This is a genomic window from Mesorhizobium sp. Root554, from assembly GCF_001427025.1.
Classification (GTDB): Bacteria; Pseudomonadota; Alphaproteobacteria; order Rhizobiales; family Rhizobiaceae; genus Mesorhizobium.
The window spans coordinates 220,589-335,030 of record NZ_LMGA01000001.1; the positions used below are offsets into that span (position 1 = coordinate 220,589).

The following is a 114,442-nucleotide window of genomic DNA, read 5'->3' on the forward strand; positions in this document are numbered from 1 at the left end:
CTCGTCAACACGCCGACCAACGACATGGGGCCGGACGAGTTGGAAAAAGCGGTGCGGGCGCTGGCGAAGACGCACAAGGCCAGCGTTTCCGTCATCAAGGGCGACGCGCTTCTGGCCAGGAATTTCCCGATGATCCATGCGGTCGGCCGCGCCTCGCCGCAGGCGCCGCGTCTCATCGATCTCACCTGGGGGGCGAAGAATGCGCCGAAGGTGACGCTGGTCGGCAAGGGTGTGTGCTTCGACACCGGCGGCCTCGACATCAAGCCGGCGAGCGGCATGCTTTTGATGAAGAAGGACATGGGCGGCGCCGCCAACGTTCTGGGGCTGGCCTCGATGATCATGGCGGCCAAGCTGAAGGTCCGGCTGCGGGTGCTGATCCCGGCGGTCGAGAACGCCATCGCCGGCGACGCCTTCCGCCCCGGCGATGTGCTGCCGAGCCGCAAGGGCATCACCGTCGAGATCGGCAACACCGATGCCGAGGGGCGGCTGGTGCTGGCCGACGCGCTGGCGTTGGCCGACGAGGACGAGCCGCAACTGCTGATCGACATGGCGACGCTGACAGGCGCGGCGCGGGTCGCGCTGGGACCAGACGTCCCGCCATTCTACACGGGCGACGACGCGCTGGCGGCCGAGCTCGCAGCCGCGGCGACCGCGGCCGAGGACCCGATGTGGCGCATGCCGCTGTGGGACGCCTATGATGCGAAGCTGTCGTCCCGGATCGCCGACATCAACAACGTCACCTCGGACGGCCACGCCGGCTCGATCGTCGCCGCGCTGTTCCTGCGCCGCTTCGTGGAGAAGACATCCGCCTGGGCGCATTTCGACATCTTCGCCTGGAATCCATCCGAGCGACCGCATTGCCCGGTCGGGGGCGAGGCGCAGTGCATCCGTGCGCTGGAGCGCGTTATCGCGGCACGGTTCGGCTGACCAGACTGAAACGGAACCGAAACGTTTCCCTGCCATGATGGCGCATGGCTATTTTGTTGCGCCCGAGTCAGGCCTTGCGACTGTGGCAGCAGGTGATGCTGTCGGAGGTGCGCGACGACGCGCCCGACCTCACCATGCGCCAGATGGCCATTCTTCTGACCATCTATCTCGACCCGCCGCCGCATACCATCAGGGGACTGGCGACGCGGCTCAACGTCACCAAGCCGGTCATCACCCGGGCGCTGGACACGATGGGCGCATTGAAGCTGGTGTCGCGCCATCGCGACGAGCTTGACAAGCGCAACGTGCTCGTCAAGCGCACGGTTGCCGGCGCGCTCTATGTCGAGCGTTTCGGCGATGCTATCATCGCCAAGGCGCTCGAACTGCCGATCTGACCCCACCGCCCGGATGCTGCCTGTGACCCTGCGTGACGCCCGCCTTCATGCCTTTCGCGCCGACCTCGCCGATGCCCGCCTGCAGGGCGAGGTGACAGCCGAGCGTTTCGTCGCCGGCCGCCCGGCCCGCATCGGCGTTTCGGTCGTTGACGTGCGCAAGGCGCCGCGGCCCGACGCCGGCGTCAACACGCAATTCCTTTATGGCGAAGAGGTGCGTGTTTTCGAGGAGGCCGATGGCTGGGCCTGGGTGCAGGGCGAGCAGGACGGCTATGTCGGCTACGTGCCGGACACCAGCATCGCAGGGCTTGAACCCGCGGCGACGCATGTCGTTTCGGTGGCACGGACCTTCGTTTATCCCGGTGCCGACCTGCGCTTCCCGCGCAGCGGCGAACTCTCCATGGGATCGGCGGTGACGATAGCCGGAAGCGCCGAGACGCGCGGCACGCACTATGCGCTGCTGCCGTCCGGCGAAGCGGTGATCGCCCGCCATGTCCGGCCCATTGCCGAGCTGTCGCAGGATTATGTGACGGTCGCCGAGATGTTCCTCGGCACGCCCTATCTGTGGGGCGGGTCGTCCGGTTTCGGTATCGACTGCTCGGCGCTGGTCCAGCTCGCCATGCGCATGACCGGGCGCGGCGTGCTGCGCGATTCCGACATGCAGGAGAAGAGCATCGGCGAACTGCTCGACCCCGGCGCCGACCTTGCAGGCCTGCGTCGCGGCGACCTGGTGTTCTGGAAAGGCCATGTCGCGATCATGCTGGATGCGACGCGCATCATCCACGCCAGCGGCCACACCATGATGGTGAGCGTCGAGGAACTGAAGCCGGCCATCACCCGCATCGGCTATCTCTACGGGCCGCCGACGGCGTACCGCAGGCCCTGAGCGAACCTAGCTCTTGCCACGCCGCAGGTGCTCGTCCAGCCGGGGCATGATCTCCACGAAATTGCACGGCATGTGCCGGTAGTCGAGCTGCGCTTTGAGGATGCCGTCCCAGGCGTCCTTGCAGGCGCCGGGCGAACCCGGCAGCACGAACACGAAGGTCGCGTTGACGACGCCGCCGGTGGCGCGGCTCTGGATCGTCGCCGTGCCGATCTTGTCGTAGGAGATGCGGTGGAAGACTTCCGAGAAGCCGTCCATGCGCTTTTCGAAGATCGGCTCCAGCGCCTCCGGCGTCACGTCGCGGCCGGTGAAGCCGGTGCCGCCGGTGGTGATGACGACGTCGATGCCATCGTCTTTCGACCAGCCGAGCACCTTGTCGCGGATCTTGTCCTTGTCGTCCGTCACGATGTCGCGCGCCGCCAGCACATGTCCGGCTTCCACGATACGGTCTGCCAGCACCTGCCCGGATTTGTCATCGGCCAGGCCGCGTGTGTCCGAAACGGTCAGCACAGCGATGCCAACCGGTATGAAAGCGCGCGTCTCGTCAGTCCTGGCCATGATCCTGATCTTCCGATGCGATGCTGCGGGTGGCGGCGACGAACCAGTCCGGCTGCCGGCTGCGGATTTCGGCGGCGGCGCGCTTGGCCATATTGTTGGTTTCGAAGAGGCCGAAGCAGGTCGCGCCCGAGCCGGACATGCGGGAAAAGGCCGATCCTGCCTTGTCCAGGGTCTTCAGCACCTTGCCGATTCCGGGTTCGAGCTCGCGCGCCGGTGTTTCCAGGTCGTTGCGCGTGGTGTCCAGCCAATTCCGCAGCGAATGGAAATCGAATTGCTTCGGCAGCGGCGGCAGGCCCGGGTTTTCGCGCTGCTTCAGCGCCGCGAACACATCGGGTGTCGAGACCGCGACGCCCGGATTGACCAGCACAAGGGCCAACTGCGGAAAGCCTTGCACCGAGGCTGTATCCTGCCCGATGCCGCGGGCAACCAGCGGTCGAGCTTCCATGCACATCGGCACGTCGGCGCCGAGCGAGCGGGCGACCTCGCCCAGGAGGCCAGACTCGATGCCCCAGCCTTGCCCCAGCATTCGCAATACCGCCGCCGCGTCGCTGGAGCCGCCTCCGATCCCGGATGCGATGGGCAGGTTCTTTTCCAGGGTGATATGCACGGGCGGCGCCTTGTCGGAGCCGGCTTGGCGGCGCAACGCATCGCGCGCCTTCACAATCAGGTTGTTCTCGTCATCGGCGAGTTGCGGGCCGTAGCGTCCGGATATCCCGACCTTGTCCTCTTCGGAAGACGATGCGCCAAGACGGTCGCCGAAACGCGTAAACACCACCAGGCTTTCGAGCGAATGATAGCCGTCGGCGAGCCTGCCGGTGACATGAAGAGCGAGATTGATCTTGGCCGGCGCGAGGCCCGTCAGAGGCGAAACGGCGCTGTCCACCGGAAAGGATCAGTCCTTGGCGAGGCGGTATTCGCCTGTCTTCGGGTCCTTGACCAGCGTTCCGTTCGCCCCGGTTGCGTTCTGCTTCTCGGCGCGGCGCACCTTGGCGGTCACGCGCTCGGCTTCGCGGATGAACGAGCGGTAGCCCACATAAGCGGCGATGCCGACGGCGGCGAAGAAAATGAGCTGCATGTCAAAACTCCTCCCTCAGGGCATCCTTGGGTGGCCGGTCGGGGGTGGCCGATCAGGTCGGTAGGCGATCATGGTAGACGCTTCGTGCGACTTTTCAAAGGCCGTATCGTCCCCACAGGGCGCGTTCTTCCGCCACATCGGCCAAGCCGCCCGCCGCCGCTGCCGCGATATCTGCCGCGGGACCTCCCGTATTCGATCCGAACAGGCCGAAGCGGCCAAGGAAGCCGCGCGGCGCGGCAACGAGTTTGAGCTGGGTCTTGGCCCCATACCGGCTCTTGATCACGCCGCGCATGTCGCCGAGCGCATCGACGAGGCCGAGTTCCAGACCCTTCTTGCCGGTCCAGAACAGGCCGGTGAACAGGTCCGGATCGTCCTTGAGCCTGGCGCCGCGCCTTTCCTTGACCAGATCGATGAACGTCTCGTGCACCTCGAGCTGCAGCGCTTTCAGCCGCTCGATGTCTTCCTTCTTTTCCGGCTTGAACGGGTCGAGCACGGACTTGTTGTTGCCGGCGGTATGGACGCGCCGCTCGACGCCAATCTTCTTCATCAGTTCCGGAAAACCGAACGAGGCCGATACCACGCCGATCGAGCCGACGATGGAGGACGGGTCGGCGATGATCTCGTCGCCGGCCACCGCGATCATGTAGCCGCCGGACGCGGCGACGTCCTCGACGAACACAAGCACGCGCTTGTTCTTCTCGACCGCCAGGTCGCGGATGCGCTTGTAGATCAGCCGCGACTGCACTGGCGAGCCGCCCGGCGAATTGATCGAGATGGCGACGGCGGGTGCCTCGAAGGCGAAGGCCTTTTCGATCAGGCCGGCGGTGCTGGCCAGCGAAAGGGCGGGCCGCAACTGGCTGCCGCCGCTCATGATGGCGCCTTGCAGCCGGATGACGGGAATGGTGATGACGCTGGAACGCCAGGATTTCGGGAGCAGGCGATTGAGGAAGCGGCGCAAGCGGTTTTTTCCTGTGAGGTGAAATTGCATGTAGGAATTCGCAGCGGAACGGCAATGCCGCGCCGACGTCAATCGCCGAAAAGCGTTGCAAAGCCGTTGTTGATGGCGTCGGCATCGGCGCGGAACCGGTCGCTGCCGTTCTCATGAAGCACCAGCGGCGGCCGCAGCGAAAGCTTTCCCCGCGCGCCGCGCACGGCGCGGACCACGATGCGGATCGCCGCCGCGTCGGCCCTCGGGTGGACGGCGAGCAATTCCGCATTGCCGAAACGGCCGTCGATGGCGTCGAGAATGGCGCGCAGCGATTCCGGACGGGCGATGACCGCCAACCCGCCGCGCGGCCGCACCACGGCGGCGGCGCTGCGGATCCAGGCTTCGAACAACCCGATTTCCATCACATGCGCCTGCCGCTTCAAGTCGTCGGGCGTAGCCCTGTCTTCGCTGGCGTTGAAGGGCGGGTTCATGATGGCGAAATCGACGGAATTGTCGCGCAGCCCCGACGCTTCGCGCGCCCGCCCGGCAAGCGTCACGTCGGCCTCCAGGATCGAAGCCCTGTCCGCCAGATGCTGGTTGGCGGGGTGCGCCAGTGTCGCCTCGCAGAAGGCCTTCATCTCGGGCGCGCGCTCGACCAGAATGGCCGTCGAATTCTTGCAGCGCGACAGTACCGCAAGGCCGGCCGCTCCGGCGCCGGCGCCGAAATCGGCCAGAGTTCCGGTGAAAGAGGCCGGCACCGAAGCCGCCAGCATCATGGCGTCCATGCCGGCGCGGTGGCCGGATTTCTGCGGCTGCACCAGCCAGAAGCGGCCGCGATGGAAGGCATCGACCGTATGGGCCGGCGTATCCGGCAGGGATTGCGCGCCGACGCTCATGTCTTGCGCAGCTCGTGGGCGATGCCGGCATCGCTGACGATGCGGCGCGCCTCGTCGGCGCGGTCGGATTCCACCAGGATGCGCCGCGGCAGGATGCCGATCGACCCGTCCAGCACGCTCATGTTCTGGTCAGCGGTGAGGAAGCCGATGCCGGCGTCCCGCATCAGCGATTCCACGAATGAAATGATGACGGCGTCATTGGTGTGAATGAGTTCGATCATCGTGGCGGAACTTCCTGTGTCCGGGACATGTAGACGCTTGCGGGCACGCCCGCCAGTACCCGGGCAGGCGTGCCGCGCCAATTCGCCTCTTGCCGCCCAAAGTCCCCTTGCCTAGAGTCTAGGACGGGCAGGGTGCCGTCACGCATCAGGACGGGAGTAATTTTGTGGGTGTGGTTCTCAATATCGAAGGCGGAAAACGCGACGCCGCGACCATAAAGGCGCTGGTCGATCTGACCGCGCAGGACATGGCGCGCGTCAACGAGCTGATCCTGTCGAAGGCGGGCTCCGACGTGGAGATGATCCCGGAGATCGCCAACCATCTGATATCTTCGGGCGGCAAGCGCCTGCGTCCTATGGTGACGCTGGCGGCGGCGCAGATGTTCGGCTACGCGGGCGAGAGCCACGTCAAGCTCGCCACCAGCGTCGAGTTCATGCACACCGCCACCCTGCTGCACGACGATGTCGTCGATGAAAGCGGGATGCGGCGGGGCAAGAAAACGGCCCGCATGATCTGGGGCAACCAGGCCAGCGTGCTGGTCGGCGATTTCCTGCTCGGCCAGGCCTTCCGCATGATGGTCGATGTCGGCTCGCTCGACGCGCTGGACATTCTCTCCACCGCCGCGTCCATCATCGCCGAGGGCGAGGTGATGCAGCTCGCCGCCGCCAAGAACCTCGAAACCACCGAGGACGAGCATTTCGCCGTCATCAAGGCGAAGACAGCGGCGCTGTTTTCGGCCGCCGCCGAGGTTGGCCCGGTGATCGCCGGCGCCTCGCGTACCGACCGCGCCGCGCTGCGCTCCTACGGCATGAACCTCGGTCTCGCCTTCCAGCTCATCGACGATGCGCTCGATTATGGCGGCTCGAGCTCGGACCTCGGCAAGAATGTCGGCGACGATTTCCGCGAGGGCAAGGTGACGCTGCCGGTCATCCTGGCTTACCGGCGCGGCACGCCGGCCGAGCGCGGTTTCTGGAAGAAGGCGATCGAGGAAAACGCCGCCGACGATGCCGGCCTGGAAAAGGCCATCGGCCTGATGACGCGGCACGGCGCCATCGCCGACACGATCGGCCGCGCCCGGCATTTCGGCGAGATCGCCCGTGACGCGCTGGCGCCGCTGGAAAGCACGCCGCAGAAGGCGGCGCTGATCGACGTGATCGACTTCTGCATCAGCCGCGTTTCCTGACCCGGAGCGATCCTGCCTCGCCGCCTGACCTGCCTCGGCGGCGGGATGCCCGGATTGTGAACCGGGCCGCGGTTGAAGCGCGACCCCAAAAAGGCCATGCTTCGGCCCGATAAAGGATTCGAAGGCGGGTCCGGCCCACGGGGCCTCGCCGGGCAGAAAGGGATACGATGCGGCTAACACGCGCTCGCTGGCTTTCGGGGCTGGCTCTGGTGACGGGTATTGCGATTTCCAGTCAGCCCGTTCTGGCGAAGCAAGGCGAAGCACCTATCGAGATCACCTCGTTTTCCGGCGCCTACCTGGCGGCGCGCACGGCTGAGCGAGACAATGACCTCGACAACGCCATCGTCTACTACAAGCAGGCGCTTGCCTTCGCGCCCGAGGATGTCAGCCTGCAGCAGAGCCTGATGCTGACGCTCGTCGCACAGGGTCGCTTCGAGGAATCGCTTGCCTATGCCGACAAGCTGAAGGAAGTGCCGGATGTGGAGCGCTTCTCCCGTCTGGCTCTCGCCGTCGATGCGGTGAAGAAGAAGGACTATCCCAAGGCCGAATACTGGCTGAAGTTCTCGCTTGAATCCGATCTCGACAAGCTGATCTCCGGCGTCATGACCGGCTGGGCGCGTCAGGGAGCCGGGCAGGGCGCCGACGCGATGGCCTTCGTCGACAAGCTGCAGGGGCCGGACTGGTTCGAACTGTTCAAGAACTACCATCGCGCCCTGATCGCCGACGCCTCCGGCCTTTCGGACAAGGCGGACAAGATTTATTCCGAAACCCTCGCCAACACCACGCTGGGCGGCGCGGCGCCTGAAACCTGGGTTCGGAACGCAGAGGCCTATGCCAGTTTCCTTGCCCGCAAGGGCGAGAAGGACAAGGCGCTGGCCGTCATCAGCCAGGCCGAGAATTTCGTCACCGGCAAGCCGGAGATCATCGCCCTGCGCGAAAAGATCACCAAGGGCGAGACGGTCGAGCCGCTGGTTTCGACGCCGGCGCAGGGCTCTTCGGAAATTCTGCTCGACCTTGCCACGGCGCTCAATCGCGGCGGCGGCGAGCCGTTCGTGCGGCTCTATCTCGAATATGCGCTGGCGCTGCGGCCGGATAGCGACGCGGCCTTGGTGCAGCTTGCCGGCGTAGCCGAGGAGATGAAGGATGGCGACAAGGCCATCTCGCTCTACCGCCGCATTCCGGATTCCTCGCCGCTGAAGGCCGTGTCCGACCTCCAGCTCGGCTTGAATCTTGCCGATCTCGACCGCAAGGACGAGGCGATCAGCCATCTGAAGGCGCTGGTCGATGCGCATCCCGATGACATGCGCGGCTATCTGGCGCTTGGCGGCGTCTATTCCACCAAGGAGGATTATCGCGCCGCCGCCGATCTCTACGACAAGGCCGCCTCATACCTGAAGACGCCCGACAAGGCCGACTGGAACATCTTCTACCAGCGCGGCATCGCCTATGAACGGCTGAAGGAATGGCCAAAGGCCGAGCCGAATTTCCGCAAGGCGCTGGAGCTCTATCCCGATCAGCCGCAGGTGCTGAACTATCTGGGCTATTCCTGGGTGGACATGAACAGCAACCTCAAGGAAGCGCTGGCGATGATCCAGAAGGCGGTCGATCTCCGCCCGAGCGACGGCTACATCGTCGATTCGCTGGGTTGGGCCTATTACCGCCTCGGCCGCTTCGAGGATTCGGTGCGTGAGTTGGAGCGCGCCGTGTCGCTGAAGCCGGAGGATCCGGTGCTGAACGATCACCTCGGCGACGCTTACTGGCGCGTCGGCCGCAAGCTGGAAGCCACCTTCCAGTGGAGCCATGCGCGCGACCTCAAGCCGGACCCGACGGTGCTCGCCTCCGTGCAGCAGAAGCTGCTCAAGGGCCTGTCGCCGATCGAAGCCAATACCGCGCAGGAAACACCAAAGACCAAGCCCGGGCCGACACCCACGCCGAAAGGCTGAGGACGGCCCGAAACCGAAGCGCGTGGGCGACTGCATCGGGAGGCCGGTTCTGGCGCGGCCTGACTTTGGCCGGGCGAGCCGGCTCCGGTGACAGCTTTGTTTCGGACCTTTGTCGCGGTCTCGAAACAGCCACGCGTAGGCCGCAAAGCGAACCCAATCTTCGCGGAAGGGTAGGGGGTAAATTATCTGCCCCAAACCTTCCAGAAGGATTGATTAGATGTTTTCTGCAAATCGCATGGCCGCTTCCGCGTTGATGGTGGGCCTTGGAGTTCTGGCGTCGCCAGTGTTTGCTGCAACGGTCATAAACGTCGTCGAGGACGGCGAAGGCGGAGGCGCGATGAGCCTCAAGCTCGACCAGCAGACAGTTGCCGCCGGCCCGGCCGTGTTCAAGGTCAAGAACGACGCGGCGACCGAGGAACATGAGATGATCCTCGTCCGGTTGACCAATGCCGACGAGGCGATACCGCTCAACAAAGCCAGGCACAGGGTTGACGAAAAAAAGCTCAGGAGCCTCGGAGAGGTTTCCGACCTGAAACCGGGTGCAAGCGGCGAAATGAAAGCCACGCTCAAGGCGGGCAACTATCTGGTGTTTTGCAATATCAAAGGTCATTATGAGGCCGGCATGCAGGCCCAACTCAAGGTACAGTAGGCTTTTTGCCGCGCATCCGGGGATGCTATGCGGCCGCCCAAGCTTGACGTGAAAAAATGCCGCCTCTACGAGGGGCGGCATTTTCATTTGCACCGAGACCGCCCGTGAACCCCACCCAGCCCGACCCCATGGACCCCAAGCGCTCGTTCCAGGGCCTGATCCTGACGCTGCACAATTACTGGGCGGCCTATGGTTGCGTCATTCTCCAGCCCTATGACATGGAAGTCGGCGCCGGCACCTTCCATCCCGCCACGACGCTGCGGGCGCTGGGACCGCGGCCGTGGAACGCCGCCTATGTGCAGCCTTCGCGCCGCCCCAAGGACGGGCGCTACGGCGAGAACCCGAACCGGCTGCAGCACTATTACCAGTACCAGGTGATCCTGAAGCCCAACCCGCCGAACCTGCAGGAGCTTTATCTCGGCTCGCTCGAGGCGATCGGCATCGATCCGCTGCTGCATGACATCCGCTTCGTCGAGGACGACTGGGAAAGCCCGACGCTCGGCGCCTGGGGACTGGGCTGGGAATGCTGGTGCGATGGCATGGAAGTCTCGCAGTTCACCTATTTCCAGCAGGTCTGCGGCATTGAATGCGCGCCGGTGGCGGGCGAGTTGACCTACGGGCTGGAGCGTCTGGCCATGTATGTGCAGGGCGTCGACAACGTCTATGATTTGAATTTCAACGGTCGCGACGGCGATGACAGGGTCAGCTATGGCGAGGTCTTCCTGCAGGCCGAGCAGGAATATTCGCGGCACAATTTCGAACACGCCAACACGGCCATGCTATTGCGCCATTTCGAGGACGCGGAAGCCGAGTGCAAGGCGCTGCTGGATGCCGGCGCACCGCCTTCCACCGCCAACAGCCCGATGCACCGCATGGTGTTTCCCGCCTACGACCAGTGCATCAAGGCCAGCCACGTCTTCAACCTCCTGGACGCGCGCGGCGTCATCTCGGTGACCGAACGCCAGAGCTACATCCTGCGCGTGCGCAATCTTGCAAAGGCCTGCGGCGAAGCGTTTCTGCTGACCCAGGCGGGCGGCCTGGCGGCCTGACCATGCCCGCGCCAACCGACGATGGCGAGCGCCAATTCCTCGACATCATCGAGCGGCATGGCTGGCATGTGATGTTTGTCCTCGGAAACGATGAAGGTCCGGGCTTCGCCTATTCAAGCGGCATCTACAAATTGACCGGCAAGCCGGAAGTGATCGTCTTCAGCTTGCCCCGGCAAGTCGCGCATTTCGTCATCAACGATTATGCGGAGCGGGCCAAGGCTGGCCAAACACTGGAAGCCGGCGGGTTTTACGATGAATTCCTCGAAGGACATCCGGTGACATTCGTCGCCGCCGATGCGCCGGATCGCGACCGCGAATACACGACATGGGCCAGCTGGTTCTACGACCGCCAATCGTTCCCCGTGCTGCAGATGGTCTATCCCGATACCAGATCAGGCGCGTTTCCGTGGCAGCCGGGATATCGTGAGGAATGGCGCGAGCTTCAGCCGTTGCTGGGAAATCCGGTCATCCTGAACTGAGATCAAGCCTCCATGCGGTCCGCCATGGTGGCCACCGTCACCGAAACGGTCGTGCCGCCCATGGTCTGCAGCGCGCGGCGTACGCCCGGCATCGAGAACGCGCCATGCGCCTGGGCCGCGAAGCACGCGGTCAGCGCGAGGATTTGAAGAAGTGTCGATGCCGTTTTCATTGCCGTTCAGCCAATAGCTCTCTGCCTGAGCGTTGGTCGCTTCAGCGCAGCGTTCGGTTCATTGGAAACTGTGCCCCTAGGACGCGCGGCGCGGCGCGGCCCCGACAAACGGCGTGAAATTTCTTCTCTTCAAACCACGACGCGGCTCGTCCGGCCCGGCAAAAGGGTGACAGCGGCGAGCCGAGTTGCTATGCCGCGCCCGTAACGACCGCGCGAGCCCCCATGCCAGACCTGCTTCTAGAACTTCGATCCGAGGAAATTCCGGCGCGCATGCAGCGCAAGGCCGCCGGCGACCTGAAGAAGCTCGTCACCGACGGTCTGGTCGAGGCCGGGCTGACCTACGAGGCGGCGCGCGAATACTGGACGCCTCGCCGGCTGACGCTCGACATTCGCGGCGTCACCGCCCGCTCCAGCGACGTGCGCGAGGAGATCAAGGGGCCATCGACGAAAGCGCCGGAACAAGCGGTCCAGGGCTTCCTGCGCAAGGCGGGCCTCGCTTCCGTGGCCGAGGCGCATGTCCATTCCGATCCGAAGAAGGGCGATTTCTACGTCGCCCATATCTCGAAGCCGGGCAGGGCGGCGGAAGAGGTCATCGCCGAATTGATGCCGGCGGTTATCCGCAGCTTCCCGTGGCCGAAATCGATGCGCTGGGGCAAGGCTTCGGCAAGGCCCGGCGCGCTGCGCTGGGTGCGTCCGCTGCAATCCATCGTCTGCACCTTCGGCCCGGAGACGGAGGAGCCAGTGGTGGTCGATTTCGAAATCGACGGCATCCGCGCCGGCAACGTCACCTACGGTCATCGTTTCCATGCGCCCGGCCCGATCACTGTGCGCCGCTTCGATGACTATGACGCCAAATTGCAGGCGGCCAAGGTCGTGCTCGACGCCGACCGCCGCAAGGAGATCATCCTCGCCGACGCCCGCAACATCGCCTTCGCCAATGGGCTCGATCTTGTCGAGGATGACGCGCTGCTGGAGGAGGTCTCGGGGCTGGTCGAATGGCCGGTGGTGCTGATGGGCGAGTTCGAAAAGGATTTTCTCGAAATCCCCGCCGAGGTCATTCGTCTGACGATCCGTGCGAACCAGAAGTGTTTTGTCTGCGCCGACCCTTCAATCCCCCCCTTGTGGGAAGGTCGCGCCGAAGGCGCGGGTGGGGATGAGGAAGCGCCGAGCACCCCCACCCCGACGCTGCGCGTCGACCCTCCCCACAGGGGGGAGGGTGAACGGCGTCTCTCCAACCGCTTCCTCCTCACGGCCAACATCGAGGCGAACGATGGCGGCGTCGAAATCGCCCACGGCAACGGCAAGGTGGTGCGCGCACGGCTTTCCGATGCGCTCTATTTCTGGAAGACCGACCAGTCGGACTTGCCGGACCTCGACGGGTTGAAGGACTCGGCGGCGAAGTTCGATCTGGACCTGAAGAAACCGCTCGACCAGCGCATGGCGCGGCTCGATCATCTGGGCGTCACCTTTCATGCCAAGCTCGGCACGCAGGGCGAGCGGGTCGATCGCATCCGCCGGCTGGCGCGCGAACTGGCGCCCGTCGTCGGCGCCGATCCCGATCTGGCCGACCGTGCCGCGGTGCTGGCCAAGGCCGATCTGCAGACCGAAGTGGTCGGCGAGTTTCCCGAATTGCAGGGCGCGATGGGCCGCAAATATGCTGCTCTCCAGGGCGAGCAGCCCTCCGTCGCCGCCGCGCTCGAGGAGCATTACAAGCCGCAGGGTCCGTCCGACCGCGTGCCGACCGATCCGGTTTCGGTGGCCGTGGCGCTCGCCGACAAGCTCGATACGCTGGTGGGTTTCTGGGCCATCGACGAGAAGCCGACGGGCAGCAAGGACCCCTATGCGCTGCGAAGAGCGGCGCTTGGGGTGGTAAGGATTTTGGTCGAGAACGGGGTGAAGTTATCGGTGTCTCCGGCAATCCATTCTGCCATGCTTCCAATGGCCGTTTTTCTTCTCAACCGTTTTGCAGACGAGCAAGCAATCCAGCGGTTTACTGAGGACATGCTCTTCGAAAAAGAAACGCGAGATCTCACTACAACTCAAAAAATTGCTTATCTGCTAGTACGTGAACGCACCTCAAAATCCATCCCCTACGATTTTGTCGCTGCGGCGACTGATCTCCTCTCCTTCTTCCACGACCGCCTGAAAGTCTACCTGCGCGACCAGGGTGCGCGGCACGATCTAATCGACGCGGTGCTGGCCAGTGGCAGCGTCCCTACCTCCCCCTTGTGGGGAGGTCGCGCCATAGGCGCGGGTGGGGGTGAATCAACGGAGACGTCCGGCACCCCCCCCCCCCCNCTCGCCATCGTCCGCCGCGTTACCGCGCTGGGCTCATTCCTCGACACCGAGGACGGCAGGAACCTGCTCGCCGGAACCAAGCGCGCCGCCAACATCCTCGCCGCCGAGGAGAAGAAAGGTACGGCGGTCGCCGCTGCCGTCGATCCGTCGTTGTTCCGCGACAATGCCGAGAAAGTCCTGCTCGCCGCGGTGAATCAGGCCGAGAGCGAAGCCGCGCAAGCGATTCGGAATGAAGACTTTTCCGCCGCCATGCTTGCCCTTAGCGCATTGCGTGAACCGGTTGATTCATTCTTTGAAGGCGTGCTCGTAAACGACGAGGATGCGGCGGTGCGGGCCAACCGGCTGGCGCTGCTTTCGCGCATCCGCGCCGTCACCGGTCAGGTCGCCGACTTCTCCAGGATCGCCGGCTGAGACATCAGCGCGTGGCCTCCACGGCTTCGCGCAGGTTCTTGGGCCCCTGCTCGCCATTCGGAGGCAGCGGCGTCTTGTCCTCTTGAGGCGCGGTGGCCGGCGCCGAAGCCGAAGACATTGCCGCAGCCGGGTTCGACGACGATGCGCCGCCGACGATACCGGCGCGGATCACAAGCGGTCCGGCTCCCGGCGGTCCGCCGCGTTTGTCCGGAATGGCCGCCACCTTCTCGTCGGTCACCTCCGGCGCGCCCATCACGACAACGGACCGGGTCTGGATATCGGGCGCGGTCGCGGCGCGCGCTGGCGCGACCGAAATATCGGGTGCCGGTGCGGCTGGCGTTTGCCGGCCGGCCGGGGAGGGTGGCGGGCCTCCGATCGCGACAATCGACGGCGTCGCCTCGGCCCCCGGCCCCGGCGTCACGAATGAAGAAGCCTGCGCGCCAAAAATCGTTGGCGCGATCGTCGCGGCGAACGACAGCAGGACCGTTCCTGTCCGGCGCATGAGGCTGGCTCCCTTGTTGTCTTCCCACCATAGGCCGCATGGATTGATGCCGGCTTGCGGCAAAGCATAGGCTTTTAGTGATTGATAATTTGCCACCGCGCCCTTGCCGCCGGGCCGTGGCCGTTATAGCCACCCGGCTGAAAGGACCAGACGATGGCCGAGATCATTTCCGCTACGAGCGGGCGGGCGCTGCAACAGGCGGCGGCGTTGCTCGCGGCCGGCGAGGTCGTGGCGATCCCGACCGAGACGGTTTACGGGCTGGCCGGCGATGCCACCAATGGCGAGGCCGTGGCGCGCATCTTCGAGGCCAAGGGCCGTCCGCGCTTCAATCCGCTGATCGCCCATGTCGCGGACATGGAGATGGCGCACCGCATCGGCGTCTTCGATCCCCTCTCGGAACGGCTGGCGGAAAAATTCTGGCCGGGACCGCTGACATTGGTTGTGCCGCTGCGGGCAGGCTCCGGCATTCATCCGCTGACCACCGCCGGTCTCGACACCATCGCGCTGCGGATGCCGAAGGGTTTTGGCGGCGAATTGATAGCGCACCTTGGCCGGCCGCTCGCCGCGCCGAGCGCCAATTCGTCCGGCAGGATCAGCGCCACGACCGCCGCGGCGGTCGCCGCCGATCTCGGGGCGAGAATCCCGCTTGTGGTCGATGGTGGCCAGACGCCGGTCGGTCTGGAATCCACCATCGTCAAGGTCGAGGACGGGCGCCTGCGCCTGCTGCGGCCGGGCGGCATATCGGCTGAAGAACTGGAAGACGCCGCTGGGACAGAACTCGTGCGCGGCGCGCACGGCATCGAGGCGCCGGGCATGATGGCGTCGCACTATGCGCCGGGCGCAGCCGTCCGGCTGAACGTCGACGACGTGCATCCCGGCGAGGCGCTGCTCGCTTTCGGCCCCAGCCGCGCGGCGGGCTGGCAGAACGCTGTCGCGGTGAAAAACCTGTCCGAACAGGCCGATCTGCGCGAAGCCGCCACCAATCTCTTCGCCTTCCTGCAGGAACTGGACCGCAGCGGCGCGGCCACCATTGCCGTCGAACCGATCCCTCTCCAGGGCCTTGGCGAGGCGATCAACGACCGGCTGGCGCGGGCGGCGGCCCCGCGTGACAACACGGTCAAGGAGGCCTAGTTTTTCGTCATGGATGAAATGACCTCACCGCTGTCACCCGAGTTGGCCCGGCGGTTCGCCGCCATCGTCGGCGACAAATACGCGCTTCACGACCAGGGCGACATCGAGCCCTACATCACCGAGCGGCGCGGCCTCTGGCACGGCCGGACCTCGCTGGTGCTGCGTCCCGGCAGCGTCGAGGAAGTGAGCCGCATCATGCGGCTGGCGACGGAAACCGGCACGCCCGTCGTGCCGCAGAGCGGCAATACCGGCCTTGTCGGCGGCCAGACGCCGGACGCTTCCGGCCGCGAGATCGTGCTGTCGCTGTCGCGGCTGAACCGCATCCGCGAAATCGACGTGCTGTCGAACACCGTCACGGCGGAAGCTGGCGTGATCCTGCAATCGCTGCACGACGCCGTCGATGCTGTCGACCGGCTTTTCCCGCTGTCGCTGGCCTCGCAGGGCTCGTGCCAGATCGGGGGCAATCTGTCGTCCAATGCCGGCGGCACCGCCGTGTTGTCTTACGGCAATGCGCGCGAACTCTGCCTCGGCGTCGAGGTCGTGCTGCCGACCGGCGAGGTGTTCGACGACCTGCGCAAGCTGAAGAAGGACAATACCGGCTACGATTTGAAGAACCTGTTCGTCGGCGCGGAAGGCACGCTCGGCGTCATCACCGCCGCCGTGCTGAAGCTTTTCCCCAAGCCGAAGGGCCATGAAGTGGCCTTTGTCGGGCTGGAATCGCCGGAGGCCGCGCTCGCCCTGTTCGGTCTCGCGACCGACCGCGCCGGCGCGGCGCTGACCGCTTTCGAGCTGATCGGCAAGCGGCCCTACGATTTCACCATGGCGCACGGCAAGGGCATCGCGCGGCCCCTGTCGGGCGATTGGCCCTGGTATGCGCTGGTGCAGATTTCCTCCGGCCGCTCGGCCGAGGATGCGCGTGCTTTGATCGAGGACATCCTGTCCGCCGGCCTGGAAGCCGGGCATGTGGGGGATGCCGTGATCGCTGCCAGCCTGGCGCAGGCAGCGGCGTTCTGGAACTTTCGCGAAATGCTGTCGGATTCGCAGAAGCCGGAGGGCGCGTCCATCAAGCACGACATCTCGCTGCCGGTCGCTTCCATTCCCGCCTTCATCGCGGAAGCGGAAAAGGCGGTTCAGTCGGTCAGCAAGGGCGCGCGCGTCGTCTGCTTCGGTCATATGGGCGACGGCAATCTCCACTATAACGTCTCGCGCCCGGCGGACGGCGACGACGCGGCTTTCCTCGATCTCTACCGACCGATGAACAAGGCCGTGCATGACGTGGTGCGGGCGATGAACGGCTCGATCTCGGCCGAGCACGGCATCGGCCAGTTGAAGCGTGACGAACTGCTGGCCACCGCGCCGCCGGTCGGCCTCGATCTGATGCGCCGCGTCAAGGCGGCGTTCGACCCCGCCGGCATCATGAATCCGGGTAAGGTTATCTGAACCTTCACCGGTGGGATTCCGATAACCATCTGCCGGAATCAGCAAAATTTAACTGACTTTCTTAAGCGCGGCGGTAAGGAGCCGGCGCTACCTTCCTGTTCAAGAGGCCGGGAAAACCGGTCCGGAGAGACCGGAACACCGGCTCTCAGGAGAAACAGGAAGGCAATTTATGAGCACCGGACTGAAGCCAGTCTGGGCGGGACGCAACATGCGCCTCGACCCATTCCGCCTGCCGCAAGTAGTAAGCTATGCGACCCGCGACGACTTCGGCGATGTGACTTTCACCATCGACCATCGCGGCGCGACGGTTAAGCGCCTGCTGGAGATGAGCGGCTTGCCGGCGGTGATCGCCTTGCCGGCCTGCGCCTTCCGCGGCGTGGCGGCCCGGGCGATGGAAGATCCGTATGGCAGTGTCACGGTGACGCTGGAGCTTCTCCACAACGATCCCATGCTTTCGGTGCCGCTGCTGGTGGCCGACGATCTCAACGACGTCGCCGCCGACTGGCGCGCCTGGGCCGATGCCTATCGCCTGCCCATGTTGCTGATCGAGGCCGACGGCGTCGCCCGCACACTGGAAGAGTCGCTGGGCGCGGCGATCAAGGCGCTGCCGCCGCAGGAGCGCCGCAAGGGCCGCATCTCGACCACGCGCCGCCCGCGCTTTCTTGCCCGCCGCCGCACCGGCGACCTCGGACTGCGCCTCGTCGTCGACGGCGAGGAGATCATCTCGCGCGAAGTGGAATAACCTGCACCCTCCCCCTTGTGGGGAGGGTCGCGGAGAAAGCCGGGCTTGCGAGGTTTTTGACGCGGGGTGGGGGTGATCCGACGGCACTCTGTTGAGCACCCCTACCCCGTCTCTCAATCTTCGCTTTGCTTCGATTGCTCGCCGACCCTCCCCACAGGGGGAGGGTAAAAGGGTGCCGCTCACAACAGTGGCTTCACCGCGACCCATACCGCGCCGCCGATCAATCCGGCAAAGATCAGCCAGCCGACCTGATTGTTCGACTTGAACAGCCTCAGGCACTGGTCCGGATCGTCGATATCGAGCATCATGATCTGCCGCGCCATATGCGCGCCGGCCGCGATCAGGCCGGCCAGCGCCACGACCGGGACCTGCGCGGCGGCGAAGGCGACCGCGAAGCACATCAGCGCACCCGCATAAAGCCCCGCCAGCCAAGGCCTGGTATTTTCGCCGAAAAGCCGCGCCGTCGAGCGGACGCCGACGATGGCGTCGTCTTCCTTGTCCTGATGGGCATAGATCGTGTCGTAGCCGATCACCCACAGGATCGAGCCAATATAGAGCAGCGTTGCCGGGCCATCGAGGTCGGCGAACTCGCCCGCCCATCCCATCAGCGCGCCCCAGGAAAACGCAAACCCCAGAACGAGTTGCGGCCAGTTGGTGATTCGCTTCATGAATGGATAGATGGCGACCACCCCGAGCGAGCAGATACCGAGGCCGATGGCGAAGCTGTTGAACTGCAGCAGGACCGCAAGCCCGATAAATGCCTGGATCAGCAGAAACACCCAGGCCTGCCGCCGGCTGACCTGCCCGGAAGGCAGGGGACGCGAACGGGTGCGCTCGACCTTGGCGTCGATCTCCTCGTCGACCAGGTCGTTATAGGTGCAGCCGGCGCCCCGCATGGCGACCGCGCCGAGCAGGAAAAGCACCAGCGTCGATAGCTGCGGCAGCAGCGAAAGCAGCGGATCGTCCGGGCGGGCATAGGCGCTGGCGGCCATCGCCGCCGACCACCAGCAGGGCCACAGAAGAAGCTGCCAGCCGATCGGTCGGTCCCAGCGGGCGAGCTGCGCATAGGGCCACAGCCAGCGCGGCAGCACCCGGTAGACCCAATGTCCGCTGGGCGCATCCGACACCCGGCCCTGCGAAGCCTTCGACTGGATTGTTTCCATGGAACGGAAGTGGCAGGCGCTCCGCGTGGCGTCAAGCCGACACGTTGGCGCGGCGACCAGCCGGGCCGATGTGGGCTGCCGTACGTCATCCTGCCTTGACCTCCCGTCCCATCGCCAATAGCGGAGAGGCCGCGAGACACGGATTGGTGAGGATTCGCAAATGAAGGTTCTTCTGCTCGGTTCCGGCGGCCGCGAACACGCTTTGGCCTGGAAGCTGTCGGCCTCGCCGATGCTGACGACGCTATATGCCGCGCCTGGCAATCCCGGCATCGCCAAATGCGCCCATCTGGTCCCGCTCAATATCGACGACCACGAAGCGGTGATGGCTTTCTGCACGGAACGGAAGATCGATCTGGTCGTCGTCGGCCCCGAGGGTCCGCTGGTCGCCGGCCTTGCCGATGCGCTGCGCGCCGCCGGCATCCGCGTTTTCGGGCCGTCGAAAGCCGCCGCCCAGCTTGAAGGGTCCAAGGGTTTCACCAAGGATTTCTGCGCGCAATACGGCATACCGACCGGAGCCTATGGACGCTTCGGCAATCTGGAGGAGGCCAGGGCCTATCTGGCCAGGACAGGCGCGCCAATCGTCGTCAAGGCGGACGGTCTCGCCGCCGGCAAGGGCGTCACCGTGGCGATGACGGTGGCCGAGGCGACCAAAGCGCTCGAGGCCTGCTTCGACGGCTCGTTCGGCGCGGCCGGCGCCGAGGTGGTGATCGAGGAGTTCCTGACCGGCGAGGAGGCCAGCTTCTTCTGCCTGTGCGACGGCGTTACCGCGCTGCCTTTCGGCACCGCCCAGGACCACAAGCGCGTCGGCGATGGCGACACTGGGCCTAACACCGGCGGCATGGGCGCCTATTCTCCGGCCCCGGTGATGACGCCGGAGATGATCGACCGCACCATGCGCGAGATCGTCGAGCCGACCATGCGTGGCATGGCGGAGCGGGGTATGCCCTTTTCCGGCGTGTTGTTCGTCGGGCTGATGATCGGCGATGCCGGCACCAAACTTATCGAATACAATGTCCGCTTCGGGGATCCCGAGTGCCAGGTGCTGATGATGCGGCTGAAGGACGATCTGCTTGTGCTGCTCAACGCGGCTGCCGACGGCCAGCTTGCGCATGTCTCCACCCGCTGGTCTGACGAGGCGGCGCTGACGGTGGTGATGGCCGCGCGCGGCTATCCGGGCACGCCGGAAAAAGGCTCCGTCATCCGTGGTCTGGACGAAGCCGCCGCCGACGGAGCGCAAATCTTCCAGGCCGGCACCGCCGTCAATGGTGGTGCGCTCGTTGCCAATGGCGGAAGGGTGCTGAATGTGACGGCGACCGGCGTCACGGTCAGGGAGGCGCAGGCGAAAGCCTATGCCGCCGTCGACCGCATCGTCTGGCCGGACGGATTCTGCCGCCGCGATATCGGCTGGCGGGCGGTGGAACGGGAAGCCGGCACAGCGAAGAGCGGTTGAGCGCGTCGCGTCTCGCTGGATTCATTGTACCATCTGTACCCCCACCCAATTGAGTGAGGGCAATCATGAAATTCAACGAGTGTGCGTCGAGTTTTGCAAATGGGCGGCCAGTTGCTGCTCATGCGGCTCGGTGCCGCCGCGCAATCCGCAAAAGGCACGATCTCGCAAAATCCGCGTGACAAGCTTTGACGTTTACGTAAAAAGAAGACGCAGTAGATTGCAAGTGACGTAGCCGGTGCGCCCTGCATGGTGTCGCGACGGCCATCCGGGGAGGACAACGGCATGTATCGGGCACCTGTCGGCGAAATCGCGTTTACGCTCAAGCATGTTGCCGGGCTGAAGCCGGCGCTCGACAAAGGCGCTTTCGGCGAACTCGGCGAGGATGTCGTCGATGCCGTGCTGGAGGAGGCCGGACGCTTCGCCACCGACGAGATCGCGCCTCTGTACAAGGTTGGCGATGAGATCGGCGCGCAGCTCAAGGATGGCGCGGTGACCACGCCGCCGGGCTGGAAGGCGCTTTACCGGCGCTGGATGGACGGCGGCTGGAATTCGCTTTCCGCGCAGGAAGAGCATGGCGGCCAGGCGCTGCCCACCATGGTCGCGGTTTCCGTGCTGGAAATGTGGAACTCGGCGGCGATGGCGTTCGGCATCGGCCCGACGCTGACCATGGGCGCGGTCGAGGCGCTGGACAAGCATGCGTCGGATGCGCTCAAGGAAAAATACCTGGGCAAACTCGTCTCCGGCGAATGGATGGGGACGATGAACCTGACCGAGCCGCAGGCGGGCTCCGATCTGGCTGCCCTGCGCACCCGCGCCGAACCGGCGGGCGACGGCACCTACCGCATCTTCGGCCAGAAGATCTTCATCACCTATGGCGAGCACGATTTCACCGACAACATCGTCCATCTGGTGCTGGCGCGCCTGCCCGATGCGCCGGCCGGCACGCGCGGCATCTCGCTGTTCCTGGTGCCGAAATTCCTCGTCGGCGACGATGGCAGCCTCGGAGAACGCAACGACGTGTTCTGTTCCGGGCTGGAGCACAAGCTGGGCATCCACGGTTCGCCCACCTGCACCATGATCTACGGCGACGGCTTTCAGGGCCAGACGCCGGGCGCCATCGGCTGGCTGATCGGCGAGGAGAACAAGGGCCTGGCCTGCATGTTCACCATGATGAACAATGCCCGGCTGGCCGTCGGCATCCAGGGCGTCGCCATCGCCGAGACCGCCTACCAGAAGGCGCTGGCCTATGCGAACGAGCGCCGCCAGGGCAAGAACGCCGGCTATTCCGGCCAAGGCATGGCGCCCATCGTCCATCACCCGGATGTGCAGCGCAATCTCCTGACCATGAAGACGCTGACGCAGGCGGCCCGCGCCATCGCCTATTCCTGCGCCCATGCGATGGACATGGCGCGGACCCGCAAGGGCGACGAAGCGCGGCACTGGCAGGAGCGCGCCAATCTGCTGACGCCGCTGGCCAAGGCTTTTCCCACCGATGTCGGCGTCGAGGTCTCGTCGCTCGGCGTGCAGATCCATGGCGGCATGGGGTTCATCGAGGAGACGGGAGCGGCGGCGCTCTACCGCGATGCGCGCATCGCGCCGATTTATGAAGGCACCAACGGCATCCAGGCCATCGACCTCGTCACCCGCAAGCTTTCGCTCGCCGGCGGCGAGCATGTTCACGCCTATATCGATGAGTTGCTGGAGATTGTTGCCGGCGTGCGGGAATCAAATCTTGCCGGCTTTGGCGCGACCGCCGACCGCCTCGACCGCGCTCTCGCCGATCTCACCGAAGCCACCCATGTTTTGCAGGCCATGCTGGTGGATGGCCGTGTCGAGGAAGCGCTGGCCGGCGCGACGCCTTATCTGCGGCTTTTCTCGCTGGCGGCGGGCGGCGCGTATCTGGCGCGCGGCGCGCTGGCCGAGGGAGCCGAAGAGCGCATTTCGCCCTGCCGGTTTTTCGCTGAGAACCTGCTCGGCGAAACGGCCGCGCTCCGGGAACGCGTGGTGGATGGAGGCGAAAGCCTCGCCGCCGCTGCCAGGGCGCTCGTCTGGGCCTAGCAACACAACAAGGAAACCCATCGTGACCGATCATGTAGTCGTCGAGCGCCGGGGCGCGGTTCAGATCATCCGCATGAACCGGCCCGACAAGAAGAACGCGCTCACCAGCGCCATGTATGCCGCAATGTCCGCCGCACTGAAGCAGGGCGATGCGGACAGCTCCGTGCGTGCTCATGTCTTCCTCGGCGTGCCCGGCGCCTTTTCGGCCGGCAACGACATCGCCGATTTCATCACCATGGCAACCGGCGGGCAGGGTGGCGGCGAGGTGTGGGATTTCCTGATCTGCCTTGCCACCGCGCAAAAACCGATGGTTTCGGGTGTCGACGGCATTGCGGTCGGGATCGGCACGACGCTGAACCTGCATTGCGATTTGACCTTCGCCACGCCGCGCACCGTGTTTCGCACGCCGTTCGTCGATCTCGGGCTCGTTCCCGAAGCCGGCTCCAGCCTGATCGCGCCGCAGATATTGGGACGGCAGGCGGCTTTCGCGCTGCTGGCGCTGGGCGAAGGGTTTTCCGCCGAGAGGGCCAAGGCGGCGGGGCTGATCCATGAGGTTGTGGAGGAGGCGGAACTTGAAAACGCCACGCTGGCGGCCGCCGAAACCATCGCCGCCAAACCGCCGCAGGCGATGAAGATCGCGCGCGACCTGATGCGTGGACCGACCGATGCGCTCGTCGCCCGCATCAGGCAAGAGGCCGATCATTTCAGGGAACGCCTCACTTCAGACGAGGCGCGCGCCGCGTTGATGGCTTTCATGAGCCGCAAGAAGGCCTGATCCCTGCCGTTCGACCGCTGTTTCCGCCGCCCGCCGCGACCGGCGGTGGACCGCGTTTGCTCAACCGCCCGGCTGGGAACCGATCACATCTTGTGAAACTGCGTCATCAACCGGTTTCAGGTCACATCTTGTTAACCCCGGTTTGCTCATAGTTTTCGAAAGTTTTAGCTGTCAGTGGAGATTGCCGGTTGCCGCGCATCGCGCAAACTCTTCGCCGATTGCGTGACGGCGCATCCTGGGCCACGTCGGGGACGGTGCTGTTCTTCGCGGTGCTGCAACTCACCGGCTGCGGCGTTGGCGGCTTCAGCCTCGACAAGGCGGAGGTGGATCATTCCATCCTGACCAGCGCCACGCCCGCCGCGGAAACGGCGGATGCCAATTTCACTTCCGATCAGGCGACCATCCGCAATGCGGTTTCCTCGGCTGACATCGAAAGCCTGGGCGGCAAGGCCATTCCCTGGGCCAACCCCGGCACCGGCTCGCGCGGATCGATCAACGAACTGGCCGAAACCAAGGATACCGGGGTCCTCTGCCGCCGCTTCAGCGCTTCGCGTGAAAGCTTCGATGGCGTGGCGATGTTCTATGGCCGCGCCTGCCTGATTTCCGAAGGCGCCTGGCGGCTGGACGAGTTCAAGGCACTTTGAACCTGTAGTGGCGATTTTCCTGGGGTATGACGCCCTCAAACACTGGAATTTCTTCCTATGCAGGCGCATATAGGGGGCAACTGATCCCGTTCCCATTTGCAGGCAGGATGCATGCGCGACCCCTATGAGGTGCTGGGCGTTGCCAAGAACGCCTCGGCCAAAGACATAAAATCGGCCTACCGCAAGCTCGCCAAGAAGCATCATCCGGACCAGAATCCGGACGATCCGAAGGCGAAGGACCGCTTTGCCGCGGCCAACCAGGCCTATGAAATCCTCGGCGACGACAAGAACCGGGCGGCGTTCGACCGTGGCGAGATCGACGCCGACGGGAAGCAGCGCTTCCAGGGCTTCGAAGGCGCCGGCGGCGACCCGTTCGCCGGTTTCAGGCAATCGCAGGCCGGCCCCGGCGGGCAGCGCTTCGAATTCCGCAGCGGGCCGGGCGGCGATTTCGGCGGCGCCGACATTTTCAGCCACATTTTCGGCGATGCGTTCGCGCAGCAGCAGCCCGGCGGCATGGGTGGGGGCGCCAGGCCCGGCGAGCGCCGCCGCCAGGCTCCCGCCGGCAACGACATCAATGTAACGCTCCCCATCACCGTCGAGGAAGCCGCCACGGCGCCCAAGGTCACGGCGATGTTCCCGGATGGCCGCAAGATCGCCGTCAAGCTTCCCGCCTATGTCGAGGACGGCCAGACGATCCGGCTGAAAGGCCAGGGCGAGCAGGGCTACGGCCAGCCCGGCGACGCGCTGGTGAAAATCCATCTGCGCAGCCATCTCCGCTACCGCGTCGATGGACGTGACCTGCACGCGGATTTGCCCGTGCCGCTCAAGGATGCCGTGCTGGGCGCCAAGGTCGCGGTCGAGACGCCGACCGGCAGGATCGCCGTCAACGTGCCGGCCAATTCGAGTTCGGACAAGGTGTTGCGCATCCGGGGCAGGGGCCTGCCGCAGAAGGCCGGCGGCCATGGCGATCTCTATGCGCATGTCCGCCTGATGCTGCCCGAAGGCGGCAGTCCCGACCTCGAAAATCTGGTTCGAAACTGGAAAGATTGAGCTTTTCGTTCGCAGCCTCCCGCCTGTCGCGCTTGAAGGCTCGGTAAGCCTGTGCGATAGGCTGTCCAACCAGAAAATTCGTTCGGAGACGCTCACATGGCGGGTGGACAAGGGCTTATGGCCGGCAAGCGCGGCCTCATACTGGGCGTCGCCAACAATCGCTCCATTGCCTATGGCATCGCGAAATCCTGCGCCGACCAGGGTGCCGAGATTGCGCTGACCTATCAGGGCGAGGCGTTCAAGAAGCGCGTCGAGCCGCTGGCCGCGGAGCTTGGCGCCCATGTCGCCGGCCATTGCGACGTCACCGACCCCGAAAGCCTGGACGCGGTTTTCGCCGATGTCGCCAGGCGCTGGGGCAAGCTCGATTTCCTCGTTCACGCCATCGCCTTCTCCGACAAGGAGGAACTGACGGGCCGCTATGTCGAGACGACGCGCGACAATTTCCTGCGCACCATGGACATTTCGGTGTTCTCCTTCACCACGGTCGCCAAGCGCGCCGAGGCGCTGATGACCGACGGCGGCTCGCTGCTGACGCTGACCTATTACGGCGCCGAAAAAGTGATGCCGCACTACAACGTCATGGGCGTCGCCAAGGCGGCGCTTGAGGCGAGCGTGCGCTATCTTGCCGTCGATCTCGGCGCCAGGGGCATCCGCGTCAACGCCATCTCGGCCGGCCCGATCAAGACGCTTGCCGCGTCCGGCATCGGCGACTTCCGCTATATCCTCAAGTGGAACGAATACAATTCGCCGTTGAAGCGCACCGTGACCCCGGAAGAAGTCGGCGATTCCGGCATGTATTTCCTCTCCGACCTGTCGCGCGGCGTCACCGGCGAGGTGCACCACGTCGATTCGGGCTACCACGTCGTCGGCATGAAGGCCGTGGACGCGCCCGACATTTCCGTCGTCAAGGATTAGGTCCTCGGCCGGACCGTCCCTCCAATCTGTCAGTGCAATGCCTCCCATCGTCTACATCGTTCGCCACGGCCAAACGGCCTGGAACGCAGAGTTCCGGCTGCAGGGGCAGGCCGACACCGAACTGAATGCGCTGGGGCGCGAGCAGGCGAACGCCAACGGACACAATCTGTCGGCGCTGATCCCCGATCCGCAGGGATTCGACTTCGTCGCCAGCCCGATGCTGCGCACCCGCCAGACAATGGAACTGGCCCGTACCGCCATGGGCCTCGATCCGAAGGCTTATCGCACCGATCCACGTCTGGTGGAGATCAATTTCGGCGATTGGCAAGGCTTCACCATGGCCGAACTCGAGGCGCGCCAGCCGGGTTCGACGCATGGCAGATTCCACTACAAATGGGATTTCCTGCCGCCGGGCGCGGGCGCGGAAAGCTATGAGATGCTGCTGCAGCGGATACGGCCCTGGTACGAGGCGCTGAGCGCCCCGACCGTGTGCGTGACCCATGGCGGCATTGTCCGCGCGCTGTTCCGGCTGATCGGCAAGATGCCGAAAAGCGAAGCCGCGGCGCTGGAAGTGCCGCAGGACCGCATCCTGCGGCTGAGCGGCGGCAGGCTTGAGTGGTTGTAGGCTGGGCTGGGACGTCAGGTCCCGCCGCTACTCCGACAGGGTCATGTCGGTGATGACGTTTTCGCCATCCGTCACGTCGAAGGCAATGACGATGTCCATGCCTTCCTTCAGCGCTTCGACATCCATCTCGGGATTCATCTTGTAGGTCTTGCCGTCGTCCAGCGTCAGCGTCAGGTTTTCCTTGTCGATCTTCTGGATATGGCCCTCGGTCTGGCCGGCGAAGGCGGCGGTCGAAAGCAAAAACGTGGCGGCAACCGCGCCAATCAGCATACGCATGAAAGCCCTCTTGTTTTTATTTCCTTCGCGTGGAGCGAAAGGACAATTTGGCGATGAACGGAGCAGATCAGAAACCAACAGAATGTGTCAAAACTTAATCCGGCAGATCACAACCGGCTATCATGTGTATGACAAATTGACCCTCGCGGGAAACGCAAATAGAAGGCGTTGGTAAACCGGCCGGCTGCCGGCGGGGCGCTTGAACCAATGTCTCACAACACCTTCGGCCACCTGTTTCGCGTGACCACCTGGGGCGAGAGCCACGGCCCGGCCCTTGGCTGCGTCGTCGATGGCTGCCCGCCCGGCATCCGCTTCACGCGCGCCGATATCCAGGCCGAGCTGGACCGGCGCCGGCCCGGCCAATCGCGCTTCGTCACCCAGCGGCGCGAGCCGGATGAGGTGAAGGTCCTGTCCGGCTTCGTCACGGACGATGACGGCGAGACCATGATCACCACCGGCACGCCGGTCTCCATGCTGATCGAGAATATCGACCAGCGCTCGAAGGACTATGGCGAAATCGCCCGCCAGTTCCGTCCGGGTCATGCCGACTACACCTATGAGACGAAATACGGCATCCGCGACCATCGCGGCGGCGGCCGTTCCTCGGCGCGCGAGACGGCGGCGCGGGTGGCGGCGGGTGCATTGGCGCGCAAGGTCGTGCCGGGACTTGTCGTGCGCGGGGCGCTGATCTCGATGGGCGAGAAATCGATCGATCGCGCCAACTGGAACTGGAATTTCGTCGAGGACGCGGAAAACCCGTTCTTCACGCCGGATGCGAAGTCTGTCCGGGTCTTCGCCGACTATCTCGACGGCATTCGCAAGGCCGGCTCGTCGGTCGGAGCGGTGATCGAGATTGTCGCGGAAGGCGTGCCGGCGGGGCTGGGCGCGCCGATCTATGCCAAGCTCGACCAGGACATCGCCTCCGGCCTGATGTCGATCAACGCGGTCAAGGGCGTCGAGATCGGCAACGGGTTCGAGGCCGCCCGCATCACCGGCGAGCAGAACGCCGACGAGATGCGCATGGGCAACGACGGCAAGCCGGTCTTCCTGTCCAATCATGCCGGCGGCATCCTCGGCGGCATTTCCACCGGCCAGCCGGTGATCGCGCGCTTCGCCGTCAAGCCGACCTCGTCGATCCTGACGCCGCGCAAGTCGATCGACAAGGACGGCAAGGACGTGGATGTCATGACCAAGGGCCGCCACGACCCCTGCGTCGGCATCCGCGCCGTGCCGATCGGCGAGGCGATGGTCGCCTGCGCCATCGCTGATCATTATCTGCGGCATCGGGGACAGGTGGGGAACGAGGCAGTCGGCAATCGGCAATCGGCAGTCGATTTCCCGGCTCAACGGAAAGTCAGGCTGGAGGACCAAGAGTGAGCAAAAGATCAATCATGTTCCGACTGCCGACTGCCGACTGCCGACTGCCGCTCTGATGCCTTACGACCAGAAGAAGATCGTCGAAGCCGTGCGCGCGTTCGAGCGCGGCGAGATCGTCGTGGTGATGGACGACGACGGGCGCGAGAACGAGGGCGATCTGATCGTCGCCGCCGTTCACTGCACGCCGGAAAAGATGGCCTTCATCGTGCGCCATACATCCGGCATCGTCTGCACGCCGATGTTGAAGGAAGACGCAAGGCGGCTGAACCTCGCGCCGATGGTGGCGGACAATGATTCCGCCCACACCACGGCTTTCACCGTGTCCGTGGATTTCAAACATGGCACCACGACCGGCATCTCCGCCGAGGACCGCACGCTGACCGTCCGCAACCTGGCCAACGGCAATGTCGGCGGCGCGGATTTCGTGCGCCCTGGCCATATTTTCCCGCTGATCGCGCGCGAAGGCGGCGTGCTGATGCGCTCGGGCCATACGGAAGCGGCGGTCGATCTGTGCAAGCTGGCCGGCCTGCCGCCGGTCGGCGTCATATCCGAACTGGTCAATGATGACGGCACCGTCAAGCGCGGCCCGCAAGTCGCCGCTTTCGCCGAGGAGCACGGGTTGAAGCAGGTCTCGGTGGCCGATCTTATCGCCTACCGCCAGCGCCAGGAAACGCTGGTCGAGCGCGTCGCCTGTTTCGATATCGAGACACTGGGCGGCCCGGCCAAGGTCTTCACCTACACGCTGCCATGGGACGTCATGGACCACGTCGCCATCGTCTTCGGCGACATCCGCGACGGCGAGGACGTGCCGGTGCGGCTGCATTCGGAGAATGTCGTCGCCGACGTCTTCGGCACCACGCACAAGCTCGACGAGATCGTGCGTTCCATGGGCGAGCGCAAGCGTGGCGTCATCGTCTATCTGCGCGAAGGCTCGGTCGGCGTCGCCCACCAGGACCGCAACCGGCCGGTCGCCGGCGAACGCGAGGACCATGACGAAGCCCGCCGCCGTGAAAACGAATGGCGTGAGATCGGCCTCGGCGCCCAGATCCTGAAGGACCTCGGCATTTCCTCGATCAACCTTCTCGCCTCCCGCGAGCGGCATTTCGTCGGGCTGGAAGGTTTCGGGCTGCGCATCACCAGCACGGAAATCATCTGACTTTTGATGCGCGACTACCGGGTCAGCTTGTCGATTGCCGCCTTGAGTTGGCCTTCGCCTTCACCGCCAAAACGTTCGCTCATGACGAGTTGGGATGGCGACAGGCGGCTTCGCCAGCCCTTGGTTTCCAGCTCAGGCCGAGGAGCGAATTCTGGCACCCGACCGACGCACAGATAAGCCACCGGAACGACATGGTCCGGGATCGACAGCAGCGATTTTAGCGCCGTTGTGTCGAGAATGCTCACCCAGCCGACGCCGATGCCCTCAGTGCGCGCCGCCAGCCACAAATTCTGCACCGCGCAGACTGTGCTGAACACGTCCATCTCGGGATTGTGCCAGCGCCCGAGCGGCGAATCCCGCGCGCGCTCGCGATCGCAGGTGACGCAGAGGTTGAGCGCGCTCTCGCAAATCCCCTCAAGCCGCAACTTCCGGTAAAGCGCCTGCCTGTCCCCGGCGATGTGCGCGGCTTCTTCGCCGCGTGCCTTCAGGAACAGGTCGCGGACCTGCTCGCGGATGGCCCGGTCGCGGATGACGATGAAATTCCATGGCTGCATGAAGCCGACGGAAGGCGCGTGATGCGCCGCGTTGAGGATCCGCGCCAGGGTCGGATCGTCGATAGGCTCATCCGTGAAATCGGAGCGAACATCGCGGCGGGTGAAAATGGCCCGGTAAACGGCCTCGCGATCCGCGTCGTCGAAGGCGGGTCTGGCGGCGGCGTCGACGGCATTAACGGGAGTATGAGTGGCGAACATCGCTTGTCCCCTCGCGATCGGCGGCAAGTCGCCCCGCCCGTCCATGCGGGGGACCATGTCTGCCGGGCCGGTCTTCTGGCTTGGGTTCATCCCGCTCCGGCGCCTTCCCGCCTGAAGGGCAGTGGCATTGACCGGAATGGTCCCCCTTACAGCGCTGGGCACGCCACGGATTTCAACCGTGTTCCCGATTCTCCCGCCTTGCGGCGGGCACCTGGCAGCGAAACGAGGATAGCTGCCGCTGCTTTGCGTGAACAGGGCCGCGTCGGGTTTTTACGCGCGACTTTCCCCAGCCGAATTGCGCGTTTGCATGGCGGGGCCGGTTTCGGCGCTCTATGTTAGGGCAATGGTTACCCGTCTCTACACGCATCCCATCTACCTGGAGCATCTCACCCCGCCCGGCCACCCGGAGCGGCCGGACCGCCTTCGTGCGATAAGCCGGGCGCTGGATGAGGAAGGTTTCGCCGCGCTTGACCGGGTCGAAGCCCCGATGGGCGACGAACAGTCGATCCTGCGCGTCCATCCGGAGCCGTTCGTCGAAAGCGTACGCGCCGCGATCCCGCAAGCCGGACTGGCCAGCCTCGATGCCGACACTGTGGCGAGCCCGAAAAGCTGGCAGGCGACGCTGACGGCAATCGGTGCCGCCAATGCCGCGGTGGACGACGTCTTCGAGGGCAGGGCGGCCAACGTGTTCGTCGCTTCGCGGCCTCCCGGCCACCATGCCGAGAGAACCACGGCCATGGGCTTTTGCCTGTTCAATCACGCCGCCATTGCCGCCCGCCACGCGCAGGCGAAACACGGCGCCGAGCGGGTGGCGATCGTCGATTGGGATGTCCACCACGGCAACGGCACGCAGGATATCTTCTGGGACGATCCGACGGTTCTCTACTGTTCGACCCACCAGATGCCGCTCTATCCGGGCACCGGGGCCAAGAACGAGACCGGCGCCGGCAATATCGTCAACGCGCCGCTCGCGCCGCAAACCGGCAGCGAGCAGTTCCGTGACGCCCTGCTGTCGCGCGTGCTGCCGTCGCTGGACGCCTTCGCCCCCGATCTCATCATCATTTCGGCCGGCTTCGACGCGCACTACCGCGACCCGCTGGCCGAGATCAATCTCACCGAAGACGATTTCGACTGGGCCACCGGGCAATTGATGGAACGCGCTGCCCGCCATTCATCCAACCGCCTCGTCAGCCTGCTGGAAGGCGGTTATGATCTGCAGGGGCTGGCATTCTCCGTTGCGGCCCATGTCGGGCGTCTCATGAAAGGATAGGAAATGGCCGACGAGCCGAACGAGGATGTCAAGGCGATGAGTTTCGAGCAGGCGCTCGATGCGCTGGAGAAGATCGTCGATGATCTGGAGCGCGGCGACGTGCCGCTCGACCAGTCGATCCGCATCTACGAGCGTGGCGAGGCGCTGAAGGCGCATTGCGACCGCCTGCTGAAGTCCGCCGAGGACAAGGTTGAGAAAATACGCCTGTCACGCGAAGGCCGGCCGGTTGGAACCGAGCCCCTGGACGCGGAATAGCAAAGGCCGAAGGAGGTTCAGCGATGTGCCGGAACATCAGGACGCTGTTCAATTTCGATCCGCCGGCGACGGACGAGGAGGTTCGCGACGCCGCGCTTCAATTCGTGCGCAAGTTGAGTGGAACCACGCATCCATCGAAGAAAAACCAGGATGTTTTCGACCGGGCTGTCGATGCGGTTGCCGCGTCGGCCCGCCAACTGCTGGATTCCCTGGAGACGACGCAGCACCCCCGCGATCGCGAGGAAGTCGCCGCCAGGGCGCGGGCGAAGTCGGCGCAGCGCTTTCCCAAGATCGTCTTCGAGGATTCCTGATCCGCCATGAGCTTCTTCCCCGGAAACGACCCGCATGCGGGCGATGCGTTTGCCAGCGACCAGATCGAACTGATGGTCATCCCCAACGCGCGCGACATTGACGGCTTCCAGGTCCGCCGTGCGCTGCCGACGGCGCGCCGCAGGCTTGTCGGCCCGTTCATTTTCTTCGACCGCATGGGGCCTGCCATCCTGCGCGCCGGGCAGGCGCTGGACGTACGCCCGCACCCGCATATCGGCCTGTCCACCGTCACCTATCTGTTCGACGGCAAGATCAGGCACCGCGATTCGCTCGGAACTGAAATGGTCATCGAGCCCGGCGACGTGAATTTGATGACCGCCGGCCGCGGCATCGTGCATTCCGAACGCACCCCGGAGGAGCTGCGCGGCGCGCCAATGTCGGTTTCGGGCCTGCAGACGTGGCTGGCCTTGCCGGACGGCAAGGAAGAGGTCGCTCCCGTCTTCGAGAATACCGCCAGCGCCACGCTGCCGCAATTCGACTCCGAGGGTGCTCGAGGCCGCGTCGTCATCGGTGAATTCGACGGGCTGAAATCGCCGGTGCGCGCTGCTTCCGAAACGCTCTATGCCGATATGCGGCTCTCGCCCGGCGCCCGCGTTCAGATACCGGCCGATGCCGAGGAGCGCGCCATCTATACGCTGGAAGGCGAGGTGTCGATTTCCGGGGACGTTTTCCCCGCCGAGCGGCTGCTTGTCTTCCGTCCCGGCGACGAGATCGTCGTTTCGTCGCAATCGGGCGCGCATTTCATGCTCTTCGGTGGCGCGTCTCTCGGTTCGAAGCGCTACATCTGGTGGAATTTCGTGTCCTCTTCGAAGGAGCGCATCGAACAGGCCAAGAATGAGTGGAAAACCGGCCGTTTCGACATCGTTCCGGGCGACGAGGAAGAGTTCATCCCGCTGCCCGAAAGCTGAGCCGCGTCACCGCCGCGCATTTACTTTGCCGGCCAGCCGTCCTATTTCGCATGGGTAGCACAGGCATATTGAATTGAGCCCGAAACCTGAAACGCCGCTTCTCGACAAGGTCCGCATTCCTGCCGACCTGCGATCGCTTGATGAGAGCGATCTGCCGCAGCTTGCGGCGGAATTGCGGGCGGAACTGATCGATGCGGTTTCCCACACGGGAGGCCATCTCGGCGCGGGCCTCGGCGTCGTCGAACTGACGGTGGCGCTGCACTACGTCTTCAACACGCCCGACGACCGGCTGATCTGGGACGTCGGCCATCAGGCCTATCCGCACAAGATACTGACCGGCCGCCGCGACCGCATCCGCACCTTGCGGCAGGAGGGCGGCCTTTCCGGCTTCACCAAGCGCGCCGAGAGCGAATACGATCCGTTCGGCGCGGCGCACTCGTCGACCTCCATCTCCGCCGGCCTCGGCATGGCCGTGGCGCGCGACCTGTCGGGCGGCAAGAACAACGTCATCGCGGTCATCGGCGACGGCGCCATGTCAGCCGGCATGGCCTACGAGGCGATGAACAATGCAGGCGCTCTCGACGCGCGGCTGATCGTCATCCTCAACGACAATGATATGTCGATTGCACCGCCCACCGGCGCGATGAGCGCCTATCTGGCGCGTCTCGCCTCCGGCCGCGCCTATCTCGGGCTGCGCGATTTCGGCAAGAAGCTGACCGCTTATCTCGGCAAGCGCGCCGACCGGGCCATCAAGCGCGCTGTCGAGCACGCGCGCGGCTATGTTACCGGCGGCACCATGTTCGAGGAGCTGGGCTTCTACCATATCGGCCCCATCGATGGTCACAATCTCGAGCATCTGGTTCCTGTCCTCAAGAATGTGCGCGACAATGGCGACGGCCCGGTGCTGATCCATGTCGTGACGCAGAAGGGCAAAGGCTATGCGCCCGCCGAAGCGGCCGCCGACAAATACCATGGCGTCAACAAATTCGACGTCGTCACCGGCGCGCAGGCCAAGGCGCCCGCCAATGCGCCGAGCTACACCAGGGTGTTCGCCGAAAGCCTGATCCAGGAAGCGCGCGAGGACGAGAAAATCGTCGCCGTCACCGCCGCCATGCCTTCCGGCACCGGCCTCGACCTGTTCGGCGATGCCTTTCCCGAACGGACTTTCGATGTCGGCATCGCCGAGCAGCATGCCGTCACCTTCGCGGCAGGCCTCGCTACCGAGGGCTACAAGCCCTTCGCCACGATCTATTCGACCTTCCTGCAGCGCGCCTACGACCAGGTCGTCCATGACGTCGCGATCCAGAAGCTGCCGGTGCGGTTCCCGATCGACAGGGCAGGTTTTGTCGGCGCCGACGGACCGACGCATTGCGGCGCCTTCGACACCGCTTATCTCGCCCTGCTTCCCGGTTTCGTGGTCATGGCCGCCGCCGACGAGGCCGAACTCAAGCACATGGTCCGCACCGCCGCGGCCTATGATGAAGGCCCGATTTCCTTCCGCTATCCGCGCGGCAACGGCGTCGGCGTCGACATGCCGGAACGCGGGTCGGTGCTGGAAATCGGCAGGGGCAGGGTGCTGAGGGAAGGCACCAAGGTCGCGCTCCTGTCATTCGGCACGCGGCTTCAGGATTGCCTTCTCGCCGCCGAGGAACTCGGCGCCGCCGGGCTATCGACGACGGTTGCCGACGCGCGCTTCGCCAAGCCGCTCGACGAGGATCTGATCCGCCGGCTGGCTCGATCGCATGAGATACTGGTGACGGTGGAAGAAGGCTCGGTCGGTGGTTTCGCCAGCCATGTCCTGCAATTCCTGGCGCATGAAGGGCTTCTGGAAAGCGGCCTGAAAGTTCGCCCGCTTATCCTGCCGGACGCTTTCGTCGACCAGGCCAAGCCGGAGAAGATGTATGTCGATGCCGGGCTCGACTCGACGGGCATCGTGCACACCGTCTTTTCCGCGCTTGGCCACTCCACCAGCGCCCAGCGCGCATAAGCGCACAATATTTATTGTATTTTAGTGGTAAATTTCGGCTGCCTGGCGCTGCCGGAACTGGTCGCCTGGAGCATTGTGGAACTTGGTGCCGCAGCTGCTTGAAAACTATCGAGGCGCCCATTTTGGGCGCTTCGATGCCCCGAACCGGTATCACGGATCCAGCCATTCACTTTAAATCTCATCCTGGCTAAGTCTGCTTCAGCTTGACCCATGCCGGAGCATGGTCGCTCGCCCCTTCCTCGCCCCGCACGTCACGATCGACGCCAGCGTCTTCGAGGCGATCGGCGAGGTCAGGGCTCAACAGCAAATGGTCGAGCCGCAAGCCCGCGTCGCGCGGCCAACGGTTCCGCTTGTAGTGCCAAAAGGTGTAAATGCGCTCGTCCGGGTGGATCGTCCGCAGCGCGTCGGTCCAACTGCGGCCGACCAGTCTCTTGAATGCGGCCCTGCTTTCCGGCTGGATAAGGGCATCGTCATCCCAGGATTTCGTCGGGTAGATATCGAGTTCAGTCGGGGCGACGTTGAAATCGCCGGCGAGGACGATGGGAGCGCCGGACTTGCGGAGCTTAGTCGCATGCGCCTGCAGGCGCTTCATCCAGGCAAGCTTGTAGTCGAACTTCGGCCCCGGTTGCGGGTTGCCGTTGGGCGCATAGATCGATGCAATGAGGACTCCGCGCACCGCTGCCTCGATATAGCGGGCCTGAGTGTCATCGGGATCGCCCGGCAATTCTGTTCTGGTGACCACCGGCTCTGAACCGCGGGCCAGGATTGCGACGCCGTTCCAGGTCTTCTGCCCCACCCAGACCGAGCGATAGCCAGCCTCGGCTATGGCTTGTTCGGGGAACGACCGCTGATCGGCCTTCAACTCCTGCAGGCACACCACATCCGGCTTGCGGGTCCGCATCCAGGCCGTCAGGTTTTCCAGCCGCCGGTTGACATTGTTGATGTTGAAGGTGGCGATCAGCACGGTCTATGCGCTCTCGACGGTTGGTTGCTTGTGGCTTGCAAGGGATGCCAAGCGATCTAGCGCGTTGCATCCGGCGCGTTGAATCAGTTTCCCAGCTTGATGAATCGGATTGTCTGAAATCCATTCTAACGGCTTGTTTACGCTTCTTTTTGACAGCATGCTTACCTTGTCTCTTGGCCGTTTTTCAACGCGCACCTGCTAGGAAACGATCCGGCAGGGAGAATAAAAAGAATGACACGGCTTCTCGCGGGCATGGCCTTTTTCATGCTCGTCACCGCGCAGGCGACGGCGGAAACGCCCTATGACCGCAAGCTGGAGCAGGCGGTCATGCGCATCGTCGCCGCCAAGATGGGCGACATACGCGGCGGCTTTTCCTACGCCCAGACACCGCAGTTGATCCGGGCTCCATCCGTCCCCTTCGCGGCGCCGCGTGAAGAGGCTTCGGCCGGGGCAAAGGACGCGGGCTGATCGTCCTCACCGCGGCACCTGCGGTCACAACGGTTGCGTTCGTGGTCCGCTTTCGCCATTGAAGGCGGATGAACAATCAGCCAGCCAGCCAGCGTCAGCGGCTCGATGAACTGCTCGTCGAACGCGGCCTGTTCGCCAGCCGGTCGCGCGCCCGCGACGCGGTGCAGCGCGGCACGGTTTCCGTCGATGGACTGGCGCAGGTCAAGGCGGGTGTTCTGGTTTCCGGCGACGCCGAGATCGCCGTGGCCGATCCGGCCCGGAATTATGTCTCGCGCGCCGCGCTGAAGCTGATCGCCGGGCTGGACCATTTCGGCTTCGATCCGCAAGGCGCGGATGCGCTCGACATCGGCGCATCGACCGGCGGCTTCACGCAGGTCCTGCTCGAGCGCGGCGCTGGCCATGTCACGGCCATCGATGTCGGCCACGGGCAGATGCATCCTTCGGTCCGCGACGACAGCCGCGTGACATCCGTCGAGGGGCTGAACGCCCGCAACCTCACCGCGTCCGATCTGGCCAGACGCGTGCCGGATTTCATCGTCTCGGACGTTTCCTTCATCTCGCTGAAGCTGGCGCTGCCGCCGGCGCTCGCCCTGGCGGGCAAGGGCGCCAAGGCCGTCCTGCTGGTCAAGCCGCAATTCGAGGCGGGCCGCGAACGCATCGGCAAGGGCGGGCTGCTGAGGGACCCGGCGGATGCCGAGCGCATAGCCGAAGATTTGCGTGACTGGCTGAATGCCGTTTCGGGCTGGCATGCTGTCGGCCTGCATCCTTCGCCAATCGAAGGCGGCGACGGCAACAGCGAATTCCTGCTTGGTGGGATAAAGGACCGATGAACGTGCGTTTCACCATCGACAGGCTGGGCGCGCACGGTGACGGCATCGCCCGGACCGAGTCCGGCGATGTCTTCATCCCTTTCACGCTGCCGGGCGAAACGGTGACGGCGGCGCTTGCGAGGGATCGCGCCGCGTTGATGGCTGTGCTCGAACCGTCGCCGCTGCGTGTCGCGCCGCCCTGCCGGCATTTCACCGAATGCGGCGGCTGCGCGCTGCAGCATCTGGAAGCCGAGGCCTACCGTGCCTGGAAAAGGGAGCGGGTCGTTCAGGCCTTGAGAGGAATCGACTGCGCTGTCGGTCCGATCATTGCCTGCGAACCGCATACGCGCCGCCGCGCCACCCTGGCCGCGCGCCGCACCGAGGCCGGCATGCTGCTCGGCTTCAACCGGCATCTGTCGTCGGAGATCATTCCCATCGAGGAATGCCCGATCCTGCTTCCCGAGATCGTCGGTGCTTTCGACAGGCTGAGAGCCGTTGCAAGTTCCCTCTGCACCACGACGAAGCCGTTTCATCTGACTGTAACGGCCACGATTTCCGGCCTTGATGTCGCTGCTCAGGATTCTGGCCGGCTGGATGACAGGCAGCGTCGCGAGGCCGCGGATTTCGCCATCCGCGAAGGCCTGGCGCGGCTTTCCGTCGATGGCGAGGTCGTCGTCGAGACGAAAAAGCCCGTGGTCATGTTCGGCAATGTCGCCGTCAGCCCACCGCCCGGTGCGTTTCTGCAGGCGGCCCATCAAGCCGAGCAGGCCATGGCCGGGCTGGTCGGCGAGCATCTCACGAAAGCCAAGCGGATTGCCGACCTGTTTTCCGGCTGCGGCAGTTTCGCGTTGCGGCTGGCGTCGAAGTCCGAGGTCCATGCGGTGGAAGGCGATGCGGCCGCGCTTGCGGCGCTCGACCGCAGCTTTCGCTTCGCCAGCGGCCTGAAGCGGGTGACGACCGAGAAGCGCGATCTTTTCCGCCGTCCGCTCACCTTCAAGGAACTGGCCGCTTTCGACGGGCTGGTGTTCGACCCGCCGCGCGCCGGCGCCGAGGACCAGGCAAAGCAGATCGCCCGGTCGGACGTGCCTTATGTGGCCGCGGTGTCCTGCAATCCCGTGACGCTGTCGCGCGACCTGCGCATCTTGCTGGACGGCGGCTACAGGCTGACAAGCGTCACACCCATCGACCAGTTCCTCTGGTCGCCGCATGTCGAGGCGGTCGCGCTGCTGGAGAAGCCGCGGAAAAGGCGTTGATGGCGCGGGCTTGAATTGCGCACCAATTGCGCTTATTTTGACATATACTAGTCAATTCATGGATAGAATAAATGAGGTCGGCGGCATTCCAAATTGCGGCATTGCGGTTTGAGGAAGGACGAACCCCCTTCCTCTCGGCAAGGCGCGTTGCCGAACAGCTTGGCGTCAATCTGGGTGAACTGGCCGGCCTTATCGGTGTCGCCCGCAACACGCTGACTGCCAAGACTGGCGCGCGCAAGGTCGATGCGGCTTTGAGCCCTGTCGTCCGCATTCTCTCGATGGCCAGTGAAATGGCCGGCGACGAACAGCGCGCCGCCATCTGGTTCAAGCATCAGCCGATCCCCGGCTGGGCCGGCAAGACGGCCTACGATCTCGTTCACGACGGCAAGGCCGAAAAAGTGCTTTCCTATCTGGAGGCAGTGCGTTCCGGCGTCTATGCCTGAATCACTGCCGCCGCAGGTGCTCTGGCGGGCCTTCGTCCCGCGCTGGGCTCATGTGCCGCTTTCGGGCGAAGGGGCGGCGCGTTTCGGCGGGCGATGGAATCCGGTCGGCGCCAGGACGATCTACGCGGCTCGCGAATTATCGACCGCCTGGGCCGAATACAATCAGGGCTTTGTCCAGCATCCGGCGCTGATCGCGCAACTTGAGCTGCTGCAGGCGCATCTGGCCGATTTGACCCATGAGGAGACGCTGGCCGCTTTGAACATCGGACCGGACATCCATCGCTGCCAATGGCGCGACGCGATCGACCGGGGGCTGACGCCTGAGACGCACGCATTGAGACAGCGGCTGTTGGCAGACGGATTTGACGGCGTGATTTACCCCTCCGTCATGTCGCCGGGCGGCACATGCGTGGCGCTGTGGCGCTGGAACGAGGACGGCGCACCGAAGCTCAACGTCATCGATCCGGATCACCGCTTGCCCAAGACGACAGCCTCCTGGGTTTAGCCGATCAGGAAAACAAGGTTCGGAGCGACTAAACCCGCGTCCCGCCGACCGTCATCTGGTCCATCCTGAGATGCGGCTGGCCGACGCCGACCGGCACGCCCTGGCCGGCCTTGCCGCACATGCCGATGCCGGTATCGAGCTTCATGTCGTTGCCGATCATGGAGACGCGGTGCATGGCGTCCGGGCCGTTGCCGATGAGCATGGCGCCCTTGATCGGCTGGGTGACCTTGCCGTCCTCGATCATGTAGGCCTCGGTGCAGCCGAACACGAACTTGCCGGACGTGATATCGACCTGTCCGCCGCCGAAGGACACGGCATAGATGCCGTTCTTGACCGAGGCGATGATCTCCTCCGGCTCCCTGTCGCCGGCGGTCATGTAGGTGTTGGTCATGCGCGGCATTGGCTGGTGGGCATAGCTCTCGCGCCGCCCGTTGCCGGTCGCCTTCATGCCCATCAGGCGGGCGTTCTGCCGGTCCTGCATGTAGCCGACCAGCTTGCCGTCCTCGATCAGCACATTGCGCGCCGAAGGGGTGCCTTCGTCGTCCACGGTCAGCGAGCCGCGCCGTTCGGCGATGGTTCCGTCGTCGACGACCGTCACGCCCCTGGCGGCGACCTGCTGGCCGAGCAATCCGGCGAAAGCCGAAGTCTTCTTGCGGTTGAAATCGCCTTCCAGCCCATGCCCGACCGCTTCGTGCAGCATGACGCCTGGCCAGCCGCTCGACAGCACGATGTCGAAGGTGCCAGCCGGGGCAGGAATGGCCTCGAGGTTGACGAGCGCCTGCCGCAGCGCCTCCTGCGCGGTGTGCTTCCAGCTGTCCTCGGCGACGAACTGGTCGAAGCCGGTGCGCCCGCCAATGCCGAAGGAACCGCTTTCCTGGCGGTCGCCTTCGCCGACGACGACGCCGACATTGACCCGGACCAGCGGGCGGATGTCGCGCACCGTCTGGCCGTCGGCACGCACGATCTCGACATGCTGCCACGACGAGGTGAGCGAGGCCGTCACCTGCCGCACGCGCGGATCGGCGTTGCGCAAAAAGGCGTCGACCTCCTGCAGCAGCTTGGCTTTCGCCTCGAAGGACGGCGACGGGATCGGGTTCTCGTCGCTGTAGAGATGGCGGTTGGTGCGCGGCGGCGCTTCCGCCAGCGTGCCGGAATAGCCGCCCTTGACCGTGGCCACGGCATCGGAGGCGCGCAGGAGCGCCGCCTCCGACAGCTCGCTCGAATGGGCGTAGCCGCTTGCCTCGCCGGCCACGGCGCGCAGTCCGAAGCCCTGGTCGGTGTTGAAATTGGCCGTCTTCAGCCGGCCATTGTCGAACATCAGCGCTTCGCTCTCGCTGTATTCGAGGAACAGTTCGCCATCGTCGGCGCCGTTGAGCGTATCGGCGACGATCCGCTTGATGCGGTCTTCGGAAATGTCGAACTTGCCGATGAGGCTGGTCATGGAGGGTTGTCCTGAACGGGGAATGGTTTTCACCGATGTAGGCGCGTCGGTCCCATTCGGCAACCGCTACTGGCGGACGGACGCCTTGATGCGAACCATGAAGGACTGCCATATCGCGGACCGATTTCCGCATATACATATGTTGGCGTGACGCTGCCAACGAAGGCGACGTCCAGATTGGCAAGGGAGCCTTCCTCGGCAAGGCCTTGATCCAGCAGTCTTTGCCGTTCCGCTCATTGGCCTTAGCCCCGCGAGGATATGGCAACCCCGCGGCGGAAGCTGTCCGCCGCAAACCTTCGAGGATCAAAAATGCCGGTACGGGAAAGACCATCCTTCATCGCCCATTGGCATGACATCGAACACGACGACGACTGGCACTATGACGAAGATGACGAGCCGATGAGCATCGGAGCGCCTTTCGGCAGACATTTCGGCCTGACAAAGCTGGGCATCCACCATCAGCGGCTGCCCCCCGGCCGGCGCACATCCTTTCCGCATGCCGAGAGTGCCGAAGAAGAGTTTGTCTACGTCATCGAAGGCGAACCTGACGTCTGGATCGACGGCTATCTCCATCGGCTAGTGCCTGGCGATGCCGTCGGGTTTCCGGCCGGCACCGGGATCGCGCACAGCTTTCTCAACAACACCGACGCCGACGTCCGCCTTCTCGTGGTGGGCGAACGGACCAAGCCGGAGAACCGTGTATTCTATCCCCTCCATCCTGAGCGCAGACCGCTGCATCCCGACTGGTGGGACGGTCATCCGACGCACGCGCTTGGTCCGCACGACGGAATGACCGACAAGCGGCGCGCAGAGAAGGCCAGGCGAAAAGCCGAATAGGTCAGGGCAGCGCTGCGAAGCCTTCGCCGAAGCCTTTCAGGTCGACCGGGATGCCGATGCCTTCCTCAGGCGTCTGGAAGACGATGAAGGTCGCGGCCTTGCCGGTCTTCAGCGTGTCGAGCAGCGGCTTTTCGAGGATGACCTCGGCGTAGCACCCGTCCTGGAAGCAGCGGACGAAATAGGCGCGGCCGATATCCTTGCCGTCGACGTTCAGGCCAAGGCCGTTCGGCAAAAGCACGCCAAGGGGCGCCAGCACGCGCAGGATTTCCGCCTTGTTGTCGGCGGTGCGCAGGACGACCACCGAAAGGCCCATCTCGGGCCTGTCCTCGGCGACGACATTCTGCATCATCACGCATTGCTCGGAGGTCGCGCCGGCCGGCGTATCGCAGATGATGGACCAGGCGCCATGGGTCGATTTCACCGTGCCGCTCGGCTGCGCGGCATACGCGCTTGCGCACATCGACAGGGCGGCAAGCAGGACGACCTTCGCCGAAATTTTCGAGACCCAAGAGTTCATAACGGCTCCATCACGAATCACGGCACTTTAAGCCCGGCAAAAGCAGAGGAAAAGCAGGCGACAGGCTTCAGTCCGCCTTGAATGCGGCTCGAATGCGGTTTTCAGGCCAAAATCCTCGTTCGGACCCGTTCGCCCTGCTTTATACCGTGCGATGGCGGAAAAACAGGCCCGGCGGGCAACCTTCCGCACGATATCTGGCGCGGCGTGCAGCCGCCGCCAGCCTTACGCGCAAAAATGCCGCACGGTTTCGGCCGCTCCTTTCTTGCGGCGGGAAAAAGAGTATGGTTTGAACCACGCTTAGCTGTCCGGGATTCCCGTTCGGGCATTGTTATGTATTCTTGCGGCCGGATCGTGAGGGCACTGGGAGATGATGAGGGCGATGAGGAAATTTATTGCAGGCGCCAGCGCCACGACCGCGTTTCTCGCAGGTGCTTCCGCCCATGCGGCGCAGCCTGTCGAATGGCAGATGACATTCCAGCCCGCCGCCACCGGCATGATGAGCCAGATCACCTGGTTCGAGCATTACACGCTCTGGTTCATCGTACCGATCACCCTGTTTGTGCTGGGGCTGATTGCCTACTGCTTCTTCAGGTTCCGCGACAGCGTCAACCCGACCCCGACGCGCACGAGCCACAACACCTTCATCGAGGTGCTCTGGACCGTGGGGCCGGTCGTGATCCTGCTGTTCATCGCCATTCCCTCCTTCCAGCTTTTGACCGCGCAGTACACGCCGCCGGAAGAGCCGAAGCTGACCATCAAGGCGACGGCCAACCAGTGGAATTGGGACTACGAATATCAGGTCGATCAGCCGCTTTCCTACAACTCAGCCCTGCTGCAGGACGGCGATCGCGCCGGTCTCGGCAAGGAAGACAAGGCTGCCTACCCGCGCCTGCTGGCGGTGGACAACGAGATGGTCGTGCCGGTCAACACGACGACGCGCGTTCTGGTGACCGCGGCCGACGTGATCCACGCTTTCGCCATGCCGGCTTTCGGCGTCAAGACCGACGCGGTGCCCGGCCGCATCAACGAAATCTGGTTCAAGCCCGAGAAGGAAGGCCTCTATTATGGCCAGTGCTCGGAATTGTGCGGCAAGGACCACGCCTTCATGCCGATCGCGATCCGCGTCGTTTCGGATGCTCAATACAACACCTGGCTGGCAGCGGCCAAGGCAGACCTTCCCGGCGCCAACAAGGCGCTGATGGCCGAGGTCGAGGGTACCAACAAGGTAGCGGCCGCCGGCAACTGACGCACGGCCAAGCAAGAATAGGGAACGGAGCGGAAAATGGCGCACGCTGCAGCTCACGACGATCATGACCACAAGCCGTATCGTGGCTGGGTCCGGTGGGTTTATTCCACCAACCACAAGGATATCGGCACGCTCTATCTGATCTTCGCGATCTTCGCCGGCTGCCTTGGCGGGTTCCTTTCGGTCATGATGCGCTGGGAGCTGGCGGAGCCGGGCATCCAGATATTCAACGGTCTCGCCCAGATGGTCTACGGCGTCGGCGCCGATGAATCGATCGATGCCGGCAAGTCGATGTACAACGCCTTCACCACCGCCCATGGGCTGGTCATGATCTTCTTCATGGTCATGCCGGCGCTGATCGGCGGCTTCGCCAACTGGATGGTTCCGATCATGATCGGCGCGCCGGACATGGCGTTCCCGCGCATGAACAACATCTCCTTCTGGCTTCTGCCGCCGGCGTTCATCCTGCTGATCCTGTCGGCCTTCATGCCGAGCGCGCCCGGTGCCTGGGGCGTTGGCGGCGGCTGGACGATCTATCCGCCGCTCTCGACGTCGGGCCAGCCCGGACCGGCCATGGATCTGGCGATCCTGTCGCTGCACATCGCCGGCGCTTCCTCGATCCTCGGCGCGATCAACTTCATCACCACCATCTTCAACATGCGCGCGCCGGGCATGACCATGCACAAGATGCCGCTGTTCGCCTGGTCGGTGCTGATCACCGCCTTCCTGCTGCTGCTTTCCTTGCCGGTTCTGGCGGGCGGCATCACCATGCTTCTTACCGATCGCAATTTCGGAACGTCCTTCTTCGTGCCCGAAAATGGCGGCGACCCGATCCTGTTCCAGCACCTGTTCTGGTTCTTCGGCCATCCCGAAGTGTACATCCTGATCCTGCCGGGCTTCGGCATCGTCAGCCACATCGTCTCGACCTTCTCCCGCAAGCCTGTCTTCGGCTATCTCGGCATGGCCTATGCCATGGTCGCCATCGGCGCCGTCGGCTTCGTCGTGTGGGCGCACCACATGTACACCACCGGCCTGTCGCTCGACACGCAGCGCTATTTCGTCTTCGCAACCATGGTCATCGCGGTGCCGACCGGCGTGAAGATCTTCTCTTGGATCGCGACCATGTGGGGCGGCTCTATCTCGTTCCGTACCCCGATGCTGTGGGCAGTCGGCTTCATCTTCCTGTTCACGGTTGGTGGCGTCACCGGCGTGCAGCTGGCCAATGCCGGCCTCGACCGTTCGATGCACGATACCTACTACGTCGTGGCGCACTTCCATTACGTGCTGTCGCTCGGCGCCGTGTTCGCCATCTTCGCCGCCTGGTACTACTGGTTCCCCAAGATGACCGGCTACATGTATTCGCCGGTGATCGGCAACACGCACTTCTGGGTTACGTTCGTCGGCGTGAACCTGGTGTTCTTCCCGCAGCATTTCCTCGGCCTCGCCGGTATGCCGCGCCGCTACATCGACTATCCGGACGCGTTCGCCGGCTGGAACCATGTTTCGTCGATCGGCTCCTACATCTCGGCGGTCGGCGTGCTGATCTTCCTCTACGGCGTGTTCGAAGCCTTCCAGAAGAAGCGCGTCGCCGGCGCCAACCCGTGGGGCGAGGGCGCAACGACACTGGAATGGCAGCTGCCTTCGCCGCCGCCCTTCCACCAGTGGGAGCAGCTGCCCAGGATCAAGTAAGCGGCAGCAGAACGTTCAGGACCGCCGGCCCCGCCGGCGGTTTTGGCCAAACGGCCAGCGATTTTGGCCAGAATGACTGGAATTTGAGTACGTATGGCCCTTGTTGACGATACCCGGATCGAAGAAGCGGGCTTTCGCGTGTCGGAAGCCACCGCCGGGGATTTCTTCGCCCTCTTGAAGCCGCGCGTCATGTCACTCGTGGTGTTCACCGCGTTCGTCGGGCTGGTGGCCGCCCCGGTCGCGATCAATCCGCTTCTCGCCGTCATCGCCATCCTCGCCATCGCCATCGGCGCCGGCGCGTCGGGCGCGCTGAACATGTGGTATGACGCCGACATCGACGCGGTCATGACCCGCACCGCCAACCGGCCGGTGCCGTCGGGCCGCGTGCTGCCCGGCGAAGCGCTGGTTTTCGGGCTCGTGCTGTCGGCGCTGTCGGTGATGACGCTCGGCGTGCTGGTCAACTGGCTGGCCGCCGTCCTGCTTGCCTTCACCATCTTCTTCTACGCCGTCGTCTACACGATGTGGCTGAAGCGCTGGACGCCGCAGAACATCGTCATCGGCGGCGCCGCCGGCGCTATACCGCCGGTCATCGGATGGGCGGCTGCGACCGGATCGGTCAGCCTCGAAAGCGTCATCCTGTTTCTCATCATCTTCCTGTGGACGCCGCCGCATTTCTGGGCGCTGGCTTTGTTCAAGTCGGGCGACTATGCGCGCGCCGGCATCCCGATGATGCCGAACGTCGCCGGTGAGGCCTCGACCCGCCGCCAGATTTTCGCCTATGCGCTCGTTCTGGCGCCAATCGGCGTCCTGCCCTGGGCAATGGGCTATACGAGCGCCGTTTACGGTGTTGCCGCCGCGCTGCTCGGCATCGGTTTCGTCGGTTATTCCTGGCGGGTTTTCACCATGCCGGACTCCGATCGGGTGATGAAGCCGGCCAAGGCATTGTTCGGCTATTCGCTGCTTTATCTCTTCGCCATCTTCGCGGCCTACCTTGGCGACAGCGTTGTCGAGCGGTTCCTCTCGATGGGTGGCCTGTAACCATGCCCGAAGAAAAGCTCGAACTCGTCACCTTGACCGACCGGCAGAAGAAGGCCCGCCGCAATCGCTCGGTGGCGATTGGCCTGGCGCTTGGCGTGCTCGTCATCATCTTCTATGTGGCGACGATCGCCAAGTTCGGCCCCTCGATCCTCAACCGGCCGCTGTGAGGGATTGAATGAGCCAGCCTGCTGAAAAAACCAGACAGAAGGCGACCGGTGCCAGGGGCAACGGCGTCGTCGCCGGCATTTGCGTGGCGTTTTTCGTCGGCATGATCGGGATGGCCTACGCCGCCGTGCCGCTCTACCAGATGTTTTGCCAGGCGACGGGCTATGGCGGCACCACGCGGCGGACGACGCAATATGCCGACCGCGTGCTCGACCGCGACATCACGATCCGCTTCGACGCCAACACCTCCGGCGTGCCGTGGGATTTCGCGCCCGTGGCCCGTTCGATGACGATCAAGATCGGCGAGACGGCGCAGGCGCACTATACCGCGACCAACAAGTTCGACAGGCCGTCGGCCGGCCGCGCGACCTTCAACGTCGTGCCGGAAATGGCCGGCGCCTATTTCAACAAGGTGGAGTGCTTCTGCTTCACCGATACGACCTTGCAGCCAGGCCAGACGATGGATATGCCGGTGGTCTTCTATGTGGACCCCGACATCGTCAATGCGCCGGAACTGAAAGACATCAAGACGATTACGCTTTCCTATACGATGTTCCCGATCGAGGCGAACAAGCCGGTTGCCGCGGCGCCGGTCGAAGACAAGAGCACGACTATTCCGAATACCGCAGAGACTCTCGGGGGTTGACATGGCAGACGCACACGCAAAACCGCAACACGACTACCATATCATCGATCCCAGCCCGTGGCCGTTCATCGGCTCGGTCGGTGCGCTCATCATGGCCATCGGCGGCGTCGCCTGGATGCAGTATCTCAAGGGCAACGAGTTCCACCTGGTCGGGTTGAACATCGCCGGTCCGTGGATCTTCTTTGTCGGCCTGCTGGTCATCCTCTACGTGATGTTCTCGTGGTGGTCGGACACGGTGAAGGAAGCGCACGAGGGCCACCACACGCGGGTGGTTTCGCTGCACCTGCGCTACGGCATGATCATGTTCATCGCCTCCGAGGTGATGTTCTTCGTCGCCTGGTTCTGGGCCTTCTTCGACGCCAGCCTGTTCCCGAACGAAATACACCAGGTGGCGCGCGCCGAATTCACCGGCGGCGTCTGGCCGCCGAAGGGCATGGAGGTGCTCGATCCCTTCCACCTGCCGCTCTACAATACGATCATCCTGCTGCTTTCGGGCACCACGGTCACCTGGGCGCACCATTCGCTCATCCATGGCGACCGCAAGGGCCTGATCAACGGCCTGGTGCTCACCGTCGGCCTCGGGCTGTTGTTCTCCATGGTCCAGGCCTACGAGTACATCCACGCGCCGTTCGCCTTCAAGGACTCGATCTACGGCGCCACCTTCTTCATGGCGACCGGTTTCCACGGCTTCCACGTCATCATCGGCACCATCTTCCTGGGCGTCTGCCTGGTGCGCGCCATGCGCGGCGATTTCACGCCGAAACAGCATTTCGGCTTCGAGGCGGCGGCCTGGTACTGGCACTTCGTCGACGTGGTCTGGCTGTTCCTGTTCGCCTGCATCTACGTGTGGGCCTCGCACGGCGCGGTCATCGAACACGCCGGCTGAGCCCGGTCGAAATGATATGAGGGGGGTGGCCGTGGTGACATGGCCGCCCCTTGTCTTTTTGGCGTCGCTTTAAACGACGCTCATGGCCTCGGCCGTGGGAGTTGATCATGGATGAAGACAAAGCGCTGTGGGCGCCCGTCGAGCCGATTTCCGCCGGCCTGCGGGGCCGCTGCCCGCGCTGCGGCGAGGGCAGGCTGTTTTCCGGCTTCCTGTCGGTCGGCAAAAGCTGCGTCAATTGCGGACTGGATTATTCCTACGCCGATGCCGGCGATGGTCCCGCCGTCTTTGTCATCCTGATCATCGGTTTCGTCGTGGTCGGACTGGCGCTGTGGATGGAGGTGACGCTCAATCCGCCGCTATGGCTGCACTTCATCCTGTGGGTGCCGCTGACGCTGGTCCTCTGTCTCGGTGCGCTGCGCCTCATCAAGGGCGTGCTCTTGACGCTGCAATACAGCAACAAGGCCGCCGAAGGCAGGCTGGACGGCGGCAAATGAGCACCGGTGTGCATCAAGCGGATGCGGGCCATAGTCGGCCCCGCAAGGCTTTGGCGCTGGTTCTCGGCGCAATCGCTTTCCTGATCCTGATCGGGCTGGGCACCTGGCAGGTGCAGCGCCTGCAGTGGAAGGAAGGCCTGCTGCACACGATCGAGACGCGTATGCATTCGGCGCCGCTGCCCCTGGCGGACGTGGAGCGGCAATTCGCTGCCTCCGGCGATGTCGACTATGTGCCGGTCACGGTGTCAGGTACATTCCTGAATCAGGGCGAGCGCCATTTCTTTGCTACATGGCAGGGCGATTCCGGCTTCAACATCTTCACGCCCTTGCTGCTCGATGACGGCCGCTACGTGCTGGTAAACCGGGGCTTCGTGCCCTACGACCGCAAGGAACCGGCAAGGCGGCCGCAAAGCCAGCCTGCCGGCAGGGTCACCGTCACCGGGCTTGCGCGCAATCCGCTGGCCGGCAAGCCGTCGTCGATGGTGCCCGAAAACGATCCGGCCAAGAACATCTTCTACTGGAAGGACCGCGACGCGATGGCTGCAACGGCTGGGCTTCCGGCCGGCGCCGGCATCGTGCCGATCTTCATCGACGCCGATGCAACGCCCAATCCCGGCGGTCTGCCGGTCGGCGGCGTCACCATTGTCGACCTGCCCAACAATCACCTGCAATATGCGGTGACATGGTACGGGCTGGCGTTGGCGCTGCTCGGTGTGCTGCTGGTGTGGCTGCGGCGTCAATACAAGGGAAAATAGAGCCGGATATTTGCCGGTGAGGGGTGCTTCGACGGCTGGCGTGGTATTTGGACCTGGCGCTTCTCAAATGCGCCGCCGGCCTTGACAGTGCGACACGCACGCCGCATTTCCAGCCTTGAACGGAACCGGAAGAATGCTTCACACCAAGCCGCCCCTGACGATCAGGCTGTGCCAGCCGCGCGGCTTCTGCGCCGGCGTCGACCGCGCCATCCAGATCGTCGTGCTGGCGCTGAAAAAATACGGCGCGCCGGTCTATGTCCGCCACGAGATCGTCCACAACCGCTATGTCGTCGAGGGACTGCAGAACCTCGGCGCGGTGTTCATCGAGGAACTGTCGGAGATACCCGCAGAGCATCGGCGGTCGCCGGTGGTGTTTTCCGCCCATGGCGTGCCGAAATCGGTGCCGGCGGACGCGCAGGCCCGCAATCTCTTCTATCTCGACGCCACATGCCCGCTCGTCTCCAAGGTACACAAGCAGGCCATGCGCCACCAGCGGCAGGGCCGCCACGTGCTGCTGATCGGCCATGCCGGCCATCCCGAGGTCATCGGCACGATGGGCCAGCTTGCCGAAGGCGCGGTGACGCTGATCGAAACCGAGGAAGACGTTGCCAATTTCGTGCCGCGGGACGCCGATGCGCTTGGCTTCGTCACCCAGACGACGCTGTCGGTCGAGGACACCGCCGGCCTGCTGAAGGCGCTGGAGCAGAAGTTCCCGAACATGCAGGCGCCGGCGGCTGAATCGATCTGTTACGCGACGACGAACCGCCAGGACGCGGTGAAGGAGGCGGCTCCGGGCACCGATCTCTTCCTGACGGTCGGCGCGCCCAATTCGTCCAATTCGCGCCGGCTGGTCGAGGTCGCCGAGCGTGCTGGCGCCAGGCGTTCGCTGCTGGTGCAGCGCGCCGGCGAGATACCGTGGGAGACCCTCGGCGATATTTCGGTTCTCGGCCTCTCGGCCGGGGCGTCGGCGCCCGAAATCATCGTCGACGAGATCATCGACGCGTTCCGCCAGCGCTTCGATGTCAGGGTCGAACTCGCCGCCACCGCCGAGGAAACGGAAAATTTCCCGGTCATGCGCGTGCTGCGCGATGTCGAGCTGACGCCCGCCGACATGGCTTTCGTCAACGGTACGGCATAGGCATGGCCGTCTACACCGACATCGGCGAGATCGAGCTCGCTGCTTTCCTTGAGCACTATGGCATCGGCGAACTGCTCTCCTACAAGGGCATCGCCGAAGGCGTCGAAAACTCCAACTTCCTGCTCCACACCTCCACCGGCGCCTATATCCTCACGTTGTACGAGAAGCGGGTGAACCGGGACGACCTGCCGTTCTTTTTGGGACTGATGCGGCACCTCGCCGGCAAGGGCCTGAGCTGCCCGCTGCCGGTCACGCGCAAGGATGGCCAGACCATCAGCGAACTGGCCGGTCGCCCCGCCGCGATCATCACTTTCCTCGAAGGCATGTGGATGCGGCGGCCGACGGTGGACCACTGCCGCGAGGTTGGCAGGGCGATGGCGCAAATGCACCTCGCCGGCCAGGATTTTGCCATGCGCCGGGACAATGCCCTGTCCGTGTCCGGCTGGCGGCCCCTGTGGGACAAGGCCCGCGACCGCGCCGGCGAGGTCGAAGAGGGGCTTGCCGCGGAAGTGGAAAGCGACCTGGCCTTTCTGGAAGCCAACTGGCCGACCGAACTTCCATCCGGCGTCATCCATGCTGATCTTTTTCCCGACAACGTCTTTTTCCTCGGCAAGCGCCTGTCGGGCGTCATCGATTTCTATTTCGCCTGTACCGACCTTCTGGCCTACGACATTGCCATCTGCCTCAACGCCTGGTGCTTCGAAAAGGACAACGCCTTCAACCTGACCAAGGGCATGGCGCTGCTCGGCGGCTACACCGCCGTGCGTCCGCTTTCCGCCGAGGAGGCGAAGGCGCTGCCCATACTGGCGCGCGGCTCGGCCCTGCGCTTCCTGCTGACCCGGCTTTACGACTGGCTGAACACGCCGGCGGGCAGTCTGGTGGTCAAGAAGGACCCGCTCGAATATCTGCGGCGCATGCGCTTCCACCGGCAGATCGGTTCGGCCGAGGAATATGGCCTCAAGATCGAGACGGTGACGGCGTGAGGCGCGTCGAGGCCTATACGGACGGCGCGTGTTCCGGCAACCCTGGCCCCGGCGGCTGGGGCGCGGTGCTCCGCCTGCGCAGCGAAGGGGCCAATGACGGCGCGACGCGCGAGCTCAATGGCGGCGAGCAGTTGACGACCAACAACCGCATGGAGCTGATGGCCGCGATCAGCGCGCTGAACGCCATCAAGGACGGCACCGTTGTCGACCTCTACACCGACAGCAGCTACGTCAAGGACGGCATTTCCGGCTGGATCGAGGGCTGGAAACGCAATGGCTGGAAGACGGCCGACAAGAAGCCGGTCAAGAACGCCGAGCTGTGGCAGGCGCTGGACGAGGCGCGCAAGCGTCATACCGTGACCTGGCACTGGGTGAAGGGCCATGCCGGGCACCCGGAGAACGAGCGCGCCGACGAACTCGCCCGCGCCGGCATGGCGCCATTCAAGCCGGCGAAGTCGGCCGCGTCTTCCGCCTCCGTCAAGCGAACCGGCCTGGCGAAGAAGCCGGTCCGGCGGTCCAACCAGAGCTATTGAGGCGCTGGCAGGCTTAGCGGATCAGCAGCGCCGAACCGAAAAGGCCGAGCGCGAACACCGTGTGCGAGACAAGGTTGAGCACTCGGACCTTCGTCGGATTGGGCGCTTTCGAGGACGCCCAGCCTGCGCCCATGCCGGGCGCCAGCAGGAACCAGCCGGCGCCGACCGTCAGAATGCTCCAGATGAAGGCCGGCAGGAAGGTCGGTTGTACGAACCAGCTGACGCCGACAAGCAAGGCCAGAATGATCCCGTAGAGGATGCCGACCGCGTAGTGGAAAGCCCAACCGAGCGCCAGCTCGCCTGAATAGGGCGCGGCATTGCCGATGGCGTCGTGGAAGATTTTTCCATCGCGCAGATGCCAGACCCAGCGGCCGACAAGGCCCCAGTTCGGCCTTGGCAGCCCGAAACCGCGATTGAGGGCTATCGCCCACAAATCCATGAGCACCGTCGCGCCGAGACCGATCGCGGCTCCACGCAGGACCAGTTCCAACATGCAGGTGCTCCTGAACGTGATTGACTTCACGGCCGGCTTTTCGACACCGGCGCGGGATATGCGGCGAGATGGAATTTTCAGAGCTGCTCGAGGATTCTCACAGCGCCCGATTCCACCGCCTGGCCGGGCGCGCCCTCGATGTTGAGGGTGACGACCTTGCCGTCATCCACGATCATGGAAAACCGCTTCGAGCGCAGGCCCATGCCGCCGCCACTCGCGTCCATGTCCAGCCCCAGCGCCTTGACGAAATCGCCATTGCCGTCGGCGAGGTAGAGGATCTTGCCTTCGCCGCCGGTGAAGCGGGCCCATGCGCCCATGACATGATGGTCGTTCACCGCCACCACGGCCACCGTGTCGACCCCACGCGCCAGAATGGCGTCGTAATTGTCGAGATAGCCCGGCAGGTGGTTGTTGCTGCAAGTGGGGGTGAAAGCGCCTGGAACGGCGAAAAGCACGACTTTCTTGCCCGAAAATATCTCGGCCGTGCTCAAGGCCTTGCCGCCATCGGCGGTCATGGTCTTGAACGTCGCCTCGGGCAGCTTGTCGCCAACGGAAATCGTCATGAAAACCTCGCAAGTGGAAAAGCAGATGCAGCGATAGCGGAGCAAAGCTGACGCCGCAACCGCCAGGACCAGGTCATGGATAGGGCAGCAACCCTTCGACCGCGCCAGTGGTTCCCGTCACGGTGTAATGCAGCCCGGCGCCGGCGGGAATAGTGTCCGGCCGGTCGAGGATCGGCACGGAAAACAGCACCTTGCCGTTCTGTTCCGTCCGCGTCGGCGGGCCAAACATGTAATCCTGGTTCCCAGCGACGAAGAAATCCACGGCATCCGGCGCGCCTGGAGCAGCCACCTCGACATTCAGCGTCTCATCATCCCCTGCCACGGTGACGGCGCGGAAATCGCTTCTCTCCGCTTGCGGCAGCGCGGCGAACGCGGCCTTGACGAGTTGGGCGTCGGCGGCGTTGTCGGGGTCTGAGGCGGGGTCGACCGACAGCGTCGTCTGCACGGGAATACAGATGGTTTCGCAGATGCCGAGAAACACATGCGCTTCGATCAACGCTTTGTCGCCCGGGGATTTCAGCGTGAAGACGGCAGGCAAGGCTACCGAACGGTCGTAGCCCGCCCATTGCCCGTAGCCGTCGTCATGGCGCTGCGGCGCGGGAAAGGACAGGTCGATGCCTGCCACATTCGCGCTGGCGTTCACGTCGATCTGCGGCGGCACGCCACTGTCGCCCGGATCACGCCAATAGGTCTTCCAGCCCGGCTTGAGAGCGATCTCCAGAACGCCCTGTATCCGGCCCGCCTGATCGGCAGTCCCCGTCGTGACGAGCCGCACGCGGCCCCCCTGGCTTTCATACCAGGCCGACGACGACGCCGAGGCGAACCCGCAGGCCGCGACTGTAAAAAACAGGCTGAACGACAGGACTTTCAGCTTATTCATGGCGGTGATTTGACGTTGTCTTTGTGGCGGCGCAACCGCAGGCGCCGACACGCGACCATCATTTTTGCGTGACCCGTGCGACGACGCCGGTCAAACCGGCTTGCTCCCGCATCTTTCAAGGCAGGCCAAAACGCGTTACCTTGCGGCATGGATCTTTTGCGTCACAAGAGGCCAGCCGCACGAAGCGGCTTCCTGGATGACCAGTTCCTGATTGCCATGCCCGGCATGAAGGACGACCGTTTTGCACGCTCGGTGATCTATATCTGCGCCCATAGCGACGAGGGCGCGATCGGCCTCATCATCAACCAGACCCAGCAGATGCTGTTTCCCGACCTCCTGGTCCAGCTTGGCATCATGAACGAGCAGGAGGCCATTCGCCTGCCGCCGCAGACGCGCGATTTCGTCGTTCGCAACGGCGGTCCGGTGGACCGCAGCAGGGGCTTCGTGCTGCATACCGGCGATTACAGGGTCGACTCGTCCCTGCCTGTGTCGGACGACATCTGCCTCACCGCCACCGTCGATATATTGCGGGCGATTTCCGCCGGCAGGGGCCCGCGTCATGCCTTGATGGCGCTCGGCTATGCCGGCTGGGGCGCTGGCCAGCTCGAAAGCGAGATCGCCGAGAACGGCTGGCTGACCTGTCCGGCCACGCCCGCGCTGCTCTTCGATAGCGACATCGAAAGCAAATACGATCGCGTGCTGGCGTCCATCGGCATCGATCTGGCGCATTTGAGCCTCGCCGCCGGTCACGCCTGACCGACGGGATACTGTTCCTTCAGCAGCTTGACCACGGCATCGCCCGCCATCGGCGCGCCGAACATGAAGCTCTGGACATATTCGCAGCCCATCTGCCGCAACTCCAGCGCGTCGCGCTGGTCCGAAATGCCTTCGGCGACGACCGACAGGCCAAGCTCGTGCGCCATGTTGACCATGGAGCGCAGCAGAACGGCCCGTTTCGGCGTCGTGTCGTCAACGAAGCTCTTGTCGATCTTGATCGTGTCGAAGGGAAAGCGCGTCAGGTAGGACAGCGACGAATAGCCGGTGCCGAAATCGTCGAGCGACAGGCCGATGCCCAGTTGCTTGAGCTTGCCCAGCACATGGGCGGCCTGCTCGGGATTGTCCATCACCAGCGATTCCGTCAGTTCGAGCCGCAGGCATCGCGGCTTGATGTTGGCGCGCGCGATCACCGAACGCACGTCGCTGACGAGATCGCGGCGGATGAGCTGGCGGCTCGACAAGTTGACCGAAACCGAAAGCGGCGTGTCGCCGATCTGCTTTTGCCAGCCGGCAAGGTCTTCGGCCGCCTTCTGCATGGCGAAAAGACCCAGCTGCACGATGACGCCGCAGCTTTCCGCCACCGGAATGAAGTCCCCCGGCGGGATCATGCCGCGGCGCGGATGATCCCAGCGCAGCAGCGCCTCGAACCCGGCGACGCTGTTGTCCTCCAGCCGCACGATGGGCTGGTAGGCGAGGGTGAATTCGCGCCGCTCGATGGCGCGGCGCAGGTCGGACTCGAACTGCAGCCGGTCGGTGCCGACCGTCCGGAAGGCTGGACGGAACGGTTCGATACGGTCGCCCCCGAAGCGCTTTGCCTGATGCATGGCAAGTTCGGCATCCTTGACGATGTCCTCGGCGGAAACTTCGGTCGATGTCCAGGTGATGAGGCCGATGGATGCCGTCAGAACGATTTCCCGCTTGGCGAAGGTGATCGGCGCGCTGATCGCGTGCTTGATTGCATCGGCAACAGTGGCGATACGCGCCGGGTCCTGCTCGGACAGGAGCATCAGCGCAAACTGGTCGCCGGCGAAGCGCGAAAGCGAATCCTTCGGCTTGAGCAGCCGGTGCAGCCGCCGCGCCACGGTCAGCAGGATGGTGTCGCCTGCCGAAATCCCGAGCCCGTCATTGACCTGCTTGAAGCGGTCGATGTCGATGACGAAGACCGTCGGCCGCACCTTTTCCTCGGTGCGGGCAATCGAGATGACCGCCTCGAGGCGGTTCATGAAGAGTTCGCGGTTGGGCAGCCCGGTCAGATTGTCGTGAACGGCGTCGTGCAGCAGCCGTTCCTCGGATTTCTTCTGTTCGGTGACATCGACCATCGTGCCGACGCAGCGGATGACCTCGCCGTCGGACCCGACGACGGGCCGGGCGCGCAGGGAAAACCAGTGATAGTGGCCGTCCGCGCCGCGCAGTCGGAAATTCTGCGACACGCGGCCGCGTCGATGTTCCAGCACAACGTCCAGCGTGGTGCGGAAGGTGTCACGGTCGTCGGCATGCAGAACGGGCAGCCAGTTGCGCGCCGCTCCGCCAAGGCTGTTCGGCGCCAGGCCGAGCTGAAGGCTGACGTCCGGACGCGTCACCACGCGGTCGCGCAGGACGTCCCAGTCCCAGACGGTGTCGCCGGAGCCAGAAACCGCCAGCGCCTGCCTTTCGAGATCGGAAAACAGACCCTGGTGCAGCGCGCCGCCGGCAAACGCATGTTGCATGACGGTAAAGCCGATCAGAAGGATGATCAGGATCAGCCCGCCGCCGAGCGCCGGCTGGGCGATATCATTGTCGAGCAGGCCGGTAACGGCCATCCATGAGCCGCATAGCCATAACAGCACCATGACCCAACTGGGCACGAGCATGATGGCGCGGTCGTAGCCGCGGATTCCGAGGAAGATGATGAGGCCGAGCCCGGTTACGGCTGTTGCCGCGAAGGAAAGCCGTGCGATGCCCGCGGCGATGGCCGGGTCGATGATGGCGACGCCGGCAATGAGGATCAGGCCCAGCAGCCAGACGATTGCGCCATAGCTGAAATGGCCATGCCATCGGTTGAGATTGAGATAGGCGAAGAGGAAGACCACGAAGGTGGTGGCCAGCGCCACCTCGGTTCCGGCCCGCCATATCTGCTCGTTGCCGGGGGAAATTTCGATCACCTTGCTCAGAAAGCCGAAATCGACGCAGATATAGGCCAGGACCGCCCAGGAAAGGGCGGCGGTGGCGGGAAACATCGAGGTGCCCTTGACCACGAAAAGGATGGTCAGGAACAGCGCCAGAAGCCCGGCAATGCCGATGACGATGCCGCGGAACAGCGTGTAGGAATTGACCGAATCCTTGTAGGATTCAGGCTCCCACAGATAAACCTGCGGTAGCTTCGGCGAAGCCAGTTCGGCGATGAAGGTGACGACGGTGCCGGGGTTCAGGGTGACAAGGAAAACGTCGGCGTCGTTGCTGCCCTGGCGATCGAGCGCAAAGCCTTCGCTCGGCGTGATCGCGGCGATGCGGGTGGCGCCGAGATCCGGCCAGAAGATACCGGAATTCACCAGCCTGAAATGCGGCGCGACGATCAGCCGGTCGAGTTGTTGGTCGGTGGTATTGGCGAGCGCGAACACGGCCCAGTCGCCGGTCGAGCGGGCATCGTTGGCCTCGACTTCGATTCGCCGCACGATGCCGTCCGGTCCTGGAGCGGTCGAAACCTGAAAATTCTCGCCCTGATTCCGGTAGATTTCGACCGCGCCGGATAGGTCCAGCGCAACATCGTCGCGGGAAATCTTGATGGGTTCGACGGCAAAGGCGGCCGAAGCCGCGAAAAACGTCACGATCGCCGCGATGACGAAAGCAAGCAGCGACCCGTTTCGCAGGAAATGCCTCAACAAATCAGCCTTTGCTTACGCCTTCTGGTGCTTCGGTGCGCCTTGCGGAAAGTCCTCCGCCAGGCGAGCGTAGAGGTAGTGGTCCTGCCACGTACCGTTGATCTTGAGATAGGACCGCAGAAGTCCTTCGCGCTGAAATCCGGCTTTTTCAAGCACCCGGATAGAACGGGCATTGTCGGGAATACAGGCTGCTTCGATGCGGTGCAACCTCAGCGTATCGAAGGCGAAGCGGGCAAGCACGTTTACCGCGTCCGTCATCAGGCCGCGGCCGGAAAAAGGCTCGCCGATCCAGTAGCCGATATGCCCGCTCTGGGCGACGCCATGACGGATATTGCCGAGCGTAATGCCGCCGGCAAGTCTTCCCGTGTTGCGGTCGAGGATGAAGAACGCGATGGCTATGCCCTGCGCATGGTCTTCGCGGTAGCGGCCGATGCGGTGACGCCACGCCGTACGCTCCAGCTCATCGGGGGTCCAGCGCGGTTCCCAGCGTTCGAGGAAGCCTCTGCTTTTGCCTCGCAGCGCCGCCCACTCCTGATAGTCGTTCGCCAGAGGCAGACGCAGCGTTACCTTTTCGCCCTTCAGCGCCGGCAGGTCGCGGCGGAAGAAAGGGAGCGCGAACACATTGGCCTCGGAGAAATCAGCCGGCGAGCTTGCGCGCCGCCGGTTGAACACCGGGCAGCGCATCGAGGATCGCTTCGTATGGCGCAAGGGTTCCAACCGGACCGACCGCTGTCAGCGTCGGCTTGGTTGTGAAAATCCGCGACGACAGGTCGGTAAGGCGGCCGACGGTCAACGCCGAAAGCCGTTCCATCAGCTCTTCCTTGGGAATAGGCCGCCCGAAAAGAAGGAGCTGGCGCGCGATCTGCGAGGCGCGGCTCGCCGGGCTTTCGGCCGACATGATCAGCCCGGCGCGATATTGGGCGCGGGCGCGGTCCAGTTCTTCCTGCAGGATATTTTCGCCGGTGCGCTCCAGTTCGGTGATGATGACGGGAACCAGCTTGGCGATGTCGCTTTGCCCGGTGGCGGCATGGACGCCGAATATGCCGGTGTCGGAAAAGCCCCAGTGAAACGCGTAGACCGAATAACAAAGGCCGCGCTTCTCGCGCACTTCCTGGAAGAGACGCGAGGACATGCCGCCGCCGAGGATCATCGACAGCACCTGCGAAGCGTAGAAGTCGCGCACATGATAGGCGCGGCCTTCGAAACCGAGAACGATCTGCGCATCCATCAGGTCGCGGTTTTCGCGGAAGTCGCCGCCGACATACTGCGCATATTGCGGCAATGTGCTCTCAGCCTTCTGCCGGAAGCCACCCAGCCGCTTTTCGACTTCCCGGACGAACTCGTCGTGCTTCACGTCGCCGGCCGCGACCACCACCATGCGCTCCGCCCCGTACTGGCGCTCCATGAAGTCGTGAAGCTGCTTCGAGGTGAAGGATTTGACGGTTTCGGGTGTGCCGAGGATCGAACGGCCGATTGTCTGGTGACGGAACGCCGTTTCGGTGAAACGGTCGAACACGATGTCGTCCGGCGTGTCGTGGGCGGCGCCGATCTCCTGCAGGATCACATGCTGCTCTCGGCGCAATTCTTCCGGATCGAACTCCGATTCCTGCAGAATGTCGGCCAGGATATCGACCGCCAGCGGCATGTCGTCCACCAGCACGCGCGCATAGAACGATGTCGTTTCGACGCTGGTCGCGGCATTGATCTCGCCGCCGACATCTTCGATCTCGGAAGCAATCTGGAATGCGTTGCGTCGCTTCGTGCCCTTGAACGCCATGTGTTCAAGCAGATGCGCCATTCCGTGCTCTTCGTCGCGTTCGTTGCGGGCGCCGGACTTGACCCAGACCCCGAGGGCGACGGATTCGATGCTTGGAAGGGTTTCGGTGGCGACTGTCAGGCCGTTCGACAGACGGCTTACCTCAACACCCATATAGAAACTCCCTAACGCGCCGCTCGTGCTCGGCGGCTGATGTAATCTTCCACCATTTTTACCTCTGATGGAAGTACCGCGTAGTTTTCATCAAAATCCATCATTCCGGCGAGCCATGCCGGAAGGGCCGGAGAGATCCCGCAGGCGGCTTCGACCGCGGCGGGAAATTTCGCCGGATGCGCGGTGCCGAGAACGACCATCGGCGTGCCCGACAATGCCTGCCCGCCAGCCACATGCACCGCCGCGGCCGTGTGCGGGTCGAGAAGGTAGCCGCTAGCCGCAAGCGTCTCCTTGATCGTCGCCGCCGTTTGCCCCACATCGGCCCGGCCGGCGCCGAATTCGGCGCGAATGGCGGCGATCTCACTGCTTTCAACCGTGAAAGCGCCGGATTGCTTGAGCGAATTCATGTAGCGCCGCACGCTCTCCGCATCGCGGCCGGCCGCTTCGAAAAGCAGCCGTTCGAAATTGGATGAAACCTGGATGTCCATCGACGGCGAGGTGGTCGGCACGACGCCCCTCGTGCGGTACTCGCCGCTTTCGATGGTGCGCGCCAGAATGTCGTTGTCGTTGGTGGCGATCACCAGCCGCTCGATGGGCAGGCCCATGCGCTTGGCGGCGTAGCCGGCGAAGATGTCGCCGAAATTGCCGGTCGGCACGGTGAACGAAACCGGCCTGTCGGGCGCGCCGAGCGAAATGGCCGAGGAGAAATAATAGACGATCTGGGCCATGATTCGCGCCCAGTTGATGGAGTTGACGCCCGACAGCGCCACCCGGTCGCGGAAGCCGTGGTCGTTGAACATGTCCTTGAGCAGGCCCTGGCAGTCGTCGAAATTGCCTTCGATGGCCAGCGCATGGACATTGGCCGCCTGCGAGGTCGTCATCTGCCGCTGCTGGACAGGCGACACGCGGCCATGCGGGAACATGATGAAGATGTCGGTGCGGTCGCGGCCGGCGAAAGCGTCGATCGCCGCGCCGCCCGTATCGCCGGAGGTAGCGCCGACGATCGTCGCACGCTGGTCGCGCTCGGTCAGCACATGGTCCATCAGCCGCGCCAGCAACTGCATGGCCACATCCTTGAACGCCAGTGTCGGCCCGTGGAAAAGCTCCAGCACGAATGTGTTGGCCCCGATTTGCACCAGCGGGCAGACCGCCTCATGCCGGAAGGTGGCGTAGGCTTCGCGCACCAGCGTTTCGAACAACGGCGCGGAAATCTCGCCGCCGACGAAAGGCGTCAGCACGCGGATCGCCAGGTCGGCATAGGGCAGGCCGCGCATCGCCCGGATGTCGTCCGCCGAGAAATGCGGCCATTCCTGCGGAACATAGAGCCCGCCGTCGCGCGCCAGGCCCGTCAGGATGGCATCCGAGAAACCAAGCACCGGTGCTTCGCCGCGCGTGCTTACATAACGCATTTCCGACCGTCCATTGCCGCCCGGCCGCATCCTTGGCCGGATCAAGGTAAATTTTCTGGGCGCACTCAGTCGCATTTTTGCCGCCGCGTTGCTATAGGACAGCAGCTTTACGAGAGGGAAGTGCAGTTCATGGTGTTTCGTTCGTTCAGCAGCCGCTTTTTTGCCGGTCTGGCCTTATCCGGCTTTGTTCTGGCCGCCAGCGGTTGCCAATCCAGTGACAGTGCCAGTGTTCTGAACGTCGACGGCAAGTCCGGCGCCGCGCCGGCCGCCCAGACGGCGGCCGCGCCAGATGGCAAGACCCGGTCGAGCGAGCTGGAGGGCTTTTGCCCGAAAGTGACGCTGCGCGAAGGCACCGCCTATTTCAGCACCTATGCCAAGGGCGGCCAGGACGATCCGGCCAAGCTCGCCTATCAGGCATCCATTTCCGACGTCACCCGCAGCTGCAGCCGCGCCACCGGCGCGCTGACGATGACGATCGCCGTTGCCGGCAGGGTGGTGCCGGGTCCGCAGGCGGCCGCGGGCACCGTGACCATGCCGATCCGGGTGGCGGTGACACGCGGTGGCGAGGTTCTCTACAGCCAGCTGCATCAGTACAAGGTCCAGGTTTCCGACACCTCCGCGGCCACCCAGTTTGTCTTCACCGACGCCAATGTCAGCGTGCCGATCCCGACCGGCAGGGAATATCAGGCATATGCCGGCTTCGACGAAGGTCCGCCCAAGGCCAAGAAGAGCGACGAGCCGAAGCGCGCCGTTCGCCGGGTGAGAAAACCGGCGCGGCAGGCTCCCCAGCCCGCACAGCCACAGGGCACTCAAGGCACCATGTCGGATATCCCGCGCGGATAATCGCGGCGGTTGCAGGCAAGAGGCGGCGGCCGCCGCCTCTTCACCATCCTCAGGCGTCGGACCAAGCGGAGAGCGCGTCCAGCACGCTTTTCAAATCCGCCCAGCGGCGAATGACGGTTTCGGCACCGGCTTCGGTCAGCGCATCGGCATGACCGGGATAGCTGTGCGAGGCGCCGGTGAAGCCGATCACCCGCATACCGGCAGACCGTCCGCCGGTGACGCCATGCACCGAATCCTCGATGACGAAGGTGTTCGCGGGGTTCGCGCCCAGTGTATCGGCGGCGTGCAGGAAAACGTCGGGCGCCGGCTTCGTCTTGCCCGTGGGTGTCTCCAGCGCCGAGAAGATTCGACCGGCAAAGAGCGGCAGGAGCTGGGTCCTCTCCAGCATGAACTCGATGCGCTCGCCGCGGGAATTGGAGCAGATGCAGCGCGGCGCGGTCAACGCGGCTATCGCCTGATGGACGCCCTCGATGGCGCGGACTTCTTTCTTGAGCCGCTTGTCGATCAGGTCCTCGGCGCGGTCGATCATCGAGATCTGGAACGGGATGCGCGCCTTCTCCTCCACCGCGACCATGATGTCCTTGAAGGTGAGGCCGGCATAGGTCTCGGCAATCTCCTCGGCGGAAATCTCGTATCCGGCTTCCGTCAGAAGGTCGGCCTCGACGCGCGCGGCGATGATTTCGGAATCGACGAGCACGCCGTCGCAATCGAAAATGACAAGGTCTGGCTGGGGCATGGCGGTCCGCGTTCGATCTCAAGAGAGGGTAGCCTTCGCAGGCAAGCGGCGGGCATTACACCAACAGGACGCGCCGGGCAAATTCCGTCGGTCGCTTCATTAAATATTTACGCAGAACGGTAACCATAACGGGCAGTAAACAGTAACGCGTTCCCGGGTATCCCAATGTCAGCCGCACGCCTCCTCGACGAGCTTTCCCACGCCCCCGGCCAGGCCGAGTGGCTGGATACGATCCTCAAGGGCGACTGCGTCGCGGCGCTGGAAAGGCTGCCGGCAAATTCGGTCGATGTGATCTTCGCCGATCCGCCCTACAACCTTCAGCTTGCCGGCGACCTGCACCGGCCCGATCAATCAAGGGTCGACGCCGTCGATGACGACTGGGACCAGTTCGAAAGCTTCGAGGCCTACGACGCCTTCACCCGCGCCTGGCTGCTGGCGGCGCGCCGGGTGCTGAAGCCGAACGGCACCATCTGGGTCATCGGCTCCTACCACAACATCTTCCGCGTCGGTTCGAAGCTGCAGGACCTGGGCTTCTGGATCCTCAACGACATCGTCTGGCGCAAGACCAACCCGATGCCGAACTTCCGTGGCCGCCGCTTCCAGAACGCGCATGAGACGATGATCTGGGCGTCGCGCGACCAGAAGGGCAAGGGCTACACGTTCAACTACGATGCCCTGAAGGCATCGAACGACGATGTGCAGATGCGCTCGGACTGGCTGTTTCCGATCTGCACCGGCGGCGAACGGCTCAAGAACGACAATGGCGACAAGCTGCATCCGACGCAGAAGCCGGAAGCGCTGCTCGCCCGCATCATGATGGCGTCGACCAAGCCGGGCGACGTCGTGCTCGACCCGTTCTTCGGCTCCGGCACCACGGGCGCGGTGGCCAAGCGTCTCGGCCGCCATTTCGTCGGCATCGAGCGTGAGCAGGAGTATATCGACGCTGCCTATGAGCGCATCGCCGCGATCAAGCCGCTCAATGCTTCCGACCTGACCGTGATGTCCGGCAAGCGCGCCGAGCCGCGCGTCGCTTTCGTCAGCCTGCTCGACACCGGTCTGATCACCCCCGGCGCAACGCTCTACGACACACGCAAGCGCTGGGCTGCCAAAGTTCGTGCCGACGGCACGCTCGCTGTCGGCGACAACGCCGGCTCGATCCACAGGATGGGCGCCGAGGTGCAGGGCCTCGACGCCTGCAACGGCTGGACCTTCTGGCACTATGAACGCGCCGGCGGGCTGACGCCGATCGACGAACTGCGCCGCATCGCGCGGCTGGGGATGGAGCGGGCAGGGGCCTAACAGCGCCTGTCCGGACCGGTTGCAATCGCGCCGTGAGCCGCGCGGTCGCTTGAATCACCTTGTCAGCGGCCAAGCCGAAGCGATTCAAATCAAACCGCGATTCCAAGCTGGTTCAGGTCCTGCGCGAGCCGCTCCGGGTCGGTGAACAGCACCGCCTGCCAGCCCGCCGCCTTGGCGCCGTCGACATTCTTCTGGCTGTCGTCGATGAACAGGGTCGCGGCCGGCTCGAGCCCGAAGGCGCGGACATGACGGTCGTAGATTTCGCGATCCGGTTTGATCGCCCTGACCTCGCCTGAGACCGTCACGCCGCGCGGCCGTTTCAGGAACGGGAACCGCTCCTGCGCCTCCCGGAACGTGTCGGCGGCGAAATTGGTCAGCATGGTCACGTCGCGCCCGGCGTCTATCAACCCTTCCATGATCGCGACGCTGCCGTCATAGGCGTGCGGCACCATCTCGTGCCAATGGCGGCGGAAGGCGCGGATATTGTCCGCGTGCGCCGGATGCTCGGCGATCAGCAGCGCCTCGGCGTCTTCCCATGTACGGCCGCGATCCTGCTCGATGTTCCAGTCATGCGTGCAGACGGTGTCGAAGAACCACTTTCGCTCTTCCGCATCGGGGATCAGCCGGCTGTAGGGAATATCCGGATCGTAGTGGATCAGCACCTTGCCGATGTCGAAGACGATGTGGCGGATTTCGGTCATGCTTCCTCGTTACTGGCTTCGTTTCGTCGCGCCGGGGATCGCGGCTTCGATGGCTTTTTTCATGACGGTGGGCAAGGCTTCGTCATTGAGCCAGCCTGGCCGCGACCAGAAATGGCCGGCGGGAGCAGGCATCTCGCCGACATCCGCCGCATAGACTGTGAGATCGAGCGAAAAATGCGTGAACACATGCGAGATGCTGCCCCGGTGCCGCCAGTCCGCCGGGAAGGGTGCAGCCTCTACGCCAGTCTCGCCGTCGAGGCGAGCGGTCCAGGCCGTGCCTGGCACCTCGGTCATGCCGCCGAGCAGGCCCTTGTCGGGACGCTTGCGCAACAGGATCGCGCCGTCGCCGCGCACCGCGACGAAAGCCGCGCCGCGCCGCAGGGGCTTTTCGGATTTCGCAGGCCGCACCGGGTAAAACTCCGGGTCGCCGCTTGCGAGCGCGCTGCAATCCTCGCGCACCGGGCAAAACATGCATTTCGGCCGCTTCGGCGTACAGATCGTCGCGCCGAGGTCCATCATGGCCTGGGCGAAATCGCCCGGGCGAACCCGTGGCGCCATCTCTTCGACATGCAGCCGGATTTCGCGCTTGGCCTCCGGCAGCGGCGTCGCAATGGAACGCAGCCGCGCCACCACCCGCTCGACATTTCCATCGACCACCGCCGCCGGACGGCCGAAGGCGATCGCCGCGATCGCCGCCGCCGTATAGGCGCCAATGCCGGGCAGGGCGCGCAAGCCATCCTCGGTGTCCGGGAATGTCCCGCCTTGCGCGGCGACCAGATCGGCGCAGGCCTTCAGGTTGCGGGCGCGCGAATAATAGCCGAGCCCGGCCCAGGCCTTCATCACGTCGTCATTGCTTGCCGCCGCGAGCGCCGAAACGGTCGGCCATCTGGCGGTAAAGGCGGTGAAATAAGCCTTCACCGCCTCGACCGTCGTTTGTTGCAGCATGACCTCGGAAAGCCAGACGCGGTATGGGTCCGGCAGCACGCCGGCGGCGAGATCGCGCGGCGGAATACGCCACGGCAGTTCGCGGTGATGCGCGTCGTACCAGTCGAGCAGCCGGCCGGCGAGATCGTCGTCCCGGGCCTTTGCGGGCTTGCGGATGGGGCGTTGCGGTGTCATTGATCGAGGCAACCGGCCTTCGCCGTTTGACCGGCATCAGGAGAACGCATGGCAGGGAAAAGGCCTTTCGGCAACCCCGTTCCCGTCAGCGATCTGGCGACTGAAATCCTCGACCCGATGTTGCGCAAGCGCGCCGGAATCTCGGTGGCGCTGGTGCAATCGTGGGAGGAAATCGTCGGCCCGAAGCTGGCGACCAGTTCGCGCCCGGAAAAGATCAACTGGCCCCGCCGCCTGCATGATGACGATCCGTTCGAGCCGGCGACGCTGGTCGTCGCCAGCGAGGGCATGGCGGCGCTGCATCTGCAGCACCAGACCGGTGAGGTCATCGGGCGCGTCAATTCCTTTCTCGGCTTCAACGCCGTCGGCCGTCTGAAGATCGTGCAGAAACCGTTGAGTGGGCCGGTAGCAAAGCCGAGACCGCGCCCGAGGCCGCTTTCAGATGGCGAAAAGTCGAAATTGTCCCGCACAGTTGGCAAGATCGAGGATGACGATCTGCGCGCCTCGCTGGAGCGGCTTGGGGCCTCCATTCTCGGCGAGAAGAAGTAATTCTCGCATATTCGTGATCGCGGTAAGAAAAATTGCCGATTGGATTGGGGACGGCAATGCCTTAATTCCCGCCAACTCTCGCCTTTTCGTGCTTCAGCATTGCAAAATCAATTTCCTGTCAGGTGATTCGCATGATCCGACCCTTGTCCCGCAGAACCGTCCTGTCCACGCTGGCCGCCGTGCCTGCGGCGCTTGCGCTTGCAGCCTGCAGCGATTCCGGCGAGGAGGCGAATGCCGCGGATGCCAAGCCGGCAGCGCCGGCGCAGCCTGCTGCGTCCACAGCAACGGATACGGCAGCGCCCGCGACGCCTGCGGCCGCCGCGCCGGAATCGGCCGGCAATGTCGACATGGCGCAACTGCTGAAGCCTGGCGCGCTGCCGGAGAAGTCGCTCGGCAAGGACGACGCCAAGGTCACCATCGTCGAATACGCCTCGATGACCTGCCCGCACTGCGCGCACTTCGCCGAGACGACCTATCCCGAGCTCAAGACGAAATATATCGACACCGGCAAGGTCCGCTACATCCTGCGCGAATTCCCGTTCGATCCGCGCGCCGAGGCAGGCTTCATGCTGGCGCGCTGCTCGGGCGACAATTATTTCGCCATGGTCGACGTGCTGTTCAAGCAGCAGGACAGTTGGGTCGCGGTGGAAAACGTCAAGGACTCGCTGTTGCAGATTTCCAAGCTGGCCGGTTTTACACAGGAGACCTTCAACGCCTGCTTGACGGACCAAAAGCTTCTGGACGATGTCAGGGCGGTGCAAAAGCGCGGCGCGGACGAATTCAAGGTGGATTCCACGCCCACCTTCTTCATCAACGGGAAAACCTACAAGGGTGCGTTGTCGATTGCGGAAATGTCGGCCATCATCGACCCGATGCTTTGACGCCTCGCAGGCGGCTGAGCCGGCGCGCCGCAGGCGCGCGGAGCCGCGTGCATGAAATTTTCCCGCCTTCGCCTCCTCGGCTTCAAGTCGTTCGTCGAGCCCGGTGAATTCGTCATCGAGCGCGGCCTGACGGGCATCGTCGGGCCGAACGGTTGCGGCAAGTCGAACCTGGTTGAGGCGCTGCGCTGGGTGATGGGCGAAAGCTCCTACAAGAACATGCGTGCGTCCGGCATGGATGACGTCATCTTCTCCGGTTCGGGCACGCGGCCCGCCCGCAACACCGCCGAAGTCACGCTCTTCCTCGACAACATCGACCGCACCGCGCCGTCCGCCTTCAACGATGCCGACGAGTTGCAGGTGTCGCGCCGCATCGAGCGCGAGGCCGGTTCCGTCTACCGCATCAACGGCAAGGAGGCGCGCGCCAAGGACGTGCAGCTTCTGTTCGCCGACCAGTCGACCGGCGCACGGTCTCCGTCCATGGTGGGGCAGGGCCGTATCGGCGAATTGATCCAGGCAAAGCCGCAGGCGCGCCGCGCGCTGCTGGAAGAAGCCGCCGGCATTTCCGGCCTGCATACCCGCCGCCACGAGGCCGAGCTGCGGCTCAAGGGCGCCGAGCAGAACCTCGAGCGGCTGGACGATGTCGTCGGCGAACTGGAAAGCCAGATCGAGAGCCTGAAGCGTCAGGCCCGACAGGCCTCGCGGTTCAAGAACCTTTCCGCGGATATCCGCAAGGCCGAGGCCATCCTGCTGCATCTGCGATGGACTGCCGCCAAGCTGCAGGAAGGCGAGGCGCGTTCGGCGCTCGCCGTGGCGACCTCGCTGGTTGGCGAACGTGCCGCCTCGCAGATGAACGCGGCGAAGGAACAGGCCGTCGGTGCGCATCGGCTGCCGGAATTGCGCGATGCTTCGGCGGCGGCTGGCGCGGCTTTCCAGCGCCTGTCGATCGCGAAATCCCAGATCGAGGAGGAGGCCGAGCGCATCCGCGCCCGCCAGGGTGAGCTCGGTCGCCGGCTTCAACAGCTCGACGCCGACATCGCCCGCGAGGAGCGCATGGTGCGCGACAATGCCGAGGTGCTGGAACGGTTGACCGCCGAGGAGGCGGCGCTCAACGCCGACAATGCCGGCTCAGCCGAACGCGAGGCCAACACGCGCTCGGCTTTCGAACAGGCGACAGCGGCGCTGGCGGCCAGCGAAGACGTTCTGGCCCAGCTGACGGCGGAGCGGGCGGAAGCCGCCGCCGGGCGCAACCAGGTCGAACGGACGCTGCGCGAAACCGCCGAGCGACGCGACCGTTTTGCCCGGCAGCTGGCCGATGTGGACCGGGAGATCGCTGAACTCGCCGCGCGCATCGGCGGCCTGCCGGATCCTGCGGAGAAAAGGGTTCTGGTCGATCAGGCCGCCGCCGTGCTGGAGAAGGCCGAAGCCGACGCCATCCGCGCCGAGCAGACCGTATTCGAGGCGCGCGCCGCCGAAACGGGAGCGCGCTCGCCGCTTCAGGAAGCCAAGGCCGAGCTTGCACGCATCGAAACAGAGGCGCGCACGTTGGCGAAAATGCTGAATGCCGCCAGCGGCGACCTCTTCCCGGCGGTGCTGGAAAAGATCGGCGTCGACCGTGGCTTCGAAACCGCGCTGGGTGCGGCGCTTGGCGAAGACCTCGACGTGCCGCTCGATCCGGCCGCGCCGGCGCATTGGGGCGATATGGATGTCCAGTCCGGCGATCCGGCGCTGCCGGAGGGTGTCAGGACGCTGGCCAGCGTGGTTCGGGCGCCGCGCCAGCTGGCACGTCGCCTAGCGCAGATCGGTATCGTCGATGCTGCCGAGGGGCGTCGTTTGCAATCGCTTCTGGCTCCCGGCCAGCGGCTGGTCAGCCGCGAGGGCGCGCTGTGGCGTTGGGACGGCTTCACCGCCAGCGCCGATGCGCCGACGCCGGCCGCCATGCGTCTCGCCCAGAAGAACCGGTTGGCCGAACTGGACGCCGAGGCCGTTGCTGCGACCTTGGCCGTCCGGGGGGCGGAGGAAAAACTGACCCAGGCTGAGGTCGCGCTGAAGCTCAAGGTCGAGGAGGAACGGACAGCCCGCCAGGCCGGCCGCGACGCCCAGCACGCGCTGGATGCGGCCCGCAATGCGCTTCTCCAGGCGGAGAAGGCGTCGGGCGAACTGTCCAGCCGCCGCGCCGCCTCAGACGAGGCCCGCAAGCGGGTGGCGGAAGGGTTGGAAGAAGCCGCCGCCGCGTTTGCGCAGGCCGAAGCATTGCTGGCCAAGGCGCCGGATCTCGCCGACCTGCAGATGCGTTTGGATCAGGCCGCAGGCCATGTTTCGCGCGACCGGGCGGCCTTGGCCGATGCGCGTGCCGTCTATGAAGGGCTGAAGCGCGAAGCCGAGGCGCGGGCGCGCCGCTTGCAGGCTATCGGCGGGGAACGCGGCAACTGGCTGTCCCGCGCCGAGAATGCATCGGCGCAGATCGCAGCCCTCAATGAGCGCAAGACCGAAGCCGCCGCCGAACGTGCGACGCTGGAGGACGCGCCGGACGAACTGGATGCGCGGCGGCGTGCGCTGCTGTCGCAGCTTTCGGAAGCCGAAACGCTGCGCCAGGCCGCCAGCGACCGTCTGCAGGAGGCCGAAAACCGCCAGTCCGCATTGGACAAGGCGGCCACGGCAGCCATCCAGTCCCTGTCGGAGGCGCGGGAAAGCCGCGTTCGCGCCGAGGAGCGGCTGACAGCCGCCGACGAGCGTCGGCAGGAGGTCGAGGCGCGCATCCAGGAGGCGCTCAACACGCCGCCGCACCTGGTCATCCGCCACACTGGGCTCGAGGCGGACAGCCCGATGCCGGACGTTGGCGAAATCGAGCGTCAGCTCGACCGGCTCAAGATCGAACGCGAGCGGCTGGGCGCCGTCAATCTGCGCGCTGAGGAAGAGCAGAAGGAATTGTCGGAGCGGCTGGAAACCATCGTTTCCGAGCGCGAGGACATCGTTGAAGCCATCCGCAAGCTGCGTCAGGCGATCCAGAGCCTCAACCGCGAAGGCCGCGAGCGGTTGCTGGCCGCGTTCGAAGTGGTGAACGGCCATTTCCAGCGGCTGTTCTCGCATCTGTTCGGCGGCGGCACGGCGGAATTACAACTGATCGAATCAGACGACCCGCTGGAGGCCGGGTTGGAAATTCTGGCGCGGCCGCCCGGCAAGAAGCCGCAGACGATGACGCTGCTGTCCGGCGGCGAGCAGGCGCTGACGGCAATGTCGCTGATCTTCGCCGTGTTCCTGACCAACCCCGCGCCGATCTGCGTGCTCGACGAGGTCGATGCGCCGCTGGATGACCATAATGTCGAGCGCTTCTGCAATCTGATGGACGAGATGTCCGCCTCGACAGAGACACGCTTCGTCGTCATCACCCACAATCCCATCACCATGGCGCGCATGGACCGGCTGTTCGGCGTGACGATGGCGGAGCAGGGCGTCAGCCAGCTCGTGTCGGTCGATTTGCAGGCCGCCGAATCCATGCGCGAAGCAAGCTGACACGCTGTAGCTTAGAGAGGTTTCCCCTTGCCTATTCTGGTCACCGGAGCCGCCGGCTTCATTGGCAGCCATGTCTGCAAGGCCCTGCTGGACAGGGGCGACGAGGTCGTCGGCATAGACAATCTGAATGATTACTACGATCCGGCGCTGAAGGATGCGCGCCTCGCGCGGCTGACCGGCACGCCGGGATTCACCTTCCGCAAGATCGATATCGCCGACGAGCAGGCCATGGACGGCCTGCGTGGCGAGGGGATCGTCAAGGTCGTGCATCTGGCCGCGCAGGCCGGCGTTCGCTACTCGCTGGAAAATCCGCGCGCCTATGTCCGCTCAAATCTGATGGGCCACATCGAGATCCTGGAGCTGTGCCGAAACCTTCCGAATTTCGAGCATCTGGTCTACGCATCTTCAAGCTCGGTCTATGGCGGCAACAAGAAGGTGCCGTTCAGCGAGGAAGACCGCGTCGACCACCCGGTATCGCTCTACGCCGCCACCAAGAAGGCGGACGAACTGATGAGCCACACCTATTCCCATCTTTATGGAATTCGGCAGACGGGCCTGCGGTTCTTTACCGTTTATGGGCCGTGGGGCAGGCCGGATATGGCCTACTGGCTCTTCACCGAGGCAATCCTGAAAGGCAAGCCGATCCGCGTCTTCAACCAGGGCGAGATGTGGCGCGATTTCACCTATATCGACGATATCGTCGACGGCATTGTCGCAGCACTCGACAAACCGCCGGCGTCGTCAGTCCTGCATCGCGTCTATAATATCGGCAACAGCCGCCCCGAACATCTCGGACGTTTCATCGACACGCTGGAAAAACTGCTCGGCCTGCCAGCGGAACGTCAGTATGAGGGGATGCAGGCTGGCGACGTCGAAAAGACCTTCGCCGATACGACCGCGATGGAACGGGATTTCGGCTTCAAACCGCGCGTGACCATCGAAGACGGCCTCGCGCGGTTTGTCGACTGGTACCGTTCGGAATGGAAGGGCGGCGCCAACAGCGCTTGAGCTATTTCACTTCCTCGAACCGCAGATAGCTGATCTGCGAAACCGCGCCGGGGCTTTTGTAGTTCAGCAAAGCCATAGGCCTCACCGACTTGGTGCCGGGGCGGAACTGATTGTGGGTTTCATTGCCTTCACCGGTTATCTCGCCCTGCACTTCGACCCATCCGTCGCTGGATTTTATAATCCTGTTGGCGGTTGCCGCGTAACGGTGGGCGCCGGGGGCCGATGTCTGCAACACACCATTGCTGTCATAGGTCGCAAGGCCGACATAAGTGCTCGCGCCTTGCATTGCGGGGTCGTCGCTCAAAACCCTGATCTTTGCGGTCAGACGATAGGTCTTCGCAGGATCGATCGCGACTGCGTTGGCTGCGTAGATCGGGGATGGACCGGTCGCTTCAAGAACGTAGTCCTGACCGTCCTGCTTGCCAACATATTGCGGGTTGCCGGATGCAGCCTTTAAATTTTCCGGATCGATGGCGTATCCGGCAGCACCCCGGTCAAATTCGGGATTCGGCTTTTTCGTTCCCAGATACCACCAGCCGGCGCCTGCCAACACGATGACAGCGAGAGCTATCGCTATCAGGGGAACGGATTTGCTCCTTACGGTGGGTTCGGCAGCTCCCGGTCTCGTTGTCGATGTCTGCGAAGGCTGCTCCGGAGAATGTACCATTTCCACCTGCTCTATTTGAGTAATCGTGCTTTCCAGCGCGCCTATAAGATGGGTGAACTTTGGGTTTCCTGTGACAACGGCGCGAAATTTGTCATAAATCGCTTCCCGGGCCGCGCTCGTATTCTGCGGGAGCCTTGCGATTTCCGCCTCGATCCGTTGCCGAAGTTTCTCAACCGGCGACTTGTCATCCATCTGGACCTCCTGCACTGGGCGGGTCGTAACCGAAGAACCCTGAAAGCTCAATATTTTCCATCAAGCCTGAGCAGGTAGGCTTGGGCCAGGTGACGTCTGTCTACACTGCACGCCTGAATTGCTTGGCTGGGGCGCCAGGATTCGAACCTGGGAATGTCGGTACCAAAAACCGATGCCTTACCACTTGGCGACGCCCCATTGTCCGAGCCGCGTCTTCGACACGGTTGGGCTTATAGGCACGGCGAAGTCAAAAAACAATCGTCTGATTCGCCTATCTCCCAAACGCCTGAGCGGTGGTCGAAATACCCGCCAACATGCCTCCTCGACCGTATCGGGTTGGACCAAGGCTGGAAGAGTTGCCTGTGAATCCGGTTTTGTATAGACAGCGGCAAACTCATCCAGTCCCCCCCAAGGATCGTTTCAAGAGAGGATCGCAGATGAATATCCAGTTCATCGATCTCGCAGCCCAGCAGTCGCGCCTTCGCCCCGAGCTTGACCGCGCGATCGCGCGGGTCCTGTCGGAAGGCCAGTACATTATGGGGCCGGACGTGGCCCGGCTGGAAAAGCAACTCGCCGAATTCTGCGGCGCCAGGCACTGCCTGACCTGTGCCAATGGTACCGATGCGCTGCAATTGGCATTGATGGCTCTGGGAATCAAACATGGCGACGCGGTCTTTGTGCCTTCATTCACTTTCGCCGCCACGGCCGAGGTTGTGCCTTTCCTGAATGCGACCCCGGTCTTCGTTGACGTTCTTCCCGATACCTTCAACATCGATCCCGAAAGCCTCAAGCGCGCCATCGAAGAGGCGAAGGCCAAGGGCTTGCGGCCGGCCTGCGTGATTCCGGTCGATTTGTTCGGGCTGCCCGCCGACTACGATGCGATCGCGGCGATAGCACGGGAAAACGGTTTGAAGATCATCGGCGACAGCGCGCAAGGGTTCGGCGGTCATTATAAGGGCAAGGTCACCGGTTCGCTGGCCGATATCACCACGACCTCGTTCTTCCCGGCCAAGCCGCTTGGCTGCTATGGCGACGGCGGCGCCCTGTTTACCGACAATGACGAACTGGCGGCGCTGATCGATTCCTACCGGGTTCATGGCAAGGGCTCGCACAAGTACTTCAACGAGCGGATCGGCATGAACAGTCGGCTGGATACGCTGCAGGCGGCTATCCTGATCGAGAAGCTCGCCGTTTATGCCGAAGAGATCGAGGCTCGCCAGCTTGTCGCGGATCGCTACAAGCGAGGGCTTTCCAACCGGTTCGAAGCGCCTTACGTGCCGGACGGGCTGAAGAGCGTCTGGGCGCAGTACACGCTGAAGCTGGCTTCGACAGAAGAGCGCGATGCGCTGCAGGCGAAGGCGAAAGCTGCCGGTGTGCCGACCGTGGTTTATTACCCCGTGCCGCTCCACAAGCAGAACGCCTATAAGGATTATCCCCGCGACCCGGCAGGATTGAAGGTGAGCGAAGATCTGTCTTCGCGGGTCATAAGCCTGCCGATGCACCCTTATCTGGAGCCGAAGGTGCAGGACGAGATCATCGCTGCCTTGCGGGATTGAAGTCGGATGACAGCTCCCTTCTGATATTACAAGCGCCGCCCTGCTTCGTTCCACCGTCCAAGATACCGGCAGAAGATGCTGTGATCATTGCGGACTGGATCGACTAAGTCCGGGTAGCGTAAGGCAACCGCTCCGCAAACTTCGGACTGCAGTAATATTTTGTAAGCGCCGCCATCAGGAGAAAGGCGCAGCATCAGGTTTCCGGTTCGGGGAACAAGTGGTTTGATTTCGGCAAAAAAATCCGGAAATAAATTCTGGACGAGCAAGTACTTTGTTTTCACATCTTGATTCTTCTCGATCTCTCCCGACGAGATCGCCTGATAGAGTTTGGTCTCGGTTCGGGTCAGGACCTCTAAAGCATTTTCAATATTGGGTTCAGCCGACGACATGCTCTCGTTCAGCGCCTTGAGCTGCTCAAAACCTTCCGCCTGTCGATGCACATAGATCACGCCGGTTTCCTGAAGAAGGATACCGCACAGAAAAAGCAGCGAACCGCCCATGAAGAAGCCCGTGAGCGCGGGTTGCCAGATCCTGGGTTTCGTATTCGAAGGAGGCGGAGAGATATGTTCGGCGCTTCTCGGTGAGGGCAGTTCGCCCATAAGACCGGCTGCGTCTACAGAAAGCGATGTTCGCGCATGGAGGGGAGGCCTTTCAGACTTGTTTTTCCGCTCGGGGAACTCGGCTTCCACAGCTTGCAGGGAGGCAAGGAGGTTCTCCTTCAGGGCGCGAATGTCGGCTGCTTTTAGCGTCCCAACATTGTCGCCTATATAACGGGCCAACAAATCTGCGGCCGCGCCGTAACACAACTGCCGAAATTCGGGATTTTGTGCATCGCCCATTTTCAAGAATCGTTGGATCGTAGCCACCTGGGGCTCACGAATGCTGTTTTCGGCTGCGTCATTTTCGTAGGGGATCATGGCAGATAATTACTCGCAGGGGTGGGATGCCCAACCTGCTTCACAAATGAGCCGTTGTTTTGGCTAAACTCGACAGACGGGAGAATCGAGTAGCAATCTCAAGCAGAGAAAAGTCAACTTTGTCGAATTTTTTTTGGAAGAAGATACATCGGTCCGACGAAAGTGCGTCGTTCCGCTGGTTGCTCTTTATCGCATCAACAGTGGCATTGATGCCCGTCATAGGATCGGTTTCCTGCTTCATCTTTGGAGGTGGAGCTTTGTTGGCGTGGGCCTATCTCGTTTTTGATAAAGAGAAGTCTCTTAGCTGGAGTGCGCAAGATCGCACGATTGCGACGATATTTCTGATGTATATATTAATAAATTTTGCATTCTCTATTGGAAACAAAAATATATTAGAAGGAATGAAGGATTTATTTGACAATCTTGGTTTCTTGCTTGTCTTATCTTTGCTTCCTGTTTTGAGGAATTATAATCGGAGTTATTGGCAAAGGTGGATACTCTATAGTATAGGTAGCGCTGGGCTTATCACCGGTATTGCAGCTGTTGTCGCCGTGATGATAACAAAATCGCCCCGAGTCGAAGTGTTTACAGGCAATGCGTTGGTCTACGCTTATATGGCCGGCGTTTCAGGCTTGATGAACGGTTGGCTGGCGGTGGTTACCCGAGGTCGTCGGCAAGCCCTGTTCACAGCGGCGTTCTTTTCAAGCGCAGTTGCGCTCCTGCTCTCCGGCAGCCGTGCGCCGATAGCGTTCTTCGTTGTGACCGCGGCGGCTGTCGGGCTGTTTTGGCTTTTTGCCTCGGCCCGGCAAAGTTGGTGGCGCGCTGCATTCGTCGCATATGTGTTTCTTTTTGCCTTGACCTGCGCTTACGAGCTTTTTTCGGATACGATTGCTTATAGCGCAATCGCGGCGCGGTTCTCCACCTTGCTGGACACCATTCTGGAGCCGGGGATTGCGGGGGGGGATCCAGCCTTTGTCGAGCGGATCGAAATGTACAAGGCAGGACTCTTGGCCTTTTGGGATCATCCGATACTGGCCTATGGACGGCAGAACGTCATGAGCGTTGCAAGTCAGCAACTCGCCAATGAACAGCCTTTTCCATACACGCATCTGCACAATGCCTATATTACCGAAGCGGTCTCTTCAGGCGTTTTGGGCCTTCTGGCCTTCATCGCCGTACTCTGGACACCTCTGATCGCCGCGCAAAACACGTCTGCTCAATGGCGGGGGATGGCGATTTTGTTGGTCGGATACACGGCAGTCTACAACATGACGAATATCGGCTTCTATCACGACATCAAAGTTTTCTATTATTGTGCGTTCGTCGTGTTGCTTAATAGCATTCCTAAAACACGCCCAGCGGACGTGATCTCCCCCGTAGCGGGAACAGATTATGCCACCTTTTTGACGCGGCAAGCCCTTGCAACTGGAGCCAGCGAAAACGGCAAACCGATTGCAATTCGCAGGTCGCTCATCTAAAGACCAGCGGCTAAATCGTAGCTATCTCCTCTGGCATGCCGAAAAGAACACACGCTCGACGCGTTCTTTTGTGAGCTTTCAGCCGCTATCAGCCGGATTTCGAGGATATCATGCAGCACCCTAAATCTACGTCGTCATCTCATGAATCGGTGGATGAAGAGAACGAGGTCAGCTTGCTTGGTTTACTCCAGGCAATCTGGGGCATCCGCGTATGGATCGTAGGTGGGATCCTGCTGGCGCTGTTGCTGGCTGTGGTGGCGGTTCTCGCATTGCGGGTGGGCGACTATCAGACCAGATCGCAGTATGTGATCCAGTTCCGTTTTGAAGGCCGAGCCGAAAATCGCTATCCGAATGGCGTTCCATTCTCGCTGGGCGACATCGTTGCCCCCGCTGTGCTGACGCAGGTCTTCGAAGGGCAGAAGCTGGCAGAGCAGGGCCTTTCCCTGCGCGACTTCCAGTCGGCCGTCTCTATCTCGCCCTATGTCCCGACCCGAGCCTTCATCATAGCCTCCTACAGCCAGGCGTTGAATGCCCGAGGGGCGACTGTAGCAGAACTGCGGGAAGCCCAGGATGCGCTGACTCGCGATCTCGACATCGCCTCGCAACGCTATGCCGTCATTACCTTCTCGCAGGAAGGATTTGCGCTCCCAGCAGACAAGGTTTCCGCCATTCTGACGGACATAGCCAAGACATGGGAAAGCACCGCGATCGAAACGCGCGGCGTGCTGAAGCAGGACATCCGCACCATCGACCCCAAGATATTCGATCCGGCCAATGTCCAGGGGCTGGAGCGCTTGAGCACGCTCGATTTCGTCAGCAAGAATCTTGTCGCGCTACGCGGCTACCTGAATCAGTTGGCCAGGCTGCCTGGCGGAAATTTGGCCCAGGACAAGACAACGGGACAGAATATCGAATCCCTGGCACGGATGGTCGACCGGTCGGCAACGCAATTGACGCAGCTGCCGGCCGACTGGGCGGATTCGACGTCGGAAGCGAAATCGCAAGCGTTGGGCCTTCCGATCAACCTCTATTCCGAAACGCTTTTCGACCCCAAGCAGGTCGACAATATGGAATATCTGGTGGCGATCGACCTGCTGCGCGATCGGGCAAAGCTCATTCGTGACAATATCCAGCAGATCGTGGCGGCGCCGTCCGGCAATCTCGCAGTAGACCCTGAGACGGGGTTGGCGGCGCGCGATGTCGACCGTCTGTTGTTCGATACCACCGAAGGGGATCTGAAGCAGTTGACCGCGCCGATTCTGTCGCTCGGCATCGCCAAAAACCCCGATTTCGTACGGATTTATTACAATTCGCGCTTGCAGGAACTGCGGCGTTCCAAGGAAACCCTGGAAAACAAGGCGCGAGTGCTCCAGAACGCCGGGCAGAGCTATCAGGGTATGGGCCGCAACGGCCCCCCGTCGGCCCAGGGTGGCGGGGCGGAATTTCCGGGCGGCAATTCGACGGTCATCCCGCAGTTCGGCGATGCCTTCCTCGATCGCATCATTGCGCTTTCTCAGCAGGGCGGCGATGCCAAGTTCCGGCAGGAACTGCTGAAGCAGATGGTGGATCTGCAGCAGGAAAGCGCGGACCTTGATGAGGAGATCGGCAGGATTGTCGAATATATCAACGTCTTTTCAAAATCCGACGCGAGTCCGGCGCCTGAAGAAGCCGGCCAGTACCAGACTTTCGTGAAGAAGATCGACACCGATATTCCCGGAATCATGGCCAAGCTTAAGAACTATGCTGCTGTCACCGAGCGCATTGCTCTCCGACTGCGTCTGGCCCAGGACATCCACAGTGTCGCGGTGGGCGACTTCCCCGGCGGCAGCACGAATGTCGGTGTCGACTTCTATCTTCGCGATGTCGGATCTGCGAATACGGTGACAATGCCCGTCCTGCTCTCGCAATTGAAAAGCTATACGGAATCGGCAAATCGAATCTATGCCGATCTCAGCAGCACGACGCTCGGGACCTATATGAATCTTTTCAGGGCTGCGGCCGAGCCGCAGCAGATCGCCGGAGCCTGGATAACGCGCTTCGAGATTCTGCTTCTCCTGCTGGCTGCGGCGGCCGGAGCGCTTCTGGGTGGTGTGGCCGGCCTTATCCACATGTTCACACGCCGCCACGCCGCCGCTGCTCTATAGTCGTCGGATAGACATATTCGACTTTTAAGCAGACCGCACCTTGTTGATTGAATGCTAACTCTTCTGGAGGCCGCAGCGTGAATGCTGATATCGATTTGAAGACGCGTATCCTCGGCCGGTTTGCCGCCAGGGAGGCCGTGATTGGCGTGGTTGGGCTGGGTTATGTCGGCCTGCCGCTGGTCCTGCGCTTCAGCGAGGTTGGCTATAAGGTTATCGGCTTCGACATCGACGACTCGAAGATCGAGGCTCTCGCCCAGGGCCGCAGCTATATCGAGCACATCGACGCAGCGCGGATTGCCGAGGCGAACGCCAACGGTTTCTCCGCCACCACCGATTTCGCCCAGGCATCCGATGTCGACGCGCTGATTCTCTGCGTTCCGACGCCGCTGAACAAGCACCGCGAGCCGGATCTGAGCTATGTCACCAATACCGTGGACACGCTGCTGCCGCATCTCAGAGCGGGGCAGGTCCTGTCGCTGGAAAGCACCACCTATCCCGGCACCACCGAGGAAGAGCTTCTGCCCCGCATCGCCAAGCGTGGCTTCGAGGCGGGCAAGGATTTCTTCCTGGTCTATTCGCCTGAGCGCGAAGATCCCGGCAACCCCAACTTCACCACCCGCACGATCCCGAAAGTGTGCGGCGGCCATACGCCCGCCTGTCTGGAAGTCGCCCTCGGCCTTTACGGCCAGGTGATCGACCGGCTGGTGCCCGTCAGTTCCACCCGCGCGGCGGAACTGACCAAGCTGCTGGAAAACATCCAGCGTTCGGTGAACATCGGCCTCGTCAACGAGATGAAGATCATCGCCGACAAGATGGGCATCGACATTTTCGAGGTGCTGGACGCGGCCGCGACCAAGCCGTTCGGGTTCACGCCCTATTATCCCGGCCCCGGCATTGGCGGCCACTGCATTCCGATCGACCCGTTCTATTTGACCTGGAAGGCGCGCGAATACGGCCTCAATACGCATTTCATCGAGCTCGCCGGCGAGGTGAACCGCGACATGCCGTTATGGGTGGTCGGCAAGATCACCGCCGCGCTCAACGACCGCGAGCGTTCGCTGAAGGGCAGCCGCATCCTGGCGTTGGGCATCGCCTACAAGCGCGATGTCGATGACATGCGCGAATCGCCTTCGGTCGAAGTGATGGAAATCCTGCGGGACCAGGGCGCGCACGTTGAATATTGCGACCCCAACGTTCCCGTGTTCCCGAAGATGCGCGAGCACAATTTCAAACTGAAGTCAGTCGAGCCGACGCCGGAGGTGCTGCGGTCCTACGACTGCGTCGTCCTGCTCACCGACCACACGAACCTGCCTTACGACACAATTCTGGAGCATTCCAAGCTGATCGTGGATACAAGGGGCAAGTTCCGGGAAGCGCATGAGAACGTTGTGAAGGCTTGACAGGTGGTAGGCCGACGCAACCGCCGGACTGCCTAAGTCTGCGCAGACATCGGAGATATAGTGATCGGAGTCATTCGACGCATGTTGCCGCGTGGCGGGTTCGCGCGAAATGTAGCGACGTTGACTGGTGCGACGGCGTTCGGTCAATTGACCGGTCTTTTGGCGCTCCCGATTCTGACTCGTATTTGTGGACCCCAGGAATTCGGCGCGGCTGCCGTCTATTCCGGTGTGGTGGGGCTGATCGCGGTTATAGCGATGTTGCGCTACGAGATAGCGATAACTCTGCCGCGCACCGACCGGGGTGGCTTGCACGTCGCGGTCGTGGCACTTGTCACGTTGATCGCCATATCGCTCATGGCTTCAATAGTGTCTCCTTTGATGCATGAATGGACCGGAAATGTTGCCGGTTTCTCAAACCTGGCTTTCACGGTCCTGATCGTGGCGGGGACATTGGTCACCGGCGCGTATCAAATCGCCAACTACTGGGCGATCCGGAAATCGAAATTCAGCGCGATCACGCAGACTCGCATCCAACAGGGGATTGCCGCGCCCGTCTTCCAAATAGGGTTTGGCCTTGCCGGCTTTGGTTCGCTTGGCCTTATCCTGGGTCTTATAGTCGGCCAATGTGCAGGCGTTTTGCGCCTTGCCACAAATATGATCGCGGACAACCGAAAGACGGGATTTCATATCCATCGGCGGGGAATTGCCTGGGCAATAAGACGCTACAGTCGATTTCCTCTGTATGACAGTTGGGCTGGGCTGTTGAACATGGCCGGCAGCCAAGCCCCCGTGCTGTTATTTGCGGCGTTTTTCTCGCCGAGCCTGGCAGGCTACTACGCTTTGGCGAGCAGGCTTGTGTCTGCTCCCAACACGTTGGTGGGCAAAGCCCTATCCCAAGCGTTGCTGCCCAAGATTATCGCCGCAGGCCGCAGAGGTGAAGGCGGGCCTTTGGTACTGCGGCTTATCAGCATTCTTTCCTGGCTGAGCTTTTTACCTTTTACGCTGGTTGCTCTGGCCTCTGGCGACCTCATTCCCTATGCATTTGGTGCTCAATGGGCTCCTGCGGCAAGCGTCGTCACATGGACAGCGATCGCCGCGGCCTGGCAATTTGTTGTATCTCCCCTTTCGATCGTAATGGTCGGATTGGAAGCGCTGAGGCTACATACTCTAGTACAGTTCATACTCTTTGCGGCTCGCGTCGCGGCTATCCTGACCGGCGCCTTTTTGCCTTCCGCGGATTTTGCCATCATCGGTTTCTCTTTAGCGAGTGCGCTGGGGTATGGATTGTTTCTGCTTGTCATAGGTGCAGTAACCGGGACGCGATCCAGCCTGATGTTGAAGGCAATGTTGATGCCCTTGATACTGTCGGCAGCATGTGCGCTCGCAGCCCTCTACAGCGCGGCCTATATTTCGAACATGGCGGCCTACGGTGTCATGTTCGTGTTTGGAGTTGGCTGGCTCTTATGCGTATACAAAATAACAATCAAAGGTTTGTAGATACTTTGCCCTCCGAGATGCGCAAGTCCATCCTGATTGTTGCGCCTCCGTCTTCGGCAGGCCAACCGGTGACGGAAAGAGTAGACTCTTTCGCCGAGTTCTTCCTCTGCCACGAGATAGCGTGCGAATTTTACCCGACGCCGCAAACGCCGCGGGAGCTGCTTCAACTGGTCCAGCACATTTACCGCGAGAAGTGGCGCAATGTCTTCGTGACCATGCCACCGTTCCGCAATTGGTCGCTTTGCATGCTTCCCGGCGTTCATGTCATCTTGGATATCCGGGACGGCTGGTCGATTGGCATGCGCTCGGGGTATGGAGGGACGACCAAACCACAGAAGATAAAATCTCGCATCGCGCGTATCGTCGAGCAGGTCGCAATCCGCCTATCCACGCTGACGATTACCTGTACGCCGGGTTTGCTGACGTATCACGAGACTACTATGACTAAGGGCAAGCTGGTTCTGATCGAGAACGGATTCCCCGGCCGAGAATTGGCGCGCGTGGCGGAGCTACGGTCCCGCAAAGAAGCAATGCCTCCATCACCGGGGCCGCTTGTATTCATTTGTGCAGGCAAGTTCAGTGAATATGGAATCGAGCGGTGCAAACAAGTTATTGATAAAATTAGCCAGGAATTTTCCGATAATAATTGCGTCCTAAAAATATTTAGCGTCGATCCGAAGAGAAACGACTGGATAAGAGAATATATTTCAGAAAGAAATATAAAGAATATCAATTTTGAGAGCTATAGATCAATAGAAAGATTAGATCTTTTGGAAGAAATCGTAAAATCAGACTACGGTATATCTATAGTTAGAGATCAGAACTATGAATTTGGTACAAAGGTATTTGATTACCTTGTCTGTGGTTTAAAAATACTAGATTATATTGAGAAAGATGGTGGGAGTTATGCTAAATACTTTAACCGATTCTTCTCCGAAAATTTGCGAGTTGAGGATATTCAACATTTCTCACGAGAAATGTTTATTGCCAAAAAGTCAAAAGTAATATTTGGCAAGATTTCATGATTGTCTATGTCCTTCCTGTTATTGCCTCGTTGTCTTTGCTGCTAATGCATCGACGCAGTATAAGTTTAAAGAATCCCGATTTATTACAAGTTGTATTTTTTAGAGATTACATATTATTGTGTTCATTCGGTTATATGTATTTTTCCGACATGAATAGGCGTCTCGATCATAACATTCTTAAGGATTTGATATCAGAAGATAGTTTATACAATGCCTCAATGGCAGCATTTATATTTATAATAATATTCATGATATTCTACAAGATTTTTCTGATGGCCAACAAGGCCTTATTTAGAAATGTTGAGTGGCGTATAAATTTAACGAGATTCAAGAAATTGTTGGCGTTGGTGACTGTAATTTCCTGCGCAGCGATGGTTTATTATATGTTTTATCTAGGTTCAGGCGTTGTCGCTATATTCTCTGGTTTTGTTGCCGATGACGGCAATCAAATTCGCGCTAGCCTAAATCAAGGCAATAGATTTTTCCAGGCAACTAAGATACTGGCCACTGTCTGGGTTCCAATGCTAAGCTTCTCGTGGTTCTGGCTTTTTCTAAATAGAAAGGAAAGTGTTTCTGGTATATACAGATTAATAGCTATACTATCGATAATTTTAGCTTTATTTGCCTCTATGTGGGCGCTTGAAAAATCAAAAATGGTATTTTATATTCTGGGGTTAATAGGAGTTTGGATATATTCAGGAAGACCAATAAAGGTTATTTATTGGATAATATTTATTGGAATTTCTTTGTTTTTGATATCGGTGGCTTATATACTTACATACGGCGATCGGATCGGTGACTCAAGCTACTTGTTTGATATCTTGGAGCACAGGATCATGTCGCAGTCGGTTGGATCGATTCTGGCGTTCGACCTATATCCTCACACGCTCCCGTTTAAGGGCCTTGCAGGAATATCGAACTCTTTGGCCGCAATTGTCGGCGAACGCTTTTCATCTCCTTACGCTGACATAATCGACTATATGGTGCCGGAAAACACCGATATATCTGGCGCAATGTCTTCATTCGCGGCCGGAGAGGCCTATGCCTTGTTCGGCTTTGGCGGAGTGATAGTTGCGCCCATCGTTACAGCCTTTTATTTCGGCTCTTTGGAGGCGACCAAGGGGGCGCGTGACTCAGGTGTCTTCTGGGCTCCGCTCTACGCGCTCTTCTTCTCCAATCCTTATCTGGCTAGTACAGTCTACTCATTCTTTTGGCCCATAGGATTTTTTTTCGCCATGGCGCCGTTTTTAGCCATAGCTTTGGCAACCGAACTCTCGCGAAAATTCTGAAATGAAAGTCATGCTTCTTGCAAGCGCGTCCAGCATCCATTCTGTCCGATGGGCCAACGCCCTTTCGGCGGAAGGGGTCGAGATCGTGCTCATTACGCAGCACGACCAACTAGCAGAGTTGAAACCGCAAATCAGGGTGCTGAAGCTGCCGTTTTCTGGAAATATGGGCTATTTTCGAAATGCGTCCGCCGTCCGGCAACTGCTGCACGCCGAGAGCCCGGATCTGCTGCATGCCCACTACGCGTCTGGATATGGCACGACTGCGCGTCTCAGTCGATTCAACCCCACACTTCTGTCGGTCTGGGGCAGTGACGTCTACGAGTTTCCCACGCGTTCGCCTTTGCATCGCTGGTGGCTGCGGGGCAATGTTCTGGCCGCCACGCATGTCGCCAGCACAAGTCATGCGATGGCTGCGGAACTTCGAAAAATCGCACCGGAATTGCGCGATGTCAGCATCACGCCGTTTGGCGTGGAAACTCATCGGTTCAATTCCGTTTCTTCGGATCGCCGCTCGCCGGATGCGCCGATAGTGATTGGCACGGTAAAGACGCTCGAACCTCACTATGGCATTGATGTATTGATCGACAGCGTTGCAATTCTCGTCAACGCACGCCTGCAGGACCAGCCCGAGGTTGCGGCTCGCATCCGACTGCGGATTGTCGGCGAAGGTTCGCAGCGGGAAGCGCTGCAAAGGCGGGCTCTGACGCGCGGTATTGGCGCGATCACAGAGTTTCACGGTCGTGTTCCGCACGGGAGTGTACCGGAAGAATTGTCGAAGCTGGACGTCTATGTCGCTCTGAGCCGACAGGAAAGTTTCGGTGTTGCGGTTATTGAGGCCGGCGCATGTGGTCTGCCCGTTGTCGTCTCGGACGCCGGCGGCCTGCCGGAGGTGGTGGCGGATGGTGAGAGCGGCTTCGTCGTTCCGCGCGAAAATCCGACGGCTGCCGCTGCCGCGCTGCATCGTCTCGTATTGGACGCCGACTTGCGCCGCCACATGGGATTTGCCGGCCGCCAGCGGATTGTATCACAATATGATTGGCAAGATAATGTACGCAGCATGATCAATATTTATGAGCGTCTAACTTCCAGGTGAGGCATGCCCGATGCCCGACGTCGAGACGATTGATCGAGTAGACGCAATCAGAGGGATCTCACATGAACACAATCGCCACTGTGGTCGGCAGAAGGCCGCAATTCATCAAGGTTGCCCCGGCCAGCCGAGCCCTTGCTAAACCGGCCAGATCCGGGGGATGACGTCTGCGCTCCGGGAATCGCAACCTGCCGTGATCGCGACCCATTCCAGAGGTATCCTGCAGGCGTTTTTCTACAAGGTGCCGTGTGTCATGCACCTGGAGGAATCGGTTGACCCTGGCCTGCTATCACGGGCGGGCGACCATTTTGCAGGCGGTAAGCGCGAAGGGCTTCGATGTGCGGCCAGATGGTGCTGGCAAGTCGCGACCAATGGGTTGACCGTGGCCGAGAGGCCGCGTTAAGCCACACACCGATCAATGGAAGTGATTAAATGGGCTATATTCGCGGCTTCGACGGCGTGCGAGCTATATCCGTCATTATCGTAATACTGGGTCATCTCGGTATCACCGCCCAGCTTGGCAAGATTCCAGAATGGGGCGTCTATCTGCAAAATCTCGTCGCACCAACGCGCGGGGTCGAAATCTTTTTTGTCCTATCCGGATTCCTCATCACTGGTCTGCTGATCGCGGAACATGATAACACCGGCTCAATATCGCTCAAGCGGTTTGCAGCCCGGCGTGCGCTGCGGATTCTTCCTGTTTATTTTCTGTTCTGTGCCTTAGTCATATTTTTAGACGCAGTAGGAAATGCTGGGTTAAAAATCGGTGCAGTTCCATATCTACTTACTATGATTTTTAATTTCACTCCAAATTATTTCAGAACGACCGTTGTGGGGCATGTTTGGTCGCTGGCCGTAGAGCAGCACTTTTATATATTCTGGCCATTGATATTTATATTTTTTTACAAGAGAGGTTTTTCTCTAATATATATAGCAGTTTTATTTGTTTTGGCATCCGTAGTCTACAGGTATATTGCACCCAGAAATGGTGCTTACAACTACTTCGCCTGGACATTGCCTGCCGCGTCGCCCATCGCGATCGGTTGTATAATCGCTATTGTCTTAAGGCTGAGAAGTGGCTGGTTCATCGAAATTTTTCGCAGCTGGTATTCGGTCGTCGTAGGCACCTTTTTTTATATCATTTCTGCCACGTATCCCATCCCTTTTGGCAGCGTAGAGTTGCGTGCTGTCGGGATCGGACTCTTATTGGCATGGATATTACTTAATCAGCAAAAACTCGTGGTTAGTGCCCTCGAGATTTCTCCCTTAAGGTACATAGGTAAGATTTCCTATGGCCTCTACCTATGGCACGTGTTTTTTATCGGTACCGGCTCTTATCGATTCGAAGGACAAACTTGGCCTCCGGACCAATTGACAGGGCTTGTCTTGCTAGCGGCCTTCGCACCCTTATCATGGCACGGTTTTGAACAGCCGATTCTTAAATTGAAATCGAAATATAGATCGAATAAGCGACCGGTATCACATGATGCTAAAGAAGACACTGAGCATGGGGATGAATTATTAGAAATTGCAGGGCGATCGGCGAAAGAAAAGCCTTTGATCTCTATTCCGAAATAATTCGACAAACGCGAGGAAACTCCAGGTAAAATGGGGTTTCCGATTTACGATCAAAATTGAAGAGCGAACGTTTCATGGTTTCCATTGCGCATGTCGGGCACGGCTACTGGGGCAAGAACCTTGCCCGCAATTTCCATGAGCTCGGCTATCTGGGCGCCATCGTCGATCCGGTCCCGGCCGTTGCCGAGGCGGCGGCCAAAGCATATGGCGTGCGCGCCGCCTCCTTCGGGGACGTTCTGGCCGATCCATCCATCGATGCCGTGTCCATCGCATCGCCGGCCGGCCTGCATTTCGCCCAGGCGAAGGCGGCCATGGAGGCCGGAAAGCACGTCTATGTGGAAAAGCCGGTGGCACTGGATGTAACCGAGGCGGAGGCGCTCTGCGCGCTGGCCGAACGCACGGGCAGGGTGCTGATGGTCGGCCACCTGCTGCAATACCACCCCGGCTATGTGAAGCTGCGGCGGATGGTGGAAGCTGGCGATCTCGGCAGGCTGCTCTACGTTTATTCGAACCGGCTGTCGCTGGGCAAATTCCGCAACGAGGAAAACGTCCTGTGGTCGTTCGCGCCGCACGATATTTCCATGATCCTCGGTCTCTACGGCGCCGAGCCGGCCAGCGTTTCCGCACAGGGCAACGTCTCTTTCCTGCCCGGAATTGCCGACATGGTGACGGTGCAGATGCATTTCCCCGGCGGTGGCAGCGGCCATGTCCAGGCCTCCTGGATGCACCCGTTCAAGGAGCAGCGTCTGGTCGTCATCGGCGAAAAGGCCATGGCCGTGTTCGAGGACAGCGCCCCGGCCTGGGAAGACAAGCTGCTGCTTTACCGCCACACGATCGACCAGTCCGGTGCGGTCCCGAATCCGGCAAAGGCCGATGCCGAGCGCATCGCGGTCGAGAAATCCGAACCTTTGAAGGACGAGTGCAGGCATTTCGCCGAATGCGTCGAAACCGGCAACACGCCGCGCACCGACGGCAAGGAAGGCCTCGCCGTGCTGCGGGTGCTGGACAAGGCGGAAAAGGCGCTGCGCGCCAATCTGGAATTGCAGCAACCGGCACGCTAGGAGCACGCCTATGAGCAAGAAAGCATTTGTCCACGAAAGCTCCTATGTCGATGACGGCGCGGTGCTGGGCGATGGCACCAAGGTCTGGCATTTCGCGCACATTCTTCCCGGCACCAGGGTCGGCGAGAATTGCTCGATCGGCCAGAACGTCATGATCGGACCCGATGTCACGGTCGGCAACAATTGCAAGATCCAGAACAACGTCGCGCTCTACAAAGGCGTGGAGCTTGAGGATGGCGTGTTCTGCGGCCCATCCTGCGTTTTCACCAACGTGCTCAATCCCCGCGCCGAAGTGGAACGCAAGGATGAGTTTCGCCCGACGCGCGTGCGCCGCGGCGCGACGATCGGCGCCAATGCGACGATCGTCTGCGGCAATGAGCTCGGCGAATACTGCCTGATCGCCGCTGGCGCGGTCGTCACCAGGACCGTGCCTGCCTTTGCCCTGATGGCCGGCGTTCCGGCGCGGCGCATCGGCTGGGTATCGAAGGCCGGCGAAATCCTCGACGAAACGCTGGTCTGCCCGCGCAGCGGGGAACGCTATGAGCGCAGCGGCGAGGCGCTGCGTCTCGTCGCTGGCTGATGCGGCCGGCCGGGAAACCGTTCGGCATCGTTTGGATGGCTTCGGGGTGCCTGTTCAGAAATAGGTGACGACCGTCACCTGGCCTGACGCCCCGGTGCCGCCATCGCCGCCATTGCCCGCCTGCGAAGCGCCGCCGCCGCCGCCGCCCTGACCGGGCAGAATGCCGTTGCCGCCATTCCCGCCGTCGCCGGAAGTTGAGGATGCGCCGCCGCCGCCATTGCTTCCCGCGCCGCCGGGCGCCGCGCCGCCGATACCGGTGGAGCCAGCAACTCCCGTCGTGAATGGCGTCAGCACGCCGGCACCGGCGAGGGCCGTGTTGGCCGTCGAGAATCCGCCTCCGGCGCCACCGCCCGGGCCGGCCAGCCCGGCACCGCCACCGCCGCCCGCGCCGGTCACCTGATGCGAGGACGCGCCGCCGCCGCCGCCGAAATCGTTCACCTGGTAGAGGCCGTTGCTGCCGCTGGTGGCGCCGGCCATGCCGCCGCCAATGCCGGCCGCGCCGGCGGTTGCGCCATTGGCGTTGCCTCCTGCCTGGTTGCGTCCCGCGCCGCCGCCCCCGCCGCTGGCGCGGCCGCCGCCGCCGCCGCCGCCGCCGCCGCCGCCGTGCGCCGCCACATAGGCGCTCGCGAGCGAGGCGCCGAAGATGGTGTCGCCGCCGGGTCCCGACCCGTTGCCGCCGTCGCCAGTCGAAGTGGCGCCTGCGCCCCCCGCGCCGCCGGCTCCTATGATCACCGAGACGGTTGCAGGCAGTGCGCTGGCATTGAACATGGAGATGATCCGCGTACCGCCGCCACCGCCGCCGCCGCCGGATGCGGCGCTGGAGGCCGCAACCTTGGGTCCGCCGCCGCCACCGCCGCCGCCGCCGATGCAGGTGACCTGAACGAGCTTGGCGTTGGCGGGTTTGGTCCAGGTGCCGGCCGCGGCGAAGGTCTGGATATCAACGGTCGCCGCCAGACCGGAGGCCTGCACGTGGCCGGTCGACCTGTCCACCACCATGGCTGAATTCCACGTCGATCCGTCGGCCGAAACCTTCAATGTCAGATCGTCATTGCCGAGGAGGCCCAACTCCGCCCTGCCGCCGAAGCCGGATTGCAGCAGAATCGACAGGATGTTCCCGGAGCCCTCCTTGTTGAGCGTGTAGCGGAGGTCGCCCGTGCCGCCCTCGGCGGCGCTCAATGCGGTCCACAGGGCCTTGTTGATTTTTGCCGAGAACGGATTGGTGGAGTCTGCGGTTGTTCCCACCCCGAACAAACTCAGGTTCTGCAGTGTTTCGATCGTCTCGGAGACTGGTTTCCAAGCCGAACCGGTCCAACACACGAAAGCGACTTCGTCGGCGAGGAAACAATGCCAGCCGGCACGGGGTTGCAGAAAGCTCCAGCCGCCGTCGCGAAAAACCGCAATGTTGCCAGCCTGACCTACCCAGTCGCCGGTCGGTGTCGCCGCCACGATATAGCGGTCGCCATCGCCGGGGGTGGCTGGCGGGGTTGCGATATCCTTGTCCAGCACGGCGATCTGCACCAGCGCGTCGAGGAGGTCCAGCGCTTCATTGTGCGTCACGTGCTTCTGCGCCTGGCTCGGCATCAGGTAGGGGAGGGAGAGGTTGGGCGTGTTTTCCATGAGCTGTCCTTTTGCGGCGGTTAACCGGCAAGGATAGGCTCGCGCCCGATGGTGTGGACAAAGAGCGGCCTAGATTAAGGATGGATGCTGTGTTTCCGGCACCGCAGCAGCCTTCGACGGGTGCGACCCGATCAAGCTGGCTTCGCCGGACAGATGATGCTATCCGTCCGGCCGTTCGAATCTAGGGATCAGAATGCAGTTCCTGCAAAACCTGTCGCCAGTCGCGTTCGGCTGCGATCCTCTTGGCGGTCACAATTGGGGCAAGGTGGCCTATTAAGTCATCCGCCGCGCTCGGCGTTTCTCACCCACCTGTTCGCTGATAGGAAATCGATTTGCGTATCTGGATCGTCAAGTATGGCGAAAGCGTTCCGTTTTTGCCGGATTCAGTCGGCAGTCATCTTTTCCGTTCGGGTGAATTGGCGCGCCGCCTCGTAGAGCGTGGGCATGAAGTCGTCTGGTGGACGGGCCAGTTCGAACACCCGACCAAGCTGTACCACCGCATTCCAGGAAATGAGGTGCCGATACCCGGCTCGGAAAATTCCAAAGTCGTTCTGCTCTATTCGCCGGGCTATTCGTCCAACATTTCCCTGATGCGCTTCTACGATCATTGGCGGATTGGCCGCAGCTTTCGGGAAGCGGCGGTCAAGGAGCCGGTGCCGGATATAATTGTCGCCAGTATGCCCACGCCGGAATTGGTGAGGGCCTCAAGTGACTATGCTGATCGGCACGGCGTCCCGCTGATGGTCGACGTTCGCGATCTTTGGCCGGACGTGATCGCAGACCGGTTGGAGAAGAAGTTCGGGTTTGCACCCAAGTGGCTGCTTTATCCTTATGAGCGGGATGTGAAACATTCTCTTTCACATGCCGACAGCGTGACTGCGATTACGCAGGGCTGCCTCGAATGGGCGCAATCGAAGGGTAGTCGAACGGATGCTCAAGCGGACCACGATAGGGTCTTTCGTCTCGCATCCAGGGCGATTTCCCGTAACCAGACGCGCTGGCAGGAGATCGAGACGGCTTGGAAGGTCAGGGGATTCGACCCGAATTCCGGCAAGACAATATTCGCGTGGGCGGGGTCGTTGACCAATCAGCAGGCGACACGCGCACTGGTTCAAGCCCAGACCCTGCTGTCCAAAGAAGTCCGCGACCGGATTCAGGTTGTCATTTGTGGACGGGGCGATCTGCAAAACCAAATTCTTTCCGTCAAACAAGCATGCGAGCACATGATCTATGCTGGTTTCGTGCCTCGCGATGAGGTGCAATTCTTGTATGACAACAGTCACTATGGACTACTCTGTTACGATAACACTCCGGATTTCCAAGCCAGTTTTCCCAACAAGTTTGGGGAATATCTCATGAGCGGCCTCTCGGTCGTTACGACGATCAATGGCGTGATGCAGCAAGAGTACGGTGACCAGGGCTTTATCGACACAGTCGCCTCGACCCCCCACGGTATCGCCGAAGCGCTTACCCGATTGGCTGACCTGAAGCCGGGTGAACCAATACGAGCCCGAGCGCGGGCCGTGTTTCAAAAAGACTTCGATGCCGATATCGTCTATGAGGCGTTTTGCGACCACATAGAAGAAAGAGTCCGCGCCGGTTCTGCCGCCGTCGAAAAAAAAGACACACTTGCGGGATAGCGGATATCCGCGATGAGGCGATCCACCTTGGCAGCGCTGGAAACGCTATCCAGCTTCTGCTAATGGACCGGCTGATCCAACAACGAACCGAGACGAGCTCTTCGAGCTCATGCCGATTCAGTGCGCCTCGAGCGCCACCTCCTGGAGGACAAACCAATGTCGGAACAGCATACTTTGGATGGCGTCAACAGGATTGAATACCGCCCAGGGCTGGTTGGGCGATTTGCCCGGATCTTGATCCCGTTCCTGCAGCGAACTTTGCCAAGCGGCCTCTACCGCGTCACATATGATGCGCTTTACAATGGTTACAAATGGACCCTGCGCCAGAGCTATCTGTTGCGCTATGCGGCAGCGCATGTCGTGGGGAGCCGTGAAGACAAGCTAAGAACGTCGCTGACCCGCAGGCTGTTGCCGTACAGCATGGGGGGAAAAAAGGCTCTCGAAAATGCTTTCGAACTGACTGCGAAAGCAGAACGGAACAATATTCCTGGAAGTCTGGTCGAATGTGGTGTTGCCGAGGGCGGAACTGCGGCGATGATCGCGCTGACCAGCCGCGAACTGGGAAAGACTGTTCGTCCGAAATGGTTTTTTGATTCGTATGAGGGCCTGCCCGAACCAACAGCCGAAGATTATGAGGGCGGAAAGGTTGGGAATTTCATCAGGCCGCTTCCTAAGGGGGCCTGCCTGGGCACGATCGAACAGGTGGGCGAGCTTATGTTCGATACTCTTAAGTTCCCGAAGGACGAAGTGACGCTGGTCAAAGGCTGGTTCCAGGATACCGTCCCGGTCAAGCGCGATGCCGTGGGCCAGATCGCCGTACTGCGGCTGGATGGTGACTGGTATGAATCCACGAAGGTGCCTCTGGAGAATTTCTACGACAACGTTTCTCCCGGTGGCTATGTGATCATTGATGATTACGCGACGTGCTTTGGCTCACGCAAAGCCGTTGACGAATTCTTTGCCGAACGAAACATAAAGGCGCAGCTGTTTGAAGATGGTCGAGGCGGCGTTTGGTTCGAAAAGCCCTCGCTTTGACCGCGCTTGCCGAAGTGACGGAATTTCATCCAAACAGAGGATACGAGATAATAAAGCGGCTGTTCGATATCAGCGCCGCGGTCCTTGGGATCGTGTTGCTCTCGCCCGTACTTTTGACAATGGCGGTCGCGGTCAAACTGTCTTCCCCTGGTCCGATCCTTTACCGAGGCACACGAGCGGGTCGCTTGGGCGTTCCGTTCCAGATTATGAAATTTCGATCGATGTATGTCGGATCGGATCGTGGCGCTGGCACCACCAGTCGGGATGACCCGCGAGTGACACCAGTCGGGAAAATCTTGCGCAAGTTCAAGCTTGATGAATTACCCCAACTTTTCAATGTGCTGCTCGGCGACATGAGTGTCGTTGGCCCAAGACCGGAACTGCTCAGATATACCGAGCAATACACCGGCGACGAGAAGCTCATATTGGCGGTGAGGCCAGGAATTACGGATTTTTCTTCCATCCAGTTTTCGAACCTGAATGAGCTTATAGGGGACGAAGATCCGGACCGGGAATTTGAGACGAAGGTGCTGGCGGCCAAAAATAAGCTGCGGATCAAATATGTAAGGGAGAGAGGTTTTCTGCTCGATTTGCAGCTGATTGCCCAAACCCTCCTGCGCGTTGCGAGACTACGTTGAAATGAAGCCGTTCAACTGGAACGGTTTACCGATAAGCCGCATCGCTATGGGCTGTGAACCCTTGGGGGGAACGGACTGGGGCGTTGTCGACCTCTCGCTGGTCAGGCGAGCTGTAGCGGCAGCGCTTGATGTTGGCGTGACCGTATTTGACACCGCTGATGTCTATGGCTTGGGTCGGAGCGAAGAAGAGCTCTCAGCCGCCTTGGGCGTGCGTCGAAAGGATGCCTTCATAATCACCAAATTCGGCGTCAGGTGGGAGAACGAATCGGCAGGGGGAAGGGCAAGAACGTTCAAAGACTCATCGCCTTCATACCTGGCGAAGGCGCTGGAAGGCAGCCTTAAGCGTCTGCGAATTGACGCCATTCCACTCTATCTGGTCCATTGGCCCGACCAGGCCACTCCAATTGACGACACGCTCGCTGCTCTTGAAGACGCGCGGCAATCAGGCAAAATCCTGAACTTCGGTCTATCCAATTTCGATGCGAATACCGTGAGCGCTGCAAGTAGCCGCAATATTTCCGCGCTTGAAGGACCGTACAGCCTGCTTCGTCAGGATGGCGCAGAAACAGCTTTCAAGGCAGCCAGGGAAGCCGGTCTTGCCTGTGTTGCCTATGGTCCGCTCGCTCAAGGGCTGTTGACCGGAAAATACGCCAAAAGCTCCAGGTTCGAGAGCAACGATCGCCGCAATAGACTGGCGCAATTCGATCCCGGCCAATGGGAAGCCAATGCTCGGATTCTGGCGAGATTGGAAGAGGTCGCCCGCCAGCGTGAGAAAAAGATCGCTGAAGTGGCCGTTCGTTGGGTTCTCGATAGTGGGTTGGTCGACATCGCGGTGGTTGGGGCTAAGTCGCCGGAACAGATGATCGAAAACGCCGGCGTTCTCAACTGGACACTTACCGACGAAGAAGTCGCGGACCTTTCCCAAAGCCTCGGTTCATAGTTCCCTCTTCAATTGGCATCTGTACTGAGAAAAGATGATTTCACCTGACCGGCGGCGCGGGATACCTGAACTGGATGCGGTACGCGGAATCGCTGCCGCGACCGTCGCGTTGTGGCATTGGATATCCATGGCGAATTTGCCATATCCATCCTTCAAGTCGGCGCACGCTGCTCTTTCCACCGGCTCGGAACTGGCGGTCACGATTTTCTTCGTTCTCTCGGGAATGGTCCTGACCCTGTCTATCCGCAACGCAAAAGGCGGAGGGGACGGAATTATAATTCTATCGTATTTCGTCCGGCGGATATTCAGAATATTTCCGCTTCTGATCGTAGTCGTGTCATTTGCATTCGTTGAAATGTACGCACTGAGATCAACTATGCAGATTGATATAAAGTGGATAAGATATAGTGAATTTACATTTATGGAATGGCTTAAAAATATCGTTTTGTTGACAACAAGTTTCAATCCTCCAGGATGGACTTTAAGAATTGAAATTGTCGGATATATAATTATTCCATTTATAGTTTTCACTTTGTCAAAGTCGATTGCTAAATCAATTATTTATGGGTCTCTATTTGTGGTTTTGTCTATACTGGTCGTTAAAACGGGATGGTGGATTCGGTGGTCCTCCTTTCGTCAGCTCATGCCAATGTTTATCCCGGGAATATTCTTAGGTTTTATTGTAAATACGCCGGATTTCAAAAATTCGAACGCGCTCCCTTTCTTGATAATTGGAATTGTCGGGATAGGAATTCTGACCAGGGTGCAAACCGCTCAATATGACCTGACCTTCCTGGTATCGACCTGCTGCGCCTGCCTTGTCGTCTGGGCCATACTCGACCGGGGTCCGTTCCATCGCTTCATCAACTCGCCCGCGCTGCGCTGGCTGGGCGATATCAGCTACGGAACGTTTTTGTGGCATTACCCCCTGCTTTGGTGCTGGTTCTATATCTTTGGCAGCTATGTGGGCACGACGAACCTATGGATATGGCTGGCGGCAGGCGCTGTCGGGCTCCCGCTGACCCTCCTCTTTTCTCAATTCACTTTCCGTTACGTGGAAAGGCCGATGATGGAATTTGCGTCGCGGCTGACGCGCCAGTTCAAGGGTAAGGATGCCCCACGCACTGACGCGTCTGCGGTCGTCGAATCAGCATCCGTGCCTTGAACGGGTGGGTTTGCAGGCGTCTTAGCTCAGCAGGAGCTTCGCGGCCGCATATATTGCCTCGGAATCGACGCCGTATTTTTGTCGAAGATAATCCTGATCCCCGACGATCGAGGAATACACACCGGGCAGACCCACGCGTTTGAACGATACCCTGGCGGACGATTCCGCGAGGATTTCAGCCACCGCGCCACCGAGGCCGCCGTGGATGGTGTTTTCTTCCACGGTGACAATCGCGCGGTGCTCTCCGGCAACCTGAAGGACAAGCGCCTCGTCAAGCGGGCTCAGCGTATGCATGCTGACGACCGAGCATGAGACGCCCTCATCGGCCAGCCGATCCGCAGCCTTCATGGCCTCTGAAACGATTCCGCCCGATCCGATAAGACAAACGTCGCGGCCCTGGCGCAGGCGTCTGGCACTACCGATGGTGAAGGCGCCGGCGTCTTTCGTCGCGATAGGCACATCCTTTTCGATGCGCAGGTAACCAACGCCTGGTCTTGCCGCCAACGCCCGCGTCGCTTCAGCTGACTCGTAGGCATCGCAGGGCGCGACCACCGTAACACCGGGAAGCGCACGCAGGATCGATAAATCTTCAGTCGCATGATGCGACATGCCGAGCGCGCCATAGGTGAACCCGCCGCCCGAGGCGACCACGTTCACGTTGACCTCGTGATAGGCGGCGTCGTTTCTAATCTGTTCGAGGCAGCGCAGCGTGGAGAAATTGCCGATCGAGTAGGCGAACACTGTCCAGCCTTCGAGGCCCATGCCGGTGGCCGTGCCGATCATGCTCTGTTCGGCGACGCCGACATTGATGAACCGGCCGGGAAACTCTTCGACGATCTTGTTGAAAATGCCGAAGCCCAAATCCGCCGTGATCAGCGCGACCTTGTCGTCGTGCCGCATCAGATCGATGACCGTGTTGACGAAACTGTCTCTCATGAGGCTGGGATCTTCGCCTTCAATTCCGCAACGGCATTTTCATATTCTTCGCCTTGCGCTGTGCGATAATGCCAAAGAACCTTGTTTTCCATGAAGCTCACACCCTTGCCCTTCGTGGTGTGGGCCAGGACAACGGTTGGTTTGCCTGCCACTTTACTCTCCGGACTGAACGCTTCCCGCAGCGAAGAATGATCGTGGCCATCGACTTCGTGGACGGTCCAGCCGAAGGCGGTAAGCTTGGCGTTGAAGGGCTCAAGCGCCAGCGTGTCCTGGACGCTGGCGAGTGACTGAAGCTTGTTGTAGTCGATGACCGCCACGAGGTTGTCGAGCCGGCGGTGGCTTGCGAGAAGCAGCGCCTCCCACACGGAACCCTCGTCGCATTCGCCATCGCTCATCAACACGAAAACCCTGTGCTTTTCGCCTTTAAGCTTGGCGGACAGCGCCATGCCCGCCCCTACGGACAATCCGTGTCCGAGCGAACCGGTTGACAGTTCGACGCCGGGAACACCCTTGTGAGATATGTGCCCGGAGAGAACCGAACCGTTCTGGTAGTGGTTCTTGAGATAATCGACGGCCATGAAACCGCATTCGGCCAAGGTCGCATAGAGCGCCGCGCCACTATGACCCTTGCTCAGAATGAAACGGTCGCGATTCTGCCGTTTCGGGTCATCTGAAGAGACATCGAGTACATCCGCATAGAGCACCGCCAGGATGTCCGCGATGGAGAACGCGGATCCTACATGCGAGCTTCTACCGAGATGCGTCATCTGCAAGGCATGAAGCCGGACATAGGCAGCAAGCTGCTCACTGGTGGCCCAGGCACGGTTCGGCAAATCTTGAATGGGCATGCCCTTTCCGAGCTCACTCAGAAGGAGTGCAGGAGAACGCTGGTCGATTTCACAGGGGACCTAGCTCGAAAACGGAGGGTTGTAAACCTCGTCAAACCAGATCAGCAACCCGGTTTCGGCCGCGGGAAGGATCACTGATATGCGGTGATATCAACGACTTAGTGCGATATGCACGAATCTGAAAATAGTTGTTTTTCAGGTTGTTACAGGAATTTATCGCTCACTCTCCCCAAACCGCCAATTCATTGCCGGCCGGATCGAGGAAATGGAACCGCCTGCCGCCTGGAAACGAGAAGATCGGCTTGGCGATTTTTCCGCCGGCGCCTTCCACCGCTGCAAGGGTGGCTTCCAGATCTTCCGAATAGAGGACCGGCAGCGGCTTGTCGCTGGCTTCCGCCGCATCGGCCTGGAAGCCGCCCTCCAATCCTTCGTCAAAGCCGGAATAGGTCGGCCCGTAATCGGTGAAGGACCAGGCGAAGGCGGCGCTGTAGAACGCCTTCACGCTATCCAGCCTGCCGTGGGTGGCCGGCATTTCGAAGAAATCGAGCTTGCCCGTCTGTTTCATGTCACACCTTTTTGTTCCGCATTTGTTCTATATCGATGCACGACTCGGCGCAACAATTTCTTCCGCCTCGATGTGTCTGCCTGAGACCTCTTGGCGCTCTAATCGATTGTACGCTTCGGCCATCCGGTCCACGCCTTGCCTTTCGCAGCGCAGCATTCTATCGCTCGGCCCGGCGGACCGAAGCCCGCCCTTTGGCAATGGAGCGAACATGACCAAGTGGGTTTATACCTTCGGAGATGGCGCGGCAGAGGGACGTGCCGGCGACAAGAACCTGCTCGGCGGCAAGGGCGCCAACCTCGCCGAGATGTGCAGCCTCGGCTTGCCGGTCCCTCCCGGCTTCACCATCACCACGGAGGCCTGCAACTGGTACTATGCCAATGGCAATGCCTATCCGGACTCCCTGGCCGCCGATGTCGATGCCGCGCTCGGCCATATCGGTAATTTGACCGGCCGCAGCTTCGGTGATCCGGAAAAACTGCTCCTGGTTTCCGTACGCTCCGGAGCCCGCGCCTCGATGCCCGGCATGATGGACACGGTTCTCAATCTCGGCCTGAATGACGAGACGGTCGAAGCGCTGGCCAAGGATTCGGGCGATCCCCGCTTCGCCTATGACAGCTACCGTCGGTTCATCCAGATGTATTCCGATGTCGTCATGGGGCTGGATCACGAGGTCTTCGAGGAAATCCTCGAAGACCGCAAGGCAACGCTTGGCTACGAACTCGACACCGAACTCAGCGCAGCCGAATGGCAGGCGGTCATCGCGCTCTACAAGGCGAAAGTCGAGGAGGAACTCGGCAAGCCGTTTCCGCAGGACCCTCGCGAACAGCTCTGGGGCGCCATCGGCGCGGTGTTCTCAAGCTGGATGAATGCCCGTGCCATCACCTACCGCCGCCTGCACGACATTCCGGAGGCCTGGGGCACCGCCGTCAACGTCCAGGCGATGGTGTTCGGCAATATGGGCGACACCTCGGCCACCGGCGTCGCCTTTACCCGCAATCCCTCGACCGGCGAGAAGGCGCTCTACGGCGAGTTCCTCGTCAACGCGCAGGGCGAGGACGTCGTCGCCGGCATCCGCACGCCGCAGAACATCACCGAAAAGGCCCGCATCGCCGCCGGCTCCGACAAGCCGTCGATGCAGAAGCTGATGCCGGATGCCTTCGCTTCCTTCGTCACGATCTCGGACAAGCTGGAAAAGCATTACCGGGACATGCAGGACCTGGAATTCACCATCGAGCGCGGCAAGCTGTGGATGCTGCAGACGCGCTCCGGCAAGCGCACCGCCAAGGCGGCGCTCAAGATGGCCGTGGAGATGGCCGCGGAGGGCCTTATTACGAAGGAAGAAGCCGTCGCCCGCATCGATCCGGCCTCGCTCGACCAGTTGCTGCATCCGACCATCGATCCCAAGGCCGAGCGCAACGTCATCGGCATCGGCCTGCCGGCATCGCCGGGTGCCGCCACAGGCGAGATTGTCTTTTCCTCTGAGGATGCCGAGGATTTGAAAGGGCAGGGCCGCAAGGCGATCCTCGTGCGCGTCGAGACCAGCCCCGAGGACATCCACGGCATGCACGCCGCCGAAGGCATCCTGACCACGCGCGGCGGCATGACCAGCCATGCGGCCGTTGTGGCGCGCGGCATGGGCAAGCCCTGCGTTTCCGGCGCCGGCTCGCTGCGCGTCGATCACCGGACCGGCACGCTGATCGCCATGGGCGCTACCTTCCGCAAGGGCGACGTCATCACCATCGACGGCGGCAACGGCCAGGTGCTGAAAGGCGCGGTGCCGATGCTGCGGCCGGAGCTTTCCGGCGATTTCGCTTCCATCATGGAATGGGCCGATGCCGTGCGCCGCATGAAGGTCCGCACCAATGCCGAAACGCCGGCCGATGCACGCATGGCGCGCTCCTTCGGCGCCGAAGGCATCGGGCTTTGCCGCACCGAGCATATGTTCTTCGACGGCGCCCGCATCGTCGCCATGCGCGAGATGATCCTCGCCGACACCGAGGCGGACCGGCGCATAGCGCTGGACAAGCTTCTGCCGATGCAGCGCTCGGACTTCCTCGAACTGTTCGAGATCATGGCCGGGCTGCCGGTGACGATCCGGCTGCTCGACCCCCCGCTTCATGAGTTCCTGCCGAAGACCGAGGAGGAGATCGCGGAGGTCGCAGCGGCGATGAACGTGTCGGCCGATAAACTTCGCCAGCGCACCGAGGCGCTGCACGAGTTCAACCCGATGCTCGGCCATCGCGGCTGCCGGCTGGCCGTATCCTATCCCGAAATCGCCGAGATGCAGGCGCGCGCCATCTTCGAGGCGGCGGTCGAGGCCGGCCGCAAGAGCGGCAAGCTGGTGGTGCCGGAAATCATGGTGCCGCTGGTCGGCATCGTGAAGGAGCTGGAATTCGTCAAGGCGCGCATCGACGCCGTGGCCGCCAGCGTCATGAAGGAGACCGGCGTCACGATCGAGTATCTCTCGGGCACGATGATCGAACTGCCGCGCGCGGCCATTCGGGCAAACGTCATCGCCGAATCGGCGGAATTCTTCTCCTTCGGCACCAACGACCTGACCCAGACGACCTTCGGCATATCGCGCGACGACGCCAGTTCCTTCCTCGAAGTCTACCGGCAGAAGGGCATCATCGAACAGGACCCGTTCGTCTCGCTCGACATCGAGGGGGTTGGCGAACTCGTCCGCATGGCGGCCGAAAAGGGCAGGGCGACAAGGCCGGACATCAAGCTCGGCATCTGCGGCGAGCATGGCGGCGATCCGGCCTCGATCCATTTCTGCGAAGAGGTCGGCCTGGATTACGTGTCCTGCTCGCCTTACCGCGTACCGATCGCGCGGCTGGCAGCGGCGCAGGCGGCGATCAAGGGCAGATAGTCAAACAAAACAACGACATGCGGACAGGAAACGAATCGGTTTCTGAACCGCATGAAGTGTCTGGATTTATGCTGTACGGCGCGTCGCTCAGGTCACGCGGCGCGTAGCTTCTCCTTGGTCACATGTTCTTCCGCCTGCCGAAGTCCCTTTTCCAGGCGGTCGAACAATTCGTTCAGCTCGCCTTCGCTGATGACCATGGGCGGGCATAGGCCGATCGTGTCGCCCATGGCGCGCAGGATCAGGCCGTTTTCCTCAAGCAGCTTTGCCGTCAATGGCCCGACGCCTTGAGCCGGCTTGAAGGCGCGCCGCGTTGTCTTGTCGGCGACGAGCTCGACGCCGCCGACAAGGCCGCAATAGCGGACCTCGCCGACGAGTTCGAATTCGGCCAGCCGTTTCATCCGCGCCTCGAACACCGGTGCAAGCCGCCGCACATGGCCGACAATGTCGCGCCTCTGGTAGATCTCGATCGCCTTCACGCCGAGCGCGCAGCCGAGCGGATGACCGCCATAGGTGAAGCCATGGCCGAAGGTGCCGAGCTGGGCGGTGTAGTCGACATAGGCCTGGTAGATATCCTCCGGCACCATCACCGCGCCAAGCGGGGCATAGGCGGAAGTCAGTTGCTTGGCGGCGGAAAGGGTTTTCGGCCGCATGTTGAAGGTCTCGGTTCCCCACCAGTTGCCGGTGCGCCCGAAGCCGGTGATGACTTCGTCGGCGATCAGCATGATGTCGTGTTCGTCGAGCACCGCCTGGATCGCCTCGAAATAGCCTTTCGGCGGCACGACGACGCCGCCGGCGCCCATCACCGGCTCGGCGATCATGGCGGCGATGGTGTCGGCGCCCTCGCGCTCGATCAGGTCGCGCAGCGACTGGACGATGCGGTCGACGAAATCCGCCTCGCTCTCGCCCTCCTTGCCGAAGCGGTAGAAGTGCGGGCAGTCGGTATGCAGCACGCGGTCGACCGGCAGGTCCCAGCCATTGTGGTTGCCGGGCAGGCCGGTCAGCGAAGCCGCCATGACAGTCACGCCATGATAAGCCCTGATGCGCGAGATGATCTTCTTCTTCTGCGGCTTGCCGCGCGCATTGTTCAAAAACCAGGCGAGCTTGACCTGCGTATCGTTGGCCTCCGACCCTGACGAGGTGAAGAACACCTTGGAGATCGGCACCGGCGCGATCTCCTTGAGCTTCTCGGCCAGTTCGATGGCCGGTTCGAAGCTCTTGGCGCCGAACAGATGGTAGAAGGGCAGGGCGCGCATCTGTTCGGTCGCCGCGTCCACCATTTCCTCGTCGCCGAAACCGAGGCCGGCGCACCAGAGACCCGACATGCCCTCGATATATTCACGTCCCTGCGTGTCGTAGACATGCACGCCCTTGCCGTGGCTGACGACCAGGGTTCCCGTCGTCTTCAGCTTGTGAAGCGGCGTATAGGGATGGATGACGGATTCGATATCCCGCGTCTGCAGGTTGCTCAACGGCAACTGTTCGGTCATGGCTCACTCCGGCAGCGGCAAGTCCCTCAGGTCACCTGACCGTGAAGGCTCTGGGATCGCATGGATCGCTCCCAATGGTGTAGCTGCTGGACCGCGAGCCGCAAAATCCTTTCGGTCCTGGTTCAAGAACGGTTCGGCTGCTGGCCTATCAGGCAGCGGCCTGGAAAACGTCCATCAGGCCCGCATAGGCGTCCGCGATGCGCGCGGCCGGGCTCCCGCTTTTGGCAGCCGGCTCCACCTTGAGCGTTCCGCCGCTCTTCGGCAGCGTCATCATCAGGATCTGCTGGCTTTTGCCATCGCCCACCGCCGCGGCGGCCACATGTTCCTGAGCGCCTTCGCCACCCACGCACATCTTGAAAAGCAATCTGCCGCCGACAGCCTCCAGCGCGCCGCCGACCACCTCGGCGAACTCTTGCTCCGACACGCTTTCAGCGTCCGGAACGAGATCGGCCAGACTTTCGGCAAGTGTGTCTTCGAGGGCTTTTTCATCGCGCTGGGTCATTGCGAACCACTCCATCCGCCATTCGCACCCCGCCACGAAATAGCCTCCACCGCGACAATGGCCGCATTGTGGCATCGGCCATTGGGCCCGGCCACGTCAAAGCGGAACACGGCATCTGGACATTGCGGCCATTCCTTCCACAATGTCCAAAACAGGGAGCTCGAAGGGAGGAGATCAGATGCTTGGACTGATGCAGGAATGGCCGCTGCTTTGCCACAAGCTCATCGACCATGCCGCGTTGCAGCATGGCAACCGCGAAATCGTCTCGCGTTCCATCGAAGGACCGATAGTCCGCACCACTTATGCCGAGGTGCACGCCCGCGCGCGCAAGGTGTCGCAGCGGCTGGAGAGGGAAGGCTACGGCCTTGGCGACCGCATCGCGACGCTGGCCTGGAACACCGCCCGCCATCTGGAAGCGTGGTACGGCATCATGGGTGTCGGCGCCATCTACCATACGCTGAACCCGCGCCTTTTCCCCGAACAGCTCGTCTGGATCATGAACCATGCCGAGGACAAGGCGATCTTCGTCGACCTGACCTTCATGCCGCTGCTGGAAAAGATCGCCGGCTCGGTCAAGTCGCTGAAACAGGTGATCGTACTGACCGACAGCGCCCACATGCCGCAAACCGCCTTGCCCAATGTGGTCTGTTATGAGGACTGGCTGGCGGGCGCGGATGGCGATTTCCGTTGGAAAACCTTCGACGAAAACACTGCCGCCGGCATGTGCTACACCTCCGGCACCACCGGCGAGCCGAAGGGCGTGCTCTACAGCCATCGCTCCAACGTGCTTCACGCGATGATCGCATCGATGCCGGATGCGATGGGTATTTCCTCGCGCGATGTGGTGATGCCGGTCGTGCCGATGTTCCACGCCAATGCATGGGGCCTGGGGCAGAGCGGGCCGATGACCGGCGCCAAGATCATCATGCCCGGCAGCAAGATGGACGGCGCATCGATCTATGAACTGCTGGACGGCGAGAAGGTGACTTTCACGGCGGCCGTTCCGACCATCTGGCTCATGTTGCTGCAGTATCTGGAGGAAACCGGCAAGAAGCTTCCCTATTTGAACCGGGTGGTCATCGGCGGCTCGGCTGCGCCGCGCGCAATAATCCAGAAATTCCAGCGGGACTATGGCGTCGAGGTGATCCATGCCTGGGGCATGACGGAAATGTCGCCGCTCGGCACGCTCTGCACGATGAAACCGGAACAGGCGGCGCTGGACGACGATGCGCTGCTCGATCTCAAGCAGACGCAGGGCTACACGCCTTTCGGAATTGAGATGCGGATCACCGACGACGACAATGTGGCCCAGCCATGGGACGGCGTTACGTTCGGCCGCCTGAAGGTGCGCGGCCCGGCCGTCTCCTCCGCCTACTACGGCAATGCCGGCACCGAACAGTTCGACGCTGAAGGCTGGTTTGATACCGGCGACGTCGCGCATATCAATGCCGACGGCTATATGCGGATCACCGACCGCGCCAAGGATGTCATCAAGTCGGGCGGCGAGTGGATCTCGACGATCGAGCTGGAAAACCTCGCCGTCGGTCATCAGGACGTGGCCGAAGCGGCGGTAATCGGTGTGCATCATCCCAAATGGGACGAGCGGCCGCTCCTGGTCATTGTCCGCAAGCCCGGCAAGCAACTGACGAAGGAGGACTTGCTCGCCTTCATGCAGGGCAAGGTCGCCAGATGGTGGATGCCCGACGATGTCGCCTTCGTCGACGAGATACCGCACACGGCGACGGGCAAGATCCAGAAGACCACGCTGCGCAAGCAGTTCGAGGATTATAAGCTGCCGACCGAATGAAGCCCCCTTTTCCGCTTCAATCTCCGTGGGAAACGCTCTAAGCCTCGTGCGGGCTCGGGTGCTGGGTAAAGATGCGGGATAATTTCCAACGGCGGACCTCGAAAGCGGCTGGCTGGGCGCGGCGCTCCGGCGCCTTCAGCATCGTGCTGCTCGCGACCGTATGGATCGGCCATCATTTCGGCATGGTCGAGACGATCGGCTATCTGTGGGTGTTGGGCCTGGTGGTCCTGCTCGCGGCCAGCGCGCTGCTGTTTGCCGTCTTCGCCTTTGCGCGGCTTTGGAGCCATGGCGACCGCGGCGGCCTTGACCTCACGCTCGGCGCGCTGCTGGCGCTGCTGACGCTCGCGCCGTTCGGCGTTGCCGCCTACTGGCTGACCGCCTATCCCTCCTTGAGGGACGTCTCCACCGATCTCGACGATCCGCCGCAGTTGGATGCCGCCGGCCGGACGGCTGAGATGAATGCACCCGTGCCCGCAACGCCAGGCGAAAAGCGGCTGCAGGCGCAAAACTATCCGCTGGTGACCACGCACCGCTACGATCTGCCATTCGAGGATGTGCTCGCCGCTGTTGAAGCCGTGGTGGCGCGGCAAGGCTGGCGGGTCGAACCAATGCCCGCCTCCGTCGGTCAGGCGCAGATCACCGTGAACGCCGTCGCGTCGAGCTTCGTGCTGGAGCTTCCTGCCGATGTCGCCATAAGGGTCAGCGACGAGGGTGAGGCGGCGCTCGTCGATATGCGCTCGGCATCCCGCTATGGCCGCCACGATCTGGGCGACAATGCCGCGCGCATCGAACGTTTCCTGTCCGAACTGGATCAGGAAGTGGCGGGGCGGATCGGGCCGGCTCTGGCCGAATAGATATGAAACAGGTCCTGATCCTAGCCGGCAGGAAGGAAAAGACCGTCGATTGACGGCGATCCGTCAGTCCTGACAATTCCGCGTGCCGACATGTCTTCGAGATGGGCCAGAACCGAAAGTCCGGCGGCGCCGTGCAGCCGGGGATCAGTGTCGCGATAGATCGCCGCCACCATGTCCTTGATCGTGCGGTCGCCCTTGTGCAGCCGCTCCAGTATGGCGCGCTCGCGCATCTTGCGGTGCGCTTTCAGCCCCCGCAGGAAGGTTCGCGGCGCGGTGACAGGACCACCGTGCCCTGGCAGGAACAGCCGATCGTCCCGCGCCAGCAGCTTGTCCAGCGAAGCCATATAGTCGCTCATCGCGCCGTCCGGCGGCGCGACGATTGTCGTCGCCCATGCCATCACGTGATCGGCCGAAAACAGGATGCCGGTCCCCTCAAGCGCGAACGCGGCATGGTTGGCCGTGTGACCGGGTGTCAGCACGGCCTTCATCGCCCAGCCGTCGCCGCGGACGGTATCGTCGTCCTTCACGCGAAGATCGGGAACGAAGTCGGCATCGGCGCTGGCGTCGAGCAGATTTGTCTCGCCGATGCGCAGCGGACGCGCCGGACGGTGCGGCCCTTCCGCGACCGTCACCGCGCCGGTCTCAGCCTTCAGCCGCGCGGCGAGCGGCGAATGGTCCCGGTGCGTATGGCTGACGAAAATATGGCTGACCGGCCGGCCAGCGATCGTTTCCATCAGCGTGTGGAAATGCTCCGAATCATCCGGTCCGGGGTCGAGCAGCGCCAGCGTGTCGGAGCCAATCACATAGCTGTTGGTCCCATGAAAGGTGAAGGGGCTGGGATTTCGCGCGGTTATGCGCAAAACGCCGGGCGCAACGGGCACCGCTGCGCCATAGGCGGGGTCGAAATGGCTATCGAATTTGATCTCCATCGGCCTATGATGCTCCCGTTGAACGGCAAAACCGATTGCCGCTTAACATGGAAGCCAATATAGGAAAACCGCGGCGCGGCCATCCTGCTCGCGTCGAACGGATGGGAAAGATCATGGCACTTGCAACTACATTACGTCCGCTGGTTTCCTTCGCGCTGCCGGAAAAAGGCGTCAATCGCCTCGGCATGCAGATCCTTCTGGCTGTCGCCGGAACGCTGCTCCTGACGCTTTCGGCGAAGACGAAAGTTGTTCTCGGCCCGGTAGACCTGTCCTTGCAGACGCTGGTCGTCATGCTGATCGCCGCCGCGTTCGGCATGCGTCTCGGCGTCGCCACGCTGCTGCTTTACATGGCTGAAGGCGCCGCAGGTCTGCCGGTCTTCCAGAGCACGCCGGAAAAGGGCATCGGCCTTGCCTATATGGTGGGCCCGACCGGCGGTTATCTTGCCGGCTTCGTCGTCATGGCCGCCATTGTCGGCTGGGCCGCCGACCGTGGCTGGGACCGTAACCCCTTCAAGCTGTTCGGCGCCGTGGTCGTTGCCGACATCGTCATGCTGGCGATGGGCTTCGCCTGGCTCGCCTGGCTGATCGGCGCCGAAAAATCATGGGCCTTCGGCGTCATGCCCTTCCTGGTCCCGGATCTGATCAAGGCCGGTCTCGCCGCCGCTATCGCGCCGGCGGTCTGGTCGCTGATCCCGTCCAAACCCGCAAAGTAAAAAACAGCCCTCACAAGGGGTATCGTTCAGGCCGCTGCCCCGCAAGGGCGGCGGCCTTTTTCATGGATGGAGGAACTTGACGGAGATTTGCCGATTAGCCCGCAGGCTCAGATTTTGCCGACTGCCGATCAGTTGAGCGGATTGCTGTCGGTGACGTCGTCCTTCGGAAAGGACGGCTCGGGCACGCTCGTATTGCCGGGCTTGTATTCGGGGACGATATGGTTGAGCAGCTCGATCGTCCTCGCGCGGTCTTCGCGCAACACGGCCTCCTGCAAGGTGACAAGCGTCTTGTGCAGGACGCCCTTGTCGATGACGCGCGGCGAGGCGACGAAATAAGTGTCCTCGGGCGAGTGCTCCTGCATCTCGGAGGGGTCGAAAAGCTCTTCGTAGAGCTTCTCGCCGGGACGCAGTCCGGTGAAGACGATGTCGATATCGACGCGCGGCCTGAAGCCGGCAAGCTGGATCATGCGCTCGGCGAGGTCGACGATGCGGACGGGCTTGCCCATGTCGAGCACCATGATCTTGCCGCGCTCATCCTGCTTGCCGTGCTCGTGCGAGGACGCGTTCAGCACCAGCCGCACCGCTTCCGGTATGGTCATGAAGAAACGCACGATGTTCGGATGGGTGACTGTAACCGGACCGCCATTGGCGATCTGCTCCTGGAAACGCGGCACCACCGACCCGTTCGACCCGAGCACATTGCCGAAGCGGACCGTCTTGAAGCGCGTCTTTTGCGAACTGATATCGACGGACTGGCAATAGGCCTCGGCCGCCCTTTTGGTCGCTCCCATCACATTGGTGGGATTTACGGCCTTGTCGGTCGAGATCATGACGAAATTGGTCGCGCCGTATTGCAGGGCGGCGTCGGCCACGTTTCGGGTCCCGAGCAGATTGGTCTTGACCGCCTCGATGGGGTTGGCCTCGACCAGCGGCACATGCTTGAGCGCCGCCGCGTGGAACACCGAGTCCGGATGGAATTCGGCGAAAAGACTGGTCACCCGGCCCTTGTCGCGCACGTTCACGATCCGCGTCACGACATTGAGGTTGGGAAAGTTTTCCTGGATCTCCATGTCGAGCATGTAGAGGTGGTATTCGGAAAAATCGGTCAGGATCAGCAGGCTCGGTCCAAAGCTCGCTATCTGGCGGCAAAGCTCCGATCCGATCGAACCGCCGGCGCCGGTGACCAGAATGACCTTGTTGTTGATCAGCCGCGCGACCCCTTGCAGATCGGCCACCACTTCGGGCCGTCCCAAAAGGTCGCCGAGTTCGATGGCCTTGGGCTGAAGCATCGTCTGGCTGGTGATCAGCGACGTTTCCGTGAAGTCCGGAATTCTCGAAGCCTTGATGCCAAGCCGCGCCGCCTTCTCGACGATTTCAGCGAGATGCTGGCGGTTCGGACCGATTTCGGTGATGATGATCTCGGAAATCTTGGTCCGGGATTTTTCCAGCCGGCTGACGATCTGGCCGAGCGAAGCGAAATCGCCCAGCACCTTCACGCCCTGGACAATTCGCGTCTGGTTGAGAACGTTGTCGTCAAGTATGCCGGCGACATGGAAGTCGCTTCTTGCGCCGCGGCGATTGGCCCGGATGAAGCTTTCGGCATTATCCGTAAGCCCGTAGAGCAGGACGTTGATGGATTTGCGTGATGGCGATCGCTCGCTGTCGGCGGGCAGCAGAAACGCCCGTTCCATGAACAGCCGATACACCAGCCGCGAAGTCGACAGTCCGGCGATCATGAACAACAGAGTCAGGACCGGCACCGAGCGCGGCACATTGCTGCCGCGCGTCAACAGGAAAGCGAAGACCGTATAGGTGATGACGGTGGCGAAGCTGACCTTGATGATGGTCGTGAGGTCGGGAATGGAAACGTATCGCCACGATCCGCGATGCATGGACAATAGCCAGAAGAACAGGGTAAAAACGCCGGCAAAAGCCAGCGTCTTTTCCTGGATTCCGGGAACGTTGCGATAGAGATCGACGCCGAAAATTGTCAGGTAGGAGCAGATAAACGCGCCCGCCGCCGTGAGGACGTCAAGAACAGAACCCGCATACCTCAAGATACGATGCTGATTCACGTTCTGTGTATTCCCCGGGCACTGTCGTCAGTCACTGTAGTCTCCTCCCATCGGTTCTCCAAGAAAACTAAAATTTCCATCCGAAATAGAACCTGCAGGTCGCAACCAGGTAAGACCTATGCCGCTTTGCCGGCAAACAGGCTCGCGGAGTCGCCTCGGCCGATCGCGTAATACAGAAAGCCGTAGTCCCGCAGTTCCGTCGGCTCATAAAGGTTGCGTCCATCGACGATGATGGGATTTTTCAGCTCGGATTTGAGCTTTTTGAAGTCAACAATGCGGAATTGTTTCCATTCCGTGCAGATGACAAGCGCATCGGCTCCCGTCACGGCGTCTTCCTGCCTGGCGCAGAACACCAGATCCTGCCGGTCTCCGTAAACACTGCGCGCCTTGTCCATGGCCGCCGGATCAAAAGCCCGCACATGCGCGCCATTGGCCAGCAGGGCGTCGATCAGGGCCTGGCTCGGCGCGCTGCGCATATCGTCGGTGTTCGGCTTGAAGGCCAGCCCCCATACCGCGATGCGGCGTCCCTTGAGATCGCCGTCGAAAATCTGCTCCAGCTTGCGAAAGAGCACGTTCTTCTGCGCATTGTTGGTTTCCTCGACCGCCTTGATGAGCGGAGCGTCATAGCCCACCTGATCCGCCGTACGCCCGAGCGCCTGTACGTCCTTCGGGAAACAAGAGCCGCCATAGCCGCATCCGGGATAGATGAAATGATAGCCGATGCGGGGGTCCGAGCCGATCCCGAGACGCACCTGTTCGACATCGGCCCCCAGCCGTTCGGCCAGATTGGCGATCTCGTTCATGAAGCTGATCTTCGTCGCCAGCATGACGTTGGCGGCATATTTCGTCAGTTCCGCCGAGCGCGGGTCCATGAACATCACCTTGTCGTGGTTGCGGCTGTACGGCGCATAGCACTCGCGCATGACCTTGCGCGCCCGCTCGGAGTTGGTGCCGACAATGATGCGCGCCGCCTTGGTGAAATCTTCTATCGCGGAGCCTTCCTTGAGGAACTCCGGATTGGAGCAGACCTCGAAATCATGCGCCTTTCCGAGCCGCTTCTGGGTTTCCAGAATCTTGTTGTGGATTCGGTCGATGGTGCCGACGGGCACCGTCGACTTGCCGACGACGACCTTGAACTCGGACATATGCGTGCCGATCGTCTCGGCCACCGACAGGACGTGGGTGAGGTCGGCCGAACCATCCTCGTTCGGGGGAGTTCCCACGGCGATGAAGACGATCTGGCCGAACGCCACGGCTCCGGCGGCATCGTTGGTGAAGACGAGGCGTCCGGCTTCCTGATTCTTGGCGACAAGCTCCGGAAGCCCGGCTTCGTAGATCGGAACGATGCCGTTCTTCAGCCCGTCGATCTTGTTCTGGTCGACATCGACGCAATGAACCTCATGGCCGACTTCCGCAAAGCACGCGCCGGTGACCAGACCCACATAGCCTACGCCAAAAATAGTGATTTTCAATTTCGCTTCGCCTTGTCCAGAAGTCGCGCGCCGGTCTACCACCACTGACACGGAACTGAAATGGAATTGTGACAATGGCCGCCGCAGCCCATCGGCTGCAAACGGCAGTTTTTTCGGCCTGCGCCGCTGCTAGGGGTTCGGCGGATGCATGGCTGCGGAACCGGGGAAGAAGTTTGTCGCATTTCGCCGATGAGCGGAAAACCATGTCTCTCAAAGGGGTGTTTGCCAGCTTGATATTGCGTGTTCTCAAGTTGGCTGGCTGCTAAAAAGCCCATTGAAATGGCTGGCTCCCGGGCCGGCTGGTTCTTGGTCCCAAGACGGCCGGGAGCCTTTTTTGGCATGAAAGAATACTTGGCCCCATGAACATCGCGCTCACGCACCTTCAACGGCTCGAGGCCGAGTCCATCCATATTTTTCGGGAAGTCGTGGCGAATTTCTCCAAGCCGGTGATGCTCTACTCCGTTGGCAAGGACTCGGCGGTGCTCATGCACCTGGCGATGAAGGCTTTCTATCCAGCCAAGCCACCTTTTCCGTTCCTGCATGTCGATACGACCTGGAAGTTCCGCGAGATGATCGCCTTCCGCGACGCCATGGCGGAGAAGCTCGGTATCGACCTGCTCGTCCATGTGAACGAGGACGGCGTGCGCGATAATATCAACCCGTTCGACCACGGCTCCAACACCCACACCCACATCATGAAGACGGTGGCGCTGCGGCAGGCGCTCGACAAATACGGTTTCGACGCCGCTTTCGGCGGCGCCCGCCGCGACGAGGAGAAGTCCCGCGCCAAGGAGCGCATCTTCTCTTTCCGCAACGCGCAGCACGCCTGGGACCCGAAGAACCAGCGCCCGGAAATGTGGAACATCTTCAACACCCGCATTTCCGCCGGAGAGTCGATCCGGGTGTTTCCGCTGTCGAACTGGACCGAACTCGATATCTGGCAGTACATCCTGCAGGAAAGCATCCCGATCGTGCCGCTCTATTTCGCCAAGGAGCGCCCGGTCGTCGAACGCGACGGCATGCTGATCCTCAAGGATGACGACCGCATGCAGTTGCGGCCGGGCGAAAAGGTGGAGAACCGCATGGTGCGGTTCCGCACCCTCGGTTGCTACCCGCTGACGGGAGCCATCGAATCCGATGCCGATACGCTTGAAGCCATCGTCGGCGAGATGCTGACCGCGCGCACGTCCGAGCGCCAGGGACGGCTCATCGACCGGGACGAGTCCGGTTCCATGGAAAAGAAGAAGCGCGAGGGTTACTTCTGAGTATGCGTCACATTCCGGCCGAAAGCCTCGTCCCCTCCGACAAGATCCGCGACTACCTGCTCGCCCAGGAGCATAAGTCGTTCCTGCGTTTTTTGACCTGCGGTTCGGTCGATGACGGCAAGTCGACGCTCATCGGGCGTCTCCTGTCCGACACCAAGCAGATATTCGAGGATCAGCTGGCGGCGCTGGAACGCGATTCCCGCAAGCACGGGACGACGGGCGAGGACATCGATTTCGCGCTGCTGGTGGATGGGCTGGAGGCCGAGCGGGAGCAGGGCATCACCATCGATGTCGCCTACCGCTTCTTCGCCACCTCCAAGCGCAAGTTCATCGTTGCCGACACGCCCGGCCACGAGCAATACACCCGCAACATGGCCACCGGCGCATCGACCGCCGACCTCGCCATCGTGCTGGTCGATGCTCGCCAGGGCGTGTTGCGCCAGACCCGGCGCCATTCGATCATCGCATCGCTGCTCGGCATCCGCCACGTTGTGGTTGCGATCAACAAGATCGATCTGGTTGGCTTCGACCGGCAGGCGTTCGAGCGCATCGCCGAGGACTACAAGGCCTTTGCCGCCAGTCTCGGCTTCAAGACCATCACCCCGATCCCGATGTCGGCCCGTTTCGGCGACAATGTCACCAGCCCGTCGTCGCGCATGGAATGGTATTCCGGACCGACGCTCATCGAGCACCTCGAAGACGTGGTGGTCGACGATGCCGTCAACGATCTGCCCTTTCGTTTCCCCGTCCAGTATGTGAACCGGCCGAACCTGGATTTCCGTGGTTTTGCCGGAACCGTGGCGTCGGGTTCGGTCACGCGGGGCGAGGAGATCGTCGTCGCCAAATCCGGCAAGGCGGCGCGCGTCAGGCGCATCGTCGCGCATGGCGGCGATCTTGAAAGCGCGGTTGCGGGGCAGGCTGTCACCCTCGTCCTGGATGAGGAAGTCGAGGTGTCGCGCGGCAACATGCTGGTCGCGCCCACCGCCCGTCCGGAGGTTGCCGACCAGCTTGCCGCCAACATCGTCTGGTTCGATGAACAGGCGCTGCTGCCCGGCCGCTCCTACATATTAAAGACGGAGACCGATCAGGTCAGCGCCGTCGTCACCGATTTGAAGTACCGTCTCGACGTCAACGATTTCTCGCAGGAAGCGGCCAAGTCCCTGGCGATGAACGAGGTTGGTGTCTGCAACATCTCGCTGCGCGCACCGATCGCCTTCGACCCGTTCGCCGAGAACCGCTCGACCGGCGCGTTCATCCTCATCGACCGCATCACCAACACGACCGTCGGCGCCGGCATGATCACGCACACTTTGCGGCGCGCGGCGAACATCCATTGGCAGTCGCTTGATGTCGGCAAGCGGGCGCGGTCCGACATGAAGAACCAGCGGCCGGCTGTGTTCTGGTTCACGGGCCTGTCGGGCTCCGGCAAATCGACCATCGCCAATCTGCTGGAACGGAAGCTCTACGCCAACGGCCGCCACACCTACATTCTGGATGGCGACAATGTGCGCCATGGCCTCAATCGCGATCTCGGCTTCACCGACGCCGACCGCGTCGAGAACATTCGCCGGGTGGCCGAGGTCGCCAAGCTGATGGCCGATGCCGGCCTGATCGTCATCGTGTCGTTCATCTCGCCTTTCCGGGCCGAGCGCCGCATGGCGCGCGAGCTCATGGAAGGGAAGGAGTTTGTCGAGGTGTTCGTCGATACCCCCTTCGAGGAATGCGCCCGGCGCGACCCGAAAGGCCTCTACGCTCGCGCTCTCAAGGGCGAGATCAAGAACTTCACCGGCGTGGACTCTCCCTACGAAGCCCCGGAAAGCCCGGAGATTCATCTGAAGACGCTCGGCAGATCGGCCGAAGAAATGGTAGAAGCGGTCGAACAGTGGCTTACCGAGCGTGACAATGCCGAAAACCAGTACGACTACGGCGGCGGCATCTGACGACGCGGCAATGCTCGCGGCGTTTGAGCATCTCGCGCTCGCCGCGGGCCGCGAGGTCATGCGCGTTTTCAAGGCCGGCTGCGCGGTCGAACAAAAGGCCGACCAATCGCCCGTCACCGAAGCCGACCGGACAAGCGAAAAGATCATCCTTGCCGGACTGCGCAGCCAGTTCCCGCATATCCCCTGTGTTGCCGAGGAGGAGGCTGCCGCCGGCGAAGCCCCATCGGATCCGGGCGACGTTTTCTTTTTGGTGGACCCGCTGGACGGCACCAAGGAATTCGTCAGCAGGCGCACGGACTTTACCGTCAACATCGCCCTGATACGGCATGGAGCGCCGGAGATCGGCGTCGTCTACGCGCCGTGCAGCGGCCGGTTCTTCTCGGGCCGGCCGGGGTTTGCCGAAGCATTGGAGATCGATGAGGATTTTGCCATCGCGGGTCGTCGGCGGATCGCGGCGCGCGTGGCCATCGAGCCGCTGACAATCGTCGCCAGCCGGTCGCACAACACGCCCGAAACCGAGAGCTACATCCGGACCATCGGTGCGGCCGAGATCGTCTCGGTCGGATCGTCGCTGAAATTCTGCCTGCTTGCCGGCGCGGAAGCCGACGTCTATCCGCGCTTCGGCCGGACGATGGAATGGGATACGGCGGCGGGCGACGCCGTCCTGCGCGCAGCTGGCGGCATGACCCGCACGCTGGACGGACTGCCCTTGGCCTACGGCAAGCGCAACCAGGCCGCCGATGTCGATTTCGCCAACCCGAATTTCATCGCCAGCGGCGCGCTCCCTGCGCCTTGAGGGAGGAATCCGAGCCTACTCAGCCGCCGCATCCGCCGAGTTCGAGCCGATATAGTTGCGGATCGTCTCGATGATGCGATCCTGGTCGGCGGCTTCCAGATAGGGATGCATCGGCAGGCAGAGGATACGGTCCGGCAGCCCTTCCGAAACGCCAAGGCCGGTCGGCGTGCGCGGATAATCGCGATACGCCACCTGCTCATGCAGCGGCTTGACGTAATAGATGACCGAAGGAATGCCCTTTTCCTGCAGATGAGCCTTCAGCCCGTCGCGCTTCGGCGTTTCGATGGCGTATTGCGCCCAAGCCGAGCGGCCGCTCAACGGGTTGCGCGCCGCCGTCACCACGTCGCCGAGCCCCTGCGCGTAGCGGTCCGCCACCAGCCGGCGGGCTTCCATTTCCTCGTCCAGAATGGCCAGCTTCTCGATCAGGATAGCCGCCTGCAACGTATCCAGCCGCGAATTCAGGCCGACATGGACGTTGTCGTATTGCGTCTCGCCCTTGCCGTGGAAGGCGAAGGAGCGGAGCCTTTCGGCTAGGTCGCCATCATTGGTGAACATCGCGCCGCCATCGCCGTAGCAGCCCAGCGGCTTGGCCGGATAGAAGCTGGTGCCCGCGACATGGCCGAAGGCGCCGCACATGCGCCCA

The 114,442-nt window shown here is 62.2% G+C and carries 108 protein-coding genes, 1 tRNA gene, 2 pseudogenes and 1 riboswitch (1 of these 112 only partly in view); of the genes and pseudogenes, 74 read left to right on the forward strand and 37 right to left on the reverse strand.

Annotated elements, in window-relative coordinates; genetic code table 11:
• The 3 genes and pseudogenes from ASD44_RS01055 to ASD44_RS01065 all read left to right on the forward strand — a co-directional run.
• Positions 1-927: pseudogene (locus ASD44_RS01055) on the forward strand (leucyl aminopeptidase family protein); the annotation flags it as partial.
• A 44-nt stretch (positions 928-971) separates the two neighbouring features.
• Positions 972-1,322, forward strand: a complete 351-nt coding sequence (locus ASD44_RS01060) for a MarR family winged helix-turn-helix transcriptional regulator (RefSeq protein ID WP_056107617.1) — start codon at positions 972-974, stop codon at positions 1,320-1,322.
• A gap of 22 nt (positions 1,323-1,344) precedes the next feature.
• Positions 1,345-2,205 (forward strand): NlpC/P60 family protein, encoded by an 861-nt coding sequence (locus ASD44_RS01065; protein ID WP_056115185.1) that lies wholly within the window; start codon positions 1,345-1,347, stop codon positions 2,203-2,205.
• A gap of 6 nt (positions 2,206-2,211) precedes the next feature.
• On the opposite strand, the gene moaB is transcribed toward ASD44_RS01065, so the two are convergent.
• From moaB to ASD44_RS01095, 6 genes are all read right to left on the reverse strand, one after another.
• Entirely contained in the window at positions 2,212-2,760 is a 549-nt protein-coding gene (moaB, locus tag ASD44_RS01070) for a molybdenum cofactor biosynthesis protein B (RefSeq protein ID WP_056107620.1), read from the reverse strand.
• Positions 2,747-3,643 carry a 4-(cytidine 5'-diphospho)-2-C-methyl-D-erythritol kinase gene (locus ASD44_RS01075; RefSeq protein ID WP_056107621.1) on the reverse strand — a complete coding sequence of 299 codons (897 nt, stop codon included), beginning with the start codon at positions 3,641-3,643 and terminating at the stop codon, positions 2,747-2,749. The genes moaB and ASD44_RS01075 overlap by 14 nt, the downstream gene beginning before the upstream one ends.
• A gap of 9 nt (positions 3,644-3,652) precedes the next feature.
• Positions 3,653-3,835 carry a hypothetical protein gene (locus tag ASD44_RS01080; RefSeq protein ID WP_056107626.1) on the reverse strand — a complete coding sequence of 61 codons (183 nt, stop codon included), beginning with the start codon at positions 3,833-3,835 and terminating at the stop codon, positions 3,653-3,655.
• 94 nt (positions 3,836-3,929) lie between these two features.
• On the reverse strand, positions 3,930-4,793 hold the full coding sequence (locus tag ASD44_RS01085; RefSeq protein WP_056115188.1) for a S49 family peptidase: 864 nt from the start codon (positions 4,791-4,793) through the stop codon (positions 3,930-3,932).
• A 68-nt stretch (positions 4,794-4,861) separates the two neighbouring features.
• Positions 4,862-5,659: a methyltransferase gene (locus tag ASD44_RS01090; protein ID WP_056107628.1), complete on the reverse strand. Its 798-nt coding sequence runs from the start codon at positions 5,657-5,659 to the stop codon at positions 4,862-4,864.
• The gene (locus tag ASD44_RS01095; RefSeq protein ID WP_056107631.1) at positions 5,656-5,880 is read right to left on the reverse strand and encodes a DUF2007 domain-containing protein; all 225 of its coding nucleotides are present in this window, start codon (positions 5,878-5,880) and stop codon (positions 5,656-5,658) included. The genes ASD44_RS01090 and ASD44_RS01095 overlap by 4 nt, the downstream gene beginning before the upstream one ends.
• 164 nt (positions 5,881-6,044) lie before the next feature.
• Between ASD44_RS01095 and ASD44_RS01100 the strand changes: the two genes are divergently transcribed.
• The 5 genes from ASD44_RS01100 (at position 6,045) to ASD44_RS01120 (ending at position 11,181) form a co-directional block, all read left to right on the forward strand.
• On the forward strand, positions 6,045-7,061 hold the full coding sequence (locus ASD44_RS01100; RefSeq protein WP_056107632.1) for a polyprenyl synthetase family protein: 1,017 nt from the start codon (positions 6,045-6,047) through the stop codon (positions 7,059-7,061).
• Positions 7,062-7,228: 167 nt separating this feature from the next.
• Complete coding sequence (locus tag ASD44_RS01105) at positions 7,229-9,004, forward strand: tetratricopeptide repeat protein (protein WP_056107635.1); 1,776 nt, start codon at positions 7,229-7,231, stop codon at positions 9,002-9,004.
• A gap of 235 nt (positions 9,005-9,239) precedes the next feature.
• A complete protein-coding gene (locus tag ASD44_RS01110; RefSeq protein WP_056107639.1) occupies positions 9,240-9,653 on the forward strand; it encodes a plastocyanin/azurin family copper-binding protein in 414 nt (137 codons plus the stop codon).
• A gap of 128 nt (positions 9,654-9,781) precedes the next feature.
• On the forward strand, positions 9,782-10,702 hold the full coding sequence (locus ASD44_RS01115; RefSeq protein ID WP_056107641.1) for a glycine--tRNA ligase subunit alpha: 921 nt from the start codon (positions 9,782-9,784) through the stop codon (positions 10,700-10,702).
• Positions 10,703-10,704: 2 nt separating this feature from the next.
• Complete coding sequence (locus ASD44_RS01120) at positions 10,705-11,181, forward strand: DUF4262 domain-containing protein (protein ID WP_056107644.1); 477 nt, start codon at positions 10,705-10,707, stop codon at positions 11,179-11,181.
• A 2-nt stretch (positions 11,182-11,183) separates the two neighbouring features.
• Here the strand turns inward: ASD44_RS01120 and ASD44_RS18535 are convergent, their stop codons facing one another.
• Complete coding sequence (locus tag ASD44_RS18535) at positions 11,184-11,351, reverse strand: hypothetical protein (protein WP_200946392.1); 168 nt, start codon at positions 11,349-11,351, stop codon at positions 11,184-11,186.
• A gap of 222 nt (positions 11,352-11,573) precedes the next feature.
• Between ASD44_RS18535 and ASD44_RS01125 the strand changes: the two genes are divergently transcribed.
• A partial coding sequence (locus ASD44_RS01125; protein ID WP_244480490.1) for a glycine--tRNA ligase subunit beta occupies positions 11,574-13,648 on the forward strand: 2,075 nt, incomplete at its 3' end.
• Position 13,649: 1 nt separating this feature from the next.
• Positions 13,650-14,060 (forward strand): annotated as a pseudogene (locus ASD44_RS18645) (DALR anticodon-binding domain-containing protein); the annotation flags it as partial.
• A 4-nt stretch (positions 14,061-14,064) separates the two neighbouring features.
• On the opposite strand, the gene ASD44_RS01130 reads toward ASD44_RS18645, so the two are convergent.
• A complete protein-coding gene (locus ASD44_RS01130) occupies positions 14,065-14,562 on the reverse strand; it encodes a hypothetical protein (protein ID WP_056206685.1) in 498 nt (165 codons plus the stop codon).
• 153 nt (positions 14,563-14,715) lie between these two features.
• Between ASD44_RS01130 and ASD44_RS01135 the strand changes: the two genes are divergently transcribed.
• The 3 genes from ASD44_RS01135 (at position 14,716) to ASD44_RS01145 (ending at position 17,875) form a co-directional block, all read left to right on the forward strand.
• Positions 14,716-15,693, forward strand: coding sequence for an L-threonylcarbamoyladenylate synthase (locus ASD44_RS01135; protein ID WP_056107652.1), 978 nt, complete (start codon positions 14,716-14,718; stop codon positions 15,691-15,693).
• Positions 15,694-15,702: 9 nt separating this feature from the next.
• Positions 15,703-17,133 carry an FAD-binding oxidoreductase gene (locus ASD44_RS01140; protein ID WP_056107655.1) on the forward strand — a complete coding sequence of 477 codons (1,431 nt, stop codon included), beginning with the start codon at positions 15,703-15,705 and terminating at the stop codon, positions 17,131-17,133.
• 169 nt (positions 17,134-17,302) lie between these two features.
• Positions 17,303-17,875, forward strand: coding sequence for a DUF6101 family protein (locus tag ASD44_RS01145; protein ID WP_056107659.1), 573 nt, complete (start codon positions 17,303-17,305; stop codon positions 17,873-17,875).
• Between the two features lie 179 nt (positions 17,876-18,054).
• Here the strand turns inward: ASD44_RS01145 and ubiA are convergent, their stop codons facing one another.
• Complete coding sequence (gene ubiA, locus ASD44_RS01150) at positions 18,055-19,038, reverse strand: 4-hydroxybenzoate octaprenyltransferase (protein WP_056107662.1); 984 nt, start codon at positions 19,036-19,038, stop codon at positions 18,055-18,057.
• 160 nt (positions 19,039-19,198) lie between these two features.
• Here ubiA and purD point away from each other — a divergent pair, with 160 nt between their 5' ends.
• From purD to ASD44_RS01185, 7 genes are all read left to right on the forward strand, one after another.
• Positions 19,199-20,488: a phosphoribosylamine--glycine ligase gene (gene purD / locus ASD44_RS01155; protein WP_056107664.1), complete on the forward strand. Its 1,290-nt coding sequence runs from the start codon at positions 19,199-19,201 to the stop codon at positions 20,486-20,488.
• 282 nt (positions 20,489-20,770) lie between these two features.
• Positions 20,771-22,546: an acyl-CoA dehydrogenase gene (locus ASD44_RS01160; protein ID WP_056107666.1), complete on the forward strand. Its 1,776-nt coding sequence runs from the start codon at positions 20,771-20,773 to the stop codon at positions 22,544-22,546.
• Between the two features lie 22 nt (positions 22,547-22,568).
• The gene (locus ASD44_RS01165; RefSeq protein ID WP_056107669.1) at positions 22,569-23,321 is read left to right on the forward strand and encodes a crotonase/enoyl-CoA hydratase family protein; all 753 of its coding nucleotides are present in this window, start codon (positions 22,569-22,571) and stop codon (positions 23,319-23,321) included.
• Between the two features lie 188 nt (positions 23,322-23,509).
• The gene (locus ASD44_RS01170; RefSeq protein WP_056107671.1) at positions 23,510-23,965 is read left to right on the forward strand and encodes an RT0821/Lpp0805 family surface protein; all 456 of its coding nucleotides are present in this window, start codon (positions 23,510-23,512) and stop codon (positions 23,963-23,965) included.
• Between the two features lie 111 nt (positions 23,966-24,076).
• On the forward strand, positions 24,077-25,015 hold the full coding sequence (locus tag ASD44_RS01175) for a J domain-containing protein (RefSeq protein ID WP_056107673.1): 939 nt from the start codon (positions 24,077-24,079) through the stop codon (positions 25,013-25,015).
• 96 nt (positions 25,016-25,111) lie between these two features.
• Positions 25,112-25,930 (forward strand): enoyl-ACP reductase FabI, encoded by an 819-nt coding sequence (gene fabI, locus ASD44_RS01180; protein ID WP_056107676.1) that lies wholly within the window; start codon positions 25,112-25,114, stop codon positions 25,928-25,930.
• A gap of 37 nt (positions 25,931-25,967) precedes the next feature.
• Entirely contained in the window at positions 25,968-26,555 is a 588-nt protein-coding gene (locus tag ASD44_RS01185; RefSeq protein ID WP_056107679.1) for a histidine phosphatase family protein, read from the forward strand.
• A 27-nt stretch (positions 26,556-26,582) separates the two neighbouring features.
• On the opposite strand, the gene ASD44_RS01190 is transcribed toward ASD44_RS01185, so the two are convergent.
• Positions 26,583-26,831 carry a DUF1344 domain-containing protein gene (locus ASD44_RS01190; protein WP_056107682.1) on the reverse strand — a complete coding sequence of 83 codons (249 nt, stop codon included), beginning with the start codon at positions 26,829-26,831 and terminating at the stop codon, positions 26,583-26,585.
• A 207-nt stretch (positions 26,832-27,038) separates the two neighbouring features.
• Between ASD44_RS01190 and aroC the strand changes: the two genes are divergently transcribed.
• Together aroC and ribB are read left to right on the forward strand one after the other, a co-directional pair.
• Positions 27,039-28,208 (forward strand): chorismate synthase, encoded by a 1,170-nt coding sequence (gene aroC / locus ASD44_RS01195; protein WP_056107685.1) that lies wholly within the window; start codon positions 27,039-27,041, stop codon positions 28,206-28,208.
• A 55-nt stretch (positions 28,209-28,263) separates the two neighbouring features.
• Positions 28,264-29,364 carry a 3,4-dihydroxy-2-butanone-4-phosphate synthase gene (gene ribB / locus ASD44_RS01200; RefSeq protein ID WP_056107688.1) on the forward strand — a complete coding sequence of 367 codons (1,101 nt, stop codon included), beginning with the start codon at positions 28,264-28,266 and terminating at the stop codon, positions 29,362-29,364.
• A 14-nt stretch (positions 29,365-29,378) separates the two neighbouring features.
• Here the strand turns inward: ribB and bluB are convergent, their stop codons facing one another.
• Positions 29,379-30,116, reverse strand: coding sequence for a 5,6-dimethylbenzimidazole synthase (gene bluB / locus ASD44_RS01205; RefSeq protein WP_056107691.1), 738 nt, complete (start codon positions 30,114-30,116; stop codon positions 29,379-29,381).
• Between the two features lie 47 nt (positions 30,117-30,163).
• Positions 30,164-30,346: riboswitch (cobalamin riboswitch) on the reverse strand.
• A gap of 113 nt (positions 30,347-30,459) precedes the next feature.
• Here bluB and ASD44_RS01210 point away from each other — a divergent pair.
• From ASD44_RS01210 to dxs, 5 genes are all read left to right on the forward strand, one after another.
• On the forward strand, positions 30,460-31,386 hold the full coding sequence (locus ASD44_RS01210; RefSeq protein WP_056107695.1) for a histone deacetylase family protein: 927 nt from the start codon (positions 30,460-30,462) through the stop codon (positions 31,384-31,386).
• Between the two features lie 3 nt (positions 31,387-31,389).
• On the forward strand, positions 31,390-31,641 hold the full coding sequence (locus ASD44_RS01215; protein ID WP_056107698.1) for an exodeoxyribonuclease VII small subunit: 252 nt from the start codon (positions 31,390-31,392) through the stop codon (positions 31,639-31,641).
• 23 nt (positions 31,642-31,664) lie between these two features.
• Positions 31,665-31,952: a DUF2277 domain-containing protein gene (locus ASD44_RS01220; RefSeq protein ID WP_056107701.1), complete on the forward strand. Its 288-nt coding sequence runs from the start codon at positions 31,665-31,667 to the stop codon at positions 31,950-31,952.
• A gap of 6 nt (positions 31,953-31,958) precedes the next feature.
• On the forward strand, positions 31,959-32,879 hold the full coding sequence (locus ASD44_RS01225; protein WP_056107704.1) for a pirin family protein: 921 nt from the start codon (positions 31,959-31,961) through the stop codon (positions 32,877-32,879).
• 73 nt (positions 32,880-32,952) lie between these two features.
• The gene (gene dxs, locus ASD44_RS01230) at positions 32,953-34,866 is read left to right on the forward strand and encodes a 1-deoxy-D-xylulose-5-phosphate synthase (protein WP_056107707.1); all 1,914 of its coding nucleotides are present in this window, start codon (positions 32,953-32,955) and stop codon (positions 34,864-34,866) included.
• Positions 34,867-35,053: 187 nt separating this feature from the next.
• Here the strand turns inward: dxs and xth are convergent, their stop codons facing one another.
• On the reverse strand, positions 35,054-35,830 hold the full coding sequence (gene xth, locus ASD44_RS01235; RefSeq protein ID WP_056107710.1) for an exodeoxyribonuclease III: 777 nt from the start codon (positions 35,828-35,830) through the stop codon (positions 35,054-35,056).
• 231 nt (positions 35,831-36,061) lie between these two features.
• Between xth and ASD44_RS01240 the strand changes: the two genes are divergently transcribed.
• The 5 genes from ASD44_RS01240 to ASD44_RS01260 all read left to right on the forward strand — a co-directional run bounded on the left by ASD44_RS01240 (position 36,062) and on the right by ASD44_RS01260 (position 39,308).
• On the forward strand, positions 36,062-36,298 hold the full coding sequence (locus tag ASD44_RS01240) for a hypothetical protein (RefSeq protein ID WP_056107712.1): 237 nt from the start codon (positions 36,062-36,064) through the stop codon (positions 36,296-36,298).
• A gap of 68 nt (positions 36,299-36,366) precedes the next feature.
• Positions 36,367-37,128: a TlyA family RNA methyltransferase gene (locus ASD44_RS01245; protein WP_056107715.1), complete on the forward strand. Its 762-nt coding sequence runs from the start codon at positions 36,367-36,369 to the stop codon at positions 37,126-37,128.
• Entirely contained in the window at positions 37,125-38,360 is a 1,236-nt protein-coding gene (locus tag ASD44_RS01250; RefSeq protein ID WP_056107717.1) for a class I SAM-dependent RNA methyltransferase, read from the forward strand. The genes ASD44_RS01245 and ASD44_RS01250 overlap by 4 nt, the downstream gene beginning before the upstream one ends.
• 71 nt (positions 38,361-38,431) lie before the next feature.
• Positions 38,432-38,803, forward strand: a complete 372-nt coding sequence (locus ASD44_RS01255) for an antitoxin Xre/MbcA/ParS toxin-binding domain-containing protein (RefSeq protein WP_056107722.1) — start codon at positions 38,432-38,434, stop codon at positions 38,801-38,803.
• Positions 38,796-39,308 (forward strand): RES domain-containing protein, encoded by a 513-nt coding sequence (locus ASD44_RS01260; RefSeq protein ID WP_056107725.1) that lies wholly within the window; start codon positions 38,796-38,798, stop codon positions 39,306-39,308. Before ASD44_RS01255 ends, ASD44_RS01260 begins: the two co-directional genes overlap by 8 nt.
• A gap of 28 nt (positions 39,309-39,336) precedes the next feature.
• Here ASD44_RS01260 and tldD read toward each other — a convergent pair whose 3' ends face one another.
• Entirely contained in the window at positions 39,337-40,749 is a 1,413-nt protein-coding gene (gene tldD, locus ASD44_RS01265; protein WP_056107728.1) for a metalloprotease TldD, read from the reverse strand.
• 309 nt (positions 40,750-41,058) lie between these two features.
• Here tldD and ASD44_RS01270 point away from each other — a divergent pair, with 309 nt between their 5' ends.
• Positions 41,059-41,586, forward strand: a complete 528-nt coding sequence (locus ASD44_RS01270; RefSeq protein WP_056107730.1) for a cupin domain-containing protein — start codon at positions 41,059-41,061, stop codon at positions 41,584-41,586.
• Between the two features lies 1 nt (position 41,587).
• Here the strand turns inward: ASD44_RS01270 and ASD44_RS01275 are convergent, their stop codons facing one another.
• Positions 41,588-42,103, reverse strand: a complete 516-nt coding sequence (locus ASD44_RS01275) for an invasion associated locus B family protein (RefSeq protein ID WP_056107733.1) — start codon at positions 42,101-42,103, stop codon at positions 41,588-41,590.
• 379 nt (positions 42,104-42,482) lie between these two features.
• Here ASD44_RS01275 and coxB point away from each other — a divergent pair, with 379 nt between their 5' ends.
• The 11 genes from coxB to rnhA all read left to right on the forward strand — a co-directional run bounded on the left by coxB (position 42,483) and on the right by rnhA (position 51,676).
• Positions 42,483-43,349 (forward strand): cytochrome c oxidase subunit II, encoded by an 867-nt coding sequence (gene coxB, locus ASD44_RS01280; protein WP_056115191.1) that lies wholly within the window; start codon positions 42,483-42,485, stop codon positions 43,347-43,349.
• A 36-nt stretch (positions 43,350-43,385) separates the two neighbouring features.
• Positions 43,386-45,038 carry a cytochrome c oxidase subunit I gene (ctaD, locus tag ASD44_RS01285; RefSeq protein WP_056107736.1) on the forward strand — a complete coding sequence of 551 codons (1,653 nt, stop codon included), beginning with the start codon at positions 43,386-43,388 and terminating at the stop codon, positions 45,036-45,038.
• A gap of 93 nt (positions 45,039-45,131) precedes the next feature.
• Positions 45,132-46,076: a heme o synthase gene (locus ASD44_RS01290; RefSeq protein WP_056107738.1), complete on the forward strand. Its 945-nt coding sequence runs from the start codon at positions 45,132-45,134 to the stop codon at positions 46,074-46,076.
• A 2-nt stretch (positions 46,077-46,078) separates the two neighbouring features.
• Positions 46,079-46,243, forward strand: coding sequence for a hypothetical protein (locus tag ASD44_RS18540; protein ID WP_056107742.1), 165 nt, complete (start codon positions 46,079-46,081; stop codon positions 46,241-46,243).
• An 8-nt stretch (positions 46,244-46,251) separates the two neighbouring features.
• Positions 46,252-46,887, forward strand: a complete 636-nt coding sequence (locus ASD44_RS01300) for a cytochrome c oxidase assembly protein (RefSeq protein WP_056107747.1) — start codon at positions 46,252-46,254, stop codon at positions 46,885-46,887.
• Position 46,888: 1 nt separating this feature from the next.
• On the forward strand, positions 46,889-47,773 hold the full coding sequence (locus ASD44_RS01305; protein WP_056107750.1) for a cytochrome c oxidase subunit 3: 885 nt from the start codon (positions 46,889-46,891) through the stop codon (positions 47,771-47,773).
• Between the two features lie 107 nt (positions 47,774-47,880).
• Positions 47,881-48,267: a DUF983 domain-containing protein gene (locus tag ASD44_RS01310; protein ID WP_056115195.1), complete on the forward strand. Its 387-nt coding sequence runs from the start codon at positions 47,881-47,883 to the stop codon at positions 48,265-48,267.
• Positions 48,264-49,022, forward strand: a complete 759-nt coding sequence (locus ASD44_RS01315) for an SURF1 family protein (RefSeq protein WP_056107754.1) — start codon at positions 48,264-48,266, stop codon at positions 49,020-49,022. The genes ASD44_RS01310 and ASD44_RS01315 overlap by 4 nt, the downstream gene beginning before the upstream one ends.
• 133 nt (positions 49,023-49,155) lie before the next feature.
• The gene (gene ispH, locus ASD44_RS01320) at positions 49,156-50,160 is read left to right on the forward strand and encodes a 4-hydroxy-3-methylbut-2-enyl diphosphate reductase (RefSeq protein WP_056107757.1); all 1,005 of its coding nucleotides are present in this window, start codon (positions 49,156-49,158) and stop codon (positions 50,158-50,160) included.
• A 2-nt stretch (positions 50,161-50,162) separates the two neighbouring features.
• A complete protein-coding gene (locus ASD44_RS01325) occupies positions 50,163-51,143 on the forward strand; it encodes a homoserine kinase (RefSeq protein ID WP_056107760.1) in 981 nt (326 codons plus the stop codon).
• Positions 51,140-51,676: a ribonuclease HI gene (gene rnhA, locus ASD44_RS01330; RefSeq protein WP_056107763.1), complete on the forward strand. Its 537-nt coding sequence runs from the start codon at positions 51,140-51,142 to the stop codon at positions 51,674-51,676. Before ASD44_RS01325 ends, rnhA begins: the two co-directional genes overlap by 4 nt.
• Positions 51,677-51,689: 13 nt before the next feature.
• Here rnhA and ASD44_RS01335 read toward each other — a convergent pair whose 3' ends face one another.
• The 3 genes from ASD44_RS01335 to ASD44_RS01345 all read right to left on the reverse strand — a co-directional run bounded on the left by ASD44_RS01335 (position 51,690) and on the right by ASD44_RS01345 (position 53,612).
• Positions 51,690-52,169, reverse strand: coding sequence for a DUF2938 domain-containing protein (locus ASD44_RS01335; protein WP_056107764.1), 480 nt, complete (start codon positions 52,167-52,169; stop codon positions 51,690-51,692).
• A 77-nt stretch (positions 52,170-52,246) separates the two neighbouring features.
• Entirely contained in the window at positions 52,247-52,732 is a 486-nt protein-coding gene (locus ASD44_RS01340; RefSeq protein ID WP_056107767.1) for a peroxiredoxin, read from the reverse strand.
• Positions 52,733-52,805: 73 nt separating this feature from the next.
• Complete coding sequence (locus ASD44_RS01345; protein ID WP_056107769.1) at positions 52,806-53,612, reverse strand: protein-disulfide reductase DsbD domain-containing protein; 807 nt, start codon at positions 53,610-53,612, stop codon at positions 52,806-52,808.
• A gap of 147 nt (positions 53,613-53,759) precedes the next feature.
• Here ASD44_RS01345 and ASD44_RS01350 point away from each other — a divergent pair, with 147 nt between their 5' ends.
• Positions 53,760-54,368, forward strand: a complete 609-nt coding sequence (locus ASD44_RS01350; protein ID WP_056107772.1) for a YqgE/AlgH family protein — start codon at positions 53,760-53,762, stop codon at positions 54,366-54,368.
• Here the strand turns inward: ASD44_RS01350 and ASD44_RS01355 are convergent.
• The 4 genes from ASD44_RS01355 to thrC are packed head-to-tail and all read right to left on the reverse strand — an operon-like array spanning position 54,359 to position 60,586.
• Positions 54,359-57,247, reverse strand: a complete 2,889-nt coding sequence (locus ASD44_RS01355; RefSeq protein WP_056107775.1) for an EAL domain-containing protein — start codon at positions 57,245-57,247, stop codon at positions 54,359-54,361. The two genes, ASD44_RS01350 and ASD44_RS01355, sit on opposite strands and share 10 nt — an antisense overlap.
• A 15-nt stretch (positions 57,248-57,262) precedes the next feature.
• On the reverse strand, positions 57,263-57,868 hold the full coding sequence (locus ASD44_RS01360) for a GNAT family protein (protein ID WP_056115198.1): 606 nt from the start codon (positions 57,866-57,868) through the stop codon (positions 57,263-57,265).
• A gap of 16 nt (positions 57,869-57,884) precedes the next feature.
• Positions 57,885-59,177, reverse strand: coding sequence for a pitrilysin family protein (locus ASD44_RS01365; RefSeq protein WP_056107778.1), 1,293 nt, complete (start codon positions 59,175-59,177; stop codon positions 57,885-57,887).
• 11 nt (positions 59,178-59,188) lie between these two features.
• The gene (thrC, locus tag ASD44_RS01370) at positions 59,189-60,586 is read right to left on the reverse strand and encodes a threonine synthase (RefSeq protein ID WP_056115201.1); all 1,398 of its coding nucleotides are present in this window, start codon (positions 60,584-60,586) and stop codon (positions 59,189-59,191) included.
• 129 nt (positions 60,587-60,715) lie between these two features.
• Between thrC and ASD44_RS01375 the strand changes: the two genes are divergently transcribed.
• Positions 60,716-61,429: a hypothetical protein gene (locus ASD44_RS01375; RefSeq protein ID WP_310180477.1), complete on the forward strand. Its 714-nt coding sequence runs from the start codon at positions 60,716-60,718 to the stop codon at positions 61,427-61,429.
• 49 nt (positions 61,430-61,478) lie between these two features.
• Here ASD44_RS01375 and ASD44_RS01380 read toward each other — a convergent pair whose 3' ends face one another.
• Positions 61,479-62,165 (reverse strand): HAD family hydrolase, encoded by a 687-nt coding sequence (locus tag ASD44_RS01380; RefSeq protein ID WP_056107782.1) that lies wholly within the window; start codon positions 62,163-62,165, stop codon positions 61,479-61,481.
• A 165-nt stretch (positions 62,166-62,330) separates the two neighbouring features.
• On the opposite strand from ASD44_RS01380, the gene ASD44_RS01385 reads away from it, so the two are divergent.
• A complete protein-coding gene (locus ASD44_RS01385) occupies positions 62,331-63,464 on the forward strand; it encodes a site-specific DNA-methyltransferase (RefSeq protein ID WP_056107785.1) in 1,134 nt (377 codons plus the stop codon).
• 89 nt (positions 63,465-63,553) lie between these two features.
• Here ASD44_RS01385 and ASD44_RS01390 read toward each other — a convergent pair whose 3' ends face one another.
• Both ASD44_RS01390 and mutY read right to left on the reverse strand, forming a co-directional pair.
• Positions 63,554-64,165 carry an HAD family phosphatase gene (locus ASD44_RS01390; RefSeq protein WP_056107786.1) on the reverse strand — a complete coding sequence of 204 codons (612 nt, stop codon included), beginning with the start codon at positions 64,163-64,165 and terminating at the stop codon, positions 63,554-63,556.
• Between the two features lie 9 nt (positions 64,166-64,174).
• The gene (gene mutY, locus ASD44_RS01395; RefSeq protein WP_056107792.1) at positions 64,175-65,284 is read right to left on the reverse strand and encodes an A/G-specific adenine glycosylase; all 1,110 of its coding nucleotides are present in this window, start codon (positions 65,282-65,284) and stop codon (positions 64,175-64,177) included.
• Between the two features lie 48 nt (positions 65,285-65,332).
• Between mutY and ASD44_RS01400 the strand changes: the two genes are divergently transcribed.
• From ASD44_RS01400 to ASD44_RS01415, 4 genes are all read left to right on the forward strand, one after another.
• Positions 65,333-65,830: a DUF721 domain-containing protein gene (locus ASD44_RS01400; protein WP_056107795.1), complete on the forward strand. Its 498-nt coding sequence runs from the start codon at positions 65,333-65,335 to the stop codon at positions 65,828-65,830.
• Between the two features lie 131 nt (positions 65,831-65,961).
• The gene (locus ASD44_RS01405) at positions 65,962-66,711 is read left to right on the forward strand and encodes a DsbA family protein (protein WP_056107798.1); all 750 of its coding nucleotides are present in this window, start codon (positions 65,962-65,964) and stop codon (positions 66,709-66,711) included.
• A gap of 51 nt (positions 66,712-66,762) precedes the next feature.
• Complete coding sequence (smc, locus tag ASD44_RS01410; RefSeq protein ID WP_056107803.1) at positions 66,763-70,221, forward strand: chromosome segregation protein SMC; 3,459 nt, start codon at positions 66,763-66,765, stop codon at positions 70,219-70,221.
• A 27-nt stretch (positions 70,222-70,248) separates the two neighbouring features.
• Positions 70,249-71,229: an NAD-dependent epimerase/dehydratase family protein gene (locus ASD44_RS01415; protein WP_056107805.1), complete on the forward strand. Its 981-nt coding sequence runs from the start codon at positions 70,249-70,251 to the stop codon at positions 71,227-71,229.
• A 1-nt stretch (position 71,230) separates the two neighbouring features.
• Here the strand turns inward: ASD44_RS01415 and ASD44_RS18275 are convergent, their stop codons facing one another.
• Both ASD44_RS18275 and ASD44_RS01425 read right to left on the reverse strand, forming a co-directional pair.
• Complete coding sequence (locus ASD44_RS18275) at positions 71,231-72,088, reverse strand: hypothetical protein (protein ID WP_156459735.1); 858 nt, start codon at positions 72,086-72,088, stop codon at positions 71,231-71,233.
• A gap of 123 nt (positions 72,089-72,211) precedes the next feature.
• A tRNA-Gln gene (locus tag ASD44_RS01425) sits at positions 72,212-72,286 on the reverse strand.
• A 239-nt stretch (positions 72,287-72,525) separates the two neighbouring features.
• On the opposite strand from ASD44_RS01425, the gene ASD44_RS01430 reads away from it, so the two are divergent.
• Entirely contained in the window at positions 72,526-73,644 is a 1,119-nt protein-coding gene (locus ASD44_RS01430) for a DegT/DnrJ/EryC1/StrS family aminotransferase (protein WP_056107811.1), read from the forward strand.
• A gap of 26 nt (positions 73,645-73,670) precedes the next feature.
• Here the strand turns inward: ASD44_RS01430 and ASD44_RS01435 are convergent, their stop codons facing one another.
• Positions 73,671-74,561 carry a hypothetical protein gene (locus ASD44_RS01435; RefSeq protein WP_056107814.1) on the reverse strand — a complete coding sequence of 297 codons (891 nt, stop codon included), beginning with the start codon at positions 74,559-74,561 and terminating at the stop codon, positions 73,671-73,673.
• Positions 74,562-74,620: 59 nt separating this feature from the next.
• On the opposite strand from ASD44_RS01435, the gene ASD44_RS01440 reads away from it, so the two are divergent.
• From ASD44_RS01440 to ASD44_RS01485, 10 genes are all read left to right on the forward strand, one after another.
• A complete protein-coding gene (locus ASD44_RS01440) occupies positions 74,621-76,039 on the forward strand; it encodes an O-antigen ligase family protein (RefSeq protein WP_156460919.1) in 1,419 nt (472 codons plus the stop codon).
• A 110-nt stretch (positions 76,040-76,149) separates the two neighbouring features.
• Entirely contained in the window at positions 76,150-78,183 is a 2,034-nt protein-coding gene (locus ASD44_RS01445; protein ID WP_156459736.1) for a hypothetical protein, read from the forward strand.
• Between the two features lie 77 nt (positions 78,184-78,260).
• On the forward strand, positions 78,261-79,583 hold the full coding sequence (locus ASD44_RS01450; protein ID WP_244478702.1) for a nucleotide sugar dehydrogenase: 1,323 nt from the start codon (positions 78,261-78,263) through the stop codon (positions 79,581-79,583).
• A 60-nt stretch (positions 79,584-79,643) separates the two neighbouring features.
• Positions 79,644-81,080 (forward strand): oligosaccharide flippase family protein, encoded by a 1,437-nt coding sequence (locus ASD44_RS01455; protein ID WP_156459737.1) that lies wholly within the window; start codon positions 79,644-79,646, stop codon positions 81,078-81,080.
• 17 nt (positions 81,081-81,097) lie between these two features.
• Positions 81,098-82,105: a hypothetical protein gene (locus ASD44_RS01460; RefSeq protein WP_056107826.1), complete on the forward strand. Its 1,008-nt coding sequence runs from the start codon at positions 81,098-81,100 to the stop codon at positions 82,103-82,105.
• Entirely contained in the window at positions 82,102-83,394 is a 1,293-nt protein-coding gene (locus ASD44_RS01465) for a hypothetical protein (RefSeq protein ID WP_156459738.1), read from the forward strand. The genes ASD44_RS01460 and ASD44_RS01465 overlap by 4 nt, the downstream gene beginning before the upstream one ends.
• Before the next feature lies 1 nt (position 83,395).
• Positions 83,396-84,487, forward strand: a complete 1,092-nt coding sequence (locus tag ASD44_RS01470) for a glycosyltransferase (RefSeq protein WP_056107831.1) — start codon at positions 83,396-83,398, stop codon at positions 84,485-84,487.
• Positions 84,488-84,916: 429 nt separating this feature from the next.
• Complete coding sequence (locus tag ASD44_RS01475) at positions 84,917-86,062, forward strand: acyltransferase (protein WP_056107835.1); 1,146 nt, start codon at positions 84,917-84,919, stop codon at positions 86,060-86,062.
• Between the two features lie 56 nt (positions 86,063-86,118).
• Positions 86,119-87,123 (forward strand): Gfo/Idh/MocA family oxidoreductase, encoded by a 1,005-nt coding sequence (locus tag ASD44_RS01480; RefSeq protein WP_056107839.1) that lies wholly within the window; start codon positions 86,119-86,121, stop codon positions 87,121-87,123.
• Positions 87,124-87,133: 10 nt separating this feature from the next.
• Positions 87,134-87,703, forward strand: a complete 570-nt coding sequence (locus ASD44_RS01485; protein ID WP_056107841.1) for an acyltransferase — start codon at positions 87,134-87,136, stop codon at positions 87,701-87,703.
• A 54-nt stretch (positions 87,704-87,757) separates the two neighbouring features.
• On the opposite strand, the gene ASD44_RS18845 is transcribed toward ASD44_RS01485, so the two are convergent.
• The gene (locus ASD44_RS18845) at positions 87,758-89,320 is read right to left on the reverse strand and encodes a DUF2793 domain-containing protein (protein WP_056107845.1); all 1,563 of its coding nucleotides are present in this window, start codon (positions 89,318-89,320) and stop codon (positions 87,758-87,760) included.
• 332 nt (positions 89,321-89,652) lie between these two features.
• On the opposite strand from ASD44_RS18845, the gene ASD44_RS01500 reads away from it, so the two are divergent.
• The 5 genes from ASD44_RS01500 to ASD44_RS01520 all read left to right on the forward strand — a co-directional run bounded on the left by ASD44_RS01500 (position 89,653) and on the right by ASD44_RS01520 (position 94,738).
• The gene (locus ASD44_RS01500; RefSeq protein ID WP_056206692.1) at positions 89,653-90,960 is read left to right on the forward strand and encodes a glycosyltransferase; all 1,308 of its coding nucleotides are present in this window, start codon (positions 89,653-89,655) and stop codon (positions 90,958-90,960) included.
• A gap of 156 nt (positions 90,961-91,116) precedes the next feature.
• On the forward strand, positions 91,117-91,995 hold the full coding sequence (locus tag ASD44_RS01505) for a TylF/MycF/NovP-related O-methyltransferase (RefSeq protein WP_056206697.1): 879 nt from the start codon (positions 91,117-91,119) through the stop codon (positions 91,993-91,995).
• A complete protein-coding gene (locus ASD44_RS01510) occupies positions 91,992-92,633 on the forward strand; it encodes a sugar transferase (RefSeq protein ID WP_244478703.1) in 642 nt (213 codons plus the stop codon). The genes ASD44_RS01505 and ASD44_RS01510 overlap by 4 nt, the downstream gene beginning before the upstream one ends.
• 1 nt (position 92,634) lies before the next feature.
• Positions 92,635-93,573 (forward strand): aldo/keto reductase, encoded by a 939-nt coding sequence (locus tag ASD44_RS01515; protein WP_056107856.1) that lies wholly within the window; start codon positions 92,635-92,637, stop codon positions 93,571-93,573.
• 34 nt (positions 93,574-93,607) lie between these two features.
• Positions 93,608-94,738 (forward strand): acyltransferase, encoded by a 1,131-nt coding sequence (locus tag ASD44_RS01520; protein WP_056107859.1) that lies wholly within the window; start codon positions 93,608-93,610, stop codon positions 94,736-94,738.
• 21 nt (positions 94,739-94,759) lie between these two features.
• On the opposite strand, the gene ASD44_RS01525 is transcribed toward ASD44_RS01520, so the two are convergent.
• The 3 genes from ASD44_RS01525 to ASD44_RS01535 form a co-directional block, all read right to left on the reverse strand.
• Positions 94,760-95,674 (reverse strand): transketolase C-terminal domain-containing protein, encoded by a 915-nt coding sequence (locus ASD44_RS01525; protein ID WP_056107861.1) that lies wholly within the window; start codon positions 95,672-95,674, stop codon positions 94,760-94,762.
• A complete protein-coding gene (locus tag ASD44_RS01530) occupies positions 95,671-96,522 on the reverse strand; it encodes a transketolase (RefSeq protein WP_056107864.1) in 852 nt (283 codons plus the stop codon). Before ASD44_RS01530 ends, ASD44_RS01525 begins: the two co-directional genes overlap by 4 nt.
• A gap of 220 nt (positions 96,523-96,742) precedes the next feature.
• Positions 96,743-97,087 (reverse strand): VOC family protein, encoded by a 345-nt coding sequence (locus tag ASD44_RS01535; protein ID WP_056107867.1) that lies wholly within the window; start codon positions 97,085-97,087, stop codon positions 96,743-96,745.
• Between the two features lie 208 nt (positions 97,088-97,295).
• Here ASD44_RS01535 and ppdK point away from each other — a divergent pair, with 208 nt between their 5' ends.
• A complete protein-coding gene (gene ppdK / locus ASD44_RS01540; protein WP_056107871.1) occupies positions 97,296-99,959 on the forward strand; it encodes a pyruvate, phosphate dikinase in 2,664 nt (887 codons plus the stop codon).
• 92 nt (positions 99,960-100,051) lie between these two features.
• Here the strand turns inward: ppdK and ASD44_RS01545 are convergent, their stop codons facing one another.
• Both ASD44_RS01545 and ASD44_RS01550 read right to left on the reverse strand, forming a co-directional pair.
• Positions 100,052-101,446, reverse strand: coding sequence for an aminotransferase (locus ASD44_RS01545; RefSeq protein ID WP_056107874.1), 1,395 nt, complete (start codon positions 101,444-101,446; stop codon positions 100,052-100,054).
• A 148-nt stretch (positions 101,447-101,594) separates the two neighbouring features.
• On the reverse strand, positions 101,595-101,948 hold the full coding sequence (locus ASD44_RS01550; RefSeq protein ID WP_056115224.1) for a hypothetical protein: 354 nt from the start codon (positions 101,946-101,948) through the stop codon (positions 101,595-101,597).
• Positions 101,949-102,126: 178 nt separating this feature from the next.
• On the opposite strand from ASD44_RS01550, the gene ASD44_RS01555 reads away from it, so the two are divergent.
• Both ASD44_RS01555 and ASD44_RS01560 read left to right on the forward strand, forming a co-directional pair.
• Positions 102,127-103,755: a fatty-acid--CoA ligase gene (locus ASD44_RS01555; protein WP_056107877.1), complete on the forward strand. Its 1,629-nt coding sequence runs from the start codon at positions 102,127-102,129 to the stop codon at positions 103,753-103,755.
• Between the two features lie 71 nt (positions 103,756-103,826).
• Positions 103,827-104,609 (forward strand): DUF1499 domain-containing protein, encoded by a 783-nt coding sequence (locus ASD44_RS01560; RefSeq protein WP_056107880.1) that lies wholly within the window; start codon positions 103,827-103,829, stop codon positions 104,607-104,609.
• A 20-nt stretch (positions 104,610-104,629) separates the two neighbouring features.
• Here the strand turns inward: ASD44_RS01560 and ASD44_RS01565 are convergent, their stop codons facing one another.
• Entirely contained in the window at positions 104,630-105,538 is a 909-nt protein-coding gene (locus tag ASD44_RS01565) for an MBL fold metallo-hydrolase (protein ID WP_056107883.1), read from the reverse strand.
• Positions 105,539-105,651: 113 nt separating this feature from the next.
• Here ASD44_RS01565 and ASD44_RS01570 point away from each other — a divergent pair, with 113 nt between their 5' ends.
• Positions 105,652-106,251 carry a biotin transporter BioY gene (locus ASD44_RS01570; RefSeq protein WP_056115229.1) on the forward strand — a complete coding sequence of 200 codons (600 nt, stop codon included), beginning with the start codon at positions 105,652-105,654 and terminating at the stop codon, positions 106,249-106,251.
• Positions 106,252-106,379: 128 nt separating this feature from the next.
• Here ASD44_RS01570 and ASD44_RS01575 read toward each other — a convergent pair whose 3' ends face one another.
• Together ASD44_RS01575 and ASD44_RS01580 are read right to left on the reverse strand one after the other, a co-directional pair.
• Entirely contained in the window at positions 106,380-108,326 is a 1,947-nt protein-coding gene (locus ASD44_RS01575) for a nucleoside-diphosphate sugar epimerase/dehydratase (protein WP_156459739.1), read from the reverse strand.
• A gap of 116 nt (positions 108,327-108,442) precedes the next feature.
• Positions 108,443-109,798, reverse strand: a complete 1,356-nt coding sequence (locus ASD44_RS01580; RefSeq protein WP_056107887.1) for a UDP-glucose/GDP-mannose dehydrogenase family protein — start codon at positions 109,796-109,798, stop codon at positions 108,443-108,445.
• Between the two features lie 359 nt (positions 109,799-110,157).
• Between ASD44_RS01580 and cysD the strand changes: the two genes are divergently transcribed.
• Genes cysD through cysQ form a run of 3 tightly spaced genes read left to right on the forward strand, consistent with a single transcriptional unit; the run spans position 110,158 to position 113,799 of the window.
• Positions 110,158-111,063, forward strand: a complete 906-nt coding sequence (gene cysD, locus ASD44_RS01585; RefSeq protein WP_056107891.1) for a sulfate adenylyltransferase subunit CysD — start codon at positions 110,158-110,160, stop codon at positions 111,061-111,063.
• A gap of 2 nt (positions 111,064-111,065) precedes the next feature.
• Positions 111,066-113,003, forward strand: coding sequence for a sulfate adenylyltransferase subunit CysN (gene cysN, locus ASD44_RS01590; RefSeq protein WP_056107895.1), 1,938 nt, complete (start codon positions 111,066-111,068; stop codon positions 113,001-113,003).
• Between the two features lie 10 nt (positions 113,004-113,013).
• Positions 113,014-113,799 (forward strand): 3'(2'),5'-bisphosphate nucleotidase CysQ, encoded by a 786-nt coding sequence (gene cysQ, locus ASD44_RS01595; protein WP_056107896.1) that lies wholly within the window; start codon positions 113,014-113,016, stop codon positions 113,797-113,799.
• Between the two features lie 15 nt (positions 113,800-113,814).
• Here cysQ and ASD44_RS01600 read toward each other — a convergent pair whose 3' ends face one another.
• Positions 113,815-114,442 carry the 3' portion of a DegT/DnrJ/EryC1/StrS aminotransferase family protein gene (locus ASD44_RS01600; protein WP_056107899.1) on the reverse strand. 515 nt of this gene lie beyond the right edge of the window, so the window shows 628 of its 1,143 coding nt (coding positions 516-1,143); its start codon lies off the right edge, out of view; it ends in the stop codon at positions 113,815-113,817.

Coding starts and splice junctions, on each gene's coding strand:
- ASD44_RS01060 (WP_056107617.1), top strand. CDS start 972: ATGGCTATTTTGTTGCGCCCGAGTCAGGCCTTGCGACTGTGGCAGCAG.
- moaB (WP_056107620.1), bottom strand. CDS start 2,760: ATGGCCAGGACTGACGAGACGCGCGCTTTCATACCGGTTGGCATCGCT.
- ASD44_RS01080 (WP_056107626.1), bottom strand. CDS start 3,835: ATGCAGCTCATTTTCTTCGCCGCCGTCGGCATCGCCGCTTATGTGGGC.
- ASD44_RS01090 (WP_056107628.1), bottom strand. CDS start 5,659: ATGAGCGTCGGCGCGCAATCCCTGCCGGATACGCCGGCCCATACGGTC.
- ASD44_RS01095 (WP_056107631.1), bottom strand. CDS start 5,880: ATGATCGAACTCATTCACACCAATGACGCCGTCATCATTTCATTCGTG.
- ASD44_RS01105 (WP_056107635.1), top strand. CDS start 7,229: ATGCGGCTAACACGCGCTCGCTGGCTTTCGGGGCTGGCTCTGGTGACG.
- ASD44_RS01110 (WP_056107639.1), top strand. CDS start 9,240: ATGGCCGCTTCCGCGTTGATGGTGGGCCTTGGAGTTCTGGCGTCGCCA.
- ASD44_RS01115 (WP_056107641.1), top strand. CDS start 9,782: ATGGACCCCAAGCGCTCGTTCCAGGGCCTGATCCTGACGCTGCACAAT.
- ASD44_RS01120 (WP_056107644.1), top strand. CDS start 10,705: ATGCCCGCGCCAACCGACGATGGCGAGCGCCAATTCCTCGACATCATC.
- ASD44_RS18535 (WP_200946392.1), bottom strand. CDS start 11,351: ATGAAAACGGCATCGACACTTCTTCAAATCCTCGCGCTGACCGCGTGC.
- ASD44_RS01130 (WP_056206685.1), bottom strand. CDS start 14,562: ATGCGCCGGACAGGAACGGTCCTGCTGTCGTTCGCCGCGACGATCGCG.
- ASD44_RS01135 (WP_056107652.1), top strand. CDS start 14,716: ATGGCCGAGATCATTTCCGCTACGAGCGGGCGGGCGCTGCAACAGGCG.
- ASD44_RS01140 (WP_056107655.1), top strand. CDS start 15,703: ATGGATGAAATGACCTCACCGCTGTCACCCGAGTTGGCCCGGCGGTTC.
- ASD44_RS01145 (WP_056107659.1), top strand. CDS start 17,303: ATGAGCACCGGACTGAAGCCAGTCTGGGCGGGACGCAACATGCGCCTC.
- ubiA (WP_056107662.1), bottom strand. CDS start 19,038: ATGGAAACAATCCAGTCGAAGGCTTCGCAGGGCCGGGTGTCGGATGCG.
- purD (WP_056107664.1), top strand. CDS start 19,199: ATGAAGGTTCTTCTGCTCGGTTCCGGCGGCCGCGAACACGCTTTGGCC.
- ASD44_RS01160 (WP_056107666.1), top strand. CDS start 20,771: ATGTATCGGGCACCTGTCGGCGAAATCGCGTTTACGCTCAAGCATGTT.
- ASD44_RS01175 (WP_056107673.1), top strand. CDS start 24,077: ATGCGCGACCCCTATGAGGTGCTGGGCGTTGCCAAGAACGCCTCGGCC.
- fabI (WP_056107676.1), top strand. CDS start 25,112: ATGGCGGGTGGACAAGGGCTTATGGCCGGCAAGCGCGGCCTCATACTG.
- ASD44_RS01185 (WP_056107679.1), top strand. CDS start 25,968: ATGCCTCCCATCGTCTACATCGTTCGCCACGGCCAAACGGCCTGGAAC.
- ASD44_RS01190 (WP_056107682.1), bottom strand. CDS start 26,831: ATGCGTATGCTGATTGGCGCGGTTGCCGCCACGTTTTTGCTTTCGACC.
- aroC (WP_056107685.1), top strand. CDS start 27,039: ATGTCTCACAACACCTTCGGCCACCTGTTTCGCGTGACCACCTGGGGC.
- ribB (WP_056107688.1), top strand. CDS start 28,264: ATGCCTTACGACCAGAAGAAGATCGTCGAAGCCGTGCGCGCGTTCGAG.
- bluB (WP_056107691.1), bottom strand. CDS start 30,116: ATGTTCGCCACTCATACTCCCGTTAATGCCGTCGACGCCGCCGCCAGA.
- ASD44_RS01210 (WP_056107695.1), top strand. CDS start 30,460: ATGGTTACCCGTCTCTACACGCATCCCATCTACCTGGAGCATCTCACC.
- ASD44_RS01215 (WP_056107698.1), top strand. CDS start 31,390: ATGGCCGACGAGCCGAACGAGGATGTCAAGGCGATGAGTTTCGAGCAG.
- ASD44_RS01220 (WP_056107701.1), top strand. CDS start 31,665: ATGTGCCGGAACATCAGGACGCTGTTCAATTTCGATCCGCCGGCGACG.
- ASD44_RS01225 (WP_056107704.1), top strand. CDS start 31,959: ATGAGCTTCTTCCCCGGAAACGACCCGCATGCGGGCGATGCGTTTGCC.
- ASD44_RS01240 (WP_056107712.1), top strand. CDS start 36,062: ATGACACGGCTTCTCGCGGGCATGGCCTTTTTCATGCTCGTCACCGCG.
- ASD44_RS01245 (WP_056107715.1), top strand. CDS start 36,367: ATGAACAATCAGCCAGCCAGCCAGCGTCAGCGGCTCGATGAACTGCTC.
- ASD44_RS01250 (WP_056107717.1), top strand. CDS start 37,125: ATGAACGTGCGTTTCACCATCGACAGGCTGGGCGCGCACGGTGACGGC.
- ASD44_RS01255 (WP_056107722.1), top strand. CDS start 38,432: ATGAGGTCGGCGGCATTCCAAATTGCGGCATTGCGGTTTGAGGAAGGA.
- ASD44_RS01260 (WP_056107725.1), top strand. CDS start 38,796: ATGCCTGAATCACTGCCGCCGCAGGTGCTCTGGCGGGCCTTCGTCCCG.
- tldD (WP_056107728.1), bottom strand. CDS start 40,749: ATGACCAGCCTCATCGGCAAGTTCGACATTTCCGAAGACCGCATCAAG.
- ASD44_RS01270 (WP_056107730.1), top strand. CDS start 41,059: ATGCCGGTACGGGAAAGACCATCCTTCATCGCCCATTGGCATGACATC.
- ASD44_RS01275 (WP_056107733.1), bottom strand. CDS start 42,103: ATGAACTCTTGGGTCTCGAAAATTTCGGCGAAGGTCGTCCTGCTTGCC.
- coxB (WP_056115191.1), top strand. CDS start 42,483: ATGAGGAAATTTATTGCAGGCGCCAGCGCCACGACCGCGTTTCTCGCA.
- ctaD (WP_056107736.1), top strand. CDS start 43,386: ATGGCGCACGCTGCAGCTCACGACGATCATGACCACAAGCCGTATCGT.
- ASD44_RS01290 (WP_056107738.1), top strand. CDS start 45,132: ATGGCCCTTGTTGACGATACCCGGATCGAAGAAGCGGGCTTTCGCGTG.
- ASD44_RS18540 (WP_056107742.1), top strand. CDS start 46,079: ATGCCCGAAGAAAAGCTCGAACTCGTCACCTTGACCGACCGGCAGAAG.
- ASD44_RS01300 (WP_056107747.1), top strand. CDS start 46,252: ATGAGCCAGCCTGCTGAAAAAACCAGACAGAAGGCGACCGGTGCCAGG.
- ASD44_RS01305 (WP_056107750.1), top strand. CDS start 46,889: ATGGCAGACGCACACGCAAAACCGCAACACGACTACCATATCATCGAT.
- ASD44_RS01310 (WP_056115195.1), top strand. CDS start 47,881: ATGGATGAAGACAAAGCGCTGTGGGCGCCCGTCGAGCCGATTTCCGCC.
- ASD44_RS01315 (WP_056107754.1), top strand. CDS start 48,264: ATGAGCACCGGTGTGCATCAAGCGGATGCGGGCCATAGTCGGCCCCGC.
- ispH (WP_056107757.1), top strand. CDS start 49,156: ATGCTTCACACCAAGCCGCCCCTGACGATCAGGCTGTGCCAGCCGCGC.
- ASD44_RS01325 (WP_056107760.1), top strand. CDS start 50,163: ATGGCCGTCTACACCGACATCGGCGAGATCGAGCTCGCTGCTTTCCTT.
- ASD44_RS01335 (WP_056107764.1), bottom strand. CDS start 52,169: ATGTTGGAACTGGTCCTGCGTGGAGCCGCGATCGGTCTCGGCGCGACG.
- ASD44_RS01340 (WP_056107767.1), bottom strand. CDS start 52,732: ATGACGATTTCCGTTGGCGACAAGCTGCCCGAGGCGACGTTCAAGACC.
- ASD44_RS01345 (WP_056107769.1), bottom strand. CDS start 53,612: ATGAATAAGCTGAAAGTCCTGTCGTTCAGCCTGTTTTTTACAGTCGCG.
- ASD44_RS01350 (WP_056107772.1), top strand. CDS start 53,760: ATGGATCTTTTGCGTCACAAGAGGCCAGCCGCACGAAGCGGCTTCCTG.
- ASD44_RS01365 (WP_056107778.1), bottom strand. CDS start 59,177: ATGGGTGTTGAGGTAAGCCGTCTGTCGAACGGCCTGACAGTCGCCACC.
- thrC (WP_056115201.1), bottom strand. CDS start 60,586: ATGCGTTATGTAAGCACGCGCGGCGAAGCACCGGTGCTTGGTTTCTCG.
- ASD44_RS01375 (WP_310180477.1), top strand. CDS start 60,716: ATGGTGTTTCGTTCGTTCAGCAGCCGCTTTTTTGCCGGTCTGGCCTTA.
- ASD44_RS01380 (WP_056107782.1), bottom strand. CDS start 62,165: ATGCCCCAGCCAGACCTTGTCATTTTCGATTGCGACGGCGTGCTCGTC.
- ASD44_RS01385 (WP_056107785.1), top strand. CDS start 62,331: ATGTCAGCCGCACGCCTCCTCGACGAGCTTTCCCACGCCCCCGGCCAG.
- ASD44_RS01390 (WP_056107786.1), bottom strand. CDS start 64,165: ATGACCGAAATCCGCCACATCGTCTTCGACATCGGCAAGGTGCTGATC.
- mutY (WP_056107792.1), bottom strand. CDS start 65,284: ATGACACCGCAACGCCCCATCCGCAAGCCCGCAAAGGCCCGGGACGAC.
- ASD44_RS01400 (WP_056107795.1), top strand. CDS start 65,333: ATGGCAGGGAAAAGGCCTTTCGGCAACCCCGTTCCCGTCAGCGATCTG.
- ASD44_RS01405 (WP_056107798.1), top strand. CDS start 65,962: ATGATCCGACCCTTGTCCCGCAGAACCGTCCTGTCCACGCTGGCCGCC.
- smc (WP_056107803.1), top strand. CDS start 66,763: ATGAAATTTTCCCGCCTTCGCCTCCTCGGCTTCAAGTCGTTCGTCGAG.
- ASD44_RS18275 (WP_156459735.1), bottom strand. CDS start 72,088: ATGGATGACAAGTCGCCGGTTGAGAAACTTCGGCAACGGATCGAGGCG.
- ASD44_RS01430 (WP_056107811.1), top strand. CDS start 72,526: ATGAATATCCAGTTCATCGATCTCGCAGCCCAGCAGTCGCGCCTTCGC.
- ASD44_RS01435 (WP_056107814.1), bottom strand. CDS start 74,561: ATGATCCCCTACGAAAATGACGCAGCCGAAAACAGCATTCGTGAGCCC.
- ASD44_RS01445 (WP_156459736.1), top strand. CDS start 76,150: ATGCAGCACCCTAAATCTACGTCGTCATCTCATGAATCGGTGGATGAA.
- ASD44_RS01460 (WP_056107826.1), top strand. CDS start 81,098: ATGCGCAAGTCCATCCTGATTGTTGCGCCTCCGTCTTCGGCAGGCCAA.
- ASD44_RS01465 (WP_156459738.1), top strand. CDS start 82,102: ATGATTGTCTATGTCCTTCCTGTTATTGCCTCGTTGTCTTTGCTGCTA.
- ASD44_RS01470 (WP_056107831.1), top strand. CDS start 83,396: ATGAAAGTCATGCTTCTTGCAAGCGCGTCCAGCATCCATTCTGTCCGA.
- ASD44_RS01475 (WP_056107835.1), top strand. CDS start 84,917: ATGGGCTATATTCGCGGCTTCGACGGCGTGCGAGCTATATCCGTCATT.
- ASD44_RS01485 (WP_056107841.1), top strand. CDS start 87,134: ATGAGCAAGAAAGCATTTGTCCACGAAAGCTCCTATGTCGATGACGGC.
- ASD44_RS18845 (WP_056107845.1), bottom strand. CDS start 89,320: ATGGAAAACACGCCCAACCTCTCCCTCCCCTACCTGATGCCGAGCCAG.
- ASD44_RS01505 (WP_056206697.1), top strand. CDS start 91,117: ATGTCGGAACAGCATACTTTGGATGGCGTCAACAGGATTGAATACCGC.
- ASD44_RS01515 (WP_056107856.1), top strand. CDS start 92,635: ATGAAGCCGTTCAACTGGAACGGTTTACCGATAAGCCGCATCGCTATG.
- ASD44_RS01520 (WP_056107859.1), top strand. CDS start 93,608: ATGATTTCACCTGACCGGCGGCGCGGGATACCTGAACTGGATGCGGTA.
- ASD44_RS01525 (WP_056107861.1), bottom strand. CDS start 95,674: ATGAGAGACAGTTTCGTCAACACGGTCATCGATCTGATGCGGCACGAC.
- ASD44_RS01530 (WP_056107864.1), bottom strand. CDS start 96,522: ATGCCCATTCAAGATTTGCCGAACCGTGCCTGGGCCACCAGTGAGCAG.
- ASD44_RS01535 (WP_056107867.1), bottom strand. CDS start 97,087: ATGAAACAGACGGGCAAGCTCGATTTCTTCGAAATGCCGGCCACCCAC.
- ppdK (WP_056107871.1), top strand. CDS start 97,296: ATGACCAAGTGGGTTTATACCTTCGGAGATGGCGCGGCAGAGGGACGT.
- ASD44_RS01545 (WP_056107874.1), bottom strand. CDS start 101,446: ATGACCGAACAGTTGCCGTTGAGCAACCTGCAGACGCGGGATATCGAA.
- ASD44_RS01550 (WP_056115224.1), bottom strand. CDS start 101,948: ATGACCCAGCGCGATGAAAAAGCCCTCGAAGACACACTTGCCGAAAGT.
- ASD44_RS01555 (WP_056107877.1), top strand. CDS start 102,127: ATGCTTGGACTGATGCAGGAATGGCCGCTGCTTTGCCACAAGCTCATC.
- ASD44_RS01560 (WP_056107880.1), top strand. CDS start 103,827: ATGCGGGATAATTTCCAACGGCGGACCTCGAAAGCGGCTGGCTGGGCG.
- ASD44_RS01565 (WP_056107883.1), bottom strand. CDS start 105,538: ATGGAGATCAAATTCGATAGCCATTTCGACCCCGCCTATGGCGCAGCG.
- ASD44_RS01570 (WP_056115229.1), top strand. CDS start 105,652: ATGGCACTTGCAACTACATTACGTCCGCTGGTTTCCTTCGCGCTGCCG.
- cysD (WP_056107891.1), top strand. CDS start 110,158: ATGAACATCGCGCTCACGCACCTTCAACGGCTCGAGGCCGAGTCCATC.
- cysN (WP_056107895.1), top strand. CDS start 111,066: ATGCGTCACATTCCGGCCGAAAGCCTCGTCCCCTCCGACAAGATCCGC.
- cysQ (WP_056107896.1), top strand. CDS start 113,014: ATGCTCGCGGCGTTTGAGCATCTCGCGCTCGCCGCGGGCCGCGAGGTC.